The 115,343-nt window shown below is 39.3% G+C and carries 96 protein-coding genes and 5 tRNA genes (2 of these 101 cut by a window edge); 48 read left to right on the top strand and 53 right to left on the bottom strand.

The features are described from left to right. The 5 genes from DQ356_RS09255 to DQ356_RS09235 form a co-directional block, all read right to left on the bottom strand. A protein-coding gene (locus DQ356_RS09255; RefSeq protein WP_114304198.1) for a thymidylate synthase crosses the window boundary here: on the bottom strand, positions 1-272 show its start. It extends 523 nt beyond the left edge of the window; 272 of the gene's 795 nt are visible here — the first part of the coding sequence; the start codon lies at positions 270-272; the stop codon falls past the left edge of the window. Between the two features lie 56 nt (positions 273-328). Beyond that, entirely contained in the window at positions 329-769 is a 441-nt protein-coding gene (locus tag DQ356_RS09250) for a hypothetical protein (RefSeq protein ID WP_114304197.1), read from the bottom strand. Positions 770-826: 57 nt separating this feature from the next. Continuing rightward, positions 827-1,408: an IS1096 element passenger TnpR family protein gene (locus DQ356_RS09245; RefSeq protein WP_114304196.1), complete on the bottom strand. Its 582-nt coding sequence runs from the start codon at positions 1,406-1,408 to the stop codon at positions 827-829. A gap of 121 nt (positions 1,409-1,529) precedes the next feature. Then, positions 1,530-2,561: a sensor histidine kinase gene (locus DQ356_RS09240; RefSeq protein ID WP_114304195.1), complete on the bottom strand. Its 1,032-nt coding sequence runs from the start codon at positions 2,559-2,561 to the stop codon at positions 1,530-1,532. A gap of 32 nt (positions 2,562-2,593) precedes the next feature. Next, entirely contained in the window at positions 2,594-3,271 is a 678-nt protein-coding gene (locus DQ356_RS09235; RefSeq protein WP_114304194.1) for a response regulator transcription factor, read from the bottom strand. A gap of 191 nt (positions 3,272-3,462) precedes the next feature. On the opposite strand from DQ356_RS09235, the gene DQ356_RS09230 reads away from it, so the two are divergent. Together DQ356_RS09230 and DQ356_RS09225 are read left to right on the top strand one after the other, a co-directional pair. Beyond that, positions 3,463-5,931, top strand: coding sequence for a TonB-dependent receptor domain-containing protein (locus DQ356_RS09230; RefSeq protein ID WP_114304193.1), 2,469 nt, complete (start codon positions 3,463-3,465; stop codon positions 5,929-5,931). A gap of 21 nt (positions 5,932-5,952) precedes the next feature. Beyond that, positions 5,953-7,161 carry a hypothetical protein gene (locus tag DQ356_RS09225; protein WP_114304192.1) on the top strand — a complete coding sequence of 403 codons (1,209 nt, stop codon included), beginning with the start codon at positions 5,953-5,955 and terminating at the stop codon, positions 7,159-7,161. An 88-nt stretch (positions 7,162-7,249) separates the two neighbouring features. Here DQ356_RS09225 and DQ356_RS09220 read toward each other — a convergent pair whose 3' ends face one another. From DQ356_RS09220 to DQ356_RS09210, 3 genes are all read right to left on the bottom strand, one after another. Continuing rightward, positions 7,250-7,945 carry an ABC transporter ATP-binding protein gene (locus DQ356_RS09220; RefSeq protein WP_114304277.1) on the bottom strand — a complete coding sequence of 232 codons (696 nt, stop codon included), beginning with the start codon at positions 7,943-7,945 and terminating at the stop codon, positions 7,250-7,252. 81 nt (positions 7,946-8,026) lie between these two features. Further along, positions 8,027-8,569 (bottom strand): hypothetical protein, encoded by a 543-nt coding sequence (locus DQ356_RS09215; RefSeq protein ID WP_126723270.1) that lies wholly within the window; start codon positions 8,567-8,569, stop codon positions 8,027-8,029. A gap of 311 nt (positions 8,570-8,880) precedes the next feature. Then, positions 8,881-8,954 (bottom strand) — tRNA-Arg (locus tag DQ356_RS09210). 49 nt (positions 8,955-9,003) lie between these two features. Here DQ356_RS09210 and DQ356_RS09205 point away from each other — a divergent pair. Next, positions 9,004-10,047 (top strand): ABC transporter substrate-binding protein, encoded by a 1,044-nt coding sequence (locus DQ356_RS09205; RefSeq protein ID WP_114304190.1) that lies wholly within the window; start codon positions 9,004-9,006, stop codon positions 10,045-10,047. Between the two features lie 37 nt (positions 10,048-10,084). Continuing rightward, the gene (gene mtgA, locus DQ356_RS09200) at positions 10,085-10,729 is read left to right on the top strand and encodes a monofunctional biosynthetic peptidoglycan transglycosylase (protein ID WP_114304189.1); all 645 of its coding nucleotides are present in this window, start codon (positions 10,085-10,087) and stop codon (positions 10,727-10,729) included. A gap of 5 nt (positions 10,730-10,734) precedes the next feature. Here the strand turns inward: mtgA and DQ356_RS09195 are convergent, their stop codons facing one another. Continuing rightward, positions 10,735-11,025: a hypothetical protein gene (locus tag DQ356_RS09195; RefSeq protein ID WP_114304188.1), complete on the bottom strand. Its 291-nt coding sequence runs from the start codon at positions 11,023-11,025 to the stop codon at positions 10,735-10,737. A 116-nt stretch (positions 11,026-11,141) separates the two neighbouring features. Between DQ356_RS09195 and DQ356_RS11235 the strand changes: the two genes are divergently transcribed. From DQ356_RS11235 to DQ356_RS09185, 3 genes are read left to right on the top strand one after another with little or no spacing between them, the layout of a single operon-like run. After that, a complete protein-coding gene (locus DQ356_RS11235; protein ID WP_166413091.1) occupies positions 11,142-11,303 on the top strand; it encodes a hypothetical protein in 162 nt (53 codons plus the stop codon). 9 nt (positions 11,304-11,312) lie between these two features. Further along, complete coding sequence (locus DQ356_RS09190) at positions 11,313-11,657, top strand: DUF1801 domain-containing protein (RefSeq protein WP_114304187.1); 345 nt, start codon at positions 11,313-11,315, stop codon at positions 11,655-11,657. 1 nt (position 11,658) lies between these two features. Next, on the top strand, positions 11,659-12,114 hold the full coding sequence (locus DQ356_RS09185; RefSeq protein WP_114304186.1) for a DUF1801 domain-containing protein: 456 nt from the start codon (positions 11,659-11,661) through the stop codon (positions 12,112-12,114). A gap of 22 nt (positions 12,115-12,136) precedes the next feature. On the opposite strand, the gene recF is transcribed toward DQ356_RS09185, so the two are convergent. The 3 genes from recF to DQ356_RS09170 form a co-directional block, all read right to left on the bottom strand. After that, entirely contained in the window at positions 12,137-13,216 is a 1,080-nt protein-coding gene (gene recF, locus DQ356_RS09180) for a DNA replication/repair protein RecF (RefSeq protein WP_114304185.1), read from the bottom strand. Between the two features lie 133 nt (positions 13,217-13,349). Continuing rightward, complete coding sequence (locus DQ356_RS09175) at positions 13,350-15,140, bottom strand: POTRA domain-containing protein (RefSeq protein ID WP_228420705.1); 1,791 nt, start codon at positions 15,138-15,140, stop codon at positions 13,350-13,352. 24 nt (positions 15,141-15,164) lie between these two features. After that, positions 15,165-15,923, bottom strand: a complete 759-nt coding sequence (locus DQ356_RS09170) for a UbiA prenyltransferase family protein (protein WP_114304184.1) — start codon at positions 15,921-15,923, stop codon at positions 15,165-15,167. 79 nt (positions 15,924-16,002) lie between these two features. Between DQ356_RS09170 and DQ356_RS09165 the strand changes: the two genes are divergently transcribed. The 7 genes from DQ356_RS09165 to rsgA all read left to right on the top strand — a co-directional run bounded on the left by DQ356_RS09165 (position 16,003) and on the right by rsgA (position 26,719). Then, positions 16,003-21,897, top strand: a complete 5,895-nt coding sequence (locus DQ356_RS09165) for an alpha-2-macroglobulin family protein (RefSeq protein ID WP_114304183.1) — start codon at positions 16,003-16,005, stop codon at positions 21,895-21,897. A 73-nt stretch (positions 21,898-21,970) separates the two neighbouring features. Continuing rightward, positions 21,971-22,042: transfer RNA gene (locus DQ356_RS09160), tRNA-Arg, on the top strand. Between the two features lie 204 nt (positions 22,043-22,246). After that, a complete protein-coding gene (locus DQ356_RS09155; RefSeq protein WP_114304182.1) occupies positions 22,247-22,927 on the top strand; it encodes a DedA family protein in 681 nt (226 codons plus the stop codon). 80 nt (positions 22,928-23,007) lie between these two features. Next, positions 23,008-24,093 (top strand): DNA polymerase III subunit gamma/tau, encoded by a 1,086-nt coding sequence (gene dnaX / locus DQ356_RS09150; RefSeq protein ID WP_114304181.1) that lies wholly within the window; start codon positions 23,008-23,010, stop codon positions 24,091-24,093. A gap of 80 nt (positions 24,094-24,173) precedes the next feature. Beyond that, complete coding sequence (locus DQ356_RS09145; RefSeq protein WP_228420704.1) at positions 24,174-24,677, top strand: hypothetical protein; 504 nt, start codon at positions 24,174-24,176, stop codon at positions 24,675-24,677. 9 nt (positions 24,678-24,686) lie between these two features. After that, on the top strand, positions 24,687-25,769 hold the full coding sequence (locus tag DQ356_RS09140; RefSeq protein ID WP_114304179.1) for a chorismate mutase: 1,083 nt from the start codon (positions 24,687-24,689) through the stop codon (positions 25,767-25,769). An 8-nt stretch (positions 25,770-25,777) separates the two neighbouring features. Next, entirely contained in the window at positions 25,778-26,719 is a 942-nt protein-coding gene (gene rsgA / locus DQ356_RS09135; RefSeq protein ID WP_394337255.1) for a ribosome small subunit-dependent GTPase A, read from the top strand. 155 nt (positions 26,720-26,874) lie between these two features. On the opposite strand, the gene DQ356_RS09130 is transcribed toward rsgA, so the two are convergent. Continuing rightward, positions 26,875-27,465: a TlpA family protein disulfide reductase gene (locus DQ356_RS09130; protein ID WP_114304178.1), complete on the bottom strand. Its 591-nt coding sequence runs from the start codon at positions 27,463-27,465 to the stop codon at positions 26,875-26,877. Positions 27,466-27,707: 242 nt separating this feature from the next. Between DQ356_RS09130 and DQ356_RS09125 the strand changes: the two genes are divergently transcribed. The 4 genes from DQ356_RS09125 to DQ356_RS09110 are packed head-to-tail and all read left to right on the top strand — an operon-like array spanning position 27,708 to position 33,881. After that, the gene (locus DQ356_RS09125) at positions 27,708-28,310 is read left to right on the top strand and encodes a TetR/AcrR family transcriptional regulator (protein WP_114304177.1); all 603 of its coding nucleotides are present in this window, start codon (positions 27,708-27,710) and stop codon (positions 28,308-28,310) included. Next, on the top strand, positions 28,307-29,644 hold the full coding sequence (locus DQ356_RS09120; RefSeq protein ID WP_114304176.1) for a TolC family protein: 1,338 nt from the start codon (positions 28,307-28,309) through the stop codon (positions 29,642-29,644). Before DQ356_RS09125 ends, DQ356_RS09120 begins: the two co-directional genes overlap by 4 nt. A gap of 4 nt (positions 29,645-29,648) precedes the next feature. Beyond that, positions 29,649-30,704, top strand: coding sequence for an efflux RND transporter periplasmic adaptor subunit (locus tag DQ356_RS09115; RefSeq protein WP_114304175.1), 1,056 nt, complete (start codon positions 29,649-29,651; stop codon positions 30,702-30,704). Positions 30,705-30,725: 21 nt separating this feature from the next. After that, positions 30,726-33,881: an efflux RND transporter permease subunit gene (locus DQ356_RS09110; protein ID WP_114304174.1), complete on the top strand. Its 3,156-nt coding sequence runs from the start codon at positions 30,726-30,728 to the stop codon at positions 33,879-33,881. Positions 33,882-34,239: 358 nt separating this feature from the next. Here the strand turns inward: DQ356_RS09110 and DQ356_RS09105 are convergent, their stop codons facing one another. Then, positions 34,240-35,076: an ion transporter gene (locus DQ356_RS09105; protein ID WP_114304173.1), complete on the bottom strand. Its 837-nt coding sequence runs from the start codon at positions 35,074-35,076 to the stop codon at positions 34,240-34,242. Between the two features lie 59 nt (positions 35,077-35,135). Here DQ356_RS09105 and DQ356_RS09100 point away from each other — a divergent pair, with 59 nt between their 5' ends. Then, positions 35,136-36,233, top strand: a complete 1,098-nt coding sequence (locus DQ356_RS09100; RefSeq protein WP_114304172.1) for a Nif3-like dinuclear metal center hexameric protein — start codon at positions 35,136-35,138, stop codon at positions 36,231-36,233. Between the two features lie 3 nt (positions 36,234-36,236). Continuing rightward, positions 36,237-37,016: a zinc ribbon domain-containing protein gene (locus DQ356_RS09095; protein WP_114304171.1), complete on the top strand. Its 780-nt coding sequence runs from the start codon at positions 36,237-36,239 to the stop codon at positions 37,014-37,016. A gap of 143 nt (positions 37,017-37,159) precedes the next feature. Here the strand turns inward: DQ356_RS09095 and DQ356_RS09090 are convergent, their stop codons facing one another. Beyond that, positions 37,160-39,286 (bottom strand): Tex family protein, encoded by a 2,127-nt coding sequence (locus DQ356_RS09090; protein ID WP_114304170.1) that lies wholly within the window; start codon positions 39,284-39,286, stop codon positions 37,160-37,162. 374 nt (positions 39,287-39,660) lie between these two features. On the opposite strand from DQ356_RS09090, the gene DQ356_RS09085 reads away from it, so the two are divergent. From DQ356_RS09085 to DQ356_RS09075, 4 genes are all read left to right on the top strand, one after another. Continuing rightward, the gene (locus DQ356_RS09085; RefSeq protein WP_114304169.1) at positions 39,661-44,721 is read left to right on the top strand and encodes a fibronectin type III domain-containing protein; all 5,061 of its coding nucleotides are present in this window, start codon (positions 39,661-39,663) and stop codon (positions 44,719-44,721) included. 271 nt (positions 44,722-44,992) lie between these two features. Further along, the gene (locus DQ356_RS11360) at positions 44,993-45,130 is read left to right on the top strand and encodes a hypothetical protein (protein ID WP_228420703.1); all 138 of its coding nucleotides are present in this window, start codon (positions 44,993-44,995) and stop codon (positions 45,128-45,130) included. Continuing rightward, positions 45,082-45,375 carry an HU family DNA-binding protein gene (locus tag DQ356_RS09080; protein WP_228420709.1) on the top strand — a complete coding sequence of 98 codons (294 nt, stop codon included), beginning with the start codon at positions 45,082-45,084 and terminating at the stop codon, positions 45,373-45,375. Before DQ356_RS11360 ends, DQ356_RS09080 begins: the two co-directional genes overlap by 49 nt. Before the next feature lie 472 nt (positions 45,376-45,847). Beyond that, positions 45,848-47,113, top strand: coding sequence for a CPBP family intramembrane glutamic endopeptidase (locus tag DQ356_RS09075; protein ID WP_114304167.1), 1,266 nt, complete (start codon positions 45,848-45,850; stop codon positions 47,111-47,113). Between the two features lie 130 nt (positions 47,114-47,243). On the opposite strand, the gene DQ356_RS09070 is transcribed toward DQ356_RS09075, so the two are convergent. Continuing rightward, the gene (locus tag DQ356_RS09070) at positions 47,244-50,462 is read right to left on the bottom strand and encodes a type ISP restriction/modification enzyme (protein ID WP_114304166.1); all 3,219 of its coding nucleotides are present in this window, start codon (positions 50,460-50,462) and stop codon (positions 47,244-47,246) included. Between the two features lie 456 nt (positions 50,463-50,918). On the opposite strand from DQ356_RS09070, the gene DQ356_RS09065 reads away from it, so the two are divergent. After that, on the top strand, positions 50,919-51,359 hold the full coding sequence (locus DQ356_RS09065; protein WP_114304165.1) for a GNAT family N-acetyltransferase: 441 nt from the start codon (positions 50,919-50,921) through the stop codon (positions 51,357-51,359). Position 51,360: 1 nt separating this feature from the next. Next, positions 51,361-52,434 carry an alanine racemase gene (locus tag DQ356_RS09060; protein ID WP_114304164.1) on the top strand — a complete coding sequence of 358 codons (1,074 nt, stop codon included), beginning with the start codon at positions 51,361-51,363 and terminating at the stop codon, positions 52,432-52,434. Between the two features lie 109 nt (positions 52,435-52,543). On the opposite strand, the gene DQ356_RS09055 is transcribed toward DQ356_RS09060, so the two are convergent. Next, a complete protein-coding gene (locus DQ356_RS09055; RefSeq protein WP_114304163.1) occupies positions 52,544-53,611 on the bottom strand; it encodes an AOC03_06830 family ribosome hibernation factor in 1,068 nt (355 codons plus the stop codon). Between the two features lie 192 nt (positions 53,612-53,803). On the opposite strand from DQ356_RS09055, the gene DQ356_RS09050 reads away from it, so the two are divergent. Beyond that, the gene (locus DQ356_RS09050; RefSeq protein ID WP_114304162.1) at positions 53,804-54,238 is read left to right on the top strand and encodes a SlyB protein; all 435 of its coding nucleotides are present in this window, start codon (positions 53,804-53,806) and stop codon (positions 54,236-54,238) included. 78 nt (positions 54,239-54,316) lie between these two features. Here the strand turns inward: DQ356_RS09050 and DQ356_RS09045 are convergent, their stop codons facing one another. From DQ356_RS09045 to DQ356_RS09030, 4 genes are all read right to left on the bottom strand, one after another. Beyond that, positions 54,317-54,946, bottom strand: a complete 630-nt coding sequence (locus DQ356_RS09045) for a hypothetical protein (protein WP_114304161.1) — start codon at positions 54,944-54,946, stop codon at positions 54,317-54,319. After that, positions 54,943-55,326, bottom strand: coding sequence for a DUF3037 domain-containing protein (locus DQ356_RS09040; RefSeq protein WP_114304160.1), 384 nt, complete (start codon positions 55,324-55,326; stop codon positions 54,943-54,945). The genes DQ356_RS09045 and DQ356_RS09040 overlap by 4 nt, the downstream gene beginning before the upstream one ends. Further along, positions 55,313-56,059, bottom strand: a complete 747-nt coding sequence (locus DQ356_RS09035) for a HipA family kinase (protein ID WP_228420702.1) — start codon at positions 56,057-56,059, stop codon at positions 55,313-55,315. The genes DQ356_RS09040 and DQ356_RS09035 overlap by 14 nt, the downstream gene beginning before the upstream one ends. A gap of 90 nt (positions 56,060-56,149) precedes the next feature. Beyond that, positions 56,150-57,805: an ABC1 kinase family protein gene (locus DQ356_RS09030; RefSeq protein ID WP_114304158.1), complete on the bottom strand. Its 1,656-nt coding sequence runs from the start codon at positions 57,803-57,805 to the stop codon at positions 56,150-56,152. Between the two features lie 149 nt (positions 57,806-57,954). Between DQ356_RS09030 and polA the strand changes: the two genes are divergently transcribed. Together polA and DQ356_RS09020 are read left to right on the top strand one after the other, a co-directional pair. Beyond that, positions 57,955-60,795, top strand: coding sequence for a DNA polymerase I (gene polA / locus DQ356_RS09025; RefSeq protein ID WP_114304157.1), 2,841 nt, complete (start codon positions 57,955-57,957; stop codon positions 60,793-60,795). Between the two features lie 536 nt (positions 60,796-61,331). Then, on the top strand, positions 61,332-64,193 hold the full coding sequence (locus tag DQ356_RS09020; protein WP_228420701.1) for a M16 family metallopeptidase: 2,862 nt from the start codon (positions 61,332-61,334) through the stop codon (positions 64,191-64,193). 38 nt (positions 64,194-64,231) lie between these two features. Here the strand turns inward: DQ356_RS09020 and DQ356_RS09015 are convergent, their stop codons facing one another. Then, complete coding sequence (locus tag DQ356_RS09015) at positions 64,232-66,376, bottom strand: S46 family peptidase (RefSeq protein WP_114304156.1); 2,145 nt, start codon at positions 66,374-66,376, stop codon at positions 64,232-64,234. Positions 66,377-66,670: 294 nt separating this feature from the next. Between DQ356_RS09015 and DQ356_RS09010 the strand changes: the two genes are divergently transcribed. Together DQ356_RS09010 and DQ356_RS09005 are read left to right on the top strand one after the other, a co-directional pair. After that, entirely contained in the window at positions 66,671-67,087 is a 417-nt protein-coding gene (locus DQ356_RS09010; protein WP_114304155.1) for a hypothetical protein, read from the top strand. 3 nt (positions 67,088-67,090) lie between these two features. Next, the gene (locus DQ356_RS09005; RefSeq protein WP_114304154.1) at positions 67,091-67,549 is read left to right on the top strand and encodes a hypothetical protein; all 459 of its coding nucleotides are present in this window, start codon (positions 67,091-67,093) and stop codon (positions 67,547-67,549) included. 90 nt (positions 67,550-67,639) lie between these two features. On the opposite strand, the gene DQ356_RS09000 is transcribed toward DQ356_RS09005, so the two are convergent. Both DQ356_RS09000 and ligA read right to left on the bottom strand, forming a co-directional pair. After that, the gene (locus tag DQ356_RS09000; RefSeq protein ID WP_166413089.1) at positions 67,640-70,306 is read right to left on the bottom strand and encodes a DUF7619 domain-containing protein; all 2,667 of its coding nucleotides are present in this window, start codon (positions 70,304-70,306) and stop codon (positions 67,640-67,642) included. A gap of 45 nt (positions 70,307-70,351) precedes the next feature. Beyond that, entirely contained in the window at positions 70,352-72,358 is a 2,007-nt protein-coding gene (gene ligA / locus DQ356_RS08995) for an NAD-dependent DNA ligase LigA (RefSeq protein WP_114304152.1), read from the bottom strand. Between the two features lie 89 nt (positions 72,359-72,447). Between ligA and prmA the strand changes: the two genes are divergently transcribed. Further along, complete coding sequence (gene prmA, locus DQ356_RS08990) at positions 72,448-73,275, top strand: 50S ribosomal protein L11 methyltransferase (protein WP_114304273.1); 828 nt, start codon at positions 72,448-72,450, stop codon at positions 73,273-73,275. A 31-nt stretch (positions 73,276-73,306) separates the two neighbouring features. Here prmA and DQ356_RS08985 read toward each other — a convergent pair whose 3' ends face one another. Continuing rightward, positions 73,307-74,545, bottom strand: a complete 1,239-nt coding sequence (locus DQ356_RS08985; RefSeq protein ID WP_114304151.1) for a glycosyltransferase — start codon at positions 74,543-74,545, stop codon at positions 73,307-73,309. Between the two features lie 285 nt (positions 74,546-74,830). Between DQ356_RS08985 and DQ356_RS08975 the strand changes: the two genes are divergently transcribed. The 8 genes from DQ356_RS08975 to DQ356_RS08940 all read left to right on the top strand — a co-directional run bounded on the left by DQ356_RS08975 (position 74,831) and on the right by DQ356_RS08940 (position 82,087). Beyond that, a complete protein-coding gene (locus DQ356_RS08975; RefSeq protein ID WP_114304150.1) occupies positions 74,831-76,066 on the top strand; it encodes a tyrosine-type recombinase/integrase in 1,236 nt (411 codons plus the stop codon). 57 nt (positions 76,067-76,123) lie between these two features. Then, on the top strand, positions 76,124-77,041 hold the full coding sequence (locus tag DQ356_RS08970; RefSeq protein ID WP_114304149.1) for a hypothetical protein: 918 nt from the start codon (positions 76,124-76,126) through the stop codon (positions 77,039-77,041). 91 nt (positions 77,042-77,132) lie between these two features. After that, entirely contained in the window at positions 77,133-77,477 is a 345-nt protein-coding gene (locus DQ356_RS08965; RefSeq protein WP_114304148.1) for a helix-turn-helix domain-containing protein, read from the top strand. Then, positions 77,474-77,764: a hypothetical protein gene (locus DQ356_RS08960; RefSeq protein WP_114304147.1), complete on the top strand. Its 291-nt coding sequence runs from the start codon at positions 77,474-77,476 to the stop codon at positions 77,762-77,764. Before DQ356_RS08965 ends, DQ356_RS08960 begins: the two co-directional genes overlap by 4 nt. Then, complete coding sequence (locus DQ356_RS08955; protein WP_114304146.1) at positions 77,761-79,317, top strand: DNA primase family protein; 1,557 nt, start codon at positions 77,761-77,763, stop codon at positions 79,315-79,317. Before DQ356_RS08960 ends, DQ356_RS08955 begins: the two co-directional genes overlap by 4 nt. 53 nt (positions 79,318-79,370) lie before the next feature. Further along, positions 79,371-80,828, top strand: a complete 1,458-nt coding sequence (locus DQ356_RS08950) for a DUF6371 domain-containing protein (RefSeq protein ID WP_114304145.1) — start codon at positions 79,371-79,373, stop codon at positions 80,826-80,828. Between the two features lie 5 nt (positions 80,829-80,833). Continuing rightward, complete coding sequence (locus DQ356_RS08945) at positions 80,834-81,490, top strand: hypothetical protein (RefSeq protein WP_114304144.1); 657 nt, start codon at positions 80,834-80,836, stop codon at positions 81,488-81,490. A 60-nt stretch (positions 81,491-81,550) separates the two neighbouring features. Beyond that, positions 81,551-82,087, top strand: a complete 537-nt coding sequence (locus DQ356_RS08940) for a DUF4468 domain-containing protein (protein ID WP_114304143.1) — start codon at positions 81,551-81,553, stop codon at positions 82,085-82,087. A gap of 56 nt (positions 82,088-82,143) precedes the next feature. On the opposite strand, the gene DQ356_RS08935 is transcribed toward DQ356_RS08940, so the two are convergent. The 4 genes from DQ356_RS08935 to DQ356_RS08920 form a co-directional block, all read right to left on the bottom strand. Further along, on the bottom strand, positions 82,144-82,611 hold the full coding sequence (locus DQ356_RS08935) for a DUF4429 domain-containing protein (RefSeq protein ID WP_114304142.1): 468 nt from the start codon (positions 82,609-82,611) through the stop codon (positions 82,144-82,146). 192 nt (positions 82,612-82,803) lie between these two features. Continuing rightward, positions 82,804-82,877: transfer RNA gene (locus DQ356_RS08930), tRNA-Arg, on the bottom strand. Positions 82,878-82,961: 84 nt separating this feature from the next. Further along, positions 82,962-83,036 (bottom strand) — tRNA-Pro (locus tag DQ356_RS08925). A gap of 14 nt (positions 83,037-83,050) precedes the next feature. Continuing rightward, a tRNA-Ser gene (locus DQ356_RS08920) sits at positions 83,051-83,135 on the bottom strand. A 132-nt stretch (positions 83,136-83,267) separates the two neighbouring features. Here DQ356_RS08920 and DQ356_RS08915 point away from each other — a divergent pair. The 5 genes from DQ356_RS08915 to DQ356_RS08895 all read left to right on the top strand — a co-directional run bounded on the left by DQ356_RS08915 (position 83,268) and on the right by DQ356_RS08895 (position 88,252). Then, entirely contained in the window at positions 83,268-84,269 is a 1,002-nt protein-coding gene (locus tag DQ356_RS08915) for an N-acetylmuramoyl-L-alanine amidase (RefSeq protein ID WP_185123779.1), read from the top strand. A gap of 86 nt (positions 84,270-84,355) precedes the next feature. Then, complete coding sequence (aspA, locus tag DQ356_RS08910) at positions 84,356-85,756, top strand: aspartate ammonia-lyase (RefSeq protein WP_114304272.1); 1,401 nt, start codon at positions 84,356-84,358, stop codon at positions 85,754-85,756. A 5-nt stretch (positions 85,757-85,761) separates the two neighbouring features. Beyond that, positions 85,762-86,655, top strand: coding sequence for a glycosyltransferase family 2 protein (locus DQ356_RS08905; protein WP_114304140.1), 894 nt, complete (start codon positions 85,762-85,764; stop codon positions 86,653-86,655). Beyond that, on the top strand, positions 86,652-87,173 hold the full coding sequence (locus DQ356_RS08900; RefSeq protein ID WP_114304139.1) for an amidohydrolase family protein: 522 nt from the start codon (positions 86,652-86,654) through the stop codon (positions 87,171-87,173). Before DQ356_RS08905 ends, DQ356_RS08900 begins: the two co-directional genes overlap by 4 nt. A 14-nt stretch (positions 87,174-87,187) precedes the next feature. Then, the gene (locus tag DQ356_RS08895; protein ID WP_126723268.1) at positions 87,188-88,252 is read left to right on the top strand and encodes a hypothetical protein; all 1,065 of its coding nucleotides are present in this window, start codon (positions 87,188-87,190) and stop codon (positions 88,250-88,252) included. Here DQ356_RS08895 and DQ356_RS08890 read toward each other — a convergent pair. Then, positions 88,249-89,733, bottom strand: coding sequence for a lipopolysaccharide biosynthesis protein (locus tag DQ356_RS08890; protein WP_114304137.1), 1,485 nt, complete (start codon positions 89,731-89,733; stop codon positions 88,249-88,251). The two genes, DQ356_RS08895 and DQ356_RS08890, sit on opposite strands and share 4 nt — an antisense overlap. Positions 89,734-90,009: 276 nt before the next feature. Between DQ356_RS08890 and ribB the strand changes: the two genes are divergently transcribed. Both ribB and mazG read left to right on the top strand, forming a co-directional pair. Continuing rightward, on the top strand, positions 90,010-91,134 hold the full coding sequence (ribB, locus tag DQ356_RS08885) for a 3,4-dihydroxy-2-butanone-4-phosphate synthase (RefSeq protein WP_114304136.1): 1,125 nt from the start codon (positions 90,010-90,012) through the stop codon (positions 91,132-91,134). A gap of 66 nt (positions 91,135-91,200) precedes the next feature. Then, positions 91,201-91,965: a nucleoside triphosphate pyrophosphohydrolase gene (mazG, locus tag DQ356_RS08880; RefSeq protein ID WP_114304135.1), complete on the top strand. Its 765-nt coding sequence runs from the start codon at positions 91,201-91,203 to the stop codon at positions 91,963-91,965. A 119-nt stretch (positions 91,966-92,084) separates the two neighbouring features. Here mazG and DQ356_RS11270 read toward each other — a convergent pair whose 3' ends face one another. The 23 genes from DQ356_RS11270 to DQ356_RS08760 all read right to left on the bottom strand — a co-directional run bounded on the left by DQ356_RS11270 (position 92,085) and on the right by DQ356_RS08760 (position 114,851). Further along, positions 92,085-92,936, bottom strand: a complete 852-nt coding sequence (locus DQ356_RS11270) for a hypothetical protein (RefSeq protein ID WP_185123778.1) — start codon at positions 92,934-92,936, stop codon at positions 92,085-92,087. 110 nt (positions 92,937-93,046) lie between these two features. Next, positions 93,047-94,207 (bottom strand): ABC transporter permease, encoded by a 1,161-nt coding sequence (locus tag DQ356_RS08870; protein WP_228420700.1) that lies wholly within the window; start codon positions 94,205-94,207, stop codon positions 93,047-93,049. Positions 94,208-94,223: 16 nt separating this feature from the next. Next, positions 94,224-95,324 carry an ABC transporter permease gene (locus DQ356_RS08865; protein ID WP_114304134.1) on the bottom strand — a complete coding sequence of 367 codons (1,101 nt, stop codon included), beginning with the start codon at positions 95,322-95,324 and terminating at the stop codon, positions 94,224-94,226. 29 nt (positions 95,325-95,353) lie between these two features. After that, a complete protein-coding gene (locus tag DQ356_RS08860; RefSeq protein WP_114304133.1) occupies positions 95,354-96,106 on the bottom strand; it encodes an ABC transporter ATP-binding protein in 753 nt (250 codons plus the stop codon). Between the two features lie 47 nt (positions 96,107-96,153). Next, the gene (locus DQ356_RS08855) at positions 96,154-97,074 is read right to left on the bottom strand and encodes an ABC transporter ATP-binding protein (RefSeq protein ID WP_114304132.1); all 921 of its coding nucleotides are present in this window, start codon (positions 97,072-97,074) and stop codon (positions 96,154-96,156) included. 34 nt (positions 97,075-97,108) lie between these two features. Then, positions 97,109-98,080, bottom strand: a complete 972-nt coding sequence (locus tag DQ356_RS08850) for an HlyD family secretion protein (protein WP_114304270.1) — start codon at positions 98,078-98,080, stop codon at positions 97,109-97,111. Positions 98,081-98,123: 43 nt separating this feature from the next. Further along, a complete protein-coding gene (locus tag DQ356_RS08845) occupies positions 98,124-99,371 on the bottom strand; it encodes a TolC family protein (RefSeq protein ID WP_166413087.1) in 1,248 nt (415 codons plus the stop codon). 43 nt (positions 99,372-99,414) lie between these two features. Next, positions 99,415-100,011 (bottom strand): TetR/AcrR family transcriptional regulator, encoded by a 597-nt coding sequence (locus tag DQ356_RS08840; RefSeq protein ID WP_114304130.1) that lies wholly within the window; start codon positions 100,009-100,011, stop codon positions 99,415-99,417. A gap of 179 nt (positions 100,012-100,190) precedes the next feature. Continuing rightward, positions 100,191-101,570, bottom strand: coding sequence for an NADH-quinone oxidoreductase subunit N (locus DQ356_RS08835; protein ID WP_114304129.1), 1,380 nt, complete (start codon positions 101,568-101,570; stop codon positions 100,191-100,193). A gap of 10 nt (positions 101,571-101,580) precedes the next feature. After that, on the bottom strand, positions 101,581-103,074 hold the full coding sequence (locus tag DQ356_RS08830) for a complex I subunit 4 family protein (RefSeq protein WP_114304128.1): 1,494 nt from the start codon (positions 103,072-103,074) through the stop codon (positions 101,581-101,583). A gap of 2 nt (positions 103,075-103,076) precedes the next feature. Beyond that, on the bottom strand, positions 103,077-104,990 hold the full coding sequence (gene nuoL, locus DQ356_RS08825; protein ID WP_114304269.1) for an NADH-quinone oxidoreductase subunit L: 1,914 nt from the start codon (positions 104,988-104,990) through the stop codon (positions 103,077-103,079). 4 nt (positions 104,991-104,994) lie between these two features. Then, complete coding sequence (gene nuoK / locus DQ356_RS08820; protein ID WP_114304268.1) at positions 104,995-105,324, bottom strand: NADH-quinone oxidoreductase subunit NuoK; 330 nt, start codon at positions 105,322-105,324, stop codon at positions 104,995-104,997. 4 nt (positions 105,325-105,328) lie between these two features. Then, positions 105,329-105,826, bottom strand: a complete 498-nt coding sequence (locus DQ356_RS08815) for an NADH-quinone oxidoreductase subunit J family protein (protein WP_114304127.1) — start codon at positions 105,824-105,826, stop codon at positions 105,329-105,331. Beyond that, a complete protein-coding gene (locus tag DQ356_RS08810; RefSeq protein ID WP_114304126.1) occupies positions 105,826-106,374 on the bottom strand; it encodes a NuoI/complex I 23 kDa subunit family protein in 549 nt (182 codons plus the stop codon). Before DQ356_RS08810 ends, DQ356_RS08815 begins: the two co-directional genes overlap by 1 nt. A gap of 54 nt (positions 106,375-106,428) precedes the next feature. After that, a complete protein-coding gene (gene nuoH / locus DQ356_RS08805; protein ID WP_114304125.1) occupies positions 106,429-107,490 on the bottom strand; it encodes an NADH-quinone oxidoreductase subunit NuoH in 1,062 nt (353 codons plus the stop codon). Positions 107,491-107,569: 79 nt separating this feature from the next. Continuing rightward, a complete protein-coding gene (locus tag DQ356_RS08800; protein WP_114304124.1) occupies positions 107,570-108,586 on the bottom strand; it encodes a 2Fe-2S iron-sulfur cluster-binding protein in 1,017 nt (338 codons plus the stop codon). Between the two features lie 32 nt (positions 108,587-108,618). Continuing rightward, entirely contained in the window at positions 108,619-109,974 is a 1,356-nt protein-coding gene (gene nuoF, locus DQ356_RS08795; RefSeq protein ID WP_114304123.1) for an NADH-quinone oxidoreductase subunit NuoF, read from the bottom strand. Between the two features lie 12 nt (positions 109,975-109,986). Then, positions 109,987-110,496 carry an NADH-quinone oxidoreductase subunit NuoE family protein gene (locus DQ356_RS08790; protein WP_114304122.1) on the bottom strand — a complete coding sequence of 170 codons (510 nt, stop codon included), beginning with the start codon at positions 110,494-110,496 and terminating at the stop codon, positions 109,987-109,989. A 106-nt stretch (positions 110,497-110,602) separates the two neighbouring features. Further along, positions 110,603-111,826, bottom strand: coding sequence for an NADH-quinone oxidoreductase subunit D (locus DQ356_RS08785; protein ID WP_114304121.1), 1,224 nt, complete (start codon positions 111,824-111,826; stop codon positions 110,603-110,605). 23 nt (positions 111,827-111,849) lie between these two features. After that, positions 111,850-112,344: an NADH-quinone oxidoreductase subunit C gene (locus DQ356_RS08780; RefSeq protein ID WP_114304120.1), complete on the bottom strand. Its 495-nt coding sequence runs from the start codon at positions 112,342-112,344 to the stop codon at positions 111,850-111,852. A 37-nt stretch (positions 112,345-112,381) separates the two neighbouring features. Beyond that, positions 112,382-112,939 carry an NADH-quinone oxidoreductase subunit B gene (locus tag DQ356_RS08775; RefSeq protein WP_114304119.1) on the bottom strand — a complete coding sequence of 186 codons (558 nt, stop codon included), beginning with the start codon at positions 112,937-112,939 and terminating at the stop codon, positions 112,382-112,384. A 29-nt stretch (positions 112,940-112,968) separates the two neighbouring features. Continuing rightward, positions 112,969-113,340: an NADH-quinone oxidoreductase subunit A gene (locus tag DQ356_RS08770; protein ID WP_114304118.1), complete on the bottom strand. Its 372-nt coding sequence runs from the start codon at positions 113,338-113,340 to the stop codon at positions 112,969-112,971. Positions 113,341-113,726: 386 nt separating this feature from the next. Then, positions 113,727-114,851 (bottom strand): GNAT family N-acetyltransferase, encoded by a 1,125-nt coding sequence (locus tag DQ356_RS08760; protein ID WP_114304116.1) that lies wholly within the window; start codon positions 114,849-114,851, stop codon positions 113,727-113,729. A 124-nt stretch (positions 114,852-114,975) separates the two neighbouring features. Between DQ356_RS08760 and DQ356_RS08755 the strand changes: the two genes are divergently transcribed. Then, positions 114,976-115,343, top strand: partial view of a zinc metallopeptidase gene (locus DQ356_RS08755; protein ID WP_114304115.1) — the 5' portion only. 322 nt of this gene lie beyond the right edge of the window; the window shows 368 of its 690 coding nt (coding positions 1-368); the start codon lies at positions 114,976-114,978; the stop codon falls past the right edge of the window.

Below are 115,343 nucleotides of genomic sequence, written 5' to 3'. Positions count from 1 at the left end.
CCAAGATTTCCGTTTTCATCGGCCCACTCATTCCATATTTTGACATCGTGATCTTGGAGATATTTGACATTGGTGTCTCCTTTCAAAAACCAGAGTAACTCATGAATAATGGATTTTACATGAACTTTTTTGGTTGTCACCAAAGGAAAACCTTGCGATACATCATATCGCAACTGATATCCGAAAATACTTTTGGTTCCGGTTCCGGTTCGGTCGGTTTTCTCATTGCCGTTATCGAGAATATGTTGTAAAAGCTCTAAATAATTCTGCATTTTTTAAATAATGAAAGTGGGTTAATGAAAATTAATCTCGGCAAAATACTGATTATTTACCAAATTCCCATAATTGTTTGTGAAGTTCCGTTCAAGGTGAAAGTTTGTCCTGTAACGAGGCCGTTCATGACTTTGGCAATAGGAGATTCGGGAGAGACGCACATGATTTTTCTGTTTTGAAAACTGAGTGTTCCGGCGGCAGCCGAAATATAAAAAATTCCGTTGTTGGTTTCTACCAATGCGCCCAAATCTGCGGTGATACTGGCTTTATTGTTAAGTCTTTGAAGAGAATCCTGAAGTTTCATATTTTCAGAAAGCTGATGATTTAAATGGTTAATTTCCTGCTGCAACATTTCCGCACCGGTTTCGTACTTGTCACCCATTGCACTTTTGGTTTCGACGTTGGATTGCCGAGTTTCGGCAATCAGATGGTGCAGCTGCTGTATTTTCTCCGAAATGATTTTTTGTGCTGACAGCAGAATTTCCTGTTTATCCATCAGAATTTTGATATTAAAAAACCCCGACTGCTCAGGGTTTTGTATGGTAATACTATTTTAATCTTCGTCGTCCATTTCGAAATTGTCGTCTTCGTATCCTTCATCTTCATCATCATCGAAACCGTCATCGTCATCCGAAAAGTCTGAACTGCCAAAATCATCTTCAAAACCGAAATCATCATCATCCATTAAGGGCATTGCTGATTTTTTGTTTTTTCCGGCTCCTCCGCTTTTGCTTGGTGCTTTCATCGGCATACTTCCGAATCTGAAAACAGTGATAGGATAGTTAACTGCAGGTTTTTCATCCGTTATTTCTATCAGTTCACAAAAGAATTCCCAAAGATCCAGAAATCCGTATTGGAATTGTGCGCGATCTCCTTTCTGGGGGAAAGCTTCGCGGATGTAAATATCAGACATGATTTCGCCGTCTTCTTCATCACTCATATCTTCCAGCGGAACAGATTTGATGATGGAACCGTCCTGCTCCAACAGATTGAATGCAGAGAGCTCTTCTCCCATCAGGCTGAAGGCACTTTTGATTCCCAGGTGAAGATTCCACAATGTTTGTTTTTCTTTTACTTCAATATCGCGGAAAATATTGTCTTTGGCGTCTAAAATTACACGGATCTTATAAACCATTTTTTCTTTATTTGTATTGCTTTTAGTAATGTATTTTCGGTTACAAATATAGAATATTTGTATTGGGAGCTAAAAGTTTTTGATTTTTTTTTCAAGAAATATTTTATTACATTTTCGGCCACTATTCGCCTTTTTCCAACGTAAAACTGAACGTGGTGCCTTCCAGATATACGCTGTGTACTTCGATGTTTTCGTGGTGTGCTTCCAGGATATGCTTTACAATGGCCAATCCCAATCCTGATCCTCCGTCTCTTCGGTTTCTGGACGATTCTACACGATAAAAACGTTCGAAAATTCTGGGAAGTGCTTCGGGTTTTATTCCCATGCCGTTGTCTTTTATTTCTATTAAAACCTTATGGTTCAGGGGTTTAGTGATCACCTGAATCAGTGCATTATCCCTGTTAGCGTAATGAATGGCGTTGGAAATAAGATTGACAAGAACCTGAGAAATACGCTGTCGGTCGGCTTTTACAAAGATTTGTTGTTGTGCTGCCTGAAGTTGCATTTTAGCGTTGGTTTTCTGAGCTTCCAGATCCAGAAGGTCAATCATTTCACGAACGAGGATATTGATGTCAAATTCGGTGATGTTCAGGTCAATTTCTCCGGATTCAAACTGGTTGATCATGTCAAGGTCTTTCACGATATCCAGCAGCCTTTCTACCGAAGTGTCGATTCGGGAAAGATATTTATCCCGAACAGCGAGATTTTCCACAGCGCCGTCCATTAGGGTTTCTACATATCCTTGAATGGTGAAAAGCGGCGTTTTCAGTTCGTGTGAAATATTCCCGATATATTCTTTTCTGTAAGTTTCCATTTCCTTCATCGTATCCAGTTCTGTCGCTGTTTTTTGGGACATTTCAGATACTCTTTCGCCCAATTGGGTGAAGTTCATTCCTTCTTCCTGTCCCATCATCTCTTGGGGAAGAATGGTGCGGATGCGGCTGATTTGTTTTTTTCCGTAAAAATTAAAAAGGAAATCGAGGACGAAATAATTGATTACAATCATCAGCAGAATACTGGCAAGAAATGTTGCAGCCATTCCGGTTTTCATGTTTAGAATGCTTGTTTTGGAAAAATCAAAAACAAAGGCAACCAGCATCATCACGCCAGTGAGAAACAGGGAAGCGTAAAAGGTAAGCTGATGGAATTTCAAAATGGTAACTTTTGATAAAGTTATGAAAAAATTTACACCACCAATTTGTATCCGATTCCTTTAAGGGTTTGAATAGTATCAACGCCTAATTTTTCCCGAAGCCTGCGGATGTGGACATCAATGGTTCTTTCTCCTACAACCACGTCGTTTCCCCACACTTTTTCCAGAATTTCTTCGCGTTTAAAGACTTTATCGGTGTTAGAAGCCAAAAGATACAATAAGTCGAATTCTTTTTTCGGAAGCAGAAAAAGCTGTCCTTTTTTTGAAACTTTGAAATTATCTTTGTCGATCATCAGATCGCCGATTTCAATTTGTTTGCTTCTTTCATTCACCTGCGATGTAAGTTGAAGCAGGGCGTTTACTTTTGAAATGAGCACTTTTGGTTTGATTACTTTTATGATGTAATCATTAGCTCCGGCCTGATAACCTGCGAGTTGTGAAAATTCCTCGCTACGGGCAGACAAAAATACAATGAGGGTTTTATGCAGTTCTTTGATCTGTCGTAACTCCTGGCAGGTTTCTATACCATCCTTTTCAGGCATCATCACGTCCAAAAGAATCATATCGGGAATCAGTTTTTTAGCCAGTGCAATTCCGTCGTTTCCATTATTAGCGGTGTGTACTTCATATCCTTCTTTTTCTAAATTATAAGATAGGATTTCCAAAATATCCTGCTCATCATCTATCAATAGAATTTTCTTTGAACTCATTTCTTCTTTTTATCCTTTCAAAATTACCACTTTTATCCCTACTCGAATTACTTTTTATTAAAGTTTACAATTAATTAATACTGCTACATTTCTGTTTAAGATTTATTAAAGAATAATTAATGCCTTGTCAACACCCTTCGCACCTATTCTTTCCACCTTTGCATCAAGAGAAATTAAAGTAAGAAAAGGAAATGAGAGTAAGTAAACTAAGTATCGGAGCATTGTTTCTAATAGGTGCAGTTCCGGTAGTATACGCGCAGACAGGAAGTGATACGATGCCGAATGAAAGCCGGATAGAAGCTGTAGTAATACAGGGAAATACGCGAAAAGGTACGGAGAACAACATCATCAACCTGCAGCGGAAATCTGTGGAGGTAATAGAAAGAGTGGGCTCTGCACAATTGGAAAAACAAGGAATAAGCAATGCTGCCACTGCGGTGACCAAAGCAACGGGAACACAGAAACAGGAAGGAAGTGGCCAGATTATTATTCGCGGACTGGGCGACCGGTACAACGGAACAACCATGAACGGACTCGTGATTCCATCCGACAATCCGGAGCTGAAGAATATCAATCTGGAGATCTTCAAAACTTCTATTATTGAATACATTGCTTTGGACAAAGTATATCATCCGCGATTATCCGGTGATTTCGGCGGAGCCAATATCAATATCGTTTCTAAAGAACACATCGGCCGCCCTTATTTGAAATTAGGAATCGGAAGTGCTGTGAATCTTCAGACTTTTGACAAAGGAAATTTTAAACTACAGGACGGTGGACCGGGATTTTTCGGCTACAAAAAAGCTTCTTTTGATAAAGGAAATCCTTACACAAATTATCCGTTCAGCACCAACTGGAATTTCAAAAATGCGGATAATCCCTTCAATTCCAGCATGGATATCGAAGGTGGAGTTTCTTTCGGAAAATTATCGATGTTTGGGTATGCAGGATTTGATAACAGTTATGTGTACAGCCAAGGACAGGAAGGCTGGTATGATTCCACAGGTGATGCCATGAAAAGACTGGATGTGGAACGATTTACTTACAGTACAAATAATACTGCATTGCTGAATCTTGCTTATAAATTCAACGGCAGAAACAGGATCGGTTTTACTTCCAATTTCATTCATACCTCCGAACAAGACGCACGATTTTTCAATGGTTATATGCGTGAAATTGGCGGAAATGTGTACATTAACAGAGGCGATAATAAGATAACCTCCACTTTGATTAATCAACTTTATGGTAATCATAAATTCAAAGATACATGGAGTGCAGATTGGGGTGTGGGATATAATATAATGGACAGCCAGCGTCCTGACAGGCTTCAGAATACGATCGATCAAACCAATAATATTTTCATAACCGGAAGTACCATCAATAATCACCGCTATTTTGATGAATTGAATGACAAAACGCTGAATGGATTTTTAACATTAACCAAGAGTTTCGATAACCTGAAAGTTAATTTCGGATACAACGGTTTATACAAAGACAGAACGTTTGACAATACCACCATCGGACTCAATTTTACAATGCAAACCACGGTGGATCACAATAATGTGGACGGCGTTATCAATCCCGCCAACAACGGCATTATTATTTACAACACGTTCAGGCCGGATAATTCGAGATATCTTCCGTTCAATTATAGCTTGGAACAGAATGTACAAAGCGGTTTCGTGAATTTGGATTATCAGTTTTCAGACAGATTGGTAGTGCAAGCAGGCGGTCGTTTCGATTATGTAAACCTGAACAGCAACTGGGATGATTCCATCCTTGGGATAGGGCAGAAAAAGCAAACGTACAATAAATTTTTACCCGCACTGAATGCAAAATACAGCTTAACTGACAGACAAAACATCAGGTTATCAGCTTCCAAAACCTATACATTACCACAACCAAAAGAATTGGTGCCGATTTCTTATTATGATGTTACCACCAACGTTTATGGAAATCCGAATCTAAGGCCTTCCGACAACTATAATATAGATCTGAAATGGGAATGGTTTGCCAAACCGGGCGAAGTGGTTTCACTTACAGCATTCGGGAAATATCTCCTAGATCCGATTGCCAGAACTACTTATTCCACAGCAGCTTCCAGTGATATGACGTATTTCAATATCGCCAATTGGGGATATGTAATCGGAGCTGAAATGGAATTGAGAAAAGATCTTTACGAATGGGATCACTCAAAATTCTATACTTTTTTGAACGCTACTTATATGCATTCTGACCAGGAATTGAAATCTGAAGAAGAATTTATCGCTGAAAATAACGGGAAAGTGATTCAGTTCAACGGACAGTCCAACGATAAAGTGCAGGGTGTAGCAGACTTCCTCGCAAATGTAAACTTGGGTTATCATCAAAAATTAGGAACAGGAAAAGCGTCGATGGATTTTGTAGTCACTTATTCCTATGTGGGGAAAAGTCTTTTCGCACTGGGAACCAACATGATCGGTAATTTTTATGAAAACCCTGTTCATCTTCTGGATGCCAATCTCAAATTTGAGTTTGACCGTATCGGAGTAGGAATTACCGCAAGAAATCTGGTGAATTCTGAAAATAAAATAGAACAAGTAATAAAAGGCGCCGGATATACCCACATAAATTATACAAAAGGCCGTGAATTAGGCATCAGTTTATCATACAAATTTTAAAAACAATCAAATATTAATGTTATGAAAAAGAATTTTTTAAGAGCAGCTTTCTGTTTAACTTTAGTCGCTTCCGCATCCACTATCGCAGTGTCTTGTAGTAAAGATGACGACACGTCAATAGTAGATAACGGCGCAATAGATCCTGCGAATTTTAGCGGAACCATCAAATCGGGAAGTACCGTTACTTTGGATGCTACAAAAACCTATTCTCTAAACGGAAAACTTTTAGTGGAAAATGGGGCAACTCTCATTATTCCTGCAGGAACAAAAATTGTAGCAACACAAGGATCTACTTATCTTATTGTAGATAGAGGAGGAAAGATTTTTGCCAACGGAACTGCCGACAAACCCGTTGTTTTTGAAGGAGTTCAGAACACGCCGGGATATTGGGGAGGAATCGTCATTTTAGGAAATGCGCCTACCAACAGAAGCGCATCAGGTACTTCTACTTCAGAACTTGGAGAGATGGTGTATGGAGGAACCAATAAAACAGATAATTCAGGAGTTCTGAATTATGTAGTTATCAGAGGAAGTGGTTTCAAATACAATCCCGAGAAAGAATTCAACGGACTTTCTCTGTTCGGTGTGGGTTCCGGAACTACAATTGCCAATATTTTCGTTGTGGATGGTGCTGATGACGGTATCGAATTTTTCGGAGGAAATGTGAATGCTTCCAATCTTGTGGTGATCGGAGTAGGAGATGATCACATCGACTGGACTGAAGGATGGCAAGGATCTGCAACCAATATTTATGCAGCAAGAAAAGCAGCGTATGCAAATTCTACAGAGCCTGGAAACAGAGGTGTAGAAGCAGATACCCAAGATACAGATCCGAATACCACCAACGGAAACGGAGTTTCAAACCCAACCATCAAAAACATGACGCTTGTCGGAAACCTGAAAGGATCCGAATCGCAGGGAATGAAAGTAAGAGCAGGATCTCACGGTGTTTTCGAGAACGTAGTAATTGCAAACTATAACGTAGGAATGGATTTTGAAACCACCAGAACTTACGACTGGTTCAAAACTGCTCCTCTTAAAGTAAATCAGGTTCGTTTCGTAAATGTGGGAACGAATTTCAAAACCAAAGATGCTATTGCTGACTTCACCATCGCAAATATCGGTGTAGATAATACTGCGACCGGAGCCGGAAGTGGAACCGCTTTGCCGGCTTGGGCGAAAGGGTGGACCGGTCTTCAGAATTTTGATGTAGCTGATGCAGGAAACTAAGATTTAATAAACTGATCTTCAGATCAAAATAATAATAAAGCCATCTCCGAAAAGGGATGGCTTTTATCGTTTTATATTTCTGATGAAGTTATGAAGTATAGCTGGCAAAAGCTTCCTCCAGACTTTCATATTTTCCTTTAAAAGCATCAATGGGGGAATCCTGAAGAATAGTTCCCTGATGTATCAGAATCACCCGCGAGCAAAGCGCCTCCACTTCCTGCATAATGTGCGTGGATAAAATCACGGTTTTTTCCTGGCCGATTTCCCGGATCACATTTCTGATTTCGAGAATCTGATTAGGATCCAAACCATTCGTTGGCTCATCCAGAATAAGTAAATCCGGCTGATGAAGAATGGCTTGTGCCAAACCGACACGCTGTTTGTATCCTTTTGACAATTGTCCTATTTTCTTTGATTTTTCCGGCGTAATCCCTACAAGTTCTATCACTTCATCCACTCTGGAAGCCGGAATTTTATGAATATTCGCTATAAACTGAAGGTATTCTTTCACATACATTTCCAGATAAAGCGGATTATTTTCCGGCAAAAAGCCGATATTTTTCTTGGTTTCTGTTTCGTTTTGGGTGATGTTTTTTCCGTTGAAATGAATTTCACCCTCGTCGATTTTTAGAACACCCACAATGGATTTCATCAGCGTTGATTTTCCTGCGCCGTTCGGACCTAGCAATCCGATGATTTCGTTCTTTTTTATCGAAATATTAATGTCGTTCAGCGCCGTTTGCTCGCCAAATTTTTTCGTTAAATGAATGACTTCTAAAGACATATTGTAGAATGATTTATCGCAGGTTAAAAGATAAAAACTCATTCAGGAAGAACGAGTTTTAAAGTATTTTCTCTGCAAAATTTATTTTTTCTTTGTTGCACTCTTTTCTGTTGCGGAATCGGTTTTTTCATAAGGCTGAATCGTCGTTCTCGCTTTGGAAGCAGCAACGGACGATCGGTTTTTCATACGGTTTTTCCCGAATACTTTATCTACCTGATTCTTCGTGAGAAATTGGCTTTTCCCGATATGCTTTTTACTTTTATTAATGTAATGAACAAACTGAACCGTGGTTTGGCCGTAGTTTTTCGCGAAGTTTAATCCGATAATGTCATTCGGAAGTTCTAACTGTATTTCACTTTGTGGCATATCAATAAAACCGTCAGAAATCATTTTATAAAGTTGGTCGAAGTCTTTGTTCAAATCATGAAAATAAAAAGACCGGTACGTATTCAGGTTGCTGTTATTAATATCCTGATAATTAAAAACGTATTTATTTTGTTTTTTATAAAGCGCAATCGCGTTTTCTTTCCCTACTTCCACCAGATTTTCATTTTTCAGCACTTTAATTTGCGCAAAAGAAAAAGTAAAAAGGAATAAGGCAAGCAATAAATGGATTTTTCTCATAATGGTTTTTTGCGAAAGGAGGGCGTCTCGTTTCTTTTTAATCTTCATATTCAGGTGATAACCGCAACAAAAATAAAAAATATTTTTCAGAAAGCAGGCTATTAACCATTTTATATACGGAAAAAACCATGCATTATTGTGTGCTGCGTTGTTTTGTAAAATTTAAAGGAAGAGATATGATTTAGTGTGATTCTGCTTTCTATAATATGAAATCGATGAATTATTTCTACACATATATTGATCATAAACATCAACTTACTGTAACTTTATCTCAAAGAAAAAACCACCCAAATCAGGTGGTTTTCGAATAGTGAACGCGGAAGGAGTCGAACCCTCAACCTTCAGAGCCGTAATCTGACGCTCTATCCAATTGAGCTACGCGTCCATTCATTTTACGGTTTGCAAATATAACACTTTTTTGGTTTCTTTGAAACATGAAAACCACTTTATTCACGCTTCTTGCCATTTTATTTTTAATTTCATGTAAAAAAGAATCACAGCAACTTACCATCTCCGGGCAAAATATCTCAGGAAGAGTTCAGTACCAGGAAGATGGAGAAATCTTAAAACTAAAATCAGGAAAATTTAATTATGAGATTCCCCATTCAAAGCTTCCTTATAAAAAAGTGGTACTCCTGAATGCAAGTTTGATAGGATATTTCACAGAATTGGGTTTGGAAGACAACATTATTGGCGTTTCGAGTCCGGAGTATATTTATTCTGAAAAAATTAAAAATGGAATTAAAAACGGAAATATCGCCGATGTGGGAAATGAACAGAAATACGATGTGGAAAAAATATTGGCACTGAAGCCGGATGCTGTGTTCACCAACTATATTTCGACGTTCGGAAATACGTATGAACTCCTGAAAAAAAACGGAATAGAAATCATCTTCCTCGATGAATATCTGGAGAACGATCCTTTGGGAAAATCGAAATATCTTCTGGTTTTCGGCAGGCTTTTCGGAAAAGAGGAAAAGTCTGGAGCTAAATTTCAGGAAATAAAAAAATCTTATGATTCGCTGAAAAGCCTTGTGAAAAATGAAACAAAACCTGTGGTAATTTCCAATGAAATGTACGGCGGACAATGGTTTATGCCCGGTGGAAAAACTGCATTCGCAAAGTTGCTTGAAGATGCAGGAGCAGCATATATTCTGAAAGGAAATCTGGAAGAAAAAGCCATTCCCATGAGTTTTGAAGAGGTGTTTGTAAAAGCTGAAAATGCCCGCTTTTGGATGAACGCAGGAAATCACCGCAACAAAAATTCGCTATTGTCCATCAATCCGAATTATGCCAAAATGAAGGTCTTTCAAAATGGGAAAATTTATGCGGTAACAGCCCGGGAACAGGGAAAATCAAACGATTATTTTGAAAGTGGCGTCGTTCGGGCAGATCTGATCCTGAAGGATTATATCAGGATTTTTCACCCACATCTTCTTCCGAATTATTCTTTAACCTATTTGAAAGAACTGAAATAAAAGATACTTTTGCAACTCAAAACTTGTAATCGTCGGTATGTTTAAAAAAATCAGGAAAATTATTTTCATCCTCATCCTCGCCAATATCGCTTTTATTCTGTGGGGAAAATTTTTCAATCCTCCTATTACCATTACCCAAATCTCAGGAATTTTGAATTATGGCAAGCTCGAGCGGGATTATGTGGATTATGATGAAATGAATTCTCATGTGAAAAAAGCAGTAATCGCTGCCGAAGATCAAAAGTTTTTTACGCATAATGGTTTTGATTATCAGGCGATTGAAAAAGCATACCGCGACAACGAAAAAGGAAAAAAAATAAAAGGAGGGAGCACTATTTCCCAGCAAACTGCTAAAAATGTCTTTTTGTGGCAAGGCCGAAGCTGGTTCCGGAAAGGACTGGAAACCGTTTATACTTTTATTATCGAACTGATTTGGGGCAAAGAAGTCATCCTGGAAAGGTATCTGAATTCTATTGAAATGGGACAGGGCGTATTCGGTGTGGAAGCGGCATCACACTATTATTTCGGGAAAAATGCTAAGAATCTCACCAAAAGTGAAGCAGCGTGGATTGCCGCCATTCTTCCGAACCCAAAAAAATATGATCCCAATAATCCGTCGTCCTATCTTAGAAAAAGACACACCTGGATCATGAGACAGATGAATAATGTTCGTTTGCCCTAAAATTTTTATAAAATCTGAAGATCAGCAATGTGATTTTCGCCAAATTCCTGCTGAAATTTATTCAGAAAAAATGTTTTGCGCAGCCTGAAATCGTTTTTTAACAAAGGAGAAGCAATCTTTATTTCAAGAACTTTCCGGTGAATATTGACGCTGATGATTTCCTCAAAAAGACTGCTGTCGAGATACGTTTCCAAATAATCTTTCACTTCAAAAGCCAGCAGTTTATCCTCAAAACCATGGATTTTGGCAAATACTTTCACAAGTTCAGAAGACTGAAATTCCCGCTTTTTTTTCATTTATATTTTTCTTTTTTTTGAATTCGAAAATCTTTCCTCGAAATACAAAGTTGAGAATTTTATATCAGAAAATGATAACAATCGGAAGATCTCTCAAACTTTGTTAAATTTGTATTATGATGGAAATGTTTTCAAAAGCAAAAACGATTCTGAATCAGGTTCAAACGACGCAAACCAAGCTGGGCAATTTAAGAAAAATAGCCAAAGAAATCAATAGAGATCATGCTTTAGCCTTGGAACTCTGGTTTTCAGGAAAGGTAGCGGAAGTTGACAGATAAATAGATGAAATGAACGAACAGGTAACAGAATATATCAATAACGCTCCGCAAAATCAAAAAGAAATCATGGAGATTCTTCGGAAATTAATTCATGAAAACGGTCGAAACGTCAGGGAAGAATTCAAATGGAGACGGCCCATTTTTAAATCAGACAAAGATTTTTCTTATTTTCAGGTGAATAAAAACCATTTGAATTTCGGGTTTTATAATGGTGTGGAACTACTGAGCGATCCGGACGGAATTTTGCAAGGAACCGGGAAAACAATGCGTCATATTAAATTAAAAAGTACTTCGGATATCAACCCAAAATTGTTAGCCGAATGGATTAAAATACTTACAAAAAAAAAACCATAAAATGAAAGCAAACGGAACTACTGTAAAAGAAATTCTGGCCAATGTGCCGGAAGAAAGGGCAGAAGCCTTCAATAAATTGCACGAAACCATTATCGAAAATCTTCCTGAAGGATTTGAAGCAGCCATCAGTTATGGCGGTTTGGGCTATGTAGTACCGCATTCACTGTATCCTTCCGGATACCACTGCAAGCCTGAAGAACCATTGCCTTTCGCAGGGATTGCTTCACAAAAAAACTCTGTAAATCTTTATCACATGGGAATTTATTCTGATCCCGAAGTCATGAAATGGTTCACCGAAGAGTATCCCAAACACAGCAAACGAAAACTGGACATGGGAAAAAGCTGCATCCGATTCAAAAAAACGGAAGATATTCCCTTCGAATTAATAGGAGAACTGATGAAAAAAATGACGGTGCAAGATTGGGTCAACATTTATGAATCGAATTTGAAGAAGTAAGCTAAAACTCTTATTTCAGGTTTTATATTTCGAAAATCTTGCTTTTTTCGTTAATTCTTTTGACCACATTTTCCGTACGTTCCCGATGCGTGTCAGTAATGAACATTTGTCCGAAATTCTCCTGATTCATCAGCTGAATCAGCTGCGAAACTCGGTCGTCATCCAGTTTATCAAAAATATCATCGAGCAGAAGAATAGGGTTTTTACCTGTAAGTTCTTTTATTCTCTTAATCTGCGCCAATTTCAGGGAAATTAAAAATGATTTTTGCTGTCCTTGTGAACCGGTTTTTTTTATCAGCCTGCCATTCATGGTAAACAGAAGATCATCCTTGTGAATTCCTGCTGAAGTATAAGAAAGTTGCCGGTCTTTGCTCAGGTTGTTTTTCAGAAGTTCCGGCATTGGAGTTTCCCGCAAATCTGAATCATACTCCACGGCAACGGTTTCCTGAGCTCCTGAAATAATCCGGTAAAACTCCTGAACAACAGGCGTGAGATGAGCAACAAAAGTTTTTCTTTTCTCAAAAATAATGTCGGCGAAACGCATCATCGGTTCATCATAAATCTCCAGAGAATCGGCATCGAAGGTTCTGTTTTTCTGAAAATATTTCAACAGTGCATTTCTCTGTTTCAGCACTTTTTGATATTGAATAATACTAAAAAGATACTCCGCATCCGTTTGCGAAATCATAGAATCCAGAAATTTCCGGCGGCTTTCCCCGGAATCGGAAATCAGGTTCGAATCATAAGGCGAAATGATCACGCTGGGCAAAAATCCGACATGATCCGCAATTCGCTCATACGTTTTGTTGTTTTTTTTAATGGTCTTTTTATGATCTTTCGGCTGTTGAATCCGGATGATGTTTTCTTTTTCTCCGTCATGAATTTCTGATTCGATAGAAAAAAAATCTTCCCCGAAAAGAATATTACTGACATCCGTGTTTCCCAAAAAACTTTTTCCTACCGAGAGATAATGGATCGCATCCAGAACATTGGTTTTCCCCGCGCCGTTGTTCCCAACGAAACAGTTGATCTGGGGAGAAAATTCAAATGATTTTTCCGAATGATTTTTAAAATGAATAAGGGATATTTTGTTGACAATCATGCTTCTGTATTGAGGATTATCAGGTTTTAATTAAAATTCCAGAGCTGCAATAATGCATGAAATAATGAAGTTTTTCTCCTGATTTTTCTCTTCAAAAATTTCGGTAAAGATAAAGCTTTCCATCCGGAAAATTTCAGTTCCCGAAATTGACAAAATGTGGAACATCCGTAGCGAAAGACTGCATCGGAAAATTGTCGTTCCGGTATCCGTTAAATTCAAAAACGGAATCATTTCCCATCGGAACTTTCGGATAATACATCAGGGAAACCTGAATTCTGTTGAAGACCAAATACGGATTATTGATCAGAACCCCAATTCCGAATTTGCTGTGGGTACCGCTTTTGAACAGGGAATTTCCGTTTTGGGAAAGCCATCCGAACGCCGCAGCAGCATAAGGACTGAAATGAAAATTTTTCCAGGTTTTGTTGATGAACATCTGCAACTGATAGCGCAGAACCAGTTTTTCAGTCCCAATATAATCGCCGCTGTATGCAGGAAACTCGAATGGTGAAGAAAGATTGATGCGGTCATGATAAGAATAATGATATCTTGGAGTCCCAATTGCCCATGTTGGCGAAAAAAAGTGGCGAACCTGTGCAAATTTCCAGTTTTGAAGCGGCGTAAAATAAGTCCCTTCCAACCGGAATGCATCCCGTTGGGTTTCTCCGTTGAAAAATCTTCCAAATTCTGTTTTCACATTGAAATATCCCCAGTTGATGAAGCTCCCGAGTGATGCTGAAATTCCTGCATACGGAATGGATTTGTTGCCTCTGTTAAGCGCACCCGCTGTAAATCCGAACGATTTTCCGTAAGGAATATCCTCAGGAAGATCGTACTGGAAAATGTTTTTCTGAACCGAAAATTTCCTTTCATTATACATCGCTGATGCTAAAAAACTGTTCGACGTGCGGAAGAAGCCCAGCTGATCCTGTTCCGGCCGGTCTTTGTACTGATAATTCTGAATCCGGCCTAATATGGCAATGTTTCTTGAAATTTTTCCGTCACTTATGAACACCGGAAACTGATAACCTCCCCATAAATCCTGCCGGTACACTTTGATCTGAACTTCCGGAAAAACTTCTGTAAAGTTGGGAAGCAACACTCTTCTTTTGAAATATTCAAACTGAAAACCGCCGGCCCATCTTGTGAGCGGCGAAAAGAAATCCCGTGTAGCACTCAGGCTGATGCGTTCGTTGTCAAAAAAATCTTTTTCACCTGAAATATTAGCGTTGATGAAGCTTCGGTAAAGATTGTAAGCGGTATACTTTCCGTACAAATGATTTTGTTTATCTCTGGAATTATAAGTGTAACCGAGGTCTATTTCATGGCCCAATCCCAGAAGATTCTGTTCTGTGAGGCCGAAGCCTGTTTCACCGTTGGAGTAACTCATGCTGGGTTTCAGGCTCCAGGAGTCCAGTACTTTTACGAGAATGTCAACAGTCTCAGCATCATCATTTTCCTCAATACTTATGTTCACCCTGTTGATAAAAGGCATACTTCGCAGAATACGCTCCGATTCATAAATCTTTTGGGCATTATACAGTTCTCCTTTTTGGAAAAGCAAATAATTTTTGATGGTGGAAGGTTTGGAATCAATATGAATTCGGTCGGCAACCCGGTCGTACCATTTCGCATCCTTCCTTTCTTCGTTTTTACTGTACCCAAAAGGATCCACGGTTTGAACAGTAATATTGCGGATGGTTTTTCCATCGAGCATTTCCTGAGCCGGAATTTTTTCCCAAGATTCTACAGATACAGAGTCCGCTTCGCGACGGAAAATAAAACGATGGACGAATTTCGTGAACTTTCTTTTGTCTGAAAACTCTTCAATTTTATAATACAAAGAATCCTTTTTCTCCTGCGCCCGGAGAAGTAAACTGCTGCTGAATAACAGGGTAACGATAAAAAAGATTGTAGTTTTCAATGTATTGTTTCGCCGATTTTATTATCAATTTATAAGCCAAGCTAAAGCGAGGAAAAACAAAGGAAGTGCGCTGCATAGTTCTACCCAAAAGGAAAAATAAAGATCGTCATTCGTGTTTTTGGAAAAATAAATAAGAGAAAAACTGACCAGTTGTGTAAGAAAAAAAGCTACAGCAAATGATGTTTTCAGATAGAATATCGCTGTTGTCGCAGCTGCGAATATTAAAAAATAGGCAAGATATTTGGTGTTCTGAATGCCGATGATTTTCGGGAAAGTAATGATCTTGTCATCGTGCATATCCCTGATATCAAAAGGTAAAATAAGAGCGGTGACAAACAGCCACGAAATGAAGAAAATCACGAAATTAAATTCCGGTAAAATGAGCCAGGAATTGATTAAAGCCCAAGTGAAACCAACATAAAAAACCTTCAGTAAAGGAATTTTGCGGATAAATTTTTCCAAAAATGCAGAATTGTACAGCAAACCGAGTATCACGATGGTAAGCCATTTCAGAAGCCGGATTTCGTTGTGATTCAGGAAAATTAATAGGGCTGAAATGATTCCGCAAAAGATATTGAAAAGTAAAATCTTTTTGAAGTTGCGGGAATATTGATATTTCGTGTAAAGGTATCCGCTCCAATACGTGATGAAAATGAGAAATATCGTAGGAAACCGAACAAGATTTTGTTCCAGCATGAAAAATACAGCCAGTGAAGTGCCGCAAAAAGCAACAAAAATCTGGCTGTTTACAATGTATTTTTTTAGTAAATTTAGGAGCTGCATTTTAACGGTATCCTGATTTAGGTATCCAACGGACAGACAAAAGTAATGATTCGAAATTTGGCTGAGTAAAAACAGATATATGAAAAAAATCCTTTTTATGTTCCTTCTTATAGGAATTTCTATCACCATGAGCGCACAAAACTACTACGAAACTCAGTGGAAAAAAATTGAGAAAAACTACGAACGTGGTTTGTACAAGAGCAATCTGCCACTAATCCAGGAAATCCAGAATCAGGCGTTGAAAGATAAAAATACGGTACAGCTTATTCGCTCGCTGAAAGCAGAATTCAGTATTGTAAATCAAACGGAAGACGACACTCAGAATGATTCGGCTTCGCGATTTTTTGCGAAACTTCAGACCATAGAAAAGGAATTAAAGATTAATGAAAAACTATTGTATAAAGTTCTTTTGGGAGAATTTTTCGATAAATATTACAACAACAATTCCTGGCAGATTAACCAACGCGCCAATCTTAACAATCAGGATTTCTCACAAATAGAATCCTGGAGTAAACTGGATTTTAAAAACTTTCTTTCAAAAAATTATGCTGAACTGAACCAGGAAAAAGCAGCTCTGAAACAAATTAAAATGCAGAAATACAAAGAGATTTTTCAAAATACTGAAAATCTGGAGTATTTTCCTACGCTGTTCGATTGGAGTTCCAGTCAGCAAATACAGTTTCTGCGCAACCAGCAACTCTTCACGCCCAATGAGCTTCAGGTGAATCATGAGAAAATCATTACTCTTTTTGATGAACTCATTGCCCATAATTCCGGGAATTCTCAACTGTATTTTCAGCATCAGAAAATCAATTATCATTGCGAATTTACCAATTGCAAAAATCGTTTGGATCAACTGCAAAACCTGTTCAGATCTTCTGAGGAAGGTGATTATAAAATAATGATTGCCGATGATATTGCGGAAGAACTCATTCAGAAAAACAAACACAACGAAGCACTTTCACTCATAGAAACAGTGAAGAAAACCTACCCCAAATCTAAATTTCTAAACAATGTTATCAATCGTGAAAATAGTATTGTTAATCCTTCATTGATATTTCATTACGAAAAAGAAACCCAAAGCCAGAAACCCATTCATATCGTCGCAGAACATAAAAATGTAGACCGGTTTTCACTGAATATATATCAAACCGAAGATGTGCAAGGATTCATGAATTACGTTTATGATTCTTACAGGCATAAATTTGAGTCGGTGAGAAAAACGTTGGTACGAAAAGAAAATTTTGAACTTCAGAACAAAAAAGACTATCGCAGTTACAAAACTTCCTACGAAATCAAACCGCTTCCTTCCGGAATTTATCTGGTAGAATACGTGGTAGAGGACAAAATTCAGGACAGTTTTTATTTCATCGCATCCGAAAACAGAATCATAGATTTTCAGAAAAATGATTTCAATATAAACGATGACATTGAAAAACTGGTGAAGCGTGAAAATGGTGCGGAAATTCCCAACGCCAATATTGATTTTTATGAACATGTTCAGGGAAAAGCATTAGTAAAGGCTTCAGTAAAAACCGATTCGCAAGGAAAATTTGTGTTTCCAAAATCTGTAAATAAAAATTATTACCGGCGTTATTTGCTGAAATCTTCCGGCAACAATTATCAGTTGGTGAATCATTCCGGCAACAGAAACGGATCGGCGAATGATATAAAAGATCGTGCGACGGCTCAGATTTTTCTCGACAGGGCGATTTATCGTCCCGGACAAACCGTTTATTTTAAAGCGATTGCTACTGCTTTCAATGGAAAAGAAATGAAAGAAAAAGTGGCCGAAAAAGTACTTTTGAACGTTATTTTAAAAGATGCCAATGGTGAAGAAATTTCAAAACAAACCTTAACTACCAATGATTTTGGGTCTGTAAACGGAAATTTTGTGCTTCCCAAAGGCAAACTGAATGGAAATTTTCATATCGAAATAAAAGGAACTGTAGCAGCGGTCAATATCAGTGGACACAAGAACTTCAGTGTGGAAGAATACAAACGGCCGAAATTTGAAGTGACTTTCGAGCCCATAAAAGACGAATACAAATACGGCGAAACCATCGAATTGAAAGGAAAAGCGATGATGTTTTCGGGAGTTCCGCTGAGCAATGCTGTGGTGAATTATGAAATCAAAAAACGCAATATTCGCTGGAGATATTTCTGGTGGTATCCGCAGGGAAATGACAATGAAAATTCAATTTTAGGTTCAGTGCAAACCGACGAAAAAGGAGAATTTGCCATCAGGATTGAGCTGAAAAAAGACGAAACTTTGGATGGAATTCAGATTGATAATTATGAAATTGAAGCCAGTATTACGGACATCAACGGAGAAACACAGAGTGCGACGGAAAACGTGAAAGTGGCTTCTGTCTCTCATTACATTCAGGCGGAAAATCTCGGAAATATTTTCACCGATGATAATGCGAAGGTAAAAGTGGAAACCAAAAACTACAATGAACAGAATCTGAACAAGCCGTATCATGTAAAACTGTCAAAACTTCAGGAACCTGGCCGTATTTTTAGAGATAATTTTAAATCTAAGATTCAGGATCTTCCTCAGCTTTCCAAAGCCGAATTTATTCAGAAATTTCCGCACGACCGTTTTGATAAAAATGACGAAATAGCTAACTGGAAAGTAGAGAAAATAATAGTAAATCGGCTGGAAAATTCCACTTCTTCCAGAAGGGGTGGCTTCGAGGCACGAGAAGACGGGGTAGTTGAAAAACTTGATTTGGGGAAACTTGATGCCGGAACGTATCAGCTTGAATTATTCAACATTGAAGGAAAAGATACCATCAAATCGGTTCAGCATTTTCAGGTGTGGGACAAAAGATTTTTAAAAGATTTTCAGAAACCCTTCCTTGAAGTCATCGCGCCGAAAGAAGAAGTAAAACGCGGAACTAAAGCCCGTATTTATGTGTATTCGGCAGTTCCAGATGCGGGGGTAACTGTGTTTTTCCAAACCGGCAACGGCGAAACCAAAACCGAGCAGCACCGATTGAAAAACGGCGTTCTGGTCTATGAAATTCCAGTTCCAAATGATGAAAGTATTACGAATCTGAATCTTCAGTTTCAGATGGTGGCCTTCAATGAGGTGCAGACTAAAAGCGTAGATCTGAAAATTAAAAATGAGAAAAAAGATTTGCGCATCGAAACCGTCACATTCCGGGATAAACTGCAGCCGAATTCCAAAGAGAAATGGACGGTGAAAATCCTCGGAAACGATAACGAAAAAATCAATGCGGAGGTTTTGGCGAATATGTATGACATGTCCCTGGATCAGTTCGCGAAAAATCAGTACTCCTGGCAAACTCTTTGGAACAGGCCGTACCGCTTTGTTGGATATAATGTCCGTACCGCATTGGCTCAGGAATATTTCTCAAAAAGAGTTCCTTATCTGCAATCGAATTACGTGAGTGTCCCTGAATTCAATTGGTTTGATGGTGGGATTTATGGTGTAAGAATGGTTAATCGGGTTTATTATGAATCTGCTATGTCAGATTCTGCCGCCACAAGTTCACAGACTAAAAATTTAGAAGAAGTAGTCATTGTCAGTTATGGTGTACAGCGGAAAGAAAGTGTTACTGGAGCTATGGAAGTATCTGCTGCTTTGATGGATATTTTGCCAGAAGAAGAAGCATTAGAAAAAATCCAGGTTCGCCAAAATCTGAACGAAACCGCTTTTTTCTATCCGAATCTTTTAACGGATAAAGACGGAAATGTCACCTTTGAGTTTACCTCGCCGGAAGCTTTAACGAAATGGAAAATGATGTTTCTTGCCCACACCAAAGATGCCCGTGCAGCCACTTTGGAAAAAGAAGTCATCACCCAGAAAGAATTTTCTGTAACACCGAATTATCCCAGATTCCTGCGCGAAGGTGATGAACTGAATCTGCAGTCGAAACTGTCGAGTTTGATTAATGAAAAACTTTCCGGAACAGCGCAGCTGCAAATACTCGATGCGTTCACCAATGAAGATATTTCTGAAAAATTTGGGCTTATTCGTAATAATTCGCGTGAATTTAAATTAGAAGAAAGTGGAAATTCTGTGCTAAGTTGGAAATTAAAAGTACCGAACGATGTGTCTTCAATTATTCTGAAAATTGTTGCGAAAGCCGGTAATTACAGCGATGGCGAACAGAAAGCAATTGCTGTTCTGCCCAACAGAATGCTGGTCATCGACGCGGTTCCGGTTTTTGTGAAAGAAGGCCAGACCAAAACTTTTATATTGGAAAATCTGGCTAAAAATACTTCCAAAACTGCTACCAACGTCGCCAATACACTGGAACTGACCACCAATCCGATTTGGGAAATTATGTTTGCACTGCCCGCACTCAAAAGCGATGCGAATAATTCTGCAGATGTGGTGTTCAATAAGTGGTTTGCCGATGTTCTGGCTTCAGAAATCTTTAAGGCGAATCCGAAACTGAAAACAGTGTTTGAGGAATATCAGAATAAAGGGTTATTAACTTCTAATCTGGAGAAAAATCAGGAGCTGAAACAATTGCTGTTGGAAGAAACGCCTTGGGTTTTGGAAAGTAAAAATGAAACGGAACAGATGGAAAAACTGGCGCGTCTTTTTGATGCAAATAGCATGCGAAATTCCATTCAAAATGATTGGGCAGAATTGAAGAACCTCCAGAATCCTGATGGCGGGTTTTCATGGCATTCCGGCTATCCGAGTTCCTACTATACTTCATTGTATATTTTGAAAAATCTAGGACGAATCAATGATTGGCTGAAAGGAAATGTGACTGAATATCAGAGTGCTGATCAGAAAGAACTGATTTCAAAACTGATTACTTATGTAGACAATGAGGTGAATAAATATTGGGATGTAAAACGCGAAAATGTATGGAACAATTTCGTTCTGGATTATCTGGATACGCGCCATTATTGGGAAAATCAATATCCGCTGAAAAATAAAGGAGCAACTTTGAAAAACCTCGTGATTCAGAAAGCACCGAAAGCCGAAATAAAAGATTTCACTTTCTTCGGGCTTCATCGTGCAGCTAAATTATTCCATGATTATCAACTCACGAACCTTTCCAATAAATTACTGACGTATTTGAAGGAAACTTCTACGCAAACTGAAACGCAAGGTGTTTATTGGAAACAAAACCTGAACGATTGGGGTTGGTATGCTTCCAAAACTGTCAATCATGCGGGTGCACTGGAAACGTTTCAAAAACTCCGGCCCAATGATGAGAATTTTATTGAAGAAATGAAAATATGGCTCATTACTCAAAAGGAAGTCAACTCTTGGGGAAGTTCGCGCAGCACGGCAGAAGTGATTTTTACGATTCTCAATTCCGGGAAATCCTGGACTACGGCGGAATCGGATAAAACCACCATTGTTTGGGGTGGAAAGCCATTAGCGAGTGCGGATGCTCAGGCAACGGGATATGTGAAGAAAAGTATAAAGGAAAATAGAATTGATCCTTCCTTAGCCACGGTTACAGTCACCAAACCCGGGCCGGGAATAGTTCAGGGTGGTGTATTCTGGCAGTATTATGAAGATCTGGATAAAATAAAATCTTCCGAATCTTACATTTCCATCACCAAAGAACTGTATAAAAAAGTAAAAACAGAAAACGGTGAGGAATTAATCAAAATAACACCAAATTCCCCTTTGAAAGTGGGCGATAAAGTGACGGTGAGAATGATTTTGAATACCGACAGAAATATGGAATTCATTCATTTGAAAGATATGCGCGCCGCAGGTTTTGAGCCGCTGAACGTGATATCCGGATACCAGTGGAATAACGGTTTGGGGTATTATCAGTCCACCAAGGATGCTTCCACCAATTTTTATATCGAATACATGCCGAAAGGAAGATACGTTTTCGAATACGATTACATCTGCAACGCTTCTGGAACCTTCAGCAACGGAATCACAACGTTGCAAAATTACTACGCACCGCAAATGAATGCACACACGATGGGAACAAGAGTAACCATCAGCGAATAACAAAAAAATAATTTTCCATCTCATATTAGAGGTGGAAATTTATTTTAATTCCCTATTTTTGCCACCGCAAGACGGGCCCATAGTTTAATGGATAGAATTAAAGATTCCGGTTCTTTAGGTTGAGGTTCGATTCCTCATGGGCCTACAAAAGGAGAAGCGATTATTGGTATCACTTCTCCTTTTCTTTTTTAAAATTATTAATTGTTTTCCCTTTCAAAAATAAACTAATTTTAATTTATCTTAAAGAAAACACACCCAAAACAATGAAGACAATCTCAAATTTATCCTCATATTTCCAATTTTTAATCTGTATTTTTGCGCATTATTTTTTTTAACCAACCGGACTTTTATGGAATTTATTCAAACCGTTCTCGACTTTTTTCTTAACCTGGATCAACATCTGCACACCATGATTCTGGATTACGGCGTGTGGATTTATCTTATTTTATTCCTCATTGTCTTTGTGGAAACCGGTCTGGTGATCATGCCTTTTCTTCCCGGAGATTCCCTGCTTTTTGCTGCGGGAGCCTTTTGCGCGGGAGTGATCAGTGCAGATGGCGAATCGGCCAGTCTCAATCTCTGGCTCGTCCTGTTTTTATTGTCGGTTGCCGCCATTCTCGGGGATACACTCAATTATTATTTGGGGAAAAATGTCGGTTTGAAAATCCTGAACCTGAAGTTTCGCGAAAAACCTTTGGTCAATAGAAAATACATTGAACAAACTCAAGATTTCTACGAGAAAAACGGCCCGAAAACCATTATTATAGCACGTTTTGTCCCTATTGTAAGAACGTTTGCCCCATTCGTAGCCGGAATTGGTTCGATGAATTATTCGGTTTTTATCCGTTACAACGTGATCGGAGCGTTAATCTGGGTATTCAGTCTTACGCTGCTGGGTTATTTCTTCGGAAACATTCCCATCGTAAAAGAGAATTTTGAAACCGTTATTTTCGGAATCATCGGGATTTCTCTTCTGCCGATGGTATGGGAATTCATTAATGCCAAAAGAGCCGCTAAAAACAAAAAATAATTGGAAACGACAGATTATTCATTCCGTTGAATGGAAGAATCCCGTTTTGATTTCCACAAAATTTCCCTTATTTTTGACAAATGGAAAACTTCATCGTTTCAGCCCGAAAATACCGCCCGCAGGAGTTCGAAACTGTTGTAGGGCAGCAGCATATTACGGATACACTGGAACATGCTATTGAAGAAAACCAGTTGGCGCAGGCATTATTGTTTTGCGGACCAAGAGGAGTCGGAAAAACGACCTGTGCCAGAATTCTCGCACGCAAAATTAATGAAAAAGACGGCTCAACTTCTGAGGACGGTTTTGCCTACAATATTTATGAGCTGGATGCGGCATCCAATAACGGTGTTGAACATATTCGCGATCTTACAGATCAGGTACGCTTTGCACCGCAGGTAGGGAGATTTAAGGTGTATATTATTGATGAGGTACACATGCTGAGTCAAGCTGCTTTTAATGCTTTTTTGAAAACCTTGGAAGAACCTCCTGCACATGCAATTTTTATTCTGGCCACAACAGAGAAGCATAAAATAATTCCTACCATCCTTTCCCGGTGTCAGATTTATGATTTTAAAAGAATCACCATCGAAGATATTCAGGAGCATCTGAAGAAAATCGCGGAACGGGAAAAGGTGCAGTATGAAGACGATGCGCTGTATCTCATTGCTCAGAAAGCGGATGGTGCCCTTCGGGATGCCCTTTCACTTTTTGACAGGCTGGCGACTTTTACCCAAAAAAATATTACCCTTCAGAAAGCAGCAGAAGTGCTGAATGTGCTGGATTATGATCAGTATCTCAACATTGCCGATCTTGCTCATGAAAATAAAATTCCTGAAATTCTTTCAGCTTTCAATGAAATTGTAAAAAAAGGATTCGATCCGCATATTTTCATCGCCGGAATGGGAAGCCATTTCCGGGATTTGATGATGGCGCAGAATCCTGCTACCCTCAACCTGATAGAAGTAGGGGAGAAAACCCGGTTGCGTTTTGGTGAGCAAAGCAAAAAGTGGGTTCCTCAGCAACTGATCGATGCTATTGAAATTTGCAATCATGCGGACATCAACTATAAAAATTCTAAAAACCCAAGACTTACTGTCGAAATTGCCCTCATGCAGTTGGCTAGTCTCACTGCCATCGGTAACGGAGATAAAAAAAAAAGTTCCTGATTCTCGCACCGCTTCTTAAAGCAGCCGCAGAAACCCTGATTCCGCCTAAGAAAGAGGAGAAAATACCGCTACCAGAAGTGGTGATAAAGAAGTCGGAGCAGCCTTTGGCGAAAAATAAAGAGATAAAACCTTCCCGGTACAGCATTCAGCAAAAGCTTCAGGAAACTACCAAAGTCGCCGAAGAAGTTCAGCTTCCTCAGGATGAAGAACAGCTCCCGAATCAACATTTTACGGAAACGGATTTACAGACAGCATGGGCTGTTTTTCTTCAGGAAATTCAACAGAAAGATGTGGTGATTTACAATGCCATTTCCGGATTCCGGTTGAGAAAAGTGGATGAAACAATTGTCCGGATTGCCTATCCTTCCGATACCGCCAAATCTGAATTTGACAAGGTAAGCCACGATTTCTTCACCCACTTCAGGCATAAAGTCAATAATTACCGTTTTGGTATTGAATATGTTATGGACAGTGTCAATCTTAAAAAAGAAGTGATGACTAAACGCACGCTTTTTGAAAAATATGTTCAGATCAATCCTCTGCTGACGGATCTGGATGATTTGTTTAAATTTGATCTTAATTAAGCGAAATAAATGGAGCTTGCCGAGTTAAAAAACGAATGGTTCAAAACCTATCCCACACCCATGATTATTGCCGGACCGTGTAGTGCTGAAAGTGAACTTCAGATGCTGGAAACCGCCGGACGAATGAAAGAAACGGGAGTTGAAATACCGGTATTTCGTGCCGGAATCTGGAAACCCCGAACGAAGCCCAACGGTTTTGAAGGAGTCGGCATTATCGGACTGAAATGGCTGCAGAAAGTAAAAGAGGAATTCGGATTTCAAACCGCTACCGAAGTGGCGAATGCGCACCACGTGAAAGCGGTATTGGATGCAGATATTGATATACTCTGGATTGGTGCCCGGACAACCGTAAATCCTTTCGCAGTACAGGAAATTGCCGATGCCCTGAAAGGAACTGATAAAATTGTTCTGGTGAAAAACCCCGTTAATCCGGATCTTGCCTTGTGGATTGGTGCGCTGGAAAGATTGTCGGGTGCGGGAATTAGAAATCTGGGCGTTATTCACCGTGGTTTTTCTACCTATCAGAAAACAAAATATCGGAATGTTCCGAACTGGCAGATTGCCCTCGATTTTAAAAACCAGTTTCCTGAAATTCCGATGCTCGTGGATCCTTCGCACATTTGTGGAAACCGAACCGGATTGTTTTCAGTAGCGCAGGAAGCGTTAAATATTGGCTATCAGGGCGTAATGGTAGAGACGCACTGCAATCCTGATGCGGCTTGGAGTGATGCGAAACAACAAGTGACGCCCGAAGTATTGGCCGGAATGATCGAAAAGCTGAAAGTGAGAGATACAGAAATTTCAGCTTTTGATGAAGATATGGATCGGTTCAGAACCCTGATTTCGGATATTGATTTTCAGCTGATTGAACTGCTTTCCCAAAGGATGAAGGTGTCCGAGCACATTGGCAGTCTGAAGAAAGCACATAATGCGGCGGTTTTTCAACCGGATCGCTGGAAAGTTATCACCGAATATGCCGCGAGAAAAGCTGAAGAAACGCAAATGTCGAAAGAGTTTATCGAAAAACTTTTCAAATCCATTCATGAACAGTCGGTGGAAATTCAGAATAAAATTATGAATGATAAAAAATAATGGAACTCATGGGCACATTGCACGGACTGGTTATTAAATCGACAGGAAGCTGGTATCAGGTTCTGGAGCAGGAAACGAAAATGGTCTTCGAAGCGCGCATCCGCGGAAAGTTCAAGCTTCTGAAAACAAGGCTTACCAATCCGCTTGCCGTGGGCGACCGCGTGAGTTTTCAACTTGAACAGGATGATATCGCATGGATTACTAAGATTGAACCCCGAAAGAATTATTTGATCAGAAAATCCGTTAATCTTTCCAAAGAAGCACACATTATCGCTTCTAATATTGATGTTGCCTGTTTTATTTTTACGCTGAAACATCCAGAAACGTCGCTTGGTTTTCTGGATCGTTTCCTAGCTTGTTGTGAAGCCTATAATATTGAAACGCTCATTCTTTTCAGCAAAATGGATTTACTGGTTTCTGAAGAGATAGCGGTTATTGAGGAAATACAGGAAATTTATGAAAATATTGGATATAAAACGCTGCAGGTTTCTGCCTATTCCCAACAGAATTTGGAACTGCTTCAGGACGCAGTGAAAGATAAGGTATCAGTTTTCTTCGGACATTCTGGAGCAGGAAAATCCACTTTGGTGAATGCTTTTCAACCGGAACTGAATCTTAAAACTTCGGAGATTTCAGAAACCCATCTGAAAGGAAAACATACCACCACTTTCGCACAAATGCACTTCTGGAATTTTGGAGGAAGCGTGATCGATACACCGGGAGTTCGAGAATTTGCCATGATTGATATCGAAAAAGAAGAAGTTCAGCATTTCTTCCCGGAAATATTCAAAGCTCGCGAACAGTGTAGGTTTTACAATTGCCTACATATCAATGAGCCTCAATGTGCCGTCATGGCTCAATTGGAGACCGGCGAAATTCAGGAGTCGAGATACCACACGTATCTGAAACTCATGGAAGAAGCCGAAGAAGAAGCATCAAATCAGAATTAAATTAACGCTACCGGATTATTCTCAACTCATTTTCAATCCATAGCGATGCTGAAAATTCCCCGCAGTTCATTGACAATGTAAACTGTAGTTTATTTCTAGATTATTGATTTCTTCATAGCGATTTGGAGTTAAATGTTCAAAATAAAGTTTTGTATTTATTCATCTAATAGCGCATCGATTTCTTTATAGAATGAAGCTTTGCTGTAGTCTGCCATTCCGGCGTGTTGCAAACGAATTCCACCATTCTTGTCAAGTACGACGGTTGTAGGCAAAGATCCGCTGAAATAAGCTGACGGAATATTGCCGGCCGGAACTAAAAACGGAACCGTAAACTGTTCTTTTTTAAGATACGCTTCGCCCAAACCAGGGTCTTCATCAAGATTCACCGTGAGAAATATCACGCCAGGATTATCTTTGTAACGTTCATAGAACTTCTGGATAGAAGGGAATTCTGCCCGACAAGGCGGACACCAGGATGCCCAGAAGTTCATAAATACCACTTTACCTTTCAGGTCAGAAGTATTGATGGTATTTCCGGAATTGTCCATCACCATGAAATTTTCTGCTGGGGTTTTTGAGCTTGAAATCACTTCTTTCTTCTCTACTTTGGCGTTCATAATGCCGGTGGAAATAATTTGTCGCATCACCCACGTTTTGAAATTGGGGCTTACGAGCAGCAAAAGGAAAAAGAGAAACATAATCGCTGTTCCCCAATTGTTCCTTAGCCATTTTTTTATTTTATCCATGTTAAAATTGAAATTGAATTGAAGAATGATATTTAAAGATTTGTCTGATGATGTGTTTTAGTTCATTGGCACTGCAAATTTAATTAAACTTCAACAGAGGATTTGTAACCTATGTGACCTAAAGTTGGGCTTTGCTTTTTTCTCTTCCGATTTTCCATTATAAAAATATATAGAAAAAAACTAGGAAACTTTATTGGTTTATAAGTTTCCTTTCGTATATTTGCAGCCATAAATTTTGATACATGGACAAGAATTTTTTAGAAAAAGTAGTGATGCTTTTTATTGAAAATGGAGCTAAAACCCTCACAATGGATGATATTGCAAAAGAGTTTGGTATGTCCAAAAAAACGCTTTACCAGCATTATAAAAATAAGGAAGCATTGTTGGAGGATGTGTTGGCTTTTAAACTGAATGATGTCATCGAACAACTCAATATGCTGGATGATACCGTAGAAAATGCGGTGGAAAGGATGTTCTGTCGTGATCAGCAAATTGAAGAAGCAGTAAAGTCCAATAAATCTTTATTTATCCGACAGTTGGTGCGGTATTATCCGGCTATTTTTAACAAACACATCAGTGAATTTTCTGACCGGTTTACAGACGTACTCCTCCGCAATATAAAAAAAGGAAGAGAACAAGGTTACTATCGTACAGATTTCAATGAAACGGCGTATGCACAGTTATTCTTCTCACTCATCATGTCATATGACAATTCTCCTTTTATCGATAATGAGATCTTCGACCGGAATCAGTTTCATGAAGAAGTGGTCTTATTCTATATGAATGCCATTACAACAGAAGAAGGAAAAAAATATATAAAACAGTATAACAAATTAAATAAATGAAAAAATTAATCTTTGGTTTCATCTTCTGGGGTGCGCTGGTATCTGCGCAGCAGGTGCAGAGGCTTACTCTTTCTGAAGCGATTTCTCATGCGTTAGAACACAAGGCTGAAGCAGAAAAAGCGAGGCTCGACATCCGCAAAGGTGACGCTCAGATCGCCGAAGTTCGATCAAATGCTCTTCCTAATCTCAGTTTCAACAGCAATACTTCCTACAATCCGCTGTTGCAGGAAACCGTACTTCCAGGCGAAATGTTTGGTGCACCGGGTCAGCAGGTAAAAGTAGCTTTCGGCCAGAAATGGACTTCCAGCAATATGGTGCAACTTACACAGGTGCTTTTCAATCAGTCGGTATTTACAGGGCTGAAAGCTGCACGTTCTACCAAGGAATTTTATATTCTGAATGCTGCGCTCACCGAAGAACAGATTATTGAAAAAGTAGCAAATGCTTATTTTCAGGTGTATCAGGCAGAGCAAATGTTGGACAATGCGAAAAACAATCTCGCCATCACCACCCAGACAATCAAAATTATCGAAGGTCTATATGATGCGGGTTTGGCTCGGAAAATAGATCTGGACCGTACTGTTGTGGCTCGGAATAATGTGAATTCCGGCGTGCATCAATTGGAAAATACACTCGATTTGGCTGAAAATACATTAAAGTTTATGATCGGAATGCCTATGAATCAGGAAATAGAATTGCCGGAACAGACTTTTGATCCTGCCGTACTTCCAGACCGTACAGTGAATTTTGATGACCGGACGGAAATAAAACTCATGGACAAACAGCTGGAACTTTTACAATGGCAGAAAAAAGCGACGATTGCGGAATATTATCCTACAGCAGCGCTTTCCGCTAATTATGGTTTTCTGGGACAGGGAGAAAATATGCCCTGGTGGAATGGTAGAGAGAATGGCGTTTTCTGGTCGGATTTAGCTTCCATCGGTTTGAATATTAGAATTCCTATTTTTAATGGTTTTGCCACAAAATCCAGAGTGGAACTCAATCAGATTGAAATTGAAAAAGCAGAAGCTGATCTTCGCGAAACCTATCTCGGATTGGATTTATCCCACAAAAATGCCCTCGTGCAACTGGACAATAACATGACCATGATTACCACGCAGGAAGGGAATGTAGATCTCGCAGAACAGGTATTGGCCAATACCCGAAGCAATTATCAGCACGGATTGGCAACATTGAACGACATTCTGGATGCTGAACGTGACCTTACCGAAGCAAAAAACAATCTTACCAAAGCCAAACTGGATTATAAGTTGGCAGAAATCAATCTGCTGAAATCTCAGGGAAAACTCAGAACATTAAACGAAAACAATTAAAAAAATGAAAAAGAACACCATCATTACCATCCTGGCAGTTTTAGGAATTGGCGCCGCCTTTTTCCTAATCCTTCAAAATAATAAAAAAAGCAACGAAGAAAAAGTAGCCATTGTAGCGGAAAAAAATATTGATGTAGCCGTTCGTGCAGCCACCGTAGTTGCTGAAGATATCAGCGGGGAATTTTCGGTAAACGGAACTTTTCTGCCGAAACTTCAGGCGCAAATTTCTGCTGAAATGGGAGGTCAGCTCATCGCTCTTTATGTGAAGGAAGGAAGTTATGTAAGGGCAGGACAAAGTATTGGAAGACTTTCCGGAGATAAAGTGAATGTGAATGTAGGAAGTGCACAGGCTAATTTGGACAATGCTCAAATGACGCTGAACCGATATGAACAAGCGTATAAAACCGGAGGAGTTACAGCACTTCAGTTGGATCAGGCAAGGCTGCAGGTGAAAAATGCAAGAGCGCAAATGCAATCTGCACAACTCACTTCCGGCGATACCAATGTCGTTTCAAAAGTAAGCGGTATTGTCAATCAGAAATTCGTAGAAGTGGGAACTGTTTTGAGCCCGGGAATGCCCATCGTTGAAATCGTGGATATTTCTTCAGTAAAATTAAAAGTAGATGTAGATCAGGCTCTGATTGGTCAACTGGCTCTCGGAGATCTGGTAAAAGTAAAGCCGGATGTTGTTGAAGGAACCTTAGATGGAAGAATTACTTTCATCGCACCGTCTGCTTCAGGAGCTTTAAAATTCCCTGTTGAAATTACGGTTCAAAATAACTTTAACAAACTGAAAGCAGGAATGTACGGTACTGCGCTTTTCACCAGAAAAGGTTCGCACAGAACGCTAACCATTCCGAGAGATGCTTTCGTAGGGAGTGTGAGTGATAATCAGGTGTTTGTTGTAAAAGACAATACCGCTTATCTCACCAAAATACAGACCGGAACCAATTTCGGAGACAAAGTGGAAGTTGTTGGTGGACTGAAAGAAGGTGATCAGGTCGTCATCAGCGGACAGATCAACCTGACCGACAAAACAAAAGTGAAGGTACTTCAATAATAAAAGGTAAAAGAAAAAAGAATGAAATTAGCAGAAGTATCGATAAAAAGGCCCAGTCTGGTGATTGTAATGCTCGCATTGCTCATCATCGGAGGCTTATTCAGCTACACGCAGCTGAGTTATGAATTGATTCCTAAATTTGAAGTAAAAGTAGTAACCGTCGCCACGGTGTATCCCGGAGCTTCACCTGCGGAAGTAGAAAATACCGTTTCCCGGAAAATGGAAGATGCGGTTTCTTCATTGGAAGGCGTTAAAAAAATCCAGTCAAAATCTTACGAAAGTTTGTCCGTCGTCATTATTGAATTCCGGGCAGATGCCGATGTAGATTATGCACTTAATGAGGCCCAAAGGAAAATTAACGCCATCCGTTCAGATCTGCCCGAAGATATAGATGAACCCTCGCTGTCACAGTTTTCCCTTTCTGATATGCCTATTATGAGCATGGGACTTACAGCCAACCTTACCGAAAACGAACTGTATGACCTCATTGACCAGAGAATTCAGCCGGAACTTTCCAGAATTCCCGGTGTTGCCCAGGTGAATATTATTGGCGGACAGGAGCGCGAAATTCGAGTCAACTTAAATCAAGAAAAACTGGAAGGATATGGACTTACCATTCCTCAGGTGCAACAGGTGATTTCTCTTTCCAATCTTGACTTCCCTACAGGAAATCTTAAAACCAGAGAAAACAGTACCCTCATTCGTCTCGCAGGTAAAATTAATTCTGTAGATGAGTTGAGAAACCTGACCATTTCTTCTAAAAACGGACAGAACATCAGGCTTTCGGATATTGCTGAAGTTCAGGATACGCAGAAACAGGCAGATAAAATCGCCCGAATTGATCAACAGAATACCATCATGCTCCAGGTTCAGAAGCAGACAGAAGCGAATGCTGTGGAAGTGAGCGAACTGGTACAGGCAAAAATTGCAGATATAGAAAACCAATATAAAGCCCAAAATATCAAAGTGGATTTGGCGAGCGATACGTCCGTATTTACCCTGGAAGCAGCCAACTCCGTTATTAAAGACCTTTTGATTGCTATCGGTTTGGTAGCTTTTGTGATGCTTTTTTTCCTGCATAGTTTCAGAAATGCACTTATCGTAATGGTGGCGATTCCAACCTCTCTTATTGCGACATTTATCGGACTCTATCTTTTGGATTATAGCCTGAACCTGATGAGTTTATTGGGACTTTCACTTGTGGTAGGAATTCTGGTGGATGATGCTATTGTAGTTATTGAGAACATCCACCGTCACATGGAAATGGGTAAAAATAAAGTACGCGCTGCGTATGACGGTTCCAAAGAAATTGGGTTTACCGTGACGGCCATCACGCTAGTAATTGTCGTGGTATTCCTTCCTATTGCGTTGAGTACTGGTTTGGTATCGAATATTATTAAACAGTTTTGTGTCACGGTCGTCATCGCCACCTTGCTTTCACTTTTAATATCGTTTACCGTGGTACCGTGGCTGTTTTCAAGATACGGGAAACTGGAACTCATCAGCAATAAATCTCTTTTCGGAAAAATTATCGAAAAATTTGAAGAAGGACTTAACTGGTTTACCCATAAAATCGAAAATATTCTGAAATGGAGTCTTCATCATAAACTGAAAACTTTCGGAATCACCTTATTGTTATTTGTGAGTTCTATTACGCTGTTGGTTTTCGGCTATATCGGTACCGATTTTTTCCCGGGAACGGACAAAGGAGAATTCCTCGTACAAATTGAAATGCCAAAAGATACGTCATTGGAAGAAACCAATTTCATGACGCAAAGAGCAGAAAAATTTCTGTCTCAGAAACCCGAAGTGGTCAGCATGATTACGTCGGTAGGACAGGTGAGTGGTGGTATGGGCGCAATGCAGTCTACCAATTATAAATCTGAAATCAACATCGAACTCGTAGATAAAAGCGAGAGAAAAGACGATACCAAAGTGTATGCAGCCCGATTGAAACGTGAGTTGGAAAAAGAGTTGGTCGGTGCTAAGGTGACTACCGTTCCTGTAGGATTTATGGGAGCTGAAATGGCGCCTCTGCAAATGACCGTAACGGGTTCAACATTGGAAGACGCCATGGCTTACGCTCAGGAAGCTGAGAAACAATTGAGAACGATCGACGGTGCTTCCGAAATTAAACTGAGTGTGGAAGAAGGAAATCCCGAAATTTCTGTAAGTGTAGACCGCGATAAAATGACATCTTTGGGACTGAATGTTGCAACAGTAGGGCAAACCCTGAGAACCGCCTTCAGTGGAAATACCGACAATAAATTCCGGACTGGCAGCACGGAATATGATATAAATATTATTCTGGATGAAGCCAACCGTACGAGTATTAATGATGTAAGAAATATTGCTTTCATTAATGCCGACGGACAGAAAGTACAGTTGTCACAGTTTGCCGACATCAGTTTCGGATCCGGTCCTGCTCTTTTGGAAAGATACGACCGGTCGCCTTCCGTTACGGTACAGGCGCAGGTTGTCGGTAAAACTACCGGAGCCATCGCCTCGGAATGGGAAGCCAAAATGCAGAATGTGAAAAAGCCTGCCGGTGTCAATTGGATTTGGGGAGGAAATATGGAAAACCAGAGCGAAGGATTCGGAACGCTGGGAGTAGCTTTGATGGCAGCGATTATGTTGGTATATATGATTATGGTAGTCCTTTACAATGATTTTGTAAAACCCTTTATCGTACTCTTTTCCATTCCGTTGTCGTTTATTGGCGCATTATGGGCATTGGCGTTGACCAATCAGAGTTTGAATATTTTTACTATTTTAGGAATCATTATGTTGATCGGGCTTGTTGCCAAGAATGCTATCCTTCTTGTTGATTTTGCCAATCACAGGATGGATCACGGAGAACCGGTAGAAAGAGCTTTGGTTCAGGCCAATAAAGCAAGACTCCGCCCGATTCTGATGACCACCATTGCGATGGTTTTCGGGATGTTGCCGATTGCCTTGGCGAGCGGAGCTGCCGCTGAAATGAACAACGGTCTTGCCATCGTGATTATTGGTGGATTGCTGTCTTCATTATTTCTGACGCTAATTATTGTTCCTGTAGTGTATTATATCGTGGTAAGGCTGGAAAACCGGTTTTCAAAACATGATAAAATCAATTACGAAGAACAAATGGTGGCAGATTACAAGCACATCCATCCGGAGAATGAAGTTGAATTTTAAATTAACGGGCTGCAATATATTGCAGCTTTTTTGTTAACTGGATTCCGATGAAGTCAAGAGGATAAGACGGTTATTGAATGATATAATAAAGTTGATTCAACAGAAAAGCTGAATGTGAAAGTCAACTTTTAACTTCAGGTCGCATATAATGAATTTTTTTCAATTAAAAAAGAGGATTTTTCCTGTTTTTTATCCCAAAAAGTTGTTCTACTTTTACAAGTGAAAACTAATAACCTTTTCATTTGTAAATCAATGAATTAGGAACCTAAGAAAAACAAGTCATGAAAACACAAATGCTGAGAAACGCATTATGCCGTATTGTATAAGCAATGCGGTTTTTTTATGCTGATAAAGATGGTTAGGGAATAAGATTGATGGTTTCACCGCAGGTTTTGCAGAAGCGGGCATCGTCGTCATTTTCACTGTTTCCGCAGCGTTTGCAAACCCTTGTTTTCGTCATGCCGCGTTTCATTTGCGAGGTAACAATTCCTGTCGGAACAGCGATAATGCTGTAACCGCAAAGCATGAGAATCATTGAAATAAATTTTCCCAACCCCGTTACCGGAGAAATATCTCCATATCCTACTGTGGTAATAGTAACTACCGCCCAATAAATACAGGTAGGAATATCAACAAAACCATTTTCTCCGCCTTCCACAACGTACATCACTGACCCCAAAATGGTTACCAGAATCATAATAAACAACAGGAAAATATAAATTTTCCGGGAACTGTTGCGCAAAGCCTGAACAATATAATGCCCGTCATTCATATAATCCATCAGGTTCAGAATGCGGAAAACCCTCAGAATTCTCAGTAGCCGGATGATACTCAGGAATTTCGTGAACGGGAAGAAAAGGCTGATGAAAAAAGGAAGAATGGACATGAAATCAATAATGCCCATAAAACTGAAAATATAATCCTTTTTGTTTTTAACAATGATAATCCGGATGAAATACTCGATCGTGAAAAGAATGGTGATGATCCATTCAATATATACTAAAAAGAAATGATAGCGAAGATCAACCCTTGGCATGCTTTCCATCATGACCAGCACGGTACTCAATATAATCAGCACCAAAAGTGAAAGGTCGAAGATTCTTCCTGCGGGAGTATCTGCAAAATAAATGATCCTGAAAAGTTTCCGTTTCCAGGGCGAATTTTCGGGAATAAGATTGTGTTCTCTTCTCGCCATCAGCTTACATAAGACGGCTAAATTAATCAAAAAATTAGTAATTTGCTCAAAATTTAAAAATGAAACTCAGCCATATTATTTCTGTGATAGAAGAACGTCTTCCGCGCGGACAGGCGGAAGATTTTGACAATGTGGGACTGTTGTGTGGCAATCCCGAACGTGATATTACCGGAATTTTGGTTTGTCATGATGCGTTGGAATCCGTCGTGGACGAAGCCATTGAGAAAGGCCTGAATCTTCTTGTCGCTTTTCATCCTATTATTTTTTCCGGCCTCAAATCCATTACCGGCAACAATTATGTGGAACGGGCGGTAATGAAAGCTATTGAAAATAGAATCGCTTTGTATGCCATTCATACAGTTTGGGATAATGATTATTTTGGAGTGAATTATCGCATTGCCGAAGAACTTGGCCTTCAAAACAGAAAAATATTAATGCCGAAGAAAAATATACTCAAGCAACTCGCGGTGTATGTTCCGCCGGAATATTCGGAACAGGTTCGGCAAGCGGTTTTCAAAGCAGGAGCTGGAAATATCGGATTTTATGACGAGTGCAGTTTCTCCGTTCCCGGAAGCGGTACTTTTCGGCCACTTCCCGGTTCCGATCCTTTTGAAGGAAAAGAATTCGTCCGGGAAAATACAGACGAACAAATGCTCTATTTTATTTTCGAAGATTTTAAAAAACCTGCAGTTCTGCGCGCGATGATGGAGGCGCATCCTTACGAGGAAGTGGCATATCAGGTGTTTACTCTGGAAAATGAACATTCTTATATGGGTTTAGGATGTTATGGCGACCTTGAAAGACCGATGTCGGAAAAAGAATTTCTGCAAATGGTGAAAGAGCGTTTTGGCCTGAAAGTAATCCGGCATTCAGAATCGGGAAAAGGCAGCATTCAAAGGGTGGGAGTGCTTGGAGGAAGCGGTGCTGGCGGAATAAAAGCTGCAAGAGCCAACAAATGTGATGCTTACCTGACGGGCGATGTGAAATACCACGATTTTTTCCAGTCAGAAGGCAAAATGATGATCTGTGATATCGGGCATTTTGAATCGGAACAGTTTGTTACTCAACAATTATTTGAGTTATTGTCGGAAAAATTCCCTAAATTTGCAATCTCTAAATCTCAGGAAAATACGAATCCTGTAAATTATTTTTTATAAAATATGGCTAAGAAAACAATTGAAATCTCAGTGGAGGAAAAACTGAGAGCACTTTATGACCTTCAGATTATCGATTCCAGGCTGGATGAGATCCGGAATACTCGTGGCGAACTGCCGATAGAAGTGGAGGATCTGGAGATCGAAATTGAAGGATTGGAAAAGAGAGCGGAAAAATTTGATGCAGAAATCAAAGAGCAGAATAATGAAATCAATACTAAAAATGAAGTCATTAATCATGCAAAATCCCTGATTGAAAAATATAAAGGCCAGCAGGATAACGTCAGAAACAATAAGGAATTCGAAGCGTTAGGAAAAGAAATTGAATATCAGGATCTTGAAATTCAGCTTTCAGAAAAAAGAATCAAGGAATATAGTGCTAAAATTGAACATAAAACCGAAATGTACAATGAGCTTGTTGCTAAGATTGAAGAGCTGAAGCAGCATCTTGTTTTCAAAAAAGAAGAGCTGGAAGGACTGGTTGCAGAAACTCAGAAAGAAGAAGAATATCTGCTGGAAAAATCCAAGGAATTTGCATCTAAAATTGATGAAAGATTATTAAAATCTTATCAGAGAATCCGCGACAACTCAGCAAACGGGTTGGCAGTAGTAGGCCTGGAAAGAGGTGCGCCTAAAGGTTCATTCTTCATGGTGCCACCCCAGAAGCAGATGGAAATCGCACAGCGGAAAAAGATTATTATCGACGAGCACAGCGGGAAAATCCTGGTAGACGATGATTTGGTGAATGAAGAAATGGAAAGAATGAAAGAAATCATCAAGTTCTAAATCCTGTCTTATTACATATAAATTCCCGGACTTTTCGAAGTTTGGGAATTTTTTTACTTTTTTGAGATTAATCAGAGTTAAAAAATGAAATAAATTAGGATGGAATTAAATCATAAATCGCATCAGGCGTGCCTTTTTGCGACTCAATCCAGCACCATGCTCAGCTGAATTCTTTTTCGGGCTTCATCTATTTCTACTACACGAACTTGTACATGTTGGTGCAGTTTCACCACTTCATTCACATCGGAAACAAATCCTTTTTTGAGCTGCGAAACATGAACAAGTCCGCTTTCTTTGATGCCGATATCCACAAAACAGCCGAATGCAGTGATGTTGTTTACAATTCCGGGAAGAACCATTCCGGGTTTCAGGTCTTTCAGGCTTTTTACCGATGGGTCAAATTCAAAAATCTTCGCTGTTTTTCGCGGATCTAATCCTGGCTTTTCAAGTTCTTTCAGAAGGTCGCGAATGGTGAGTATTCCGATGGTCTCGGTAACATATTTTTCCGGCTGAATTTTGCTGATCGCTTCCTTGTTCCCGATGAGATCGGTGATATGGAGTCCGAGATCTTTGGCGATTTTCCGGGCTACAGGATACGCTTCCGGGTGTACCGCCGAATTGTCGAGTGGATTGTTCCCCTGAATAATTCTCACAAAAGCAGCTGCTTGCTGAAAGGCTTTTTCACCTAAACGCGGAACTTTTTTCAAGTCCTGTCGGTTTTCGAATGCACCGTTTTCTATACGGTAATTCACAATGTTCTCGGCCATTTTTTCTCCAATGCCTGAAACGTAACTAAGCAAAGATTTGCTCGCAGTATTGAGATTAATTCCGACTAAATTTACACATTTCATCACGGTGGAATCCAGTTCGTTTTTCAATAATGTTTGATCCACATCGTGTTGATATTGTCCGACACCGATGGATTTCGGATCTATTTTCACGAGTTCTGCCAACGGATCGGCAAGACGGCGACCTATAGAAATAGCGCCACGAACGGTTACGTCATATTCCGGAAATTCTTCCCGCGCTGTTTTGCTTGCGGAATACACAGAAGCTCCGGCCTCGGAAACCACAAAAACCTGAGGCGGCGTATCAAAAGCAATTTTCCTGATAAAAAATTCAGTCTCGCGGCTTGCGGTACCGTTACCAATGGAAATCGCCTGAATTTTATAAGCGCTCACCATCGAACGGATTTTTTTCATCGCCATGCCGGTTTCGTGCTGAGGTGCATGCGGATAAATAGTTTCATTGTGCAGCAAATTTCCATTTTCATCCAGACAAACCACTTTACAGCCGCTGCGGTAACCGGGATCGATGGCGAGAATACGTTTTTCGCCCAAAGGTGGTGCCAACAGGAGTTGCCGAAGGTTTTCAGAAAAAATAGAGATGGCTTTTTCGTCGGCTTTTGTTTTGGCTTCCTGAAGCGTTTCATTGGCTATTGCAGGTTCCAGAAGCCTTTTGTAACTGTCTTTTATGGCTAGTGCAATCTGGTGAGAACATTCATTTTGAGATTTAATTACCGACTTTTCAATAAAATTGATGGCTTCTTCTTTGTCAATGTTAATATTGGTTTTAACATACCCCTCGCTTTCAGCTCGAAGCATGGCCAGCAACCGGTGAGAAGGAATGCGGCTCAGGTTTTCTTCCCAATCAAAATACTGGGAGAATTTCCGGGCAGCTTCATCTTCCTTTTTTGCTTTAACCACTTTTGAGCTGATGTTGGCAGTTTGGTTAAATAGCCTTCTCAGGCCTTTTCGTACATATAAATTTTCATTAATCCATTCGGCGATAATATCTCTTGCACCCTGAAGTGTTTCTTCTTCAGTAGTCACCTTATCGTTAATATACCGTGGAACCAATGTGGAGAGCTCCTGCGTTTTCTGGCTCATGATGATTTTGGCAAGCGGCTCCAGTCCTTTTTCCCGGGCAGCGTCAGCGCGGGTTTTTCTTCCTTTCTTAAAAGGCAGATACAGATCTTCCAATTCCTGCAGGATAAAACTTGCTTCAATTTTTTCGGTCAGTCCAGGCGTGATTGCATCCTGCTCGGCAATGGATTTTAAGATGCTTTCTTTTCGTTTTATTATTTCTGCGAATTGCTGATTCAGCTTGGCGATCTGTTCTATCTGAATTTCGTCCATGTTTCCAGTAACATCTTTCCGGTAGCGCGCAATAAAAGGCACCGTGTTATCTTCCTCAAGCAGCTGTAGGGTCGCCTGTATATTCTTTTCAGAAATGGGCAACACATTTTGAATATAGGTGATCTGGGTCATGAAATCTTTTTAAATCCGCTAAAATACGCACTTTATTAAAATTTTATGGCGAATATTTTTTTTGTCTTTGCATATTCCTTAATCGATTTTCGATTGTATACTTATGGGTGGTTTAATCAGAAAAAATTCTTTTACATAAAATGGTTAGTCCTTAAGTGGTGTTGACAAGTCGTTCAACAGCATTTCGATTTAATATATTGGGGAGGGGATTAATAAAAAAGTTAAAATCATTTTATATTAAACGTTTGTTTAATTATTAAACATAATACAATTTTATGCCTAATAAATATGTTAATCCATAATTTTGCACTCGTTTTTATGTTAAAAATTATTTTTCCTATATTTGGGGCTCATCAACAATTAACACTTTTATTATGAAGAAAATTTATGAAAAAGGGTTGTCGTACAATGTTCGACGAACCTATCTGAAAGGTATTCTTCTGGCTTTTTTCCTTTTGGGATTAAGTTCAGCAAAAATGAATGCGCAAGTATGGACGATAGATTATTGTTCCGGATTACCGTCTGTTACACAGAGCAGCACATACGGCCCGATGTATTCCACGGCCAGTGCGAATGCCACCAACAGACTGGCTACCATTTATCCCGCTTCACAATTGGGAGCTCTGGCTGACCAGGTATTGACCAGTGTGTATTTTCACACCGGAGAGGGAAATGCCGGCGGAATGCTGGGAACCCCAAGTCTAAAAATCTGGCTGAAAGAGGTAGCTCAGGCTGATTGGGGAAGCGGTGCTCTGGACTGGGCAACTGCCTCAGCAGGAGCTACTTTACTGTTTGACGGAAATCCAGCACCTCTTATTGGAACGACGGGAGGCTGGAAAGAGTTTCCTTTCACGGGATCATTTGCTTACTCAGGAAATCAGAATCTGGCATTATTTGTAGAATATACCAATCCAACTGCAAGCAATGCAATCACCTGGTCGTATGAGTATAACTCTATCTGCACCTTCGCAGCTGACAACGGCAGCAAGTACAGCAACAATACGACAGGAACATTACCAATATCCTTAAGCACATCTAACCTGAGAAGGCCGTACATCGGCTTTGATGTGGTAGTGACGTGCCCTGCTCCTGTAAATGTAGATATATCTGGAATTACCCAAACTGGTGCTACCATCACCTGGACGGCAGGAGGTACACAAACCTCATGGCAGTATGCGATACAGCCTAAAGGAACAGGAATTCCCACCACGTGGACGACTACGACCACTCCATCCGCTTCGCCGGCACTGTCTTCCAGCACGCAGTATGAATTTTACGTAAGAGCCAACTGTGGCGGCACTAACGGGGATAGTATATGGAAAGGGCCGTATAATTTTAATACATTATGTGCTCCTTTTGCAATTCCTTATTCACAAAACTTTGATATTAGTTTTCTGGGAAGTTCTTCAAATAATAATGCTCCTCACTGTTGGACTTATTATGAAACACCGGGTTCTGCCGGATACGGATATGTTTCATCAAGTGCTGCGAATGTGGTATCTTCCCCTAATGCCTATTACCTGTACCGAACTTCTACTACAACAGGACATGTGATGTTGATTTCTCCTGAAACGCCAACTTTAAGTAGCGGAACAAATCGGGTAAGATTCTCTGCAAAAGCCACTGCGGCAAACAAGGAACTGCAAGTAGGTACAATGACCGACCCTACAGATCCGGCGACTTTCACGGTATTGCAAACTATTATCCTTACCACTACCCATACTGTGTATGATGTGAACTTCCCGGCAGGTACTGCAACCTATCTGGCATTCAACAACGCCACTGACGGGTCAGCAAGTGCGATCTATATTGACGATGTTTTTGTGGAACCGATGCCATCATGCTACCCGCCGGAATCACCTGCTTTTGGCACAATAACCTCTGATACTGTTGCAATGAACTGGAGCGCACCTGCTTTCGGAAATCCAGCCACCTCTTATGTTTTATATTACAGCACTACCAATACCGCACCTGATGCGACAACTGTGCTAGATGCAACTAACTCTGTAACAGCAACAGGAACTTCCGGTACCATTACAGGACTTACGCCTAATACGGAATATTTTGTCTGGGTGAGAAGCAGTTGTACAGCGCCGGATGTCAGCCACTGGCTTTCTGTAGGAAGTGTTACTACTGCGTGTGCGCCGATGGTCACTCTGTTTGAGGATTTTGAATCCTATTCCAATGGATCCATAGTGCCCAATTGCTGGGAGCGAATCCTTCCACCAACGGGAATGACCGCCGGTACGCAGACCATATCCAGCACAGGTGCGATAGGTTCTCGGAATCTGTATCAATATACTACTACAGCTAATGCCTCAGTCATTGTAGTTTTACCGGAGTTCAGTAACGTAAATGCCGGAACCCACTGGTTGAAATTTAAAGCGAGAACCACTTCAGCACCGGGCGCACTGGAAGTAGGTTATGTTACAGATGTAACCGACTGGAATTCTTTTGTGAATTTACAGACCCTTGATATTGTAAATGACAGTTACAGTAATGGCGATTATTCGATAGTCATTCCATCGTGGATTCCTGCTAATGCAAGGATAGCCATTAAAAGCCCGTCAGATGGAAAAGCCTATTATTGGGATGATGTATATTGGGAACCTCTTCCAACATGTCTGCCACCTGCGACGCTGATGGTAGGTGCAACTACTGCACATTCAGTATCGTTATCGTGGTTGGCATCTTCATCATCTCCGGCTAATGGTTATGATGTTTATTACAGCACTAGCAATATGACACCTGATGCGACTACTGTACCGCAGATAACAGGTTTGATGACTCCAAACACAACGATTTCTACCGGAATACAGCCTGCTACTACATATTATGTTTGGGTTCGCTCTGTATGTTCATCGAGTGACATGAGCGACTGGATTGGAGGAATAGAATTTACAACTGCTTGTGCAACGCTGACGGCACCGTTTTATCAGTCATTTAACAGTGGAGATTTGCCACCTTGTTGGACCAATCAGAATCCTACCACTACGTCAACGAGTACCAATGCCTTCTGGAAGTTCAGCGGTGCTCCCGGTTATGGTGCCACACCTGCCAATAATGGTAAGGCAGCCGGAGAGTTTGCCTGGGTAGATGCCAGCAGTCCTTATGACGGCGAACATCAGGTACAGTTGCTTTCACCTCTTATCGACTTAACAGGAGTTGCCAATCCATTTGTTCGTTTTGAATGGTTTAAAAATCATTCAAGCACTACTTCAGGAGGAGCGCCAACCCACGACGACAACAGGCTTACTGTTGATGTTTTCAACGGAACAGCTTGGGCTACGATTTTCACCAGTACTTCTAACGATCCTGCATGGCGCGAAGAAGGAATTTCGTTGGGTGCTGCGTATTCGGGTACTACGATACAGCTGAGGTTTACCGTTGATAAAAATACGGGAACCAATCCATATTTCCATGATGATTTGTTATTAGACGAAGTATATGTGATAGAAACACCGACTTGTCTGAAGCCTACCAATCTCATGGTGACAGGAGCAACGATAACTCCGGTAGTCTCCCTGGATTTGGCATGGACGGCTCCAGTGGGATCTCCGACTCCGGTTCAGAGTTATGAATATTACATTTCTACCAACAATACACCGCCAACTGCAGCAACACCTGCTACAGGAACCAGTACCACAACATCCGTAACGATTAACACCGGACTTATTGCGGAAACGCAATATTATGTTTGGGTAAGATCGGTATGTTCAGCAACAGACAAAAGTGAGTGGAGTGCCGTAGCAGAAGGTATTACAGGATATTGTATCCCTACTCAAACAGGTACCTCTACTACCTATTATTTAGCTGAAGCTACTACTACGGGTGCTGTTACGGAACTCAATTACACCGCAACATCACACCAATCGTATGTGAACAGTGCCACGGTATTTTCCGGATATTCTACACAGACATTTGATATCTTCCTGGATGGTTCGGGAACGCTGACATATCATTATTACATTTGGGTAGACTGGAACAATGATCTTGATTTTAATGATCCGAACGAAGTAATGCTGGCAACTACTACAAAAGTAGCGAGCTACAACGGGACTTTTACAATTCCGAGCGGAGTACCTCTGGGAATGTACAAAATGAGAATTGGTGCAGCGTACTCGGGAATTCCGGCTGACGCCTGCGGATCTCTCACCAGCGGTAATTTTGTGGATGTGACGTTGAATGTAGTGCCGCCACCAAGCTGTGTAGCACCTTCGAATATTCAGATTTCTAATATTGGTTATAATACTGCGACAGTTGGCTGGGATGCTTCAGTAACGCCTCCGGCGATGGGATATGATGTGTATTACAGCACATCCAATACTCCGCCAACAGCCGCTACTGTACCACTGGCAACCAATGTGGCAGCGCTTAGCACTCCGATTTCGGGATTGCAGCCTCAGACCAAATATTATGTTTGGGTAAGGTCACACTGTGCTGCTTCGGATCAGAGTGCATGGTCAGCAATAGCGGTAGATTTTACAACGGAATGTCAGCCCCCGTCTATTACCGGAACTACTGGTGCCTATGTATGTAACAGTTCGGCAACACTGAGCGCAACAGCAGATGTGGGAGCTACGGTAAGATGGTATGCCGATGCTACTTCCACAACCGCATTGGCAACCGGGACGAGCTACACTACACCAGTGCTAACTGCTACTACCAATTATTATGTTTCTGCGTCAACAGGAAGCAGTGGAAATGTGGGTCCCGCAAGTCCATCCGCATTAGGTACAATAAGTGCAACCAACTATGCCATTTCTACTTATTATCAGATTTTTGATGTCATTTCGCCTACAACGCTGGTAAGCATTGATGTTTACCCCGTATCTTCAGTAGCGATCGGCACTGCATCTGCGATTGAAATAAGAGACAGCAGCGGAACGACACTGATTTCAGTACCGTATACAGTGACCGTTAATGATGGTGTTACACCGCAAACAGTAGTACTTAATTATCCGCTAGCCGTTGGTACAGGTTACCGTATCGGTCAGGGTGTGGGTATTAATCTGAACAGGAACACCTCAGGGGCAGCATATCCTTACACATCAAGTAATATCAATATCACAGGAAACAATTTTACATCCGGTTCCAACTATTGGTATTACATTTACAACTGGATCTTCTCCACTGCTTGTGAAAGCGCACGTACAGTGGTGACCGCTACCTATGACTGCACCTTGGGAACTTCCGAAACCGAAAGCATAAAAGAGATTCAGGTGTATCCAAACCCATTCACAGATGTGATCAATATTTCGGATGCCAAGAATCTGAAATCCGTTACGGTAACGGATGCTTCAGGAAGAATGGTGAAAACCATCGCCAATCCTGGTGCACAGATTAACCTCGCTGAACTGAAATCCGGACTGTATCTCCTGAACCTGAGATATGCAGACGGAAACACCAAAACGGTGAAATTGATCAAAAAGTAATTTTTGATTAACAGATAGAAATCCCTTTATTGGTTTCTATAAATAATTTTTAAATTTATTTAATGCCACCCCGATAATCGTCGGGGTGGTTTTTTTTATTTGGTTCAGAAAGCATTTTGTAAGTAAATAAATGCTATTTTTGATAGACGATGGCATTTTCACAATCATGAAAATATAAAGAAACGCCAGAAGCCGGCACCTGCAACGATGCGTATTGGTACTGAGGTATGCTGATCTGTTACGGTGACGTGTAATTTTAAAAACGAAAACAATGATTCAATTTAAACCGGTTCAGCGCAATAATCCCCGGGACAAGGATGCGCCCATGAAATATTATCCACAGCTGAAAAAACAGGGGAAATCGATTTCAAAACCATCGCTGAAGAACTCAGTAACTCCTCAACACTGAACAGTGTGGATATGCGTGCAGTGCTTTACGGTCTGCAGAACATGCTCATCAAGTATCTCAAAAACGGATACACCGTGAAGTTTGGAGATTTGGGCAACTTTCGGCCTTCTTTGGGCGGAAGCGGAGAAGATACTCCGGAACTCCTCACCGCCAATCATGTCAGTAAAGTGAAAATTATTTTTTCACCTTCTCCGAATCTCAAAGAGGTGATGAAAACGGTAACTTTAAAGAAGGTCAACAAATAAATGCTTGATCTTTTTTCCAAACACTCCTGTAGTTTTTCCAAAAGACGGGAGGTTTTTTCTAAATCATATTGATCAAATTAAAAAAGCTGGTCAGCTATTTCAAAACGCTGGTCAGGTTTATTATAAAACGTAGTACGAAAGTGCAAAAAGCTGGTCAGGTTTTTCAAAAGGCTGGTCAGGTTTTCAGAAAAGCTGGTCAGGTTTTTAATGAAACGCAGTATGAAAATTTAAAGAGCTAGGCAGGATTGCAAAAGTGGCTAAGGAAATAGCAAAAGATCTAAAAAGAAAAACCTAATGTCATAGGGTGAATCTCGGCACTAGCTATGTTCTACGATAAAAATCACAGAAATATTTTATTTATCAGGAGATGGTGCTGAGTGTTAAATCGGCGAAAACAGAACCAGATCTTTTCTAAAAAAATGTAAATTGTTCGGAATTCAATAGACTTTAAACTGATTTCAAAAAAAAAACCATGATCTATTCGCTGCTATCTACGGCAAAATCCTTGTTGAACTTTCTGAAAAAGCCCGCCGATCAGCAGGATACTGATCAATCTGCGAAACAGCAAAGTCGCGCCTTGTTTTCTGTTTTGATGATTGATATTCCTGTCATGCTGCTCCTGTCCGGGATTATTGCTCTTTTAAATGATTTGGGATGGGTAAAGACCAACAATCATCGGGTTGGGCAATTTCTACAGTTCGCCCCGGTATGGATGGTATATTTGTTAGCCGTCATCGTGATTCCTTTCTTTGAGGAACTTATTTTCCGGCTGTTTCTGCGTTGGAGAAGAAATTATATTCTTCAGCTTTTTGTAGCGGTTTTTCCAAAAACAAAGTCATCAGTATATCATTTTTGGAATCGAAGATATGGCGTCATATTTTATCTTTCTGCAGCTGCTTTCGCTTTGGCACATATTTTAAATTATGAAGATGAAAACAGTGCATTATATTTTTTACCTTTATTGATTCTGCCACAGTTTATTGCCGGGCTTTTTTCCGGATACCTGAGAGTCAGGTACAATTTTATGCTGGGTTATTTTAATCATGCGCTGCATAATGCCATATTTGTTTCCATCGCGATATGGTCCACGGAAATGGTTATGCAGCAAAAACTCGGCATCGACAATGATCGGTTTTCTTTAAAAATAGAAGGTGTTTCACGTGCTGGTGAAACCATCATTCACGATTACCAACAGGATTCTCTCCATATTTCGGGTGTAGATCTTCAAAATGTCATATCGACCTTGACGTACAAAGATGTGGATCTGATATCAACAAATAATGAATCGCAACTGATGCAACAAATAAATGTAAGCTATATCCGACGTTCAGCTGAGAATATCAACAGGGATTCTCTCATTATGAGTCATTTGGCGCAACTATACTCTTTTGGAAAGACCATAAAACACAGGCGTCAGAAGGTGCAGATGTTTTCCATAAAATCCAAACCGATTCTGATGAAACACGCTGTGCAGGATCATAGAGAAATGCCCAGTTCATCCACCGTTACTTCGGATAAAATAACTTTCAAAAATGTAAGCCTGAAAGAAGTGGCATCTCTATTGAGCAACAGTTACAAAATACGTTTTGAAAGTGATCCATCCATAGAAGAGCGGTTTAATCTCGAGCTTCCCAATAGAAATCTTTCCCAGCTTCGCGCGGTATTGCAGTTTGATTATGGAATATTTTTGAAGGAAACAGAAAAGCAGATCGACTATGTGTATATTGAATTTAAGTAACTGTTGTTGCATCATTTGACAGAAATGTAGGTAACTGACAGTTTCGTTTAATCCTTTGATTGTTTTATCTAAACTTACGGCTCTATAGTCACATCGTAAATAATGTATGTTGGTGATTTTTCCATAATAGTTATTCAAACTTAATTTTATCAATCTCCTTCATCAATCGATCAGTTTCACTAAGTGCCACAATAATTTTTTGATAGTGCAGAATATCCTCAAACTCCAAAGTTCTTCCTTGACGATCCTTGAGCCATTTTTGAGCGGGTTGGTAGCCGCCAATATAAAATTCCCAGGCAGTGAGCGGGATGTTGTCAAAATACTGTTCCTCATTGATCCAGATTCTGCCAAGTCCTTTTTCTTTATCAAACAGTTCCCAATCTTTTTTAGCAACTTTAGTTGTAATTACATTATCGCCACCTTTTGGATAGGTGGTAATAAAATCTTCCACTTTCGGAGATTCTAACAAATGTAATTGTCGTATTTCTCCGCCCAATTTTACCAATTGCCAAAAACTGTCTTTGTCTTTTGGATATGGCACTCTCGGAAAATCAATTTTTAGAAACTCTTTGTATTTTTCACGATATGTTGGCGAATGCAAAACCGCATAGATGTAATCTAAAATATCAATTGGGGCAAAAGTGTTTTCAGTGGTTTCTTTTTCGTCGGTAAAGGATAAACTTAATTTCTCGGCTATTAGCTGTACAATTTCTTGGTTAAGATTTGGTTTCCTTTCTGATGATTGGTAAATAGGCTGTTGACCGTTGGTTTCTGGATAGAGGTAAAGTGGGAAAACACTTCCACCGCCACGATAATAAATGTTTTGGTCTGAAATCGTATTAGTGATAAAAGATAAATTCCATTGCATACTTCCAACTGCTTGACCTTGTCTGCCTGATATCAATGCAAAGTTTTTACCATCTCGCATATTTTTCATAATGCGGTTTTGACTATATGCAAAAAAACCTTTTGGCTTACCTGTGAAATATGTCCATCTATTATCAAACGGGCGATAAGTAATCATTTTGAAATTATTATCACTGAAATTTTCAGTTAAATCTTCCTTTGCTTTTGACAGAATCCAATCTCTACTATCGCTTTTTAGGTTGTAAATTTTTCGCAATTCAGATTCTTCTAAATTTCTAAAGTTCTCAATTATCCTATTTAAAGATGATTTTTCAAATTCGATAGTCACCGTATCATTTTTTGATAAAACACCTAATGATGATTCTATAAATAAGTCCGTTAATTGAAAGCCTTTGTCATATTCGATTTTATCTTCAAAATCTTTAGGCATAAAAAAATATTCAGGAGCAGTTAGAGTAACTTCATCATAAGGTGTTGATTTCAGATTGTTTTCGATTAGAAAATCATATTTTAAATCTCTTTTGCCATAAAGGTCAAAATGATAAACTTTGCCTAATTCGTTTGGTTTTTTCTTGCCTGTTTTTATGAAAAAATTGATTGAAACGCCTTGTTCAATATCAAAAACATTCACATCTGCCGAACCATCTGGGGCTATTTCTTTTTTCTTAGCGTTTCCGTGTAAATCAATCGTGTAAATTTTATCGTACGTTTTTAGCAAGTGCCAACGCATACCACGAAAAGTTGGATTATCTAAAAATCCGTGTGGGTTGATGTATGCTAAAATTCCACTTCCGTTTTTCTCTATAAAATGCTGACCATATCGCAAAAACTTTACATAATCGTCATTGATGAATTTTGAATTTCGCTCTTTTAGTTTTTCTTTACCGCCTGGCTCTTTTTTGTAATCTTCCATCAACTTCATAATCCATTCTCCTTTATTTGCACTTTCTCCGCTGTATGGTGGATTTCCAATAACACACATTACTGGTGTATCTCGTTTGATATGGTTGGCTTCATTGGCTTCTGTACTCAGCCAATTAGCAAATAAAGTACCTGTGTCCGGATGATGCTCTTCTAAACTATTGGTGAGGTAAACTCTGGTACGTTGGTCTTTTGTGGGCTTAAATCCTGTTTCCTTCAGCAGTAAATCCAATTGCAAATGTGCCATAGCATAACTTGCCATTAATAGTTCAAAACCGTTTAAACGTGGTAGCAAATGATTTTCTACATAACTGCTCCAAATTCCGTCTTGTCCTTTAAATTTTTTATGAACGTGTTTTATGACTTCTGCCAAGAAAGTTCCTGTTCCGGTGGCCGGATCCAGAATTTGCACTTTATGCACTTCTTGTTCTATTTGTTTGTAACCTGTTGCAGAGCGTTTGTCAGCCGTTTGAGTGTTTAAAGATATTTTTGTTTTTGATGTATCGGCCAAGCCTTGTGGCAAACCAAATTCCGTTTTAAGAATATCATCCACTGCACGAACAATAAAATTGACAACAGGAGCCGGTGTGTACCAAACGCCTCTTGCTTTCCTTAGTTTCGGGTCATATTCTGCCAGGAAGGTTTCATAAAAATGGATGATTGGGTCTTCCATTTTTGTAGTCTTACCGTAATTTTTAAGAATCTCTTCTACATTACAGGCCAAGAATATTTCTGCAAGATTATCTACAATCCATTTAATCCGGTCGTCAATATCGGGTCCGGCAATGTAACCGAACAGCTTTCTTAAAAATGGATTTGATTTTGGAATCAGTTCGGCTGCTTCTTGTCTGCTAAATGTTTTCAAAGTCGGGTCGTGTAAACGAGCCGCAAACATTCCGTAAGCAATGGTTTGAGCGTAAACGTCTGCAAAACCCTGTGGCGTAATGTCGTGAATCAGAATTTGCTTGAAAGCCAACATTTGGTCTTTCAGTGTACTGTCTTCGTGGTTTATTTCATCGCTTGTAAGAGCTTTGCCTATAATATCAGAAAGAAGGCGTGCTTTGCCTGCCATCATTTCCGCTAATTTTTTTGGGCTTTTTATTGTCTGTCCAACGTGAACGCAAAAGTCTTTGATTATATTTTCAAAGTTGCCAAAGTTCTCTGGCAAAGGTTTTATGCCTTTGTCGGTAATTTCTGCAATGGCAATTTTGGTAATGAATTCTCCTTCTCGATACAGATGAAAGTTGATGTAGTCCGTAAAAATCAGGTTATTTAAAGAGGCTTTATATCGGTCAAACTGCTCTTTGTTTCCTGTTTTCTTTGTGCCATCAAGGTCTTTGTCGCCAATGTCTTTAGCTTCTATAAAGCCAACAGGAATCTCTTTTTTAGTCAAAATATAGTCGGGTGCTCCGCAACTCTGTCTTTTCGGTTCGTTGGTTGCTCTTATTGTCGGTACCAAACTTTCCAAAAGTTGTTGCAAGTCGCCACGGAAAGTATGTTCGGTTGCGTTTCCGAGTCTGTGCCTTTTGTCTAAGTTGTCAATGTATTGTTCTAATGTCATTTATTTTTTCAATTATTTCATCATGTTTCAGCGGGATTAAATTAAACAATTTTCTACATTGGAGCTAATAATTTTTGAAAAGTGTAATTTCTCCGGTTTCAAGTTTTGGGTTAGAGATAATAGTTTTTTGAATATCAAAAAGAACTGACTTTAAATCATTGTACTCATTGTGTGAATAAATCCAATGGTATGGATTATAAAGGAAGTTGATTATCAGGGTATTATATTGAGATTATGGCTTTGAAAAACAAGCTTTAAAATCACTTTTATTTATTTTTCCGTATCTTTGTGTTCATATTTTCATAGCGATATTTCAGAAAAATTCAATGAATCTCGTCGCTATTTTTGATCTGGGAATATTTCCCATACTCGTTCAGTAAAAGTTACTGTTCTTTAATCAGAAAAAATTAAACTAACCTGATCGCCTTTTGGAGCGTGGTTTTTAATTTTATTTTTATGATACAATATACCTGTTACAAAAATCCCAACGACGTTTCTGCCGATACAGAACAGCAGATTGCAGATTTCCTTTTCCAACATCTCGATCAGTACGGCGATGCCCGAACCGATATTCAGAAATGCCTGGATTATGCGCTCTATCGCGACGGAAAAAGTGGCGGAATTCTGCTGACGGCCAAAGATGAAGAGAAGATGGTGGGTGCAGTCATTATTAATTTTACAGGCATGAAAGGATATATACCGGAAAATATTCTGGTGTATATTGCTGCACATCAGGACTATCGCGGCAAGGGAATTGGAAAAAAACTCATGGAAATGGCTTTGGAAAATACCGAAGGCAATATCGCACTGCACGTAGAACCGGACAATCCGGCAAAGAAACTCTACGAAAAAATGGGCTTCACCAATAAATATCTCGAAATGAGATGGAACAGATAACATGGCACATATAGTTCTCAACAGAAAAAAACTGCAGGAAAACTATCGGTTTCTTGATGAGCTTTTTAGGGAAAACAACATCGAATGGGGGGTGGTTTCCAAAGTATTTTGTGGTTCTAAAGTGTACCTGAAAGAAATCATGGCTTTGGGCGTCAAACAGATGTGCGACAGCAGAATTACCAACCTTAAAATCATTAAATCTCTGGATCCGAATATCGAAACAGTATTTATTAAACCGCCAGCCAAACGCTATATTTCCAGTATTGTAAAGTACGCCGATTCCAGTTTTAATACAGAATATGAAACCATTAAAATGCTTTCCGATGAAGCTGTGAGACAGAACAAAACACACAAAATTATCATCATGATAGAGCTAGGCGAACTTCGTGAAGGTGTGATGCGGGAAGATGTGATTGATTTTTATGAAAAAGTATTTCACCTGCCCAATATTGAAGTCGCAGGTTTGGGAACCAATCTTACCTGTATGTACGGCGTGTTGCCGAATCAGGACAAGCTGTTGCAGCTGTGTCTTTACGCACAGCTGATAGAAGCGAGGTTTAATAGAAAAATCCCCTACATCAGCGGCGGAACTTCGGTGACGATTCCTTTAATTTCTCGCGGCTTGCTGCCGAAAGATGTGAATCATTTCAGGGTAGGGGAAACTTTATTTTTGGGTACCGACGTGTACAGCAGCAAACCCAATCCGGAAATGCATCAGGATGTTTTCAAACTGTATGCGGAAATTATTGAATTGCGGGAAAAACCCAGCCTTCCGGATGGCGATATGGGACAAAATCTTACCGGCGATACGCTGGAATTTGACGAGGAAGAAAACAGCAGTTCTCACAGAGCCATTATTGATATTGGCTTGTTGGATGTGGAAGACAGCCATATTGAGCCTGCCGATGATTCCCTGAAAATTGTGGGTTCGAGTTCGGATATGATGGTGGTGGATTTGGGAGAAAATGTATCCGGTTATAATGTCGGCAATCTCATCGAATTTAATTTGAATTATATGGGAATCCTTCGCCTGATGAACTGTGACTATGTGAATAAACAAGTGGTTGCAGAATAATTTCGTTTTCTCTATTCCAGAATAGTATTAAAAATTCTCCCAGTGAATCGTGAGGTATTTTCATTGATTCAATGGGAGAATTAGCTTGAGATTTTCTATAAATCTGGAATCAATATCGTGTTACGGCACCGAAACCGTTAAAGTCTTTCAATTCTCCTTTGGGCAGGAATACCGTATCGCCGCCTTGTCGCAGGTTGGCTTCTATTAATTCATCGTAAATATCATCCACCACCGATTTTCCATTTCTCATTTCTGGTGAAACGTACGTGATGTGTCCGTCAATCCATTTCGCAGGTTGGAAATTTCCTTCTTCTATGAAGATGGTTTGTACAGATCCCTGCTGAATTCCCTGCCATATTTCGTTGGTATCGCTCAGAAATTTGCCGGAACTGATCGCTTTTTGCAACTCAGCTTTTCTCGCATTATTTTTCTCAATAACATATTTTTTTACAATTTCCCACGCTTCCGTCACAATGTGATGCGCTTTTGCAGTGTCGTGGTTTCCACTCAGGCATTGGTCATAAATACTGTTTTTCTCATCGGCTACTTTCAGGTATTCATGGTATTGTGAAGTTTCACTGCAAATCAGAACAGGCAGTTTATTTTCCTTTCGGAAATGATTCACTTCCTTATCAACTTGGTTATAAAATTCAGAGATCAGATTGGTTAGTCGGCTCGCATTGGAAAGTTCAGCTCTGTTGACCATTTGATTATTTTCAATCGGAAACGGATCGCCAAATTCCTGTATTACTTTGTCATTCGAAGCTTTAATAAGTCTTGCTTTCTGCTGGCTGAGAACCAGAACCAGATAACTGGCTTCCATGTGCATCGCCCGGATGAGATCCCGAGTTGCAAAAGTCTTGTCGATAATTACACGATCTTCCACAGCAATGGGCAAACGGACATATTCAGCGGTATCTTCATTAACAAAAAGAATAAGGCTTTCCAGATTCTGTCGGTGGTCAATAGTTTCTTCCAGATCACGCAACCGTTGGATCAATGATTCAGCTTCCCGTTTATCCATATCAGCCAACAGTCTGGTTTCTGCTTCTTTGATCAGATTCTTAAGCAGTAATGAATCCTTTTGATTGTCAGGCAGGGTTCGATGCGTGTTGAGAATAATGGTAATGGCATTTTCTGAAATAATGTTTTTCAGCCTTCTTAGCATCATGTTCATAATAAAAATATTTTAATTTGTGATTTAATAGATTGAATGACAGAATTTTAATTGGGTAAAATAGGCAGCAAAGTCCATGCCTTAGTGGGTTTGTAATCTTTTCTTGATCCAAGTCTCGACATGAATCGTATTATTTCTAAATGTTATGACTATAAACTAAGAGAATGCGTATTTAGCGAGAGGTATACAAATATGATAAACACAAAATTTTCTACAGCTGTTGTTGCAGCAACGCTTTTCGGTACTGTTTCCTGTGGTACCGTAAAAACTCCTGAAATGCAAAAGTATGAGGCACGCCAAGAAATTCTGGAACAAAATCTAAAGTTAAACAAACTGAAGATGGAATATGAAGAAGAGCGAACGGCGAACAATAAACTTCGAGAGGAAGCCAGATCTTTAAGCAAAACAGCAGAAAATAAAAGTGATAATTTCACTGTGTCAAATAATCCACAGAAAGTAGCCGATAAGGCTAAAGACACCAACAAGCTTCTGAACCGGGCTGAGAAAGCAAACCGCGAACTCGTAAAAAGCGATCGCAAACTGGAACGGATTCAAAAGAAAATAGACAGAGAAAAGACCAAAGCAGAAGGTATGTTTCGGCAGATCGAGTATGTGAAGCCTGAATAACAGGAGCTTTTATATTTAAAATTTACTTCACAAGTTCTTCAAATAAGCGATAGACAGTAAGGTTTGCGGGAATGAATTCTAAGACACCCACGAGTCAAAAAAAAGGATTATTTTCCATTTGTCATCAGTTTTCATAAGATAAACTTTAGAACCTCCGCCAGAAAGTGGGCCGGAAAGCGAATTAAATTCTACCACGGCCTTATTTTTTTCTTTATTAAATAGTATTCGTGAAATCCAATATTGAGTCACTTTTTCAATCTGGTTCGCCTTTTCATTTTTGTTAGGTTTCCACAGGACGACATTTTTTGGAAACTGAAGTTTTCTCATGTCAATTTTCTTAGAATGGGTGTATTCCTCATTAATGTCCATAAGATAAAACTCCTCAAAGCCAATATTTTCTTCATAGAGCATATTCTTAAAATTCTTTGAAAGCCCTTTTAAAGAGTCTTCGAAATGAATAACAAGTTTGATTTTTAACTGCTCAATGGAGTCTTTTCGTATTAGTGAATCTATTTTTCGGTTGTATTCCGCATCCGAGAGTTTGTCCAGTTCACTCAAGAAAGGATGGGGAGGAGGTGGAGGATATCTGATTTCTGAAATTAAAAGATTGATGATTTCGTATTCATCATTACTCAATTGGTCTTTACTGCAGTTTGTTAAAAGCAGTGTAAGAAAAATAAAAAATAAATACGCACTACCTTTCATCATTTCACAAGTTCTTCAAATAACCGCTCAAAAGTAGCGTCCAGATTTTTTGTTTTGCCGGGATGCGGCCTCGACGTCTGTAAAACCGCACTCCGCACCGCGGTAAGCCAGCGGAAACGTTCGGGAACGCCTAATTGTGCGATCGGGCCCCCATCTGATGCGCCTGTTGCGATGTTTCGAAAACGATCAAGATGTTCCTGAATTTCACGGTATTCCAGAGTATGATACATCAGCTGGAATTTATCTGGACAAACATGAAAAGCAATTCGCAGATAATTTTCTTTCTTAGAAAACATCAGCAGCCCAATATTGAAAAATTCTTCCCTTTCCACTTTGGGAACCAGTCGTATGACAGCGTATTCGTAGAGCTTATCTTCTTGCATCTTGGGCTTCTTTTACAAAAAGTTCTGCATGTTTCAGTCTGGTATTCAGGAAATTAAAATAAACTTCCCGTATTTCTTCCGGGCTTTCGTCGGCATCTTCCCAGTTCAGCCAGTCTTCCGGAATCAGGTTGACGGCTTTCCGGAAAAGATCCTCGTTCAAAACAGCTTGGGCAAAAGCGTCCGCTTCCTGCAACTGAGTAGCTTGACCCAGCAATACATGGTCTTTCACATATTTAAAAGGCGTTTTGGCAGCAGCATCAAAATTTTGCCACGAATGATGAAAATAAAAAGATGCACCATGATCGATGAGCCAAAGTTCACGGTTCCAAAGAAGCAGATTTGTGTTTTTAAAAGTACGGTCAATATTTGTAATAAACGCATCCAGCCACACGATTTTGGAAGCCAACAACGGATCTGTTTTCATTCCTGGTTCATAAGCTAAAGCTCCGGAAAGATAATGCAACCCAAGATTCAACCCTTCGGAAAATTTCAGCAAATCCTGAATTTCTTCGTCAGCTTCCGTTCTCCCGAAATCAACATCGAGATGAATAAAAACAAGTTCGGGAATCTGCAGTCCTAAAGCTTTCGCGATAACGCCGCCCAGAAGTTCCGAAATCAGCATTTTAACGCCGTGTCCTGCACCGCGGAATTTAACGACATATTTGAAATTATCGTCAGCTTCTGCCAACGCAGGCAAACTTCCTCCTTCGCGCAACGGCAGAATATAACGCATTACAGTAACAGTACGGAGTGATAGGGATTGGTCTTGCATATAGGACAAAGATACATATTTATGAAAGTAAACCGGCGCTGAGTGTAAAAGTTACTTTCTCTTTTTCAGATCTTCATCTTTGAAAAGAATATTATAAATAAGGTACAATCCGAGGCCGATGGCAATCATAAAAAAAAGAAAAGGCAAAATTCCATATCCCATAATGGTGTAGGAAGACGGAATGCGCATGAGCAGGGCAGCGCCGATGATCATGGCTGCGATGATGAGTCCGGAAGTAATCCGGTTGGCTACTTTCTGAAAGCCGTCTGTCACCCGTTTTTCGTCCAGTGCATTGATGCGGAGTTCAAATTCATTGTTGGCGAGGTTTTCGGAGATTTTATTCAATCGGTAAGGAAGATTTTCCGCCAGCTTCTTGTTGTCCAGGAGAAAACTGTAAATGTTGCCCGAGTTCAGATCCTGTTTTATTTTCTGGTTGACGATATTATCCATAAACTTCTGGATCGCCTGCTGAAGATCATATTTCGGAGTGAGCACTGCGATAATCTGATCCAGATTCAGCATAATTTTACCCAAAATATTTAGTTCAGTAGCGATGCGGATGAAATGATTCGCGGCAACCCGGTTCATGTGAATCAGCGCTCGCCCGGTTTGCATATCTTCTGCATGACTTGCAGTGCTGTTCATCACCAGCCGGTTAATTTCTTTTCTGAAACTTTTTACATCGGCTTCATGGCTGTCATATTCACTCATTTCCAGCAGCGCATCGGTAATTTCATCGCCGTTTTTCCGGCTCATTCCGATCAGCAGTTTCATTATTTTCTCTTGAATCGTAGTTGAAAACCGTGCTACCATTCCCAGATCCATCAGTGCCATTTTTCCATCCCCTGTAACATGAATATTGCCCGGATGAGGGTCTGCATGTACCAATCCGTCTACAATAATCTGCTGCATATAGGATTCGGTGAGTTCGTCGATAAGCGGCGTGAAATCAGTCTCTGTTTTGGTGAGCGGACTGATCTCAGTGATTTTTTTTCCCTGAATATAATCCATGGTCAAAACCCGGGAAGTGGAATAATCCTGCACCGGCTCCGGAATAATAAGCCTTGGAAAATTTCTTAGATTATACCGTAAATGCTCTAAATTTTGAAACTCTTTGGTGTAATCGAGCTCATTCAGTAAAATAATTCTCAACTCTTCGATAATCGTGGTGAGATCGTATTTCTTTGCTTCTTTGGAATGTTTTACCGCCAACGCAGCCATTTCTCTCAGGGTATCGAGGTCATCAATAAATTTCTTTCGGATATCCGGCCGCTGAATTTTCACAACAACCCACCTTCCGGATGGTAATACAGCACGGTGAACCTGCCCAATGGATGCACTTGCCAGCGGTTCCGGATCAAAACTTTGAAATGCTTTCGATAATCTTGCGCCTGTTTCTTCTTCAAATATTTTTCTTATTTCTTCAAAGGAGATGGTTTCCACATCATCCTGAAGTTCAGAAAGAGCCAGAAGATAATCGTCGGGCAATAGATCAGGGCGCGTGGAAAGCAACTGTCCGAGTTTAACGTAAGCGGGTCCCATTTGTTTCAAATCTTCTACCAGTTCCTGAGGTTTGCGGTCGTAATTTTCCTGAACATCAATAACTGTATCGTTCACAATCGTATCAGATGCTGATTTTAAGACAGAACTGTTATAATATTTCAGAATAAAAGAGAAGAATTTTACATAATTGCCCAACTGACTCATGGTTCAAGAATTTTCTAAGAACTACACAAAAATATACCAACAAAATCTGAAGTGTAAATTATAGAACGCCACGAAGTAATTCTGAAATTACAAAATTGCGGGAAAGGAAATTCTGTTTCAGGTGGATGTCTTTTCTTATCTTTGCTTTCATGTCAAAAGATCAAGATAAAAGATTATACCTCATCGATGCGTATGCGATGATTTTCCGCGGATATTACGCATTGATTCGGAATCCCAGACTGACTTCAAAAGGTTTGGATACGTCTGCCATTTTCGGATTTTCGAATTCTCTTATTGAACTCATCAGGAGAGAAAAACCCAGTCATTTGGCTGTGGTTTTTGATATCGGGAAAGAAAATGTCCGCACTGCAGATTATACAGAATACAAAGCCAACCGCAGCGAAACTCCGGAAGCAATCCAGATTGCTATTCCTTACATCCACAGGATTTTGGAGGCGATGCATATTCCCGTGTTGGGTGTGGAGGGTTATGAAGCGGATGATGTCATCGGAACCATTGCCTGTAAAGCTGAAAAAGCCGGCTATAACGTCTTTATGGTAACTCCAGATAAGGATTTTGCCCAGCTGGTTACCGAAAATATAAAAATCTATAAACCCGGAAATAAAGGAAGCGATGTGGAAATTCTGGGGGTTGAAGAGGTAAAACAAAAATACGGCATCGAAGACCCCAAACAGGTCATTGATTTTTTGGCTATGATGGGCGATGCGGTGGATAATATTCCCGGCCTAGACGGTGTAGGCGAGAAAACAGCCATGAAGTTTCTGAAAGAATTCGGATCCATCGAAAACCTCTTGGAAAACACCCATCAGTTAAAAGGAAAATTAAAGGAAAAAGTAGAAGCGAGTGCGGAGCGCGGAATTTTATCCAAAAAACTGGCCACCATCATCTGCGATGCGCCTATTGATTTTGATGAAGATAAATACGATCTGGAAGATCCGGATTTTGAGAAAGTAAGAGAGGTTTTTGATGAAATCGAATTCCGAAGATTGTATGAAAATCTGTACCGGGCTTTCAAATCTGAAGCTGCAGATCCTGCCATAGCGGATCCTGGCAAAATTTCCAGATATGAAAAAGTGAACATTCCAAAGGATGCTTCCGGAACGGTACAGTTGGATTTGTTTGCCAATTTTGAAGACCTGGAACAGGCGACTTCCACCAAATCCACTATTGCGGAAAACGATCATCTGTATCAGTTTGTGGATCAGCCGAAAGCGCAAAAAATGCTCGTAAACAATCTGTTGCAGCAGCAAACGGTGTGTTTCGATACTGAAACCACTTCCCTGAACGAAATGGAAGCCGAACTTGTGGGAATGAGTTTCTCCTATAAAAAAGGACTGGCGTATTATGTTCCGTTGTCGGAAAACCGTGACGAAGCATTGCAAACTATAGAAATTTTTAAACCTTTTTTTGAAAAAGAAAGCATCCTGAAAGTTGCTCATAACCTCAAGTTCGATTATAAAATTCTCAGGCTTTATGGTGTTGAAATCAAGGGAAATCTTTTCGATACCATGATTGCTCATTATCTACTGAACCCTGAAGGCCGCCACGGAATGGATTATCTCTCAGAAATCTATCTCAATTATCAGCCGGTGTCCATTGAAACCATTATTGGGAAAAAAGGAAAAAATCAGCTGTCGTTCCGTGAGGCAGATTTGCAGACCCAAACCATTTATGCTGCCGAAGATGCGGATGTTACCTTTCAGCTGTATCAGATTTTTGCACCGCAGTTAAAAAAAGAAAACCTCGAAGATTTATTTTATAAAGTCGAAATGCCATTGATGGAAGTGCTTGCCAAAATGGAACTGGAGGGCGTTTCTCTCGATGAAGCCTGGCTGAAACAGGAAAGTATCGACCTTGAAAATGATCTTAAACAGCTGGAAACAAAAATATTTGAACTTTGTGGTGAGGAGTTTAATATGAATTCGCCGCGCCAGTTGGGAGAAATTTTGTTTGAAAAAATGCAACTCGATCCGAAAGCGAAGAAAACCAAAACCGGCCAATACGCAACCTCGGAAGATATTCTTCAGAAGCTGGTTTCAAAACACGAAATCATTCCGTATATTCTGGAGTACAGAACGTATCAGAAACTGAAATCCACCTATGTGGATGCTTTGCCTGCACAGATTGATAAAGATGACCACCGCGTTCACACCAATTTTTCACAGACCACCGCAGCAACGGGCAGGTTGGCTTCCGTAAATCCGAATTTGCAGAATATTCCAATCCGTACCCTGCGCGGACAGCAGATTCGGGGTGCCTTTGTAGCAACTGAAGGAAAGAAAATCATTTCTGCAGATTACTCTCAGATAGAACTCAGGCTGATTGCTGAAATATCCGATGAAACCAATATGATTCAGGCCTTTCAGAATGGCGAAGATATTCATGCTTCCACGGCTTCCAAACTGTTCGGAATTCCTTTGGAAGAGGTCACGAAAACCCAGCGTTCACAGGCGAAAACGGTCAATTTCGGTATCGTGTACGGTCAGAGTGCATTTGCGTTAGCAGAACAGACCGGACTCTCCCGTTCTGAAGCGAAACAAATGATTGACGCTTACTACGAAACATATCCTAAACTGAAAGAATGGATGACGGAACAGGTTCACAAAGCGCGGAAAATTGGTTACGTAGAAACTGTATTGGGTCGTAAACGCCATTTAAAAGACATTAATTCTAATAATTTTGTAGTGAGAGGTCATGCGGAAAGAAACGCTGTAAATGCTCCCATTCAGGGTTCCGCTGCCGACATCATCAAAATAGCCATGATCAATATTGACAGGAAACTCGACGAAGAAAATCTAGAAACCAAAATGCTGCTGCAGGTTCATGACGAACTCCTGTTCGAATCTCCGGTAGAGGAAGTGCAATCTGCCACCGAACTGATCAGAACCCAAATGGAAAGTGCTTTCGAGACCAAGGTTCCGTTGGTAGTGGAAGTAGGGGTGGGCAAAAACTGGTTGGAAGCGCATTAGGAGTTTGTAATATATGAGAAAAACTTTGCTTGTCATTACGTAGGAATCTCAACGGTTAATTGCAATTTGAAAAGCTCATCTAGATGTTTACTGCATGACAAACATCCTGTTTTTTCAGATTATTTTGTCATTTACGTAGGAATCTCAACGAAAAAAAATGCTCTTTGAAACATGGTTATTTAGATACTTACAGCATGAGACAAAACTACATTTGTCATACGGAAGAATCTCAACAAAGACGTTATGATATTCAATATTTAGAATTAAACAGACATAGCTGATTTTCCTTCTTAATTTTAAATTAAAGATGAGCTTCCTTCATAAAATGAATACTGAGCACTTAATAGACTAAGAATATTATTTAGAATGACTTAAATGTGGTTTATAAGTAATTATTATAACAAACATGGAATGAGAGGGGTTACGTTTATAAAATTATAAATTACTTAAATACTGAGTTTTTAAAAAATAAAACACACATTAAATTTATCTGCCATCAGAAGAAATTTGAAATTCACATAAAAAAATTAAACGCTTTGAAAAAACATATAACAGAACAACATCAGGATGCTAACGGTTACTCGTATGAAACCATTGCTCACGATGAGAATAATGTCCGCATCTATACACTGAATAACGGACTGAAAGTTTATCTCGCCCAGAACTTCGATGCACCCAGAATCCAGACCTATATTCCGGTAAGAACCGGGAGCAATAATGACCCAAAAGACAACACCGGTTTGGCGCATTATCTGGAGCACATGATGTTCAAAGGCACATCAAAAATCGGTACAATAAATTGGGAAAAAGAAAGCAAACTTTTAGACCATATCGCTGAACTTTTTGAGAAACACAAAGCTGAAAACGATCCTGAAAAAAAGAAAGAAATCTATAGAAAAATAGATGAATTTTCGCAGGAAGCTGCTAAATACGCCATCGCAAATGAGTACGATAAATGCATTTCATCGCTTGGTGCAAGCGGAACAAATGCTCATACCTGGTTCGATGAAACAGTTTATAAAAATAATATTCCGAAGAATGAACTGGAAAAATGGCTTAAAATTGAAAAAGAACGGTTTTCAGAAATGGTTTTGCGGCTCTTTCATACCGAACTGGAAAGCGTGTATGAGGAATTTAACAGGGCTCAGGATAATGATGCCCGTTTGGTGAATTATGCACTGATGGAACTTCTGTTTCCGACGCATCCCAACGGACAGCAAACCACGCTTGGAAAAGCGGAACATCTTAAAAATCCCTCAATGAAAGCGATTCACAAGTACTTTGAGGAGTATTATGTACCCAATAATTATGCGATAATTCTTGTCGGTGATCTCGATTTTGATGAAACCATCCGGTTAGTTGATGATTATTTTGGCTCTCTGAAATACAGAGCATTGCCTCCAAAAGTAAAAATCGTGGAAAATCCGATCACTTCCATCCAAAAACGTACGGTGAAAAGTCCGACCGTTCCCAGAATTCAGATTGCTTGGAGAACGGACAGTTACGGAACACAGGAGTCGCTTCTTGCGGACATTACGGCAAATATCTTAAGCAATTCCGGCGAAACAGGACTTCTCGATTTACATATCAATAATGCTCAGAAAGCGCTGTACGCCACGGCTTTTTCATTAGGTTTAAACGAATACGGTTATTTTTCAGCGGTCATTGTTCCAAAAGAAAATCAAACACTGGATGAAGCCAAAGAATTGTTGCTTGCAGAAATCGAAAATATCAAGAAAGGTGATTTTCCCGATTGGTTGTTAACTGCCATTATCAACGATTTTAAACTGCAGCGTATCAAAGGCCTGGAAACAGCCAACGGTTTGGCTACAAATTTATACCAGACCTACATCAGAAAACAGACTTGGGCAGAAGAACTTCAGGAAATGGAGCGTTATCAGCAGATTACAAAACACGATGTGGTGAAATTTGCCACGGAATTTTTTAAAGAAAATTATGTCGCTGTGTACAAGGAAAAAGGCGAGAATCAAGACTTGATCCGCGTTGACAATCCTGGAATTACACCTGTAAAAATAAACCGTGAAGATAAATCTGAATTTTTAAAGGAAATCTTGGCGGAGAAATCAGTAGACATTGAACCTGTTTTTATTGATTATCAGAAAGCAATAACGGTGTCAGAAATCAAGGGAAGAAAAGTCAGTTTTGTAAGGAATCAATACAACGAACTGGCTGAAACGCATTTTATATTCCCGTTAGGAAGTGATCATGACCGGGAACTTTCTCTTGCAACCCACTTGATGCAATATTTGGGAACAGACCGGTTTTCCACTGAAGAACTGAAGCAGGAATTCTATAAAATCGGAATCAGTCACGATTTTAAAACTTCGTCGTATCAGCTTATGATCACCCTTGTTGGTTTAGAAGAAAATATGTCAAAAGGCCTGGAGCTTCTCCATCATTGGATTACTCATGCGATTCCGGATCAACAGGTTTACTCGGAATATGTGCAGACGATTCTGGAAAGCCGTGAAGCCGCCAAAAAAGATAAGAATAAGATCATGCACGCTTTGCAGCAGTATGCGAAATTTGGGAAGGATTCGCGGTCAAGGGATGTTGTTTCGAAAGAGAGATTGGAAGAAATTCAATGCACTGAAATGACGGATAAAATGAAGGCGTTGTTCAGTTTTCCTTTTGAAATCTTCTTTTATGGAAAAGGTTTTGAGGAATTTAAAACCAACATAGAACCGTTTATTCAACCTGAATCTTCGCCAATACCGCCGAGAAAAGAATATCCTGAACCCGAAACGACGGACAAAGTGTATTTTGTAAACTATGATATGGTGCAAATGGAAATGGCAAAAGTAGGGAAGGGTGCCGCAGTGGATACAAAGGATTTCGGCAGGATCAATGTCTTCAACGAATATTTTGGAAGCGGACTTTCGTCGATCGTTTTTCAAGAAATCCGCGAAAGCAAGAGTCTGGCGTATTCTGCGTATGTCGCTTATCAGGCGAATAACGAACTTCAGCACCCGGATTATATTACGGCGTACATCGGAACGCAGCCTGATAAATTACAGACGGCTGTGGAAACCTTGCAGGAACTCATGAATGAACTTCCTCAGGTGGAAATCCAGTTCCGTAATGCGAAGAATACTGCACTGAAACAGCTGGCGTCCGCAAGAATTACCAGAACCAATGTTTTCTTTAACCATCTAAAGTTGAAAAGATTGGGAATAGATTATGATTTACGAAAAGATATGTACGATGAAATTCAGAATTTGTCTCTGGAAAAGCTGACGCAGTTTTACAATTCGAAAGTAAAACCACTCCGGTTTAATGTTGCTTTGCTTGGAAAACGTGAAAATCTGGATATGAAAGCGGTTCAGAAAATGGGAGATTTCGAGGAACTGAGTCTGGAAGAAGTGTTCGGGTTTTAAATAAAACAGCCTTCAGGTCATCTGAAGGCTGTAATGTTTTATTTAACAATTTTCATTTCGTTGATGAGCCATTTGGCATCGGCATATTTATCAATGATAAACAAAATGTATTTGGAATCTACCATGATATTTCTGCTGAAACGCGGATCGAAATTAATATCACTCATGGTTCCTTCCCACTGCCGGTCGAAGTTCAAACCGATTAAATTTCCGTTCGCATCCAGTGCCGGACTTCCCGAATTTCCGCCGGTCGTGTGATTGGTTGCAGTGAAGTTTACAGGAACTTCGCCGTTTTTATTGGCATACATTCCGTAATCTTTTTTGTTGTACAAATCGATGAGTTTCTGTGGAACATCAAATTCGTAATCTCCCGGAATATATTTTTCCATCACCCCGGATAGTGTAGTTTGATAACCGTAATACAACGCATCTTTCGGATTGGATCCTGCCACTTTTCCGTACGTTACGCGCAGGGTGGAATTGGCATCGGGGAAGAACGTTTTGTCTTTATCCGTCGACATTTGCTGTCCCATATAGGTTTTCTGAAGCTCGTCAATCTGTGTTTGATATGTGTTGTACTGATCATTGGTGTTCTTCATATATGCTTCGCGCAGAGAAGCGAATAACTTGATAAGCGGATCGTTTTTCAGATTCTGAACCAAAGCATTCCGGTCAGCAAATACTTTATTGATGTCATTGTACACAGTGGCTCCGTTCATTGTTCCTCTTCCGGAAATCACTGAGTTTTTAGACCAGTTTTCAATGGTAAATAAATTCTTGTTTTCATCGGAATATTCATTTTTAAAGCCTGGAGGAAGAAAATTTTCCGGTGTTTTTTTGGCGTATAATGCAAGAACTTTTGCTGTTACTTTCGCATCCAGTTCGCCATCGTAATCTTTATAAAAACCTGAAAGCCTGTCTCTGAAATTTTCGGCTGTTTGAGAATCCATTTTCCCGCTTTCTACTGCCGTCATGAAGCTGAGATAATTGCTTGCAAGAGTAAGCGTTTCTGCGTTTCTCACCACTTCACCATAGTAGGCTCGGTTCAGTGCGTATGGTGCCTGTGCGGTATAAAGCCTGTTGAATTCATCAATCGTGGTTTTCACTGCCGGATTTTGGGAAGCCAGTTTCTGTTCGTAAGCTTTCTTTTTAGAAACGGCATCGGATTTTTCAAGGCCTTCTATTTCGCCCTGCCATTTTTTCCAGGCGTTGGCAATTCTCGCAAATTTGGATGCATATTTTATTCTTGTGGCATTATCCTCGCGCATTTTTTGGTCGAGTTCCTTCAGTGTTACCTCCCTAACTGCAATCATTGCCGGATCTATTTCAGTCACTATTTTTTCTACGGCTATTGACGGAAGGTACTGTTGCGTTCTTCCTGGAAACCCGAATACAAAAGTGAAATCGCCTTCTTTTTTATCTTTAATGGAAATTGGAAGAAAGTGTTTTGGCTTGTAAGGAACATTATTCGGAGAAAATTCGGCAGGGCGGTTGTTCCTGTCCGCATACACTCGATATATCATGAAATCTCCTGTATGTCTGGGAAAAACCCAGTTGTCGGTGTCGGAACCGAATTTTCCGATAGCACTCGGCGGCGCGCCTACCATTCGGATATCTGTGAAAGTATCAATGATATAGGCGTAATATTTATGGCCGTAATACACAGGCCGAATCACTACTTTCTGTCCGGGTAAAGTGGTAAAAGATTTGGAAACGACTTCGATATTATTTTTGATGACATCTTCCGCTTGCTGCGGCGTAAGTCCGGCAGTATTTCCAAGAATTTGCGTGGTTACTTCTTTAATGTCAACAATAAAATCTACTGTTACTCCGGGATTGGGAAGTTCTTCGCTCATGTTTTTTGCCCAGAAACCATTGGTAAGCAAATCATTTTCCAACGTTGAATGTTTCTGAATATCATCGTAACCACAGTGATGGTTGGTGAGCAACAACCCTTTCGGGGAAATAATTTCTGCAGTACAGCCGCCGTCAAACTGGACAACGGCGTCTTTAATAGAGGGTTTGGTGGCATCGAAAATCTGCTTGGCAGAAATCTTCATACCCATTTCTTTCATTTCTTTTTCATTCAGTTCTGTCGGGATCCACATTCCGCCGTGTTGCTGGGAAAAAGCCATTACTGATGGCAGAAGCACCGTGGAAAGCAAGATATGTTTTATTTTCATTCGTAAAAAATTTGCCTAAAAATACGGAATTTATGTTAAACCGCTCTCCTACAAAATTTGAGCATCAAAGGAAAGAAAAATGGAGATATTTAATACAAAGAGATTTAAGTTTTTAATTCGTAACAAGATATCGAAAAGCTGCGTAGCTGAGAAATGTCAAAAATTAATTTGAAAAATGAAAGCCGCAAAATTTCGGTAAAATGCTGTCAAATTCACTTAATCTAAGAATTATATACGATTAGCGTGCAATTTTATAATGCTGTAGTAGGTACTCAAAATTAAATTTGTATGCAAATGGAGCTCACACATCAGGTTATTACTTTATTTCTTCTTGCACTGCCTGTCGCGTGCATTGCATGGACGGTAACACATGAGGAAATATTTCGTGAAATACGGGAGTTCTGTAAGAGAAAATCCGAAGAATGCAGCAAACTGTACCAGCGAAAATTCTTCTACCTTTTCACGTGCGAATATTGTTTTAGCCATTATGTGACCCTTTTTCTCTTGTTAGTAACCGGTTTTAAAATGGTGTATGACGATGGAAGAGGATATGTTATTTCATTTTTCGCATTGGTTTGGATAGCCAATATTTATATGACCGGTTTTGGAATATTGCGGCAAATGCTGAAAGTAGAAAAATTGGAAGGTAACCTGAAAGACAATGAATGGCACGAAGTAAAAGAAGAAATTAATTTAGATGATAAAAAATAAATTATGGAAAATAAAGAAAGACTACAGGAATATGTTTACGACGATTATAAAGTAGTGACGAATTTTGAAACTTATGAAGATGCGGTACGTTATGCTGCCGAAACCGGTGGTGAAATGGTAGAAATTGGTTTTGTAGACGGTTCGGATAATCCGTTGGCGGATGATACAGCTCAGCTGATGAACATTAAAAAACCCTTTAGAGTCGGACTGGATCCGGAGTACACAGTCTATTATTCTGAAGATGAAGGTTTTCAGGAAATGGCTCAGAATATCCTGGAGGAAATGAAAGAATTGGAAGATGATACATTGCCCGAAGACTGGATCGATGATCAGAATATCGCTACCGGCGACCGTATTATTATTGTAAAGGATGGCGAAATAAACACGGTGACGACCCGTGAAAGGATCAAATACCTGATGCGTGGAAATCTCTACGAAATCGCAGTGAAATTACCAAATTAACTCTATATAAGAGCGGCCTGCCTTTTTAAAAATTCCTGATTTTTCAAATAATTGATGGCCGCTCTGCTTTATTCATAACTGTCCCGGCAGTTATTTTTTTGTCATTTTTCTGGTGATGGTGCTGTTTTTCAAATAAATTCTAATGAAATAATTCCCGGATTTCAGATCGGATACATTCAGGGAATTATGCTGCACACCTTCCGAACGAAGCAGTCTCCCGGAAATATCCAGAACTTCAACTTTCACTACTTTTTCTTTGGTTTTAAAAGTCAAGACATCAATCACTGGATTTGGGTAAATCTGCAGTTCATCCGCTGTTTCTACCTCGCTTGTAGAAAGCGTAAGAATATTGGTAACGTACGTATTGGTAATAATAGGCGCGTTGTAATCAAAATAAATTCCTGCGGTATTGCTGAAACTGTCTCCGTTATTCAAAGTAGATTTCGTTTTAATTTTAAACGCGACATACCCGTCATTCGTTGCATCATCAAAAGGCAGTTGTATATTTTCAAAAATAAATTCTACCGTGTTCGGAGCTGTAATTCTGGTTACAAAACTGTGGCTTGCATTCAGTGCAATCAGGGTGTTGATGTCAAATTTGTTAGTATCGATCACATCTTTCACTACCACATTCTGAGCATTAGCCGTTCCTGTATTTTCAAAACGGATCAGATAATGAACATAATCCCCAACTTGGCTTTGTGAAATGGACGATCCCTGCAAACAGGTTTTATCGTTGGGATCGTAGGAGTTTTCAACGGTTTGGTTCAGTGTGAATGTATTGTCTGCCGGAGTTTCATCGGTGAGTCCTGTAACAAGCGAAGTGAAATGTAGCACATCACCACCGTTCAGCGGAGGAGTGGCAGTCGGAGTATTGAGAACAAAAGTTACCGTCATTTCCCTGCTTTCAAACGGATTCAAATTGCTGAAATTCCAGCTTAATAAACCTGTACTTTGCGAATCCGGAACTATGGTAGAAGTAGAAAAATTCATCACATTATCGTTGTAATTGAAGGTCACACTTCCGGACTGGACTCCGGTTCCTTTATTTTTATAAACGATTTTATATTGTGCATTAAAACCGGGGGCAGCAGGAGTTGCGGGAATGATCAAAACTTCCAGGTCGTTATGAGATCCATTCGCCGTAAGGCAGAAATTTTGAGTCAGCGGACTGGTTTGTGTCGGGAAATCAGCGATCAGAGAACTCGGTGTCACATTAAAATAAGTGGGATTTTCCAAAACAGGAGTAATAGTGTGAGTTCCCGCCTGCACAGGGATGGAATAATTACCGGATGCATTGGCGATTAAACTTCCTGTAAGTGCTCCATTGGTAATGTTGAATTTTTGAAAAGGTTGTGCGGGGTCGCTAATGTCGCAACCATTATTGTTTATATCATATTTTACATTTCCATGTATTGTGTAAAAAATTCCGCCCGGAGTGAAGGAACAGTATGAACTTACTTGGGTGTTATTTTGTCCGTTGGACAATAACAAATTTTTAACAACATCTACCTCAATATCATCAGCACAAATGAATTGCAGATTTGGATTGTCCGAGAAATTGACAAAGTTTTGAGGTGCAAAATTATCAATACCGTTTTTTATGAACAGTAATTCCAGAAAAGGATTATGAGTACACGTGAGATAATGCAAATTGTGATTTTGAAGAAAATCCAGATTCGTAAATAAATTATTATTGCAATATACACTTGCCAATAAAGGCATATCTGCAAAATTTAAATTTGAGAATTGATTATTATTGATCCGTAGGGAAATCAGGTTTGGAATTTGATTTGTTGAGAGATTAGTTAATTGATTATCGGTTACGTTCAGGAATAAAAGAGCGTTATTGTTTTGCAAATTTACTTGTGTCAATAAATTATTAGAAAGAGTTACGTTTTGCACCATAGTAAGATTACTTAGATCCAAAAAAGTAAGTAAATTATTTTCAAAATTAATGGTGGCAAGGGAAATACATCCAGAAATAGTAGCACTTTGCAGTTGATTGTTAGAGCAGACAAGGAAGGTAAGAAGCGGAGAATTGGCTACATTTATACTGGTTAGAGCATTGTTGGTGATGCTTACCGTTTTTAGTCCATTTGAACCTTGTAAATTAATATTGGATAAGAACAAATTCATTGCAATATCAATCTCTTCCAAAAAAATCATATTACTCAGATTAAGACTTGAAATCTTCGATGCATGTAATTTTATCTTTTTCAATAATGGACAGTTATTCACGTCAATATTTTCTATTGTCATAAGACTCCCAACAATCTCTATATCATTTACCATCGGGCCCTGAATGGAAATAGAATTTGCCAGAACAGACTGTAGTTTCACTGTTTTTAAAGCAATATTATTTTGGATATTCCATGAATTAACGAGTCCATGGTTTATCTGTAAATACTCCAGGCTTGGAAAATTACTGAGATTGGTAACGGCATTGGTGAGGTGTGGGCGATACAAAGCCAGGCTTTTCAGCATGGGAAATTCATTCAATCCCTCAAAACTGGTGATAGTGAGATTGTTGAGTTCAAGCATTAATGCATTTACTTGCTGTGCTTCGGATACCTGAATTTCGCCATCATTATTTGTATCAATCTTTATAGAATTGTTATTAATGTCTAAAGCACCTCCATTGGTAGGGCTGAAAGAAAGCAATAATGCCTTGAGATTCGCATCCGGAATATTCACAATTTGTGAAAACGAAAAATGAAATGCCAGAAATGTTAAGAAAATATAGAGTTTTTTCATACGGAAATTTTTCCTAAAGCTAAACATTTTTTCCTATTCACTGAATCACTCTTTCTTTATTAAATCCAGAAATTGCTGTTCATCAAGAATTTCTATCGTTCCGATGGTTTGGGCTTTCTTCAGTTTGCTTCCTGCTTTTTCGCCAACCACAAGATAATTCAGGTTTTTTGAAACCGCCGAAATATTTTTTCCGCCGTTTTTTTCCACCATCTCTTCTGCCTGTTCGCGGGTAAATAGTGACAATTTTCCGGTGAAAAGAAAGGTTTTACCTTCCAGAACGGAACTTAAAATTTCATGTTGCGATTCGCCTTTTTCCAGTTGTACGCCGTAGGATTTCAGCCTTTCAATCATTAGTACATTTTCCTGATTGCTGAAAAACTCAGTGATGGAGAACGCAATTTTTTCACCAATATCCTCTACCTGACACAACTCTTCGATGGTCGCATTTTTAAGTGCCTCAATCGAGGGGAAATTCTTCACCAGTTTTTTGGCCACCGTTTCTCCCACATGCTTGATTCCGATTCCGAACAAGACTTTTTCAAAAGGAATTTCTTTGGATTTTTCAATACCCGAAATAATATTCTGTACCGATTTTTCAGCCATTCGTTCCAAAGGAAGCAGTTGTTCTTTCGTTAAAACATAAAAATCTGCGGGATTTTCAACCAGTTTTTCCCGGTACAGTTGCGCGATGGTTTCTTGGCCCAGGCTTACAATGTTCAGCGCTTTTCGCGAGACATAATGAATCATTTTTCCCACAACCTGAGGCGGACAATGCATTTCATTCGGACAGAAATGGATGGCCTGATCTTCAATTTTCACAAGTTCGGTACCACATTCCGGGCAATTGCTGATATATTGAATTTCCTCACTGTCAGATGCTCTTTTTTCAAAATTTACGCCGACGATTTTAGGAATAATTTCACCTCCTTTTTCCACAAAAACAAAATCATTTTCATGCAGATCCAGTTTTTTGATGATGTCTTCATTGTGCAGCGATGCTCTTTTCACCACCGTTCCGGCTAATAAAACAGGTTTCAGATTGGCTACCGGAGTGATGGCGCCGGTTCTGCCTACCTGATACGAAACGCTTTGAAGTTCGGTTTCCACTTTTTCGGCCTTAAATTTATAAGCCATCGCCCAGCGTGGTGATTTTGCCGTGTAACCCAAGTTTCTTTGTTGTTGTAATGAGTTCACTTTCAGTACAATTCCGTCGATTTCAAAAGGCAACAGATGGCGTTGTTCGTCCCAGAAATTGATAAAAGTTTTTATTTCGTCCAGATTTTTGCACAATTGCGCCTGATCCGAGATTTTAAAACCCCACTCTTTGGCGTTTTGTAAAAGTTCCCAATGGGTTTCCACAGGTGAATTTTCAGCAACAAACTGATAGAGTACGGCCGAAAGCCCGCGTTTTCTGACTTCGCCGGAGTCCTGTGTTTTCAGGCTTCCGGATGCTGTATTTCGCGGATTCATAAACGGATCCAGGCCTTCTTCTTCTCGCGCAGCATTTATTTTGTCGAAGTTTTTTCTGGTCAGATAAATTTCTCCCCGCATATAAAATTTCGGAGGAAAATTACCTCTCAAAGTAAGCGGAATGTCGGAAATAGTTCTCACATTGGCCGTTATTTCATCTCCCTGAAAACCATCGCCGCGCGTTACCGCCTGAGACAATTTCCCCTTTTCATACAGAATCGAAATCGAAGCGCCGTCGTATTTCAGTTCCGCTACAAATTCCACAGGTTCATCAATGGTTTTGATGATGCGCTTTTCCCAGTCTTCCAGATCATCAAAATCGTAAGAATTGTCCAGAGAATACATTCTGAACGGATGCTGAACCGTCGGAAAATGCTTGGTAATTCCCCCGCCAACACGCAGGGTAGGGGAATTAGGATCATGAAATTCCGGATGTTTCAGTTCCAGTTCCTGAAGTTCTTTCAGTTTTAAATCAAATTCAAAATCTGAGATAACCGGCTCATCCAAAACATAATAACTGTAATTATGCTGATGCAGTTCTTCGCGGAGTTTTTCTATTTTCTGTTGAATATTTTCGGGCATAATGGTGCGCATGATTTGTACAAATTTAAAGTTTTGAAATGAAAAATAACAGTAAGCTTTGGAATCGTTATTTTTGCAAAAATTTTGTGATGCAATCGTACCTTGAATTTGATTTTAAAATAAATCCTCTCAACCCATGGAATGAAATTCTGATGGCGGAACTGATAGAGATTGGTTTTGACAGTTTTACCGAAGAAAATGAAGGTATTCTGGCTTATATTCAGAAAGATATTTTCAGTGAAGAACAGTTGGAAAACGTCGGAATCCTGCATCGTGAAGATATTCAGATATCATTTACTTATCACGAAATGCCGAATATCAACTGGAACGAGGAATGGGAAAAGAATTTTTCGCCGATCAATGTAGAAGATAAAGTGTTGATACGTGCGGAGTTTCATGATCCTGATCCCACGATGCATGAAATCGTCATCCAGCCTAAAATGTCCTTCGGAACAGGGCATCATCCCACAACGCATTTGATGATTCAGCAGATGCTGGAAATGGATTTTGAAGGAAAAAAAGTTCTGGATATGGGCTGCGGAACGTCTGTTCTGGCGATTTTTGCGAAACAAAAAGGTGCCGCTGAAGTTACCGCCATTGATATTGATGAATGGTCAGTAGAAAACTCTATCGAAAATGCGCAGCGAAACGGAGTGGAGTTAAAAATTTCAAAGGGAACTGCCGAAAACCTTGGAAACGAAATGTTCGATATTATTCTCGCCAATATCAACAGAAATATTCTGATTTCGGATATTCCTGCCTATGTTTCCGTGTTGAATAATGGCGGAAAATTATTGCTTTCCGGGCTTTGCTTTTTCGATGTTAATGACATTCTCGAAGTCTGCACTTCCCAGGGATTGATTCTGGAAAACAAGCAACAGCGCGAAGAATGGATCAGTTTGCTATTGAAAAAATAAATTCCGAGATACTTTTCCTGAATATTATCGCTTAATCTGTAGAATTTGTGCGATTTACTCTGTGGTTTTTTTCTTCAATCCATCGGCTCATGTATTTAGTGGATTGGAGTTGATGATGTTGCAGAATCTGACCTAAGAAATTTTTGTTTCTGTGTTCATCGATGTTTGCCGCTAATTCTTTTATTTTCGAAATAAATGAATATTCAAAATTTACTTTTGAAAACCGCTCTGTCAATATTCGGTAACCGTTTTCCTGAGCTTTTTTCCATGAACTTTCATCCTGATAAAGCTGAACCGATTTTTCAATAAAATCTTCTTCAGAATCTGCAATAAATCCGCTCCATTTCAGGTTTCCGTTCATTCCTTCAGCACCGATGGATGAGGTAACGGAAGGCAAACCAAATTGCATCGCGTCCAGCAATTTTCCTTTTATTCCGGCACCGAAAGGAATTGGAGCCAGCATTATACGGTATTTTTTCAGAGTTTCAGCAAGGTTTTCTGCACGTCCTTTAATGTGAAATCCTTCCTTTGGCTGATGAAGTTGAAATGCTTTGTTGGAAGGATAAGCACCATAAAGATGAATCTCTGCTTCCGGAATTTGTTTCCTGATCAGCGGCCATATTTTCTTTAGTTGTAATACCGTTTGCCAATTCGGTTCATGCAGAAAATTTCCGATGCTGATAAAGTTTTTTCTTTCCGAAAAAGTGTTGGAAGAGTAGTTCGGTTCAGCAAAAATAGGCAGATACTGAAGGATGGATTCATCAATTTTAAATTTTTCCTTGAGCAGATTCATTTCATATTCCGAAATAATCAGGGATAAATCACAACGCAGAATGGAAGCGATTTCCCTTTTGAAAACATCAGAAATCAGATCGCCTTTTTCTATTTTTCTGTTTTGTTTAAATGCTTTTTCGCGCGCTTTTCTCAAAAAGTGTAGGTCTTCTGTATCCAGAATCTTTATCGCACCCGTACACGTTTCGGAGATCCTCCACCCGAACTGTTCCTCTGTCATGAACCGGTCGAACAGGACGAAATCCGGCTGTAATTTCTTTATTAAATGATCAAAACTACTGTCATTCAATTGGATAATATGAGTTTCGATATTATTAGAAGAAAGATCAACACTGTGTTGAGAACTGTTGGCAGCCGAAAGAAAAGTAATACGGAACTCATACCGGATAAAAAAATCAATCAGTTGAATCATTCGTTTTCCGGCTGCCGTAGAATCAGGTTCCGGAAAGATCTGACCGATGATGACAAGATGCTTCATGGTGTCAAAAATAGGGAAAAAGAATGGTGAAATTTTAATGAAAAAAAGCCTTACATTTCTGTAAAGCTTTATCAAAAGGTTGTGAGCGCGCCAGGATTCGAACCTGGGACCGTCTGCTTAGAAGGCAGATTTTTAGCCTTATTTTTACTTATTGATTATTCCTGTATTTCTTTGTAAATATACTGTAAATAAATGAATTAATAGTTTTTTGTTATTTGTTTACTTTGTGTTATTTTGTATATTTGTATGCACATTTTATGCACATTGTAAAAAACCACAGTAAAAATGCAAAAGCAGTATTTCATTTCAATAGTATTAGATCGGAGAAGAATAAAGAAAGACGGAACTTTCCCTGTTAGGCTTAGGGTATTCATGCCTGAAACCAAAAAACAGAAATTGTACAATACAGTATTTAGTTTTACTGAAAAGGATTTCAAAAATATTTGGGAAAGTGGGAAAGTAAAGAGAGAATACAAGGAACTGAAAGCTGAACTACATTCATTGGAAAGGAAAGCTGAGGAAGTTGCAAAGGATCTGCCTACATTTACTTTTGAGGATTTTGAGCGCCTAATGTTTGGAAGTACCGGAACTAAAAGAAATGTTGCTTTTTTCTTTGATAAGATAATTGAGGAATTTACTAAAAAGGGCAGTATAAGTACAGCAAAGGGCTATAATGATGCATACAACTGTATTAGCCGCTATGCTAAAGGTAAGGATCTGAATTTTAAAGATATTACAGTTTCATTTTTAGAGGGCTTTGAAAAATTCTGTATTAATGATGAAAGTAAAAGCATTACTACTGTAAGTATGTACACCCGGAACCTTAGGGCTGTTTTTAACAGGGCAATAACAGAGAAAGTAATTTCAAATGAAGTTTACCCTTTTGGTAAGAATAAATATAAAATCAAGACCTCAGCAAAGGTCAAGAAAGCCCTAACAGCAGAGGAGGTTAAAATATTATTTCAAGGTTCACCTAAAACACCTGAGCAACAGCAGGCCAAAGCCTTTTGGTTTTTCTCTTATTTGTGCAATGGAATGAATGTAAAAGATATTATAGAATTACGCTGCAAAGATGTTGATGATGAAAAGATAACTTTTGTGCGGTCAAAGACTGAAAAAACAACCTCAGATGTAAAAGCTATTGAAGTTTATCTAAATGACTATTCCCGAAAAGTAATTGATGAGTACGGTAATAAATGCCAAAGCCCAAAAGATTACGTTTTTCCTGTACTTTCAAAAGGAATGAGCAGTGAGGTGCAGCGCCAAAAGAAATTGAATTTTATAAGTTTCATAAATGACCACTTTGATAAATACGCAAAAGGCTTAGGTTTTAAAGATAGAATAACTACCTACTGGGCAAGGCACACATTCAGCACCGTTGCAATAAACAAGGGAATGAGTATTGAGTTTGTAGGTGAAGCATTGGGCCATACTGATATAAAAACTACCATGAATTATTTTAAGGGTTTTGAAAAGGACAGCAAAAAGAAAATTACAGATCTGCTGTTAGATTTTCAGTAAAAAATAAGTTTATTTTAGACATACATTTTCTACATTACATACATAAAAGACTAAAACATGATTTCTGAGAATATAAAAAATATATTTAGGTTTATTGATTTCTTACACTCGAATATTCCACATTTTAACAAGCAAAAGCCTTTGCTGGATGAAATAGCAGATTTAAGGCAGCAGTATTATTCTCTAAACCCGAAAATTTATTTTAACCATAAATTTGAAAGAGATGAATTGAAGGTAAAAGAAGATATGCTTGTAGATCGTTTCCGTACGGAATGTAAAGATGCTATTAAAGACAAAATACAAGAGTTTGGTATTACAGATCTAAGCAATTTTGGAAACAACCATTTTTATAATATCGGAGAATTGATGATTTTGGTGACCACAGCTGCTTATGATAGAGAAGATGTTGAAGAAATTATAAAAGCTAAAGAGAACTATATTTCAATTATAGCAAACTTGGAAATAGGTTTAAAGCACTTTCTTCCCTACGACTTACTAAATGATTTTAACGATGAATTGTATGATTGTTTTCTTCCTTTCTTTAATTCAGAGGATAGGTTGAAACTTGAAAAGTATCGTGCTGAAAATTTAAGTAATATTGAAAGTTTGACACCAGTTGCTAATGTTATTACAATAAAATATGAATTGAGTGAATGCGCAAGGCTTATTACGCAAAAGTTTAATGATATGCATAGTAAGGGTTGGGCTTATGCTTTTTTAAGTGAAAAAGATTTCAGTTCTTATGTTCAGCTTTTAACCAATTTTTTTGAATACAGGCCACAAATAATTTCTGCTACTGAAATAAAGCTAAAGAGGAATACGAAAACAAGGGTTGCAACTATTTTAAGAGATATTCATAAAGATCTAAGCGAAAAAGAATTAATAAATGATAAGCCTTTTTTCAAGTTGGTTAAGATTCTAAATCATTTTAAACATGATTCTGAAAAGGATCTATACAAAGCCCTAACAAGATAACGCAAATAATACAACAAACCCGAAAACCCACCTTTTAACCCGTAAATACCACTGATAATTTCGCAAAGTGTAACAAACAAAATACTTTGTAATGAATTTATCATTTGAACAATTACCCGAAGCGGTAACAAATCTAACCAAAGAGGTTAGCGAACTGAAACAGCTGCTAATTTCTAAAGAACAGCATTCTGCAGAACAGCCGGAAAAGTTTCTAACAATCCAACAAGCGGCTGCATTTCTCAGCCTTTCTGTGCCTACCATTTACAGCAAAGTTTCCAAACGTGAACTGCCTTTTATGAAGCAAGGTAAACGGCTGTATTTTTCCCTAACAGAATTAACGGAATACCTGAAAAACGGTAAGAAAAAAACTTTTGCTGAGATTGAAGCAGAAGCAGAATTGTATTTGTCTAACAATAAAAAAAGTGCTGCACTATGAGGGAATTAGATACAGCACTTATACATAAAAGACAAGTGCAAGATAAGAAATTTCAGGATCAAATGAGTAAGGTATTTAGAGCCTTTTTAAACCAACCTAAGACCATGTTAATGGTTTCAGTTGAAACGGGAATTTTAAGGGCTAATATCTGCCGGTACATTGCTAAATGGAGAAAGCAAGACAGGGTGCAGGTACAGAAAAAGGGGATCTGCCTAATATCTAAGCACCGTGCAGGATTTTACACCACCAACCCGGAACTGTTTAACGCTAAAACCAATGACCAATGAGATTAGAACCTGATTTTACAGACCTCATCAGCCCTGAAAAGACTATAAACCATATTGAGAGCCTAAAAAAGGAAAGTGAACCTGTATCACATACCGAAATATTAAATAAGTTATTAAATCAGGTTGAGAAAGTAGATTTTGAAAAGATAGCTTTTTCAAATTTAGAGCAAATGAAAAATGACCTAAGCCTGAAAATATCTGCTAATATTTCCACAGATGAAAGAAAGAAGTTAAGCCGAAAATTAGAGCAGTTAGAGGATTTACAATTAAGAGAAAAACATTTTTTAATTATAACCATTGAAAATGTACTGCAATTAGCTGAGCGATACCGTTGGGGCTTATGCAAAAATGATGATTTCATTTATCTGTATAATGGCACTTATTGGCAGCAAATTGATAAAGAGGAATTTCAAAAGTTTTTAGGTGAAGCAGCAGAAAAAATGGGAGTCGCTAAATTTTCTGCCCGATATTATCAATTCAGAGAGAAGTTATTTAAACAATTCTTAGCAACAGCGTATCTGCCCACACCGGAAAGCGACAAAGACACGGTTTTAATAAATCTTAAAAACGGAACTTTTGAAATAACAAAAACCGGTACTGAGTTAAGACCTTTTGACCGTTCAGATTTCATTACTTATCAATTGCCTTTTGAGTACAACCCGAAAGCAACAGCACCCATATTTACAGCTTTTTTAAATAGAGTTTTGCCGGATAAGGACAGCCAACAAGTTTTAGCGGAATACTTAGGGTATATCTTCATAAAACACGGTTCACGGTTGAAGTTAGAAGCAGCACTTATTCTGTACGGTTCAGGAGCAAACGGTAAGAGCGTATTTTTTGAAATAGTAAATGCCATGTTAGGCAGTGAGAATGTTAGCAGCTATTCTTTACAGGAACTTACAGACAATACAGGGTATTACAGAGCAATGGTTGCAAATAAGTTGGTAAACTATGCAAGTGAGATAAACGGTAAACTGGAGGTAAATTATTTCAAAAGAATGGTTTCCGGTGAACCTGTACCGGCTCGGCTTCCATACGGTAAACCGATGCAGCTAAAGCAGTATGCAAAATTTATATTCAATTGTAATGAGCTACCAAAAGATGTTGAGCATACCAATGCATTTTTTAGACGTTGGGTAATAATTCCTTTTGAAGTCACGATACCAAAAGATGAGCAGGATAGTGAGCTGCATAATAAGATAATTGATAAGGAACTTTCAGGGGTTTTTAACTGGGTTTTAGAAGGCCTGCACCGGTTATTGAAGCAGAAGAAATTCACTAAGAGTATTGCCGTGCAGAAAGCGGTTGAGCAGTATAGGTTAGAGAGTGACAGCGTGCAAATGTATTTAACAGATTTTGAATATACGACCTCTGCCACAGAGGAGAGTAAATTGAAAGATCTATTTTCAGAATATAGAACCTATTGTATTGAAAGCGGTTTCAGAGCCTGTTCACTTAAAACATTTTCAGACCGGCTAAAGAATTTAGGTTTTGTTGCTGAGCGCAAAAGTTACGGAATGGCTGTAAATGCTGTTAAAAACAATTTTTACTAATAGTTGTGTAGTTTGTGTAGAAAATGCACCTGTAAACAAAACTTTTTTTTACGATGAGTTACAGATATAAATTAGACAGCAGCAGTAAGAAGCACCGATGCCCGGCCTGTAATAAACTAAGATTTGTGCGCTATTTCGATGAGATTACAGCAACTTTTGCTGCTGAGCAGTACGGCCGTTGTGATCGTGAAAGTAAGTGTGGTTATCATTCAGCACCACCAGCGGAAACATTGTGCTATTTTGTAACAACAGACAGCATTAGAGATATTTCCGCAAAAGCCTTTTTAGTTAAGCAGGGAACAGTTGAAATGATAATACCTAAGAAAGTTGCCTTTGAGCAGTTGCCAACAGGAATTTTTATTGCAGCTTACTTTCTGCAGGATAGTAAATACAAATGCAGTTTGAAATATAATGAGAATGAGCAAAAGTTTTTTTCAGAAGAGGGAAACGGAACGGCCGTGCAAATACCGGTTAAAAAAGTTGAAGTACAGCAGCCGGTTTATTTTGATTTCAACACCTTTAAAAGTACGCTAAAGGGCTATGAGCAAAATACATTTATTCAGAACCTATTGCACCGGGTTGCATTCCCTTTTGATGCAGCAGATGTTATAAAAATTATTGAGTTATACAGGTTAGGTACAGTTACAAAGGGGTACAGAGCAAGTGCAATTACTTTTCCATTTATTGATGTTTCCGGGAATGTTAGAACGGTTCAGGTAAAGCAATTTGATGAGCAGAACCACACCACAGGAACGGATTTTTTACATTCAATAATTGAAAAGCACCACACACGAAACAATAAGCCGTTGCCTGAATGGTTGGAAGCGTACACAAAGCAAGATAAGCGGGTTTCATGCCTATTTGGTGAACATTTATTGAGCAGGTTTCCACTCGGTCCGGTTGCATTGGTTGAAGCGCCTAAAACGGCTATTTATGGCACTTTGTATTTTGGCAGTCCTGAGATACCAAACAACTTAATTTGGATAGCGGTTTACAATAAAAGCAGTTTCAGTTTTGATAAGGTGCAGGCGTTAAAGGGCAGAGATGTATTTGTTTTCCCGGACCTTTCAAAAGATGGAAGCACCTTTCAGGAATGGCAGCGCAAGGCTAAGGATTTTGAAGCAAGATTGCCCGGAACAAAGTTTATTTTTTCAGACCTGTTGGAGCAGCACGCCACACCGGGGCAGCGCTTACTGGGTGCAGATATTGCAGATGTACTGGCGAACCTCAACCCTAAAGAGTTTAGGCCCAAAGTTGTTAAGCCTTATGAGCAATATACTTATGAGGAAAGGATAAAGGCCGGGCTGCAGCTGTTCACGGTACAGGAACTTAAAGCACTTGCAGCTGATATTTTCAGAGGTTCGGAAACAATAAGCTATAACGATATAACAGGATATTTAGAAAGTACCGGTCTGCAGGGCAATGATGTTTCAGATCTTGTAGATATTCTGAATATTCAGAGAATTATAGAGCCGGTGCAATATCCAAACTACAATTTAACAGACAAGTGATTATTATGAGTACAAAAGAAAGTTTACAAAAGTTGACAGATATTGAGTGTATAGATAATCTGCTAAAACAGTCAAAAATAAGTGATGCAGATGTAAATAAACTTACTAAAAGACAGCAGATCTTATTGAATGAGAAGTTTACAGCTTTTTATAATGAAGCTAAAGCAGAAAAAAAAGATAAACTTTTAAATAAGGTTATTGATATTTTGCCCGAAGCTGAGCGCAATAACATTTGGGAAATTAATAACATGAATATAATGAATGCAATAATGCAGTACGTCCAACAGTATGGAGGTATGCCGCCTAAAATAAGAATTGCAGAAGCTACGGGATTAAGCAGGCAAACAGTAGATAAGCATTTTAAAGACATACAAAACAACCCTTTATACAAGGAAATTGAGCAGCAGTTTAAATTTATGATTCCAAAGGTATTAGGTGAGGTTTTGAGAGCTGCAATAAATGGAGATATGAAAGCAGCAAAAATCTATTTTGATGTAGTTTCCGGCCCAAAAGATAAAACCAAAATTAACACTCAAAACAACTATCTTCAGATTAACGGTATTTTGATTGAAGAAGAAAAGCTGAGCAGGTTGAAACCGGAGCAGTTGAAGCAAATAGAACAGATTTTGCACAGTGTTTCAGATGCTGAGGTAATTGAATAATAGTGTGACAGTCCGAAAGGGCTGTTTTTTTACTTAACTTTGAAGCCAAATACAAAGATTATGAGAAAAATATTTTTAATATTAGTGATGATCAGCAGTTTTGCATTTGGGCAGATAACATTATCAAAAGAAAACGGGCTTACAAAGTACATTGTGACAGAAGTACCAGGAAAATCAGCATCTGAAATTTATCAGAAAACAATAGATTGGATTAATAAAACATATCAACGTGCAGATGTTGTTATTCAAGGAGAAGTAAAAGACGATTACATACGTTTTCAAGGAATTGATGAAAAGAGTCTTTGCCAAAACCCGCAAAATAAACTTTTTTTTTCCTGCTTACCATTTCGGCATCATATTGAAATTAGCGTGAAGGATGGAAAATATAAATTTGAAATTGTAAAGTTAGAGCAAAAAAACTCACTTTTCCCAAAATTCAGTTCTAATCCGTGGACGGATTTAATCTACACTTGGAATAAAAAAGGGGAATTAAAGCCTGCTGTTGTCGGAGGTTTACCCGATGCTTTGAATGCTTTGAATAATGATTTAAAATCTTACATTTTAGGAGAGTCTAAAAAGTCTAATGATGATTGGTAAGATAAAGTAAAATGAATACTAGATAGTAAATGAGCAGTTCTTAACGGACTGCTTTTTTATATTCCTAATAGTTGTTTTTTCTTAGCTTCAAATTCGGATAGTGTTATAATACCTTTTTCTTTAAGTGCGCTGAGTTTTTCAATTTGGCTATAAATATCATTTTCGGGTAATGCTTGTTGCAGAATACTATGGTTCAGTTCAGAAGCATTTCTTTTTTCGTTAATAACGTCCTTAAGTTTTTCAAATTGTGCTTGTGCTGATTTTTCAAAAACTATACTATTCTCATCTTTAGTTGCATCAATTACACCACCTTTGCTTTCTTTTGAGCCAGAGAAAGCGAATTGTATGAACCCATTTGTTAACATGCCGGGCTTTTTATATTGGATAGAAGTGATGTTTTTTATTAAAATCTCTTTATTACCTCTTAGACCTAAGAGCCGGGCTGTAATTCCTGTTCTAACTAATTCGATAGTATTTTCTTTTACTATTAATGTTCCATTTGTTCCTTTTCCAATTAATTCCATCCTTAAATATTTATAGATTACTCAAATGTATAAAAATATTGAATATAAAAAATGTAGTTAGTGTAGGAAATGAAGTTTTAAAAAGAAATTTTATTTGCGCAGTAATGCAGCTAATATTCAAAAAATATGCACATTGTATGCACCTAATAAAAAAAGACACTTACAAATTAATGTAAATGCCTGATTATCAAGTGAGCGCGCCAGGATTCGAACCTGGGACCGTCTGCTTAGAAGGCAGATGCTCTATCCAGCTGAGCTACGCACCCTTGTGTGTGACATTTTCCAATTTTCGTTGGAAAATGTTTACTTTGATTTTTAAAAAAACCGTCATATTTCAGACGGTTTTTTTGTCGGGGTGGCAGGATTCGAACCTGCGACCTCCTGGTCCCAAACCAGGCGCGATGACCGGACTACGCTACACCCCGAAGTTAACCGGTTGCGGAGGGTGTGGGATTCGAACCCACGCGACACTTGCGCGTCGACAGTTTAGCAAACTGCTCCGTTAACCACTCCGGCAACCCTCCTTGCAATTTTTTGTAAGAACTGCTTTTCTCTAATTGCGAGTGCAAATATAAGCACGATTTAGATAGATACCAAAAGTTTTTACTTAATTTTTTTCGTATTTTTGGGTAATTATTGCTCCGCTCATTATGAAAATAGATAAGATTTTGTGTATCATAGGCTTAAGTAGCCTCATGATTTCATGTTCCGCCCAAAGAATTGAACCGCAACCGACCGCTGGTCCTCCCAAAACCAATGCAGAACCTTCCCGAACTGCTCCAAAACCTGCCATTACCCAAAGTCACGGCGTGGAATTTTACCGACAGAATATTGGAGATATCACTAAAAATGACAATACCATCAGCCATGGTTCTATCGTTTCTGCTAAACCGCAAGGATATGTTATATCAAAATCTTTTTTTCCTGCGGTAGCACAAAACTTCAGACAGCGGTATTTGATTCTCCATTATACAGCACTGGACGAAGAGAAATCGGTGAGGGTGCTGACGCAACAAGCTGTAAGTTCCCATTACCTGGTGAACAATCTTGGCGACAGGGAAATTTATCAACTCGTGGATGAAAACAAAAGAGCATATCATGCCGGAGTCAGTGCATGGCGGAATGATAAAAACTTGAATGACACCTCCATTGGGATTGAAATCGTCAATACAGGATATATCTTAGATTCTGTTGGCAAAAAAGTTTTTTCGCCGTATGATGAATCACAAATCAAAAAAGTAGCGGCTTTGGTGAAGGATATTGTGGAAAGATACCAGATTCCTCCGGTGAATATTTTGGCGCATTCAGATATTGCTCCTACCAGAAAACAGGATCCGGGCCCGATGTTCCCCTGGAAGAAGTTGTATGATGAATATAATATCGGCATGTGGTACGATGAAGAAATGAAACAGAAATTCATGAATGAAACCACAAATGAATCTTTCGCATTTGAACAGAACAGCATTCCTTTCGTCACGAAAGTTCAAAATGGTCTCAAGAAATTCGGTTACGATATTGTTCCCACCGGAGTTTGGAACAGAGAAAATTTAAAAGTAGTGGAAGCTTTTCAGTATCGCTTCCGGCCCGAAGTTCATGATGGGATTGTGGATAGGGAAACTTGGGCAATTTTACAGGCTCTTATTCAGAAATATCCATAAAAACAATTTGATTTTCTATCAATTCATTTTTGCGGAAAAGCTTGTTTTTGCAGCAAAAAGCCTTAACTTTTCAGGCAAAAATTATCATGGAGAATTTCAGAAGAGAAAGTGATCTGCTGGGCGAACTTCTCGTTCCGGCTGATGCCTATTACGGAGTACAAACACAGAGAGCTATAGAAAATTTTCGGATTTCCGGACAGTACCTGTTTTCTTATCCTGAACTGATCAGAGGACTTGCTTTTGTGAAAAAAGCGGCTGCGTTGACCAACTATGAACTCGGGCTACTGAACGAAGAGCTTTTTTTGAAAATTACTGAAACCTGTGACGAATTGATTAATGGAAAAATGCATGATCAGTTTCCGATTGACATGATTCAGGGTGGTGCCGGAACATCGGTGAATATGAATGCCAATGAAGTAATAGCCAACCGTGTTCTTGAAAAAATGGGGAAGAACAGAGGCGATTATCAGTTCTGTTCACCAAACGACCACATCAATCTTTCTCAATCAACGAATGATGCCTATCCGACCGCAATAAAACTGGCGTTACTGCAGATGAATGAAACTTTGGTCGATAAAGTGAAAAAAATCGTTCTTGCATTTCGGGAAAAAGGAGAAGAGTTTCAGGATGTCATCAAAATGGGAAGAACTCAGCTTCAGGACGCAGTTCCCATGACTTTGGGACAGGAATTTGAAGCGTTTGCGGCCACATTGGAAGAAGATATTGAAAAACTGAACAACAATGCCAACCTTTTTGTGGAAGTAAATATGGGGGCTACAGCCATCGGAACAGGCCTTAATGCACCTTTGGGTTATGCAGAACGCTGTGCGGGAAATCTCGCTGAAATCACAGGCTATCCCATAGTTTCAGCACCGAATCTGGTGGAAGCTACTCCGGATACAGGATCGTATGTGATTTATTCATCCGCCATGAAAAGACTCGCGGTGAAGCTTTCTAAAATATGTAATGATCTTCGGCTTCTTTCTTCCGGCCCGAGAAGCGGATTTTACGAAATAAATCTTCCTCCTATGCAGCCCGGATCTTCTATTATGCCGGGAAAAGTGAATCCTGTGATTCCGGAAGTGGTGAATCAGGTGTGTTATAAAGTGATCGGAAATGACCTTACGGTTACTTTTGCTGCCGAAGCTGGACAATTGCAACTGAATGTGATGGAACCTGTTCTTTCCCACGCGATTATGGAAAATAATCAATTTTTGTGTAACGCGCTGGATACGCTCCGCGAAAAATGCATTAACGGAATAACGGCCAACAGGGAAGTGTGCCTGAATATGGTGAGAAACAGCATCGGAATTGTTACCGCACTCAATCCTTATATCGGTTATAAAAATGCTACCCATATTGCCAAAGAAGCTCTGGAAACCGGAAATAGTGTCTATAATCTGGTTCTTGAACATCAGTTATTAACCAGAGAACAACTGGATGATATATTAGATCCGAGAAAAATGTTGCAGCCTCATAAATTATAAATCGTTTGAAATTTTTAATCATTATTCCTGCTCACAACGAAGAGCAGAATATCAGTTTTTGTCTGTCCTCGCTGGAAAACCAGACATACAAAGATTTTCATCTGGTGGTGGTCGATGACGGATCTTCAGATAGTACTTTGGAAATCGTTCAGGATTTTAAAGAAAACTCGAAAATCGGAAGTAAAATGTCTGTTGTTAGCCTTCTGAAATCCCGGCACGAACCCGGTGCTAAAGTAGTTCGTACTTTTAATAAAGGCTTGGAAACGCAGGATTTGAAGGAGTTTGATATAATCTGTAAATTTGATGCAGACATTATTTTCCCTGAAAATTATCTGGAAGAAATCAATAGAATTTACCAAAATAATCCCAAAGCGGGAATGGTTTCCGGAATTGTTAAAATTGCTAACGCAGGATTTGATGAAACAAAAGTTTATGATTTTGAAGATGCAGAACAGCATTGGAAATTCGAAAATATTTCTTCTAAAAATCATGTTCGTGGGCCCATAAAATCTTATAGAATAGAATGTTTTCAGGCGATGAACGGACTGCGGCCGGTGTTGGGATGGGATAATATCGATGTAATGCTGTCGGCAATGTACGGTTGGGAAGTATTGACCTTGAAAGATCTTTGGGTGAAACATCTTCGGCCAACTGCTTTTCAATATCAAAAACAGAAGGCGGAAAAATTAGGCGAATATTTTTATAATATTGGACTCAACTGCCCTTTGGCGATAATTTCTTCTGCAAAATCTTCATTTAAAAACCGCTCGTTTTCAGAATTTATAACAACGATGAAAACTTTCATGAACCAAAATCATCCTCGTGATCTCAGTTCAGATGAAATAAAGTTCATCCGAAGTCACCGCTGGAATCAAATGTTGAAAAGGAAAAAATCATGAGAAAAACCATTTTATTTTTTATTCTTCTAATCGGCAGCCAGTTGTCTGCACAGATTAAATTTAATGTGGATCTTATTATCCATCAGGCAGATATTTATACGGCAAACGATTCCATAAAAACAGCCGAAGCGATGGCGATTTATCGCGGAAAAATATTTGCTGTCGGAAATAATGCTGAGATTTTGGCCAAATTTAAAGCTCCTAAAGTTTTAAATTTTAATGGACACACCGTTGTGCCGGGTTATGTAGATGTTTACGCTCCGGTTTTGGGTTTCGGAACTCCCGTCATTACTCGTTTTGAAGCGATAAAAAACAAAAGTGCGCTCGGAAATACTTCACAATGGGTATCTCGTGCGACAATAAATTCCAATGAAAATGGCAGAGAAACAGAAAGCATTGAGGTTGGGAAATTTGCAGATTTTATTGTTTTAGACCGGAATATTGACAAAATTTCTGTGAAGGAACTTTCGGAAATCCGGGTTTTGGAAACTTATCTGAACGGTGAAAAAATGTATTAAAAACTAACGTTGGTTTGAAACGTATTGCCTATATCGAGTTGGATACCCACGCTGAAATTGCCGGTAATTTTCGGGAATTGATGGAAGATTCAGCAGAATTTGCGGTTGAATATTTCTTTGCTGAAAAAATAATGCGGCAACTGAATTATCGTGAAGATAAAATTGTTCAGATTTCCAACCCGAAAATGATATTTAGTCAGCTAAAGAAAGGGCATTTCGATTTGGTTATTATCGGAACTGTTCATCGGTATTTCAATGTTTTTCATCAGATTACAAAGCATTTCAATACTGCGGTTATTGTTCATAATCTCAATTTTACAAAACTTACAAAAGGGAAATTATTACATAAAATTTTCGTTGACCAAACACTTTACCGGCTGAAATTACTGTTGAAGGAAGGTTTGCTGAAAATGCCTGAGGTTTTTCAAAAGGCTTCACACCGGTTCGTGTTGGAAAATTCGCTTGCTGTTGATTCTCATTTTCAGTATTTGCCTGTTTTTTATAACAAGTTTTCTAATGAAAAAAAAATGTCAGATTCGCTGCTTATTGTAATTCCGGGAACCGTTTCCCAATCCCGGCGAGATTATAAAAAGATCGTTGGACTTTTAGAAAAAAAAGAGCAATTAAATTCGGAACATCCGGAAAAAACTTTTGTTTTCCTGGGAAAAGCGGCAGGTGAAGAATTGCAGATTTTGAAAGAATTGAAGCGTAAAGTTAAAAGAAATATCCTCGTTTTCTTTAATGAAAAAGTACCTAAAAGTGAATTCGATTTTTGGATGAAAAAAGCGGATGTTCTTTGGTGTCCGGTGCAATTAGAAACCTCGTTTTTCAGCAATAGAGAACAATATGGAATGACAAAAATGTCCGGAAATATAGGCGATGCCATCAACTTTGGAAAATTTGTGATTTTTCCTGAAGGTTTCATGTCGGAGGTGCCTTTTGTAGTTTCGGAGACCGAAAATGTTATGGAAAAATTTGAAGAAATTTCATGTTTACAATACGATTTTCAGGCTCATTATTCTCGAAAAAAAGTGAGTGAATCGCTGCATCACGTTCTCAGAAAGTGTTTAAGCGATTAACCGCCCAACTTAAATATACTCCGGATAAATTTCTTGTTAATATATTCTTCTACAGGAAAAAGTTTCAGAAAATAATTTCCAATACCAATCATCACTAGAACTACGGCTGGTTTGTACACGAGGTTCAGCAAATTGCTTTCAAAATTGGGCAGCACAATGGCAACCGTAATGGCAAGCGTGGAAATAATGGAAACGAAAATCATTTCAATTGTCAAAGGATGCACTTTGAATTTGATGTAATTGAAAAGAACTTTTATGATATTATAGATCGTAAGTGAAATCGCTGTAGCCATCGCTACGCCTACAATTCCGAAATTGGTTTTTTCCAGAAAATAGAAATTGAGTGTAACCGTAAGAGCGGCCAGAAAAAGCATAATCACGATATTGAAACGATAATATTTGGACATCGAAATGATGTTTCCGTTGAACCCCGTTGCCAGATCGATTAATATCGCCGAGCCTAAAATCCAGACCACAGGTTCAGATTCCCGAAGCATCGTTCCGTTTTTGATGAAACTCGCCAGAAACGGAAATCCTGCCAGAATACAGGAAAATAAAACGGCGCCCAGGAAAAATAAACTCAGCGAGGTTTTTTTGTGAAAACGGTCGAGTTCTTCCATGTTTTTTTCAGCAATCGCTTTGTTGATGATGGGTGCCGAAATATTAAACAGTCCCAGCTGCGGAATCGAGATGAGCGAAATAATGGCATAAAGTGTGGCATAAACACCCAGTTCCTCCATTCCCAAACTTACCCCAATCATGACATTGTCGATTTTTATGGCGATATAATTTCCGATATTCCCCAAAAATCCAAAGAAACTGTAATTTAGAATGGATTTCCATAAGTTCTTTTCGCGAACGTAACCCGTGCTGAAATCAGGTTGAATTTTTTCCAGTTTATTTGCATAAGAAGCGTAGCCAATTAATGACAGAACAAACATCCCGAAGAAAAGTCCGAACGCTGTTGCCTCCGTCATTCCAAGAAAAATAAAGAAACAAAATGCGATCAGATTGGCCAGTTTTGGGAAAATATTTTCAAAAATATTTGGGACTACAATTCTTTTGTAATTGGAAACATATCTGTTGAAAACATGTGACAGCGAGAGCACCAAAACCAACGGCAGAATCAGGTTCTTTAAACTCCACCATTCTTCTTTCTTAAATTGAGGAAAGAAGTAATGAAAAAGAAAGAATAAACCTACAAAAACAATGAAGTTTAAAACCACCGCCAATAGCGAAAGCGAAAGAAGATTCTGATGTTTGCCGTCCTTTTGAGCCTGATGAAAGAAACGTACATTGGCGTAAGACAACCCGAAAACCACGATAGGAACCAGGATCTCAGAAGAGGTAAGTACAAACCGGAGTTTTCCGTAAAACTCGAAATTAAATGGAAATATAAAATAAGTGGACAGCGCCCCAAGAATAAATCCAAGATAACCGATAATGGTATATTTAAAACCCTGTCTTGCTACTACGCTCATTTTTTTGGTATAGATTTATGGGCAGAAAAAGTGCTTTGTATCGTTCATAAATGATAATAATTATAGCTTATTCAATAAAAAAACTGCTGCCCATTTCGTCAAGTGAAAATCGAAAATTTTCCCAATTTTACAACTGCGGTGGACAAAGATAAAAAAATATGTTAAATAATGTTAAATCCGAGTTTTAGGAATTGCGAAGGAGAGGCTAAAGATGTTTCCATTCTCTTCGGCTTCCGCCTTTAAAATTGTTATCTTTGCACGAACAAACAGAAAACGATGTCCGATATAAAATTGAATACGATTCCCGAAGCTATTGAAGAGCTAAAAAAAGGGAAAGTAATTATTGTTGTAGATGATGAAGACAGAGAAAACGAAGGTGATTTTCTTTCCGCAGCGGAACTGACAACGCCTGAAATCATCAACTTTATGACCATTCACGGCCGAGGTTTGATCTGTACGCCGCTTCCCGAAAAAAGATGTGATGAACTGGGATTGGATATTATGGTCACCAGAAGCAGCGACCCGAAGGAAACAGCATTTACCGTTTCCGTAGACCTTTTAGGTGATGGGGTATCCACCGGAATTTCTGCCAGCGACCGTTCCAAAACGATTCTGGCTTTAATGGACGAAAAAACAAAACCTACCGATTTTATGCGTCCCGGTCATATTTTTCCACTCCGCGCAAAAAAGGGTGGAGTTTTGAAACGCGCCGGACATACTGAGGCTGCTATTGATTTAACAAAACTTGCCGGATTGAAAGAAGGCGGAGTGATCTGTGAAATCATGAATGAGGACGGAAGTATGGCAAGGCTTCCGCAACTCATGGAACTGGCAAAAAAACTGGATTTGAAAATTGTTTCCATTGAGGATCTGATCCAATATTTACTAAAAAAAGGCGATTTGGTTCACAAGATCGAAGAACGTCCTATCAAAACCCGTTACGGCGATTTTAACTTCCATGTTTTTCAGGAAAAACCGACCGATCAAATTCATTTCGCGATTACCAAAGGAACTTGGGAATTGAATGAACCCGTGTTGGTAAGAGTACAAAGTTCTACAGCTTATTTTGATGTGCTTTCCAGATTGGTAAACGGTGAAAATCCTTTATTGGAAAAGGTGACAGAGATGATCAATAAAGAAGGAAAAGGTGCTTTTATTTTTATTAATAACGTTTCCAATACCGAACAAACCATGAGGAAACTTCAGCAGTTTCTGAATTTTCAGGACGGACAGGAAAAACGACCTACCATCACTGCCAATTATATGGAATACGGAATCGGAACGCAGATTCTGAAAAAACTGGGAATAAATAAATTTCGTGTGATTACTCAAAACCCCGATCAGAAACCTATCGTAAGCGGTTATGATGTGGAAATTGCTGAAATGGTACAATTGAAGTAATCCGATGAAAAACACTTTAACTTTGCTGAATTTCAGCAAAGTTTTTTGTTTAATAAATCTAAAGAAATGAACAGCAAACAGGAGAAATTAGAAGCTTTCGGACGACTGTTGGACATCATGGATGACCTGCGCGAACAATGTCCCTGGGATCGTAAACAGACTTTGCAAACCCTGAGACATTTAACACTGGAGGAAGTGTACGAACTTTCAGATGCCTTGCTGGAGGAGGATTTGCAGGAAATTAAAAAAGAACTGGGCGATGTGTTGCTGCATTTGGTTTTTTATGCCAAAATCGGATCAGAGAAAAATGCTTTTGATATGGCTGATGTCATCAATTCATTAAACGAAAAATTGATTTTCCGCCATCCGCATATTTATGGCGATGTGAAAGTTCAGGATGAAGAAGAGGTAAAGCAGAATTGGGAAAAACTGAAGTTGAAAGAAGGTAATTCTTCAGTATTATCGGGCGTTTCAAAAGGAACTCCAAGTATGGTGAAAGCGTTCAGAATTCAGGAAAAGGTGAAAGGAGTCGGCTTCGAGTTTCACGATGCGGAAGATGCCTGGAAAAAAGTAGACGAAGAACTCGCAGAATTTCATGCGGAAACCGATTTGGAAAAGAAAGAGCAGGAACTGGGCGATGTTTTTTTCTCGTTGATTAATTACGCCAGAATTTCAGGAATTAATCCGGATTCTGCTTTGGAGAAAACCAATAATAAATTTATTTCTCGTTTTCAGAGAATGGAAAAACTGGCCCGGAAGAAAAACCTGAGTCTTTCGGATATGAATCTGGAGGAAATGGATTTGCTTTGGGAAGAAGCAAAAAAAATATAATCGTCTATCAATTCATACTTTACATCACGAATTATAATTTAAAAAACTGAATTTTTGTTTAAAAAAAACCTCCAGTAAAATACTGAAGGTTTGGTAATTAAAATATGGAATTGAAAAGTTTAATCAAAATACTGATGATACGTTTCCATAGAATGTTCTAACGCATCTGTCACTTTATCAGCTTCTTCCTTGGTCGTTGCTTTCGCCAAAAGATCGATATTTCTCATGTGATCCGTCAGCCAAACGTGCAGTACATCGTGTGATTTACCTGTCATGGTACAGCTTTTAATCAGCTTTTCGTTCGCTGAATTCAGATTGGCAGCCAACACTTTGTAATCATCTTTATTATCGTCGTAAGCATCCAAAAGTCTTTCTTGTTCCTGAATAAAAGGCAACATTTCGGTATTCGTTTTCCATTTATTTCCGTTGTCCAGAACCAGTCCAACGCTGGTGTCAGCGTGATCTGCATGATCGTCATGGTTTTCTGTGGCAGCATTTTCAGTTTGCGCTGTATGTTCAGAATGGTCTACCGCGTCAGTTTGTTTTTTGTCGCAGGAAGTGAGCATGGCAATACCAATGATTGCCGGAATCATGAATTTTTTCATTTTAAAGATTTTTTTATGGGTTAATAGAAATATTAAAGTCAGTACTGTTCTGAAGATCATAGCTTTGACGGTTTTATGTTCATAAACACCTTCGTTTTGTATATGAATAATTAATCCGCTAAAGGCCATCATAAGAACTGTGAAAGCGATCATTAATGGTATTTTTTGCCAGGACTTTTTGTTGAGAATGGCATAGACAGCCAAAAGATAAAGGAAGCCGCAAATGAAGTTTGCCCAAACGATGAACGGTACATAATTGCCTTCCATTTCGCGGATACCGAAAAGATCAAAAATAACTGAACCGCCCATGAACACAGAAGCGATGCCTAAAAGCGAAAGTACGCTGATGTAAAGTGTTTTAATCATATTTTGATAGTTTGTAAGTTATTAAATATCTCATGTTTTTCAAAATTAAATCATATGATATTGGTTTGTTATCTTTTGATTGGATAAAAAATGTTGTTAGTAATCTCTTTTTAATTTATTTTTCTGTACCGCAAAACGGCCCAGGTAATCATGATAAAACCCATGAAAGAAATAACTGAGAAATGAAGTGCGACATCTCTGAAGCCACTATTTTTAAGCATAATCAGTCGAACAGCATCTACTCCGTAAGTTACCGGATTGGCATAAGCGATGATTTTGGCCCATTCGTTCATACTTTCAATCGGGGTGAAAAGGCCGCTCATAAGAATGAAAATCATCATGAAGAAAAACACTACAAACATCGATTGTTGTTGCGTTTCGCTATACACGGAAACCAGCAGTCCCATTCCTAAAAGCGTGATGAGATACACTCCAATAAAGGTGTAGAGCAGGAGGATGCTGCCCTGCATTTCGATATTGTAAATAAAAACCGTTACCGCTAATCCGAGGGTGAAAGCAAGCATGGCCAAAATCCAGAACGGAATAAGTTTTCCCAAGATGAAATCCCTTTTTTTGATGGGTGAAACGTTGATTTGCTCGATGGTGCCGATTTCCTTTTCTTCCACAATATTCAATGCTGTGAGATAGCCACCAATGAGGGTAACAAGAAAGGCTAAAATTCCCGGAACCAGCGACAAACGGTAGTTATATTGCTCGTTAAACCTTAATTTAGGAACGATTTCGAGTCCGGAGGTTTTCTTTGCTGTTTCGGTTTGCGGCATCATTTTCACCTGAATTTGCTGATTGAAATCCTGTAAAATCTGTGCAAGATAGCTTCCTGAAAGGCCGGCTTTTGTGCCGTTGATCGCATTAATAGCCACCAGGACTTTTTCTTTATTTTCTAGCACCAGATTTTTCTCAAAATTGTTTGGAATTTCAAGGATGAGATCGGCTTTTTCACTTTCGATGGCGCTGTATGCTGTCTTATAATTTTCGCCATATTCTAAAATTTTAAAATACCCTGAAGCGGTTACTTTACGAATCAGTTCTCTCGAATAAGTGGATTTATCATGATCGACCACAGCAATTTTTACATCCTTGATTTCATAACTCGCAGCCAGCGGAAGTACGAGCAGCTGCATCACGGGCATCACGAAAATAATTGCCAAGATCGCCCGGTTCCTGAAAATTTGCAGGAATTCTTTACGGATTAATATAGAAAGTGTTCTGAACATTTTTTTGATTTGATACCAAGTGAGAAGCATTTTCATTCTTCCAGTTTCCAGTTTATTCGAGTCTTATCTTAAATTTCTTCACAGCCAATACGAAAAGAATGATCATGGATACTGTGAGGACTAAAATATGTTTCCAAATGACTTCGATTCCTGTACCTTTAATCATGATGTTTTTTACAATTTCATAATACCATTTTGCCGGAATAATGTTGGCCACGGCTTGCAGCAGAACTGGCATATTTTCGATAGGGAACATAAATCCACTCAGCATCACCGTTGGCAACATGGTTCCAACCAGGGAAATAAGCATCGCATTTTGCTGCGTATTGGTCATTATGGAGATTAATACCCCGATGAGCAGATTGGTAATAATAAAAATAATGCTTACGAAAAAGAGTAGTAACAAACTTCCATTTATTGGCAAATCGAGCAGCGTAACACTCAGCAGGATGATGGAAATCAAAATTATCATTGAAAGAATGAAATACGGAATCGTTTTGGCTAAAATGATTATTGAAGGCTTCATGGGCGAAACCAGCAATACTTCCATGGTTCCGGTTTCCTTTTCGCGTACAATGGCAATGGCAGTCATCAAAACACAGATGATGAGCAGAATCAAAGCCATAACGCCGGGAACAAAATTGGGTGCACCTTTCAGTTGCGGATTATAAAGCATTCGGATTTCAGGAATTGCACCGGAAAGCTGTTGTACATGGTTTTCTACATAAAAGTCGTTTACAATATTGTTCATAAAATTAATGATCTGGTTGGCCATATTGATGTCGGTACCATCTGTAATCAATTGCAGCTGGGCTTTTTTCCCATGAATAAAATTCTCAGAAAAATTGTGGGGAATCACCACAATCATATTGATTTGCCCGGCTTTGAAAGCGTCTTCTGCTTCGTGGATAGCGTTCAGGTTTTTATCCACTTCAAAATATTGATTGGAATTTATTTTTGAAACCAGTTCCAATGAATTCTGAGATTTTTCGTAATCCAGAATTCCGATTTTTGTATTCTTGACTTCGGTGCTGAGGGCAAATCCGAACAGAAGCACTTGCACGATTGGCATTCCGAAGAGAATGAGCAGCGTTCGCCTGTCGCGCAAAACGTGATAAAATTCTTTCCGAACGAAGGTGAATAACTGTTTCATTTTATTTCTATAGATTTCAAATGTGTTTCCTATTCACTTCTTTTTGCACCTCGTGCCAACTGATAAAATACATCATCCATGGTATCGGTTTCAAACTTTTTTTTCAAATTCGCAGGCGTGTCGAGAGTGGCAATTTTTCCATCAACCATAATGGAAACACGGTCGCAGTATTCCGCTTCGTCCATATAATGCGTAGTGACGAAAATGGTAATTCCACGGTCTGCGGCTTCATAAATCATGTTCCAAAACTGTCGTCTGGTGACAGGGTCAACGCCGCCAGTCGGTTCATCCAGAAAAACAATTTCCGGATGGTGAAAAATGGCTACGGAGAAGGCTAACTTTTGTTTCCAGCCCAAAGGAAGTTCCGAAACGAGTTTGTTTTTTTCGTTTTCCAGACCGAGTTTTTGGATGAGTTCCAGACTTTTTACTTTCAGTTCTTTTCTTTTAATTCCGTAAATTCCACCGAAGAATTCCAGGTTTTCTTTCACGGTAAGGTTTTCGTAAAGTGAAAATTTCTGACTCATATATCCGATGCTTTTTTTGATATTTTCAGTTTCCTTATATACATCAAAACCCGCTACAGTTGCACTTCCCGAAGTGGGTACAGAAAGCCCGCAAAATATTCGCATCGCAGTTGTTTTTCCCGCTCCGTTAGCTCCTAGAAATCCGAATATTTCCCCCTTTTTTACTTCGAAACTGATATGGTCAACAGCGGTGAAATCCCCAAAAACTTTGGTGATGTTTTCGGCTTTTATGGCGATATGTTCTTCCCCGAAATTCATTTTATTTTAAACGTAAAGTTTATTTGGTGTTTTCACTTTTCAGATTTTTAATTATCAAAAAGCAAACGTATAAAACTGTCTTCAATACTTGCTTTTACTGCTTTTATTTCAATGTGTTCAAATCCTTTTCTCAGTAAGAAAAGTTCCAGTTTTTTTATGTCAAAATCCTGATCTGCTGTCAGGTGAACAAATTCTCCGTAAGCATACATATTTTTCTTTTTCTCAAAACTTTCCAAAGCGCGCAACACCTCAGAAGTACGTCCGGCTTTTATCTCAAAAAGCAAGTCAGGGAAGGAGTTGCTGATATTTTCCGGCGTTTCGATCTGCAGAATTTTTCCATTCTGAATCAATGCAATCCGGTCACACAGCGAAGCTTCGTCCATATAAGGCGTGGCAACCACCGTGGTAATCCCTTGTTTTTTCAGGCGTTTCAGCATTTCCCAGAATTCTTTTCTGGAAACGGGATCCACACCCGTAGTTGGTTCGTCCAGAAAAAGAACTTTCGGTTTGTGAATCAATGCGCAACTAAGAGCCAGTTTTTGCTTCATTCCGCCCGAAAGTTGGCTGGCTTTCCGGTTTTTGAATGGTTCAATCTGTATGTAAATGTCCTTGATCAAATCGTAGTTTTCCTCAATAGTAGTATTGAAAATACTCGCAAAAAATTCCAGATTTTCTTCTACAGTAAGGTCTGGATACAGCGAAAATTTCCCTGGCATGTATCCCAATATTTTTCTTATTTCCTTAAAGTCTTTCCGCATATCCCAACTTTCGATGATAGCAGAACCGCTGTCTGGAAGGATTACCGTGGTCAGCATTCTGAAAATGGAGGTTTTACCGGCACCATCGGGACCAATGAGCCCGAAAATTTCTCCGGAATTCACTTCAAAACTTACATCATCGACTGCAATAATTTTTTCTTTTTTCTTGCCGTAGGTTTTAGTGAGATGATGAACTTTGATGCTTTTCATTTTTATGTTTCGGTATTCAGACTTTTATTTTCAATTAAAATTTAACATCTCCGTACATTCCTATTTTCAAATACCCATCATTTTTTACTTGGATTTTTGTGGCGTAAACGAGGTTTGCTCTTTCATTTTTAGTCTGAATGGTTTTCGGGGTGAATTCAGCTTTAGAACTGATCCAGTATACAGTTCCCGGAAGTCCTTTGGTTTTTCCGTCTTTTGAGTCAATCAAAACCGTCACTTTCTGTCCAATTTTTACTTTAGACAGTTGATCGCCTGTGATAAAAGTTTTTAATGTCATTTCTTCCATATTGGCCATTTTGAAAATGGGTTTTCCGACGGTAGCAAATTCGCCAGCATTGGAATATTTCGTTAAAACCGTACCTGAAATCGGGCTTTCTATGCTGTTGTTTTGTAATTGCTCGTCGATTTGCTCCACTCTTTTTTCGGTTGGTTTTATCTCACTTAAAACTGCTTGGTTCTGAATGGAAACATTTTCCTTTGCCGCATTTATTTGTTGGCTCAAGGTAGCAAGTTGCGTTTGCGCGGCGGTAATTTGTTTTTGAATAACTTCAACCTGTCCGTTGGCATCATCCAGCTGTTTTCGGGTTGCCGCATCGGCCTTTACAAGTTTTGCCGTTCTGTTTCTTTCGCGAACTGTATTTTCTAATTGCTCCTGCAAAACTGAAATATTGGCTCGCTGCGAATTAATTTGTGCCTGCAACACCTGAATCTGAGGCGTTGCGGAATTGGTTTTCTGTTCAATGGCGCGGAGACTTGCCTGGATTTGTTCTTTCTGAAGTTCTACATTTTTAGGATCGATGATGCCAACTTTCTGATCTTTTGTAAGTTCCATTCCTTCCTCCACATTCAGTTGCAGAATGGTTCCGTTGGCTTTGGCGGTTACCATCACCTCGTTGGCTTCAAAAGTCCCTGATGCATCATACTCTGTTTCTGACGTTGTACAAGCGACTATTGTCATCATAAGCAGCGGAAAAATATATTTTTTCATAATGGTCATTTTCGGTTTTAAATTTTTTTGTGATTTCCAGTTCTCAATTATTCAATTGTGCTTTCAGATTGTGCTGTGTAAGCAGATATTGGATTTCGTGGAGGATTTTCTGGGTTCTCGCGCGGTCGAGTTCGTTCACCTCCCGAAGGTAATCGTTGGTAGTAATGACACCGTTTTCAAGCTGTGCCAAGGATGCTTTTTTGATACTTTCGCGGAGGACAATCAGTTCGCTGTCTTTGTCGATTAATTGCTGGATTTTTTCAAGTTCGTTGTTGCTTTGTAAGGTTTGAAACTGTTGGTTGAAAAGAAAATTTTCTTTTTGAATGTCTACTTCATTTTGCTGAAGCTGAATCAAAGCGAGATCATTTTTCTTAGTGTAAAATCCTGAAACCGGAATATTGAGACGAACGCCGCCGATGTAAAACATATCAAATTCATTTTTTAACATATTGAAACCCGGTTTCCCGTATCCGCCCTGAACAAATGCGCCCAACTTCGGCATATTTCTGGAATTGATAACAGATTTTTGCGTTTCTAATGCTTGTTTTTGGAGATCAAAAAGTTTCAATTCCGGACGATTGTTCACGTTTTCAACTAAAATCCTTTCCGGTTTCTGAAGTTTGGTCTGCTCATCCAGATTTCTGTTGATAAATACCGACAACATTTCCAGAAAACTTTTTTTGATATTTTGAAGTTCGATCTGCTTCTGTTGCAGTTGGATGAGCTGGGCTTTCAGAACATCAACATTACTTCGCAGAATGACCCCGTTTTTCAGCTGGTTTTCTGCATTTTCTAACGCATTCTGAATATCGAATATGGTGAGTTCGTTTTGTCCGATCTGTTCATCGGTTTGTAAGGCTCCGAAAAAAATCTGATTGATGCGTTCCTCCAGTTTATGGGTTTCCACCTCGGTTTTCTGCATTTCAATTTCAGAATTAATTTGAGCGATTTTCTTCTGGTTTGAAATCATTCCACCATCGTAAATTGTTTGTTGAACGTCAGCAAAAACCTTGTATTGATCTTTGGTTAAAGGTTCTATGGCCATATTGGGAAGCGAAAAAGGAAGTTGCGTTACCTCATTTTGATAGGTTGCCTGTCCTACGATATTGATTTGCGGAAGCCAGCCTTTAGACGCGTTTTCAAGATTATATTGTTTGGTTTTAGCAATTAAATCGTGACGATTAATAAGAGGATAATTCTGTTTAGCCAATGAATATACTTCATCTATAGTCAGCGTTTGGGAACTTGCTGAGAAAAATGTGAGAAGCAACAAATAGTTTAAATTTCTCATTTTAGAAGTTGATTTAGCGTTATCTTGAACGAAAAAAGTGCAATTAATTGTCGAGCATAGCTTTGATCCAAACCGGAACCAGTGTTCTGCGTTCGTTGATGAAGATTTTGAATTCATCTTCGTTCATGACGTTAAATCCGTTCAAAACAGGCCTTGCGACAAAAGGAAAAACTGTCATACTCAGATAATTCAAAAAGAAGTGAAACGGATTGATACTCGGATTTCTCTCCTGAATCTGACGGATGATAAGAGTATCTTTCACGACTCTGTCAATCGGCAAATAGGAAGTGATGTCCGAATTTTTCTTTTGGATCTCGCTGATGATAAATAAGGGAAGATTCGGGTTTTTGGAAAGAATGTCAAAATATTTTTCGGTTGCCAATGCTATTTTTTCATCCAGCGAAGTTTTCTGATTGGTAACAATAGGAATGATTTGCCCGAAAAGTAAAACCACTTTTACCTTCATCACTTGTTCAAAAAGTTTTTCTTTGCTTCGGAAATAATAGTTGAGTAGTGCAAGGTTGATTCCCGCTTCATCGGCGATATCCCTGGTTCGTGTTCCGGCAAATCCTTTTTCTGTAAAGACTTTTGATGCTGCAATCAGGATTTTGTCTTCGGTTGAAATTTCTTGATTCTCCATTTCATTTCTAATTTAATAAAGCAAAAGTAATATTAATTTTTTGATTTAAACAAAATAATTAATCATTTGATTAATATAGAATGAGTCTAAAGAAACGGTTTGTCATTTACTCAAAAAAATTAAAAACGAAAAACCCTTCCTGAGAACTGAAAGGGTTGTTTATTTTTATGAAAATCGTTTTAGGTTGCAAATTGCATTGCGAACAAATCCGGATAAACTCCCAATACGATAATCGCAACAATGATGAATACTGCCAGAATATTGTATGTGAGGGTTACTTTTTCTGAAGTTTTGAAACTGCTTTCTTTGTGAAAAAACATAGCAATGATGAGTCTCAAATAATACGCAATGGAAATAGCAGAACCCAAAATAGCCACTAATACAAGAAACAAAGCACCGTTCATCGCTTGTGCAAAGAGCGCGAACTTCCCGATAAAACCTGCCGTCAAAGGAATACCTGCCATCGACAACATTGAAATTGCACCTACAACAGCCAGCAACGGCTCCGAATATGCCAAACCTTTGAAAGCACTGAAAGAAGTTTCTCTTTTGAGTTTTTCTACCCAAATCAGAGTCATCATTACTCCCACAGTTGCCAATGCATAGGCAAAAAGATAATAAGCCAGATGATAGGTAGAAAGATTATTAAGTCCATAAAAAATAAGTCCGACGTATCCGGCGTGTGAAACTGAAGAATAAGCCAGCATTCTTTTGGCATTTCCTTGGGCAAGACCCATCGTATTTGCGATGAAAAGAGTTATGATGATCAATACGCCTAAAATATTGAACCACTCATCATAGACTCCGATAAATCCGATGGTCATTAATCTGAAGAAGGCGTAAAACCCTGAAATTTTTACGACACTCATCATAAAAGCAGTGATAAGCGACGGCGAGCCCTGATACACATCGGGAGCCCACATGTGAAACGGTGCTAAAGCCACTTTGAAAGCCATGGCTCCAATCATCATGATCATTCCCATAATCAACATAAAATTATCAGGAAATTCCACCGCAAAAGAATGAATTTCGTAAAGATCAAAGCTTCCGGTGCTTCCGTAGATTAACGTAATCCCGAAAAGAAGAAAACCTGTAGCGAAACATCCAATCAGAAAATACTTAAGAGAGGCTTCATTGGAGCGGAGATCGGTTTTCTGCGCACCCGCCATTACATATAAAGGTATGGACAGAATTTCAATTCCCAAAAATAATGTTACAAGATTTTGATACCCGAACAAAACGATTCCACCACATAAAGCAAACAGCATCAGTGCGTACAATTCGGATTGATGGCTTCTGTGATTACTGAAAGCAAATCCTCCCAAGAAAAAGAGAAGCAGTGTCGTAACGATAGATATTTTTGTGAACAATGCCGCATTAGAGCCGAATTCAAACATTTCGCGATACTGACTGAAAAATTCGGCTTCCGGAAGATAACTTACATACAAAGCAGCCAGCAAACCTGCGATCCCAATATACCGGGCATATTTTCCCTGATTAAATACACCGGAAAATAACGAAGCTACCGCAGTGAGGAATATAATAATTAAAACACTCATTTTTTTTATATTAACTTACCATTGATTGGTAGATAAACTTTAACGAACCACTGACCAGATCTATAACCGGCTGAGGGAAAACCCCAAAAAAGATCACCACGAATGCGATACTCAGCATTACCGTAAATTCCGGACCACTCAGATCTTTTGCAGAAGCGAGAACTTCTTCTTCCCCTGTTGTAAACATTGAATATCCATAAGCTCTGAAAAGATAAGCAGCAGCAAGAATAATGGTAATTCCTGCAATAATCGCAGCCAGTATATTGAAATCAAAAATTGATTTTAAAAGGATAAATTCTCCGATAAATCCATTAGTTAATGGCAATCCTACAGAACCCAAAAGTACGACCATGAAAAGCACAGCAAATTTTGGTGCAACACGCGCCAAACCTCCCATTTGACGAATATCTCTTGTTTTGAATCTTTTATAAAGAATATCGGCACAGAAGAAAAGCCCTACAATATTAAATCCGTGCGCAAAAGCCTGAACCAAAGCGCCTTCGCCACCTTCAATGGTGAAAGTTCCGTTCATCACCAGCATTGCCGTGGCGAAGATTCCGGCTACCATCAAACCTACGTGTGAAAACGAAGAATAGGTAAAAATTCTTTTAATATCATTTTGAATCAAAGCGATTAATGCACCATGAAGAATTCCAATAATGGCCAACATGATAACAATAGAACCGGAAATTCCTGCAATCGCATCCGGAGCTACAGGCAGCAGATACCGGAAAATTCCATATATCGCCATCTTTAGCATAATACCGGAAAGGATCATCGTAGCCTGCGTTGGAGAATAGGTATACGTGTCCGGTTGCCAAGTATGAAACGGAAATACAGGCAACTTCACTGCAAATGCAAAGAAAATAAACCAGAAAACTACCGTCTGTTGATTAATGTTCAGTTCGGCATTATACATATCGGTAACCCCGAAAGAAGGTGCGTACAGATACACATAAATGAAAGCACCCAACATGAACAGAGATCCTACGAAAGTATAAACAAAAAACTTGGTTGTGAACTGGATGCGTTTGTTTTCCTGTCCCCAAAGTCCGGCAATCAGCCAGATTGGAATCAATGTAACTTCCCAAAAAACGTAAAAAAGTAGTCCGTCTAATGCGGTGAATACCCCAACAAGCCCAAACTGCATCAGCAAAATAAGTGCGTAGAAGGAATTTCTGTAATTTACATTTTCATTAAAAGAAGAATAAATAATGAGCGGCATCAGGATATTGGTAAGCAGCAGCAACAACATGCTCATCCCGTCAACACCGAAATGCAGTGTACTTTTTATAAACTGTGACCACGGATAATTGATCTCATGCTGCAGAACACTGTCCACAGTCAGTTTACTGTCAAATCCGTTGAGAATTAAAAAAGTAACCAGCATTTGCAAAAGTGCGATGACCAGAGCAACATATTTACCGGTTTTGCCCTTCCAGGCAAACAGCAATCCCGAACCTACAAGAGGTATAAGTAATAATGCTAATAAATGATACGACATTATTATTGTAATATAAAGTTAACAATCAATATGAATCCGATCGCTAAAGTCATGATCAGAACATAATTTTCCACATTTCCGTTTTGAATTTTCTTCATGGATTTCCCACTTTCTTCAGCCCCGTCCCCAATAAAATGCACCACACGGTCCAGCACATTATTATCAAACATTTTACCTGCCCGGCCAAAACCTTCCACAGTTCGTACAATGATGGCGTGATAGAGTTCATCAATATAAAGTTTCTTTGCAGAAAGCCTTTCCCAACCGGTATAAGCATTCTCGTCCACAGGAAGTTTTCCTTTGTTAACATATCTGTTTTTAATAAACATCCAGACCGCAAAGAACATCAAAACAGTAATTCCTATCAGAAAATATTCGGTGGTGATGGAAATTCCTTTCAGATTGGCTTCCATCTGGCTTTTCGCACTTTCTGTAAGAATGGGCGACAGCCAATGTTGCAAACGGGAATAATCTCCGTGAGCAATAATATGAGGAAGATTAATTAATCCTCCAACCACAGACAAAACTGCGAGTATTGCCAAAGGAACTGTCATGTTCAAAGGGCTTTCGTGTATATGTTTTGCCTGCGCTTCAGATCCCCGGAAAGATCCGTGAAAAGTGAGGTAATACATCCTGAACATATACGCCGCCGTCAATGCAGCTATCAAGAATAAAATCACCCAAAATATCGGATTTTTCGCCCATGCAGCCACAAGAATTTCATCTTTGGAAATCATTCCCGAGAATAAAGGCATTCCGGCAATGGCAAAGGTTCCGATGAGAAAAGTGATATGAGTTATTTTTATTTTGTCTTTCAGTCCGCCCATGAAACGCATATCCTGCTCGCCGCCCATCGCATGAATTACAGAACCTGATCCTAGGAACAATAACGCTTTGAAAAACGCATGCGTCATCAGATGAAACATGGCTGCGGTATAAGCACCTGCGCCCAGAGCTACTACCATAAAACCAAGCTGCGAAACGGTAGAATAAGCTAATACTTTTTTAATATCATTTTGTCTTAATGCAAAAAACGCGGCTATCAGTGCGGTCAGAAGTCCGGTAAATAGGATTCCGTCCATTACAGTAGGTGCCAGAACATAAAGGAAGTTGGATCGAACAACCAAATAAATTCCGGCTGTTACCATCGTTGCAGCGTGTATCAATGCGGATACAGGAGTAGGGCCGGCCATCGCATCAGGAAGCCAGGTGAACAGGGGAATCTGCGCAGATTTCCCTACTGCGCCAATAAATAAAGAAGCACAAATAAAAATAATGATGGTACCGTTCAGTTCAAATTTTGAAGCATTTTGCGCCACAGAAAGAAAATCCAAGGCATTGGTATGAAAGGCGATCATGAAAATTCCCATCAGAAGCCCTAAATCTCCAATACGGTTCATGATAAATGCTTTTCTCGCCGCTTTTCCGTATTCTGCATTTTTATACCAAAATCCTATCAGAAGGTAAGAACACAGCCCGACACCTTCCCAACCGATAAAAAGGATCACATAGTTGCTTCCCATCACCAGCAGCAGCATCATGAAAATAAAAAGATTCAGGTAGGCAAAAAAACGGTGGAAACCACTGTCATTGTGCATATATCCTATAGAATAAAGGTGAATCAGGGAGCCAATCCCGGTAATGATCATCACCATCATCAATGAAAGCTGATCGATCTGAAAACTGAAATTCACCTGAACACCGTTGATCCGAAACCATTCAAAAGCACGGACAATAACAGGTTGAGAGTCTTTATCAAAATTCAGGAAAATATAACCGGCAATACAGAAGGAAATAAAAACCACCAACGTAGCGATACCACCAACCACATTTTTGGGAAGTTGTTTTCCGAAAAGCCCGTTAATTATAAATCCGGCTAACGGCAACAATAGAATAGCAAAAATTAAATTCTCCATCATCTTATCCTCTTAATTTGTTAAAAATTCCAACATCCACTGATCGCGTATTCCGGTAGAGCATCGCAATGATGGCCAGCCCAACAGCTACTTCGGCCGCCGCTACTACCATGATGAAAAACACCAGAATTTGTCCGTGTCCATCGCCATTGTAGCTTGAAAATGCTGCCAAAAGAAGGTTTACAGAATTTAGCATCAGTTCTACACAACCCAGAATAATGATGGCATTTTTCCTTAAAAGAACGCCCAAAACACCCAGACAGAATAATACTGTCGACAGAATTATAAAATAATTCAGCGGGACACTTTGTATAAATGTATTTACTTCTCCCATAATTTTATAAATCTCTTTTACCAATTAATACCGCTCCCACAATACCTGCAAGAATAAGAATAGAAGCCAGTTCGAAAGGCAGTACATATTCGTTGAATAGAAGCCGGCCTAAATTTTTTGTTAACCCCACAGAATGATCAATACCTTCTTCCGCAAAAATATCCTGTTGCAAACCACGATAGGCACCGAGAATTCCAATAAATAAAATACCCGCACTGAAAACTCCGATGAATTTCAGAGTGTTTTGTTTCTTACTTTCGTCCGCTTTATTCAGATTCAACATCATCAATAAATAGAGGAAAAGAACCATGATAGCTCCCGCATACACGATGATCTGTACAATTCCCAGAAATTGCGCATTCAAAAGAATATACATGGCCGCGATGGAAAACATGGTAACAATCAGGGCGAGAATAGAGTAAATCGGGCTTCGGGCAAATACGAAATAAGTAGCACTTGCGATGGCTATAAATGCGATCAGGAAAAATAAAATCTGTTCCATTATTTAACTGCCTTTTTTTGTAATTCACTTTGGCGATCGGTGATATCAATACGATTGTTGACATCTTCTACCAGCTTGTCTTTTCCGTAAATGAAAGAACCGCGGTTGGTTTCCACATCTACTAGTCTGTCTGTCAGATAAATGGCGGATTTCGGGCAGGCTTCTTCACACATGCCGCAGAAAATGCAGCGAAGCATATTAATTTCGTAAACCGAAGCGTATTTTTCTTCTCTGTAAAGATGTTTTTCGTCCTTAGTTCTTTCAGCAGAAATCATGGTTATGGCTTCTGCAGGGCATGCAACCGCGCACAATCCGCATGAGGTACAGCGTTCTCTGCCTTCCTCGTCTCTTTTCAGAACGTGGAGTCCGCGCCATACTTTAGCCCGGGGTTTTTCAACTTCCGGATACGAAAACACTTTTCCTTTTGGTCCTTCAAGCGCATGTCTTAAAGTGATGGCCATACCTTTCAGAATTTCCGGAAGGTAAAGCTTTTCCATAAAGGTCATTTCTTTATTAGAGACAACTTTTGACCTGTTTGTAAGTTTCATTGACTATATTTTTTGCTTTGTGCCATAGCACGCTGCTTTCAACAATTAAATTTTTTAGGCTCCGAATAATAAAATCACGGCACCGGTAACCACAAGGTTCAGTAATGCCAATGGAATTAAGGTTTTCCAACCCAAATGCATCAGTTGGTCATATCGGAATCTCGGGATCGTCCATCTGATCCACATGAAAATTAAAATACCAATGATCGTTTTTCCTAACATGGCAAAAATACTGAGTACACTGGCAATATTTTCTCCCCAATTATCTGTTACCCAGCCAATTCCCGGATAATTAAAACCACCGAAGAATAAGACCACAATTAAAGCATTGGAAATGAACATATTCACATATTCCCCGAACATATACATTCCGAAATTCATGGAAGAATATTCTGTCATATAACCGTTGACGAGTTCCGATTCACATTCCGGCAAATCAAAAGGATGACGGTTGGTTTCTGCCATCGCAGCAACAAAAAAGATGATGAATGCCAAGGGTTGATAAAGAATGTTCCAATTGAAACCATCCACTTCAAAAAGTCCCCAAAGTTTTCCACTTCCCTGATCAGCAACAATAGTGTTCAGGTTCAGGCTGCTGCTCATCATAATGATGGAGAGCAGGGAAAGTCCCATCGCCAATTCGTATGAAATCATTTGCGAAGACGCACGAATAGCACCAATTAATGAATATTTATTATTGGAAGCCCAGCCTCCAATCATCATTCCGTAAACTCCTATCGAAACCATTCCAATCAGGAAAAGCACGCCCACATCAATATTAGCCACTTGCAAACTGAAAGAATCGCCACCAATGTTTATTGATTGTCCCCACGGAATAACAGCACCTGTAATAAGTGCGATAAACATAGTGATGGAAGGTCCCAGTATAAACAGAAATCGATCTGCACCCGTAGGGATAAATCCTTCTTTGAAAAATAATTTCCCACCGTCGGCTAAAGGTTGCAGAAGCCCAAAAGGCCCGGCTCTGTTGGGCCCGATTCTGTCCTGTAAAGCCGCTGCAACTTTTCTTTCACCCCAAGTAGAGTAGGCTGCAATACCCAGCGATACCGCAAAAAGCGTAACAACCAATATGATTTTAAAAGTAATTAAATCCATAAAATTTTTATTTGAAATTCGAAAATTGATGATGGAGATGCACTCTTATTTAAATTTTCAAATTGCCACATTTTCCAAATTATTTTTGTTCTTCCGCTTGATGTTCGTCTTTATTGCTGAGTTGTTTCGCAAATGGATTGTCCAATAGAACAGGTTCATCCACTGGTTTTTGATAGTGGTTCAGTGAAATTACCGAATGCCTGTCGATATGTCTTGGTCCTTCGATATTCCAGAACTTGGTATCTTTTTTATCCCAACGGCAAGAGTTGCAGATCCATTCTTCAGATTCTGCGTATTGGTCTTGCCTTGTGGTTACGCGAATAACCTCATCTCCTTTCATCCAAAGAACCACTTTTCCTGAACATTTATCGCATTCGCAGCTGGCGTTCATAGGTTTTGTAAACCAAACGCGGCTGGCAAATCTTGAAGTTCTATCGGTTAATGCGCCTACAGGGCAAACATCGATCACGTTTCCGATGAAATCATTGTCCAGGGCTTTATTTAGATACGTTGAAATCTCTGCCTGTTCACCTCTGAAAAGAATTCCGTGTTCCCGTTCTTCAGTCAGTTGATTCGCCAGAAGAACGCATCTTGCACACAGGATACATCTGTTCATGTGAAGTTTGATGTAAGGACCAATATCTTCCGGTTCGAAAGTTCTCCTTTCAAATTCGGTTCTTGTACGTTCAAGGCCGTGTTCATACCCTAAATCTTGAAGATGGCATTCTCCTGCCTGGTCGCAGACAGGACAATCCAAAGGGTGGTTGATGAGAAGGAATTCCGTCACGGCGTGTCTTGCTTCCTGGGTTTTTTCGGAATTCAGGTTTTTCACTTCCATTCCGTCCATTACTCCGGTTCTGCAACTGGCGACCAGTTTTGGCATTGGCCTTGGATCCGCTTCCGAACCTTTGGATACTTCTACCAGACAGGTTCTGCATCGTCCGCCACTGGTTTCCAGCGGCTTATAATAGCACATTGCAGGCGGTACAGATTTTCCTCCGATTTGTCTTGCAGCTTCCAGAATGGTAGTTCCTGGTGCAACTTCGGTTTCCTGACCGTCGATGGTGATTTTAAATTTTTTAACTTCTTCGCTCATATTTCAATCAAGCAAATGCTTTCTGTATTTAATTAATTGGCTGCCGGAGCAGGAATTGGATCAGCGTAATTGGCCAAACCGTAATTTTGTGTTTGGGAGAGTTCCGGATTTTTCACGTGCCATTCAAATTCATCTCTGAAATGTCTGATAGCTGCTGCTACGGGCCACGCTGCGGCATCACCCAGAGGACAGATGGTGTTTCCTTCAATTTTTCTTTGTATGTCCCAAAGCAAATCAATATCTTCCAAGGTTCCTTCTCCTTTTTCTATTTTTTTCAGAATTCTATACATCCATGGTGTTCCTTCGCGGCACGGTGTACACTGGCCGCAACTTTCGTGGGCATAAAATCTTGCTAAAGTCATGGTGTGTTCCACAATGCACTGGTCTTCATCCAGCACTTCAAAACCGCCGGATCCCATCATGGTTCCTGTAGCAAAACCGCCATCTGCCAAGGATTCGTAGTTCATGTATCTGGGTTCGCCGTTGATGGTTTTCAACAATAAATTGGCGGGAAGGATAGGAACGGAAGAACCCCCCGGAATGCAGGCTTTCAGTCTTTTACCATTAGGAATTCCGCCGCAGTATTCGTCTGAATAAATGAATTCTTCTACAGTAATGGTCATGTCTATTTCATAAACGCCGGGTTTATTGATATTTCCACAAGCTGAAATAAGTTTGGTTCCTGTAGATTTTCCTACTCCGATTTTAGCATACTCTTCGCCGGTAATATTGATAATAGGAACTACTGCCGCAATTGATTCGACATTGTTCACTACGGTAGGCCGTTCCCAAAGTCCTTTTACTGCGGGAAAAGGTGGTTTCAGCCTTGGGTTTCCTCTTTTTCCTTCCAAAGATTCCAGAAGGGCAGTTTCCTCGCCACAAATGTAAGCTCCGGCACCGCGCTGCACATAAATCTCACAGTCGAAGCCGGTTCCCAGAATGTTTTTACCTAAGAATCCTTCTTTTCTGGCTTCTTCTATTGCTTCTTCCAGAATGTCGGTAATCCATGTATATTCACCGCGGATATAGATATAGGAAGTGTTAGAACCCAAGCAAAAGGATGAAATCAACATCCCTTCAATCAAAAGATGGGGGATAAATTCCATTAAATAACGATCCTTGAAAGTTCCAGGTTCTGATTCATCGGCATTCACAACAAGGTGTCTGGGTACGCCTTCGGGTTTCGCAAGGAAACTCCATTTCAAACCGGTGGGGAAACCTGCTCCGCCACGACCGCGAAGGCCTGAAATTTTCACCTCTTCCAGAATTTCTTCGGCAGTCATTTTCAACGCTTTTTCCAGAGCTTCGTAACCGCCTCGCTTTCTGTACACCTCGAAATGACGGATTCCCTCTACGTTAGCGTCTTTAAGTAAAAGTTTTTTACTCATTTTATTATTCAGTTAATCCAAAGCAAAAGTACCCTGTCTACAGAGATTCAGGATTTCATCTACTTTTTCAATCGTTAAATTTTCTTGATAAAACTTGCCCAGCTGCATCATTGGTGCATAACCGCAGGCTCCGAGACATTCCGCAGGTTTCAGCGTAAAAAGGCCGTCGGCAGTTGTTTCTCCGTCTTTGATGTTAAGTTGAGTACGGATATGATTCAGGATTTTTTCGCTCCCTCTTGTAAGACAAGGGCCGGTTCGGCATACTTGCAGAACATATTTTCCGACTGGCTTCATATTGAACATCGTGTAGAAAGTAGCTACTTCATACACTTCAATGGGCTTAATATTCAAAATTACAGCAACGTAATCCATGACAGGAACATCCAGCCAGCCTCCAAATTCATCTTGTGCTATATGCAGAATCGGAATAAGGGCAGATTTTTGTTTTCCTTCCGGATATCTTGCGATAATTTTATTGACCTGTTCTAAAGTTTCAGGTTTGAAAGCAATCGTTTCGCTCATCTTTATTTAGATTAAAAAACAAAGAACAAAAGAGAATATACTCTACAGTTTTTGTCCAATTTTTTTCTTTTTTTTAATTTTTTTTCTTTTTCTCTGACTTTCGGCTTTATGCATCCAGTTCTCCGGCAATCACGTTCATGGAACACATGGTTACAATAGCGTCCGAAATCATGGATCCTTTGATCATTTCCGGATAAGCCTGATAGTAAATAAAACACGGCCTTCTGAAGTGCAGCCTGTATGGAGATCTGCCGCCGTCGCTCACCAGATAGAATCCAAGTTCGCCATTTCCTCCTTCCACAGCGTGATAAACTTCGCCTTTCGGTACGTCTGTTTCACCCATCACAATCTTGAAGTGATAAATCAGCGCTTCCATATTATTGTAAACATCGGCTTTTTCGGGCAAATAAAATTCGGGAACATCTGCATGGAAATCTCCATCAGGTAAGTTTTTATAAGCTTGCTCAATGATTTTTAAGCTTTCCCAAACTTCCTGCTGGCGCACCATAAAACGGTCGTAAGTATCTCCAGAAGTTCCAACCGGAATAATAAAATCAAAATCCTGATAAGAAGAATAAGGATTGGCTACCCGTACATCATAATCTACGCCTGTTGCCCGAAGGTTTGGCCCTGTAAATCCGTAGCTTAAAGCTCTTTCGGCTGATATTCCTCCTACATTGATACAGCGATCCATAAAAATCCGGTTTCTTTCATTCAAGGCACAAAATTCGCCCCATATTTTCGGGAATTTTTTGAGCCAAGCTTGCAAAAGTTCATGAAATTTTGGAGAAAAATCTCTTTCAAAACCGCCGATTCTTCCCATATTTGTGGTCATTCTTGCTCCGCAGATCTGCTCATACAACTCATAAATAGCTTCTCTTTCGCGGAAAAGATAGGTGAGTCCGGTGATAGCTCCCGCATCCATAGCGGTTACGCCATTGCATACGAGGTGATCTGCAATACGGGCGATTTCCATCATGATAACCCTCATATAATCTACCCGTTTTGGAACTTCGCAACCGATGAGTTTTTCCACTGTCATGTGCCATCCTAAGTTATTGATGGGCGCTGAGCAGTAGTTCATACGGTCTGTTAATGTGGTGATTTGAGCAAAATTTCTTCGCTCACAGATTTTTTCATACGCCCTGTGTATATAACCTATAGTTTGCTCCGAATGCAGGATTTTTTCGCCGTCCATAGTAAGGACGTTTTCAAAAATACCGTGCGTTGCCGGATGCGTAGGTCCTAAATTCAGGGTGTACAACTGTCCGTCAACATGCTCTTCGGAAGAATATTGGCTGATGATATTTGATAATTTGTTGTCTTTCATAATTTTGGCTTTGGGTGCAGCATTTATCTTCCGAACATTTTATCATCCTTGTCAGTCCTGGTGCCGTCTTCAAGGCGGTATTCTTTCAACATCGGATGATACCCAAGGTCTTCCATATTCAGAATAACTCTCAGATCCGGGTGTCCCTTGAAGATGATTCCGAAGAAATCATACGTTTCACGCTCCATCCAGTTGGCGCCTGCAAACAGATCGGTAAGAGTTTCAAATTCCGCTTCCTCTCTCTTTGCAAAAGCTTTCAGTCGGATTCTGAAATTTTCTTTCATATTGTGAAGATGATAAATAACACCTAATTCCTTTTCCGGCTGTTCAGGATAATGAATACCTGTAACATCTGTCAAAAAATTAAATTCCAGAGAAGAATCGCGAAGGTGATGAATCACTTTTTTGATGTCTTCTTTTTTTATTTCCAAGGTCAGCATGCCATAAGGTTCTGAACTGTGCAGAATGCTTTCGGGAAATTCTCTGCTGAGGGCTTCTAAAACAAATTTGTTGGTCATATTATTCATTCAAAATTCAAGATTGTTGAATCTGAAATTATTGTATTCCGTAAGATTCTAAAAGTTCTTTGTATTGTGGCATATCTCTTCTTCTGATGCTCTCGCTCTGAGCGAGTGCCTGAACTTGCATTACACCTTCTATGATTTGCTCGGGCCTTGGCGGACATCCCGGTACATATACATCTACAGGAATTATTTTGTCAATTCCCTGTAATACAGAATAAGTGTCAAAAATTCCTCCGCTGCTGGCGCACGCTCCTACGGCAACTACCCATCTAGGTTCTGCCATCTGAGTGTAAACTTGTTTCAAAACGGGACCTAATTTTTTGGAAATAGTTCCGCATACCATCAGCATATCGGCGTGGCGCGGTGAAAAAGAGTTTCTTTCCATTCCGAATCTTGCACCATCAAAAGTTGGATTCAGGAAAGCCATATATTCGATACCGCAACATGAAGTGGCAAAGGGTAGTGGCCAAAGTGAATGGCTTCTTGCCAAACCAATAACACTGCTTAATTTAGTAGCAAAGAAACCTTCTCCTTCCAAGCCATCGGGTGGAGTGGCATCCATTCTTACGGTTGGTTTATTATCTGACATAATGTTTTTTCTTTTTAAAAATTAAAATTTTATCGATCCCAATCCAATGCGCCGCGTTTCCACACATAAAGAAATGCGAGGAAAAAAACAGAAACAAAGGTAAGAACCGCTAAAAATCCTTCCATTCCAAATTCCCGGAAATTAACCGCATAAGGATAGAAGAATACGATTTCCACATCGAATAATACAAAGAGCACAGCGGTGAGGAAATATTTAACCGAGAAAGGAGTTCTTGCATTGCCTTCTACTTCCACTCCGCATTCAAACGTGTCATTCTTAGCATTCTTGGCCTTACTTTGTTTTGGGCCCAGAAAATGAGTGCCGGCAAGAGAGAGTAATACAAAACCCAACCCTACAGCTGCCTGTATAATAATGGGAATGTAATTTTCAGGTAAATTCATAATCTTTTTTTTACTTTCCGGGATGGCTGATTTTATCCATCAGTATAAGTTTAGAACGGAATGATGAATCTTTTATTTCTATCATTTCCGCACTCCATAGTCTGCAAATTTAATGATTATTACCTTAAAAACAGAATCTAAACCTTAAAAATCAAAGGTGATAAAAATAAGCTTTAGGTAATTTATAATAATTCAAAATAATTATTTTCGGGAAGTTTTTTTAATCTTCCGAAGCGCCAGAAAAGCAAGGTATCCAATGTAAAGAAACAGAAAACTGGCAAACAAAATATTGATTATGGTGTTTGTTTTTTCGTCCTCTACCTGAAAAAATTGGTTGTAAAGGATAAAAATTGCGATCAAAACGGCATAAATATAGAGTTGCTTTTTCATAGTATGAGGGAATACGTTCGTCTTCTTTTATGATTTATCGGCTCATAATCTTGCCAAAGAAGTTGGATGGCTTTATTTTCTTCCAACTCAGGATTCGTTTCGAGATATTTCACTCCTTTTTGTTTAAAAACCTCATAGATTTCTTTAAAAATAACCGAAGTAATCCCTCTTTTCTGATAATCGGGATGAATGCCAATAAGATAAAAATTTGCTCTGTCGTTTCTTTTTCCAGCTTGCAACAGATGCCACCAACCAAAAGGAAACAGTCTGCCGTTCGCTTTTTGAAGTGCTTTTGAATACGAAGGCATGGTGATGGCGAACGAAATTAATTTTCCCTGAGAATCTGTGATGGCGACGATGTAATCCTTGTCAATAAATTTAAAATATTTGTCACGGTAGGTGTGAATTTGTTCATCCGTAATCGGAGTATAGCTGGAGAGATGTCTATAAGTTTCGTCCAATAGCTTGAACATGGGTTCTACATAGGGAAGAATTTCTTTCTTTGAATTAAATTTAAGGACTTTAAGTTGATATTTTTGGAGAATGAGATCATTAAACCTGATGATTTTTTCCGGCAGTTGTTCTGGAAATACCAGCTCATATTCAACCCATTCTTTCTCTTTTTCTAATCCTGCTTTTTCAAAATGCTCAGCATAATAGGGCGCGTTGTAAATGCCGATCATGGTGGCCAAACGGTCGAAACCTTTGGTCAGCACACCTGATTTGTCCAGATTGGTAAATCCCATCGGGCCTTCTATTTTCGGAATGTTTTTTTTCCTGGCAAAATCTTTTATTTTTTCGATCAGCACTTGCGAAACCTCGGGGTCATCAATAAAATCGATCCATCCGAACCGGACTTTATCGATGCCAAGTTCTTCTTTTTCTTTAAAATTAATGATTGCGGCAGTTCTTCCAACGATTTTCTGATCTCTGTAGGCGAGATATAGTCGCGCTTCAGAATATTGTAAAGCGGGATTATGACGGGGATTCCAAATTTCTTTCTCTTCCGCAATGAGTGGCGGAACAAAATTTTTGTTATTTTTGTAAAGTTCCATCGGAAATGTAATGAAAGCCATCATTTCTTTGGCGGATTTTACTTCAATAACTGAGATCTCGGACATGATGTTTCAGGCTTTTGGATTTCAATACACAAATATAGCTGAAACTTGTCATAATGGGCTTTATTTGGCATAGTTTTTACATAAAATGTTAAGAAAAAAATAATCAAAATTTTATACAAACACAATGAGTTATTACTTAATTATCGGAGCTGTTTTTATCATAAGTATGATCGTACAGAACAGGCTCCGTTCAAAATTCGCCCATTACTCGAATGTTCATTTGCAGAATGGAATGTCCGGAAAAGAAATTGCTGAAAAAATGCTGCGAGACAACGGGATTCAGGATGTGCAGGTCATCTCTGTTCCTGGACAGCTTACAGACCACTATAATCCACAAAATAAAACCATTAATTTATCTGAAGGTGTTTATATGCAGAGAAATGCAGCTGCCGCAGCAGTGGCAGCTCACGAAACAGGACATGCAGTACAACATGCAGTAGGATATTCCATGCTGCAACTTCGTTCCAAAATGGTTCCTGCGGTCAACATTTC

The organism is Chryseobacterium lacus (genome assembly GCF_003336205.1).
Classification (GTDB): domain Bacteria; phylum Bacteroidota; class Bacteroidia; order Flavobacteriales; family Weeksellaceae; genus Chryseobacterium_A; species Chryseobacterium_A lacus.
The sequence above is the reverse complement of the archived record's forward strand: the minus strand, read 5'-3'. Positions and strand labels throughout refer to the sequence as shown.

Excerpts from the sequence above, each read along its gene's own strand:
- DQ356_RS09250 (WP_114304197.1), bottom strand. The coding sequence starts at position 769 with ATGGATAAACAGGAAATTCTGCTGTCAGCACAAAAAATCATTTCGGAG.
- DQ356_RS09245 (WP_114304196.1), bottom strand. The coding sequence starts at position 1,408 with ATGGTTTATAAGATCCGTGTAATTTTAGACGCCAAAGACAATATTTTC.
- DQ356_RS09235 (WP_114304194.1), bottom strand. The coding sequence starts at position 3,271 with ATGAGTTCAAAGAAAATTCTATTGATAGATGATGAGCAGGATATTTTG.
- DQ356_RS09230 (WP_114304193.1), top strand. The coding sequence starts at position 3,463 with ATGAGAGTAAGTAAACTAAGTATCGGAGCATTGTTTCTAATAGGTGCA.
- DQ356_RS09225 (WP_114304192.1), top strand. The coding sequence starts at position 5,953 with ATGAAAAAGAATTTTTTAAGAGCAGCTTTCTGTTTAACTTTAGTCGCT.
- DQ356_RS09220 (WP_114304277.1), bottom strand. The coding sequence starts at position 7,945 with ATGTCTTTAGAAGTCATTCATTTAACGAAAAAATTTGGCGAGCAAACG.
- DQ356_RS09215 (WP_126723270.1), bottom strand. The coding sequence starts at position 8,569 with ATGAGAAAAATCCATTTATTGCTTGCCTTATTCCTTTTTACTTTTTCT.
- DQ356_RS09205 (WP_114304190.1), top strand. The coding sequence starts at position 9,004 with ATGAAAACCACTTTATTCACGCTTCTTGCCATTTTATTTTTAATTTCA.
- mtgA (WP_114304189.1), top strand. The coding sequence starts at position 10,085 with ATGTTTAAAAAAATCAGGAAAATTATTTTCATCCTCATCCTCGCCAAT.
- DQ356_RS09195 (WP_114304188.1), bottom strand. The coding sequence starts at position 11,025 with ATGAAAAAAAAGCGGGAATTTCAGTCTTCTGAACTTGTGAAAGTATTT.
- DQ356_RS11235 (WP_166413091.1), top strand. The coding sequence starts at position 11,142 with ATGATGGAAATGTTTTCAAAAGCAAAAACGATTCTGAATCAGGTTCAA.
- DQ356_RS09190 (WP_114304187.1), top strand. The coding sequence starts at position 11,313 with ATGAACGAACAGGTAACAGAATATATCAATAACGCTCCGCAAAATCAA.
- DQ356_RS09185 (WP_114304186.1), top strand. The coding sequence starts at position 11,659 with ATGAAAGCAAACGGAACTACTGTAAAAGAAATTCTGGCCAATGTGCCG.
- recF (WP_114304185.1), bottom strand. The coding sequence starts at position 13,216 with ATGATTGTCAACAAAATATCCCTTATTCATTTTAAAAATCATTCGGAA.
- DQ356_RS09170 (WP_114304184.1), bottom strand. The coding sequence starts at position 15,923 with ATGCAGCTCCTAAATTTACTAAAAAAATACATTGTAAACAGCCAGATT.
- DQ356_RS09165 (WP_114304183.1), top strand. The coding sequence starts at position 16,003 with ATGAAAAAAATCCTTTTTATGTTCCTTCTTATAGGAATTTCTATCACC.
- DQ356_RS09155 (WP_114304182.1), top strand. The coding sequence starts at position 22,247 with ATGGAATTTATTCAAACCGTTCTCGACTTTTTTCTTAACCTGGATCAA.
- dnaX (WP_114304181.1), top strand. The coding sequence starts at position 23,008 with ATGGAAAACTTCATCGTTTCAGCCCGAAAATACCGCCCGCAGGAGTTC.
- DQ356_RS09140 (WP_114304179.1), top strand. The coding sequence starts at position 24,687 with ATGGAGCTTGCCGAGTTAAAAAACGAATGGTTCAAAACCTATCCCACA.
- rsgA (WP_394337255.1), top strand. The coding sequence starts at position 25,778 with ATGGGCACATTGCACGGACTGGTTATTAAATCGACAGGAAGCTGGTAT.
- DQ356_RS09130 (WP_114304178.1), bottom strand. The coding sequence starts at position 27,465 with ATGGATAAAATAAAAAAATGGCTAAGGAACAATTGGGGAACAGCGATT.
- DQ356_RS09125 (WP_114304177.1), top strand. The coding sequence starts at position 27,708 with ATGGACAAGAATTTTTTAGAAAAAGTAGTGATGCTTTTTATTGAAAAT.
- DQ356_RS09120 (WP_114304176.1), top strand. The coding sequence starts at position 28,307 with ATGAAAAAATTAATCTTTGGTTTCATCTTCTGGGGTGCGCTGGTATCT.
- DQ356_RS09115 (WP_114304175.1), top strand. The coding sequence starts at position 29,649 with ATGAAAAAGAACACCATCATTACCATCCTGGCAGTTTTAGGAATTGGC.
- DQ356_RS09110 (WP_114304174.1), top strand. The coding sequence starts at position 30,726 with ATGAAATTAGCAGAAGTATCGATAAAAAGGCCCAGTCTGGTGATTGTA.
- DQ356_RS09105 (WP_114304173.1), bottom strand. The coding sequence starts at position 35,076 with ATGGCGAGAAGAGAACACAATCTTATTCCCGAAAATTCGCCCTGGAAA.
- DQ356_RS09100 (WP_114304172.1), top strand. The coding sequence starts at position 35,136 with ATGAAACTCAGCCATATTATTTCTGTGATAGAAGAACGTCTTCCGCGC.
- DQ356_RS09095 (WP_114304171.1), top strand. The coding sequence starts at position 36,237 with ATGGCTAAGAAAACAATTGAAATCTCAGTGGAGGAAAAACTGAGAGCA.
- DQ356_RS09090 (WP_114304170.1), bottom strand. The coding sequence starts at position 39,286 with ATGACCCAGATCACCTATATTCAAAATGTGTTGCCCATTTCTGAAAAG.
- DQ356_RS09085 (WP_114304169.1), top strand. The coding sequence starts at position 39,661 with ATGAAGAAAATTTATGAAAAAGGGTTGTCGTACAATGTTCGACGAACC.
- DQ356_RS11360 (WP_228420703.1), top strand. The coding sequence starts at position 44,993 with ATGATTCAATTTAAACCGGTTCAGCGCAATAATCCCCGGGACAAGGAT.
- DQ356_RS09075 (WP_114304167.1), top strand. The coding sequence starts at position 45,848 with ATGATCTATTCGCTGCTATCTACGGCAAAATCCTTGTTGAACTTTCTG.
- DQ356_RS09070 (WP_114304166.1), bottom strand. The coding sequence starts at position 50,462 with ATGACATTAGAACAATACATTGACAACTTAGACAAAAGGCACAGACTC.
- DQ356_RS09065 (WP_114304165.1), top strand. The coding sequence starts at position 50,919 with ATGATACAATATACCTGTTACAAAAATCCCAACGACGTTTCTGCCGAT.
- DQ356_RS09060 (WP_114304164.1), top strand. The coding sequence starts at position 51,361 with ATGGCACATATAGTTCTCAACAGAAAAAAACTGCAGGAAAACTATCGG.
- DQ356_RS09055 (WP_114304163.1), bottom strand. The coding sequence starts at position 53,611 with ATGAACATGATGCTAAGAAGGCTGAAAAACATTATTTCAGAAAATGCC.
- DQ356_RS09050 (WP_114304162.1), top strand. The coding sequence starts at position 53,804 with ATGATAAACACAAAATTTTCTACAGCTGTTGTTGCAGCAACGCTTTTC.
- DQ356_RS09045 (WP_114304161.1), bottom strand. The coding sequence starts at position 54,946 with ATGATGAAAGGTAGTGCGTATTTATTTTTTATTTTTCTTACACTGCTT.
- DQ356_RS09040 (WP_114304160.1), bottom strand. The coding sequence starts at position 55,326 with ATGCAAGAAGATAAGCTCTACGAATACGCTGTCATACGACTGGTTCCC.
- DQ356_RS09035 (WP_228420702.1), bottom strand. The coding sequence starts at position 56,059 with ATGCGTTATATTCTGCCGTTGCGCGAAGGAGGAAGTTTGCCTGCGTTG.
- DQ356_RS09030 (WP_114304158.1), bottom strand. The coding sequence starts at position 57,805 with ATGAGTCAGTTGGGCAATTATGTAAAATTCTTCTCTTTTATTCTGAAA.
- polA (WP_114304157.1), top strand. The coding sequence starts at position 57,955 with ATGTCAAAAGATCAAGATAAAAGATTATACCTCATCGATGCGTATGCG.
- DQ356_RS09015 (WP_114304156.1), bottom strand. The coding sequence starts at position 66,376 with ATGAAAATAAAACATATCTTGCTTTCCACGGTGCTTCTGCCATCAGTA.
- DQ356_RS09010 (WP_114304155.1), top strand. The coding sequence starts at position 66,671 with ATGGAGCTCACACATCAGGTTATTACTTTATTTCTTCTTGCACTGCCT.
- DQ356_RS09005 (WP_114304154.1), top strand. The coding sequence starts at position 67,091 with ATGGAAAATAAAGAAAGACTACAGGAATATGTTTACGACGATTATAAA.
- DQ356_RS09000 (WP_166413089.1), bottom strand. The coding sequence starts at position 70,306 with ATGAAAAAACTCTATATTTTCTTAACATTTCTGGCATTTCATTTTTCG.
- ligA (WP_114304152.1), bottom strand. The coding sequence starts at position 72,358 with ATGCCCGAAAATATTCAACAGAAAATAGAAAAACTCCGCGAAGAACTG.
- prmA (WP_114304273.1), top strand. The coding sequence starts at position 72,448 with ATGCAATCGTACCTTGAATTTGATTTTAAAATAAATCCTCTCAACCCA.
- DQ356_RS08985 (WP_114304151.1), bottom strand. The coding sequence starts at position 74,545 with ATGAAGCATCTTGTCATCATCGGTCAGATCTTTCCGGAACCTGATTCT.
- DQ356_RS08975 (WP_114304150.1), top strand. The coding sequence starts at position 74,831 with ATGCAAAAGCAGTATTTCATTTCAATAGTATTAGATCGGAGAAGAATA.
- DQ356_RS08970 (WP_114304149.1), top strand. The coding sequence starts at position 76,124 with ATGATTTCTGAGAATATAAAAAATATATTTAGGTTTATTGATTTCTTA.
- DQ356_RS08965 (WP_114304148.1), top strand. The coding sequence starts at position 77,133 with ATGAATTTATCATTTGAACAATTACCCGAAGCGGTAACAAATCTAACC.
- DQ356_RS08960 (WP_114304147.1), top strand. The coding sequence starts at position 77,474 with ATGAGGGAATTAGATACAGCACTTATACATAAAAGACAAGTGCAAGAT.
- DQ356_RS08955 (WP_114304146.1), top strand. The coding sequence starts at position 77,761 with ATGAGATTAGAACCTGATTTTACAGACCTCATCAGCCCTGAAAAGACT.
- DQ356_RS08950 (WP_114304145.1), top strand. The coding sequence starts at position 79,371 with ATGAGTTACAGATATAAATTAGACAGCAGCAGTAAGAAGCACCGATGC.
- DQ356_RS08945 (WP_114304144.1), top strand. The coding sequence starts at position 80,834 with ATGAGTACAAAAGAAAGTTTACAAAAGTTGACAGATATTGAGTGTATA.
- DQ356_RS08940 (WP_114304143.1), top strand. The coding sequence starts at position 81,551 with ATGAGAAAAATATTTTTAATATTAGTGATGATCAGCAGTTTTGCATTT.
- DQ356_RS08935 (WP_114304142.1), bottom strand. The coding sequence starts at position 82,611 with ATGGAATTAATTGGAAAAGGAACAAATGGAACATTAATAGTAAAAGAA.
- aspA (WP_114304272.1), top strand. The coding sequence starts at position 84,356 with ATGGAGAATTTCAGAAGAGAAAGTGATCTGCTGGGCGAACTTCTCGTT.
- DQ356_RS08900 (WP_114304139.1), top strand. The coding sequence starts at position 86,652 with ATGAGAAAAACCATTTTATTTTTTATTCTTCTAATCGGCAGCCAGTTG.
- DQ356_RS08890 (WP_114304137.1), bottom strand. The coding sequence starts at position 89,733 with ATGAGCGTAGTAGCAAGACAGGGTTTTAAATATACCATTATCGGTTAT.
- ribB (WP_114304136.1), top strand. The coding sequence starts at position 90,010 with ATGTCCGATATAAAATTGAATACGATTCCCGAAGCTATTGAAGAGCTA.
- mazG (WP_114304135.1), top strand. The coding sequence starts at position 91,201 with ATGAACAGCAAACAGGAGAAATTAGAAGCTTTCGGACGACTGTTGGAC.
- DQ356_RS11270 (WP_185123778.1), bottom strand. The coding sequence starts at position 92,936 with ATGATTAAAACACTTTACATCAGCGTACTTTCGCTTTTAGGCATCGCT.
- DQ356_RS08870 (WP_228420700.1), bottom strand. The coding sequence starts at position 94,207 with ATGAAAATGCTTCTCACTTGGTATCAAATCAAAAAAATGTTCAGAACA.
- DQ356_RS08865 (WP_114304134.1), bottom strand. The coding sequence starts at position 95,324 with ATGAAACAGTTATTCACCTTCGTTCGGAAAGAATTTTATCACGTTTTG.
- DQ356_RS08860 (WP_114304133.1), bottom strand. The coding sequence starts at position 96,106 with ATGAATTTCGGGGAAGAACATATCGCCATAAAAGCCGAAAACATCACC.
- DQ356_RS08855 (WP_114304132.1), bottom strand. The coding sequence starts at position 97,074 with ATGAAAAGCATCAAAGTTCATCATCTCACTAAAACCTACGGCAAGAAA.
- DQ356_RS08850 (WP_114304270.1), bottom strand. The coding sequence starts at position 98,080 with ATGAAAAAATATATTTTTCCGCTGCTTATGATGACAATAGTCGCTTGT.
- DQ356_RS08845 (WP_166413087.1), bottom strand. The coding sequence starts at position 99,371 with ATGAGAAATTTAAACTATTTGTTGCTTCTCACATTTTTCTCAGCAAGT.
- DQ356_RS08840 (WP_114304130.1), bottom strand. The coding sequence starts at position 100,011 with ATGGAGAATCAAGAAATTTCAACCGAAGACAAAATCCTGATTGCAGCA.
- DQ356_RS08835 (WP_114304129.1), bottom strand. The coding sequence starts at position 101,570 with ATGAGTGTTTTAATTATTATATTCCTCACTGCGGTAGCTTCGTTATTT.
- DQ356_RS08830 (WP_114304128.1), bottom strand. The coding sequence starts at position 103,074 with ATGTCGTATCATTTATTAGCATTATTACTTATACCTCTTGTAGGTTCG.
- nuoL (WP_114304269.1), bottom strand. The coding sequence starts at position 104,990 with ATGGAGAATTTAATTTTTGCTATTCTATTGTTGCCGTTAGCCGGATTT.
- nuoK (WP_114304268.1), bottom strand. The coding sequence starts at position 105,324 with ATGGGAGAAGTAAATACATTTATACAAAGTGTCCCGCTGAATTATTTT.
- DQ356_RS08815 (WP_114304127.1), bottom strand. The coding sequence starts at position 105,826 with ATGGAACAGATTTTATTTTTCCTGATCGCATTTATAGCCATCGCAAGT.
- DQ356_RS08810 (WP_114304126.1), bottom strand. The coding sequence starts at position 106,374 with ATGAAACTTACAAACAGGTCAAAAGTTGTCTCTAATAAAGAAATGACC.
- nuoH (WP_114304125.1), bottom strand. The coding sequence starts at position 107,490 with ATGGATTTAATTACTTTTAAAATCATATTGGTTGTTACGCTTTTTGCG.
- DQ356_RS08800 (WP_114304124.1), bottom strand. The coding sequence starts at position 108,586 with ATGAGCGAAGAAGTTAAAAAATTTAAAATCACCATCGACGGTCAGGAA.
- nuoF (WP_114304123.1), bottom strand. The coding sequence starts at position 109,974 with ATGAGTAAAAAACTTTTACTTAAAGACGCTAACGTAGAGGGAATCCGT.
- DQ356_RS08790 (WP_114304122.1), bottom strand. The coding sequence starts at position 110,496 with ATGAGCGAAACGATTGCTTTCAAACCTGAAACTTTAGAACAGGTCAAT.
- DQ356_RS08785 (WP_114304121.1), bottom strand. The coding sequence starts at position 111,826 with ATGAAAGACAACAAATTATCAAATATCATCAGCCAATATTCTTCCGAA.
- DQ356_RS08780 (WP_114304120.1), bottom strand. The coding sequence starts at position 112,344 with ATGACCAACAAATTTGTTTTAGAAGCCCTCAGCAGAGAATTTCCCGAA.
- DQ356_RS08775 (WP_114304119.1), bottom strand. The coding sequence starts at position 112,939 with ATGTCAGATAATAAACCAACCGTAAGAATGGATGCCACTCCACCCGAT.
- DQ356_RS08770 (WP_114304118.1), bottom strand. The coding sequence starts at position 113,340 with ATGAATTTACCTGAAAATTACATTCCCATTATTATACAGGCAGCTGTA.
- DQ356_RS08760 (WP_114304116.1), bottom strand. The coding sequence starts at position 114,851 with ATGTCCGAGATCTCAGTTATTGAAGTAAAATCCGCCAAAGAAATGATG.